At 74.5% G+C, this 115,343-nt stretch carries 90 protein-coding genes and 1 tRNA gene (1 of these 91 running past the window's edge); 39 read left to right on the forward strand and 52 right to left on the reverse strand.

Annotation, left to right across the window (positions count from 1 at the left end):
- A partial coding sequence (locus ABD284_RS06210) for a transposase (RefSeq protein ID WP_344141507.1) occupies positions 1 to 206 on the forward strand: 206 nt, incomplete at its 5' end.
- A gap of 19 nt (positions 207 to 225) precedes the next feature.
- Here the strand turns inward: ABD284_RS06210 and ABD284_RS06215 are convergent.
- From ABD284_RS06215 to ABD284_RS06270, 12 genes are all read right to left on the reverse strand, one after another.
- A complete protein-coding gene (locus ABD284_RS06215) occupies positions 226 to 1,140 on the reverse strand; it encodes an L-threonylcarbamoyladenylate synthase (RefSeq protein WP_344141509.1) in 915 nt (304 codons plus the stop codon).
- 97 nt (positions 1,141 to 1,237) lie between these two features.
- Entirely contained in the window at positions 1,238 to 2,095 is an 858-nt protein-coding gene (prmC, locus tag ABD284_RS06220; protein ID WP_344141510.1) for a peptide chain release factor N(5)-glutamine methyltransferase, read from the reverse strand.
- Positions 2,092 to 3,159, reverse strand: a complete 1,068-nt coding sequence (gene prfA / locus ABD284_RS06225) for a peptide chain release factor 1 (RefSeq protein WP_344141512.1) — start codon at positions 3,157 to 3,159, stop codon at positions 2,092 to 2,094. The genes prmC and prfA overlap by 4 nt, the downstream gene beginning before the upstream one ends.
- 167 nt (positions 3,160 to 3,326) lie before the next feature.
- Complete coding sequence (gene rpmE, locus ABD284_RS06230) at positions 3,327 to 3,542, reverse strand: 50S ribosomal protein L31 (RefSeq protein ID WP_344141513.1); 216 nt, start codon at positions 3,540 to 3,542, stop codon at positions 3,327 to 3,329.
- 317 nt (positions 3,543 to 3,859) lie between these two features.
- Positions 3,860 to 5,686: an L-lactate permease gene (locus ABD284_RS06235; RefSeq protein WP_344141514.1), complete on the reverse strand. Its 1,827-nt coding sequence runs from the start codon at positions 5,684 to 5,686 to the stop codon at positions 3,860 to 3,862.
- A 348-nt stretch (positions 5,687 to 6,034) separates the two neighbouring features.
- Positions 6,035 to 8,074 carry a transcription termination factor Rho gene (rho, locus tag ABD284_RS06240; protein WP_344141515.1) on the reverse strand — a complete coding sequence of 680 codons (2,040 nt, stop codon included), beginning with the start codon at positions 8,072 to 8,074 and terminating at the stop codon, positions 6,035 to 6,037.
- Between the two features lie 431 nt (positions 8,075 to 8,505).
- Complete coding sequence (thrB, locus tag ABD284_RS06245) at positions 8,506 to 9,492, reverse strand: homoserine kinase (protein ID WP_344141517.1); 987 nt, start codon at positions 9,490 to 9,492, stop codon at positions 8,506 to 8,508.
- Between the two features lie 88 nt (positions 9,493 to 9,580).
- Complete coding sequence (thrC, locus tag ABD284_RS06250) at positions 9,581 to 10,639, reverse strand: threonine synthase (protein ID WP_344142003.1); 1,059 nt, start codon at positions 10,637 to 10,639, stop codon at positions 9,581 to 9,583.
- A 280-nt stretch (positions 10,640 to 10,919) separates the two neighbouring features.
- Entirely contained in the window at positions 10,920 to 12,218 is a 1,299-nt protein-coding gene (locus ABD284_RS06255) for a homoserine dehydrogenase (protein ID WP_344141518.1), read from the reverse strand.
- Positions 12,219 to 12,285: 67 nt separating this feature from the next.
- Entirely contained in the window at positions 12,286 to 13,683 is a 1,398-nt protein-coding gene (lysA, locus tag ABD284_RS06260) for a diaminopimelate decarboxylase (protein ID WP_344141519.1), read from the reverse strand.
- Positions 13,684 to 13,982: 299 nt separating this feature from the next.
- Positions 13,983 to 15,215: a DALR anticodon-binding domain-containing protein gene (locus ABD284_RS06265; RefSeq protein WP_344141520.1), complete on the reverse strand. Its 1,233-nt coding sequence runs from the start codon at positions 15,213 to 15,215 to the stop codon at positions 13,983 to 13,985.
- A 69-nt stretch (positions 15,216 to 15,284) separates the two neighbouring features.
- Entirely contained in the window at positions 15,285 to 15,683 is a 399-nt protein-coding gene (locus ABD284_RS06270; RefSeq protein ID WP_344141521.1) for a response regulator transcription factor, read from the reverse strand.
- Positions 15,684 to 15,790: 107 nt separating this feature from the next.
- On the opposite strand from ABD284_RS06270, the gene ABD284_RS06275 reads away from it, so the two are divergent.
- Positions 15,791 to 15,862: transfer RNA gene (locus tag ABD284_RS06275), tRNA-Arg, on the forward strand.
- A 405-nt stretch (positions 15,863 to 16,267) separates the two neighbouring features.
- Positions 16,268 to 17,653, forward strand: a complete 1,386-nt coding sequence (locus tag ABD284_RS06280; RefSeq protein WP_344141522.1) for a TrkH family potassium uptake protein — start codon at positions 16,268 to 16,270, stop codon at positions 17,651 to 17,653.
- A gap of 103 nt (positions 17,654 to 17,756) precedes the next feature.
- Here the strand turns inward: ABD284_RS06280 and ABD284_RS06285 are convergent, their stop codons facing one another.
- The 7 genes from ABD284_RS06285 to ABD284_RS06315 form a co-directional block, all read right to left on the reverse strand.
- Positions 17,757 to 18,365 carry a GTP-binding protein gene (locus ABD284_RS06285; RefSeq protein WP_344141523.1) on the reverse strand — a complete coding sequence of 203 codons (609 nt, stop codon included), beginning with the start codon at positions 18,363 to 18,365 and terminating at the stop codon, positions 17,757 to 17,759.
- Complete coding sequence (locus ABD284_RS06290) at positions 18,340 to 18,699, reverse strand: DUF742 domain-containing protein (protein WP_311544153.1); 360 nt, start codon at positions 18,697 to 18,699, stop codon at positions 18,340 to 18,342. Before ABD284_RS06290 ends, ABD284_RS06285 begins: the two co-directional genes overlap by 26 nt.
- 64 nt (positions 18,700 to 18,763) lie before the next feature.
- Complete coding sequence (locus ABD284_RS06295; protein ID WP_344141524.1) at positions 18,764 to 19,195, reverse strand: roadblock/LC7 domain-containing protein; 432 nt, start codon at positions 19,193 to 19,195, stop codon at positions 18,764 to 18,766.
- Between the two features lie 54 nt (positions 19,196 to 19,249).
- On the reverse strand, positions 19,250 to 20,674 hold the full coding sequence (locus ABD284_RS06300; RefSeq protein WP_344141525.1) for a sensor histidine kinase: 1,425 nt from the start codon (positions 20,672 to 20,674) through the stop codon (positions 19,250 to 19,252).
- A 941-nt stretch (positions 20,675 to 21,615) separates the two neighbouring features.
- A complete protein-coding gene (locus ABD284_RS06305) occupies positions 21,616 to 23,127 on the reverse strand; it encodes an acyl-CoA synthetase (RefSeq protein ID WP_344141526.1) in 1,512 nt (503 codons plus the stop codon).
- 83 nt (positions 23,128 to 23,210) lie between these two features.
- Entirely contained in the window at positions 23,211 to 24,536 is a 1,326-nt protein-coding gene (locus ABD284_RS06310; protein WP_344141527.1) for an MFS transporter, read from the reverse strand.
- 98 nt (positions 24,537 to 24,634) lie between these two features.
- A complete protein-coding gene (locus ABD284_RS06315; protein WP_344141528.1) occupies positions 24,635 to 25,498 on the reverse strand; it encodes a p-hydroxycinnamoyl CoA hydratase/lyase in 864 nt (287 codons plus the stop codon).
- 67 nt (positions 25,499 to 25,565) lie between these two features.
- Here ABD284_RS06315 and ABD284_RS06320 point away from each other — a divergent pair, with 67 nt between their 5' ends.
- From ABD284_RS06320 to ABD284_RS06335, 4 genes are all read left to right on the forward strand, one after another.
- Positions 25,566 to 26,048 carry a MarR family winged helix-turn-helix transcriptional regulator gene (locus ABD284_RS06320; protein WP_344141529.1) on the forward strand — a complete coding sequence of 161 codons (483 nt, stop codon included), beginning with the start codon at positions 25,566 to 25,568 and terminating at the stop codon, positions 26,046 to 26,048.
- 220 nt (positions 26,049 to 26,268) lie between these two features.
- A complete protein-coding gene (locus ABD284_RS06325; RefSeq protein WP_344141531.1) occupies positions 26,269 to 27,840 on the forward strand; it encodes a long-chain-fatty-acid--CoA ligase in 1,572 nt (523 codons plus the stop codon).
- A 150-nt stretch (positions 27,841 to 27,990) separates the two neighbouring features.
- Positions 27,991 to 28,389, forward strand: a complete 399-nt coding sequence (locus ABD284_RS06330; protein WP_344141532.1) for a YciI family protein — start codon at positions 27,991 to 27,993, stop codon at positions 28,387 to 28,389.
- A gap of 66 nt (positions 28,390 to 28,455) precedes the next feature.
- A complete protein-coding gene (locus ABD284_RS06335) occupies positions 28,456 to 29,685 on the forward strand; it encodes an RNA polymerase sigma factor (RefSeq protein WP_344141533.1) in 1,230 nt (409 codons plus the stop codon).
- Positions 29,686 to 29,837: 152 nt separating this feature from the next.
- On the opposite strand, the gene ABD284_RS06340 is transcribed toward ABD284_RS06335, so the two are convergent.
- Positions 29,838 to 30,794 (reverse strand): NADP-dependent oxidoreductase, encoded by a 957-nt coding sequence (locus tag ABD284_RS06340; protein ID WP_344141535.1) that lies wholly within the window; start codon positions 30,792 to 30,794, stop codon positions 29,838 to 29,840.
- Positions 30,795 to 31,054: 260 nt separating this feature from the next.
- Positions 31,055 to 31,456, reverse strand: a complete 402-nt coding sequence (locus tag ABD284_RS06345; protein WP_344141536.1) for a DUF2267 domain-containing protein — start codon at positions 31,454 to 31,456, stop codon at positions 31,055 to 31,057.
- 294 nt (positions 31,457 to 31,750) lie between these two features.
- Here ABD284_RS06345 and ABD284_RS06350 point away from each other — a divergent pair, with 294 nt between their 5' ends.
- A complete protein-coding gene (locus tag ABD284_RS06350; protein WP_344141537.1) occupies positions 31,751 to 32,479 on the forward strand; it encodes a DUF2267 domain-containing protein in 729 nt (242 codons plus the stop codon).
- A gap of 494 nt (positions 32,480 to 32,973) precedes the next feature.
- Positions 32,974 to 34,065: a hypothetical protein gene (locus tag ABD284_RS06355; RefSeq protein ID WP_344141539.1), complete on the forward strand. Its 1,092-nt coding sequence runs from the start codon at positions 32,974 to 32,976 to the stop codon at positions 34,063 to 34,065.
- Between the two features lie 71 nt (positions 34,066 to 34,136).
- Here ABD284_RS06355 and ABD284_RS06360 read toward each other — a convergent pair whose 3' ends face one another.
- The 3 genes from ABD284_RS06360 to ABD284_RS06370 form a co-directional block, all read right to left on the reverse strand.
- A complete protein-coding gene (locus ABD284_RS06360) occupies positions 34,137 to 34,577 on the reverse strand; it encodes a DUF4234 domain-containing protein (RefSeq protein ID WP_344141540.1) in 441 nt (146 codons plus the stop codon).
- 508 nt (positions 34,578 to 35,085) lie between these two features.
- Complete coding sequence (locus tag ABD284_RS06365) at positions 35,086 to 37,326, reverse strand: alpha-galactosidase (protein ID WP_344141541.1); 2,241 nt, start codon at positions 37,324 to 37,326, stop codon at positions 35,086 to 35,088.
- A gap of 152 nt (positions 37,327 to 37,478) precedes the next feature.
- On the reverse strand, positions 37,479 to 38,513 hold the full coding sequence (locus ABD284_RS06370; protein WP_344141542.1) for a LacI family DNA-binding transcriptional regulator: 1,035 nt from the start codon (positions 38,511 to 38,513) through the stop codon (positions 37,479 to 37,481).
- A gap of 292 nt (positions 38,514 to 38,805) precedes the next feature.
- Here ABD284_RS06370 and ABD284_RS06375 point away from each other — a divergent pair, with 292 nt between their 5' ends.
- Both ABD284_RS06375 and ABD284_RS06380 read left to right on the forward strand, forming a co-directional pair.
- Positions 38,806 to 40,137, forward strand: coding sequence for an MFS transporter (locus ABD284_RS06375; RefSeq protein WP_344141544.1), 1,332 nt, complete (start codon positions 38,806 to 38,808; stop codon positions 40,135 to 40,137).
- A 117-nt stretch (positions 40,138 to 40,254) separates the two neighbouring features.
- Entirely contained in the window at positions 40,255 to 41,589 is a 1,335-nt protein-coding gene (locus ABD284_RS06380) for a sulfatase family protein (protein WP_344141546.1), read from the forward strand.
- Positions 41,590 to 41,631: 42 nt separating this feature from the next.
- On the opposite strand, the gene ABD284_RS06385 is transcribed toward ABD284_RS06380, so the two are convergent.
- A complete protein-coding gene (locus ABD284_RS06385; RefSeq protein WP_344141547.1) occupies positions 41,632 to 42,669 on the reverse strand; it encodes a YbgA family protein in 1,038 nt (345 codons plus the stop codon).
- 85 nt (positions 42,670 to 42,754) lie between these two features.
- Between ABD284_RS06385 and ABD284_RS06390 the strand changes: the two genes are divergently transcribed.
- Entirely contained in the window at positions 42,755 to 44,074 is a 1,320-nt protein-coding gene (locus ABD284_RS06390; protein WP_344141548.1) for a cryptochrome/photolyase family protein, read from the forward strand.
- 32 nt (positions 44,075 to 44,106) lie between these two features.
- Here the strand turns inward: ABD284_RS06390 and ABD284_RS06395 are convergent, their stop codons facing one another.
- A complete protein-coding gene (locus tag ABD284_RS06395) occupies positions 44,107 to 45,585 on the reverse strand; it encodes an SDR family oxidoreductase (RefSeq protein ID WP_344141549.1) in 1,479 nt (492 codons plus the stop codon).
- A gap of 455 nt (positions 45,586 to 46,040) precedes the next feature.
- Between ABD284_RS06395 and ABD284_RS06400 the strand changes: the two genes are divergently transcribed.
- Positions 46,041 to 46,565: an inorganic diphosphatase gene (locus tag ABD284_RS06400; protein WP_344141550.1), complete on the forward strand. Its 525-nt coding sequence runs from the start codon at positions 46,041 to 46,043 to the stop codon at positions 46,563 to 46,565.
- Positions 46,566 to 46,844: 279 nt separating this feature from the next.
- Here the strand turns inward: ABD284_RS06400 and ABD284_RS06405 are convergent, their stop codons facing one another.
- On the reverse strand, positions 46,845 to 48,317 hold the full coding sequence (locus tag ABD284_RS06405) for a carboxylesterase/lipase family protein (protein WP_344141551.1): 1,473 nt from the start codon (positions 48,315 to 48,317) through the stop codon (positions 46,845 to 46,847).
- A gap of 218 nt (positions 48,318 to 48,535) precedes the next feature.
- Between ABD284_RS06405 and ABD284_RS06410 the strand changes: the two genes are divergently transcribed.
- Together ABD284_RS06410 and ABD284_RS06415 are read left to right on the forward strand one after the other, a co-directional pair.
- Entirely contained in the window at positions 48,536 to 49,420 is an 885-nt protein-coding gene (locus tag ABD284_RS06410) for an SCO6745 family protein (RefSeq protein ID WP_344141553.1), read from the forward strand.
- Between the two features lie 177 nt (positions 49,421 to 49,597).
- Positions 49,598 to 50,395 (forward strand): protein phosphatase 2C domain-containing protein, encoded by a 798-nt coding sequence (locus ABD284_RS06415; RefSeq protein ID WP_344141555.1) that lies wholly within the window; start codon positions 49,598 to 49,600, stop codon positions 50,393 to 50,395.
- 35 nt (positions 50,396 to 50,430) lie between these two features.
- Here the strand turns inward: ABD284_RS06415 and ABD284_RS06420 are convergent, their stop codons facing one another.
- The gene (locus tag ABD284_RS06420) at positions 50,431 to 51,015 is read right to left on the reverse strand and encodes a hypothetical protein (RefSeq protein WP_344141556.1); all 585 of its coding nucleotides are present in this window, start codon (positions 51,013 to 51,015) and stop codon (positions 50,431 to 50,433) included.
- 201 nt (positions 51,016 to 51,216) lie between these two features.
- Here ABD284_RS06420 and ABD284_RS06425 point away from each other — a divergent pair, with 201 nt between their 5' ends.
- Both ABD284_RS06425 and ABD284_RS06430 read left to right on the forward strand, forming a co-directional pair.
- On the forward strand, positions 51,217 to 52,041 hold the full coding sequence (locus ABD284_RS06425) for an enoyl-CoA hydratase-related protein (protein ID WP_344141557.1): 825 nt from the start codon (positions 51,217 to 51,219) through the stop codon (positions 52,039 to 52,041).
- A 126-nt stretch (positions 52,042 to 52,167) separates the two neighbouring features.
- Positions 52,168 to 53,124: a quinone oxidoreductase family protein gene (locus ABD284_RS06430; protein ID WP_344141558.1), complete on the forward strand. Its 957-nt coding sequence runs from the start codon at positions 52,168 to 52,170 to the stop codon at positions 53,122 to 53,124.
- 384 nt (positions 53,125 to 53,508) lie between these two features.
- Here ABD284_RS06430 and ABD284_RS06435 read toward each other — a convergent pair whose 3' ends face one another.
- The gene (locus tag ABD284_RS06435) at positions 53,509 to 54,435 is read right to left on the reverse strand and encodes a hypothetical protein (RefSeq protein ID WP_344141559.1); all 927 of its coding nucleotides are present in this window, start codon (positions 54,433 to 54,435) and stop codon (positions 53,509 to 53,511) included.
- Between the two features lie 139 nt (positions 54,436 to 54,574).
- On the opposite strand from ABD284_RS06435, the gene ABD284_RS06440 reads away from it, so the two are divergent.
- Both ABD284_RS06440 and ABD284_RS06445 read left to right on the forward strand, forming a co-directional pair.
- Positions 54,575 to 57,190, forward strand: coding sequence for an ATP-binding protein (locus ABD284_RS06440; protein WP_344141561.1), 2,616 nt, complete (start codon positions 54,575 to 54,577; stop codon positions 57,188 to 57,190).
- 10 nt (positions 57,191 to 57,200) lie between these two features.
- Positions 57,201 to 57,875, forward strand: a complete 675-nt coding sequence (locus tag ABD284_RS06445) for a response regulator (RefSeq protein WP_344141563.1) — start codon at positions 57,201 to 57,203, stop codon at positions 57,873 to 57,875.
- 232 nt (positions 57,876 to 58,107) lie between these two features.
- Here ABD284_RS06445 and ABD284_RS06450 read toward each other — a convergent pair whose 3' ends face one another.
- Together ABD284_RS06450 and ABD284_RS06455 are read right to left on the reverse strand one after the other, a co-directional pair.
- On the reverse strand, positions 58,108 to 59,040 hold the full coding sequence (locus tag ABD284_RS06450) for an aminoglycoside phosphotransferase family protein (protein WP_344141564.1): 933 nt from the start codon (positions 59,038 to 59,040) through the stop codon (positions 58,108 to 58,110).
- A 507-nt stretch (positions 59,041 to 59,547) separates the two neighbouring features.
- On the reverse strand, positions 59,548 to 60,228 hold the full coding sequence (locus tag ABD284_RS06455; protein ID WP_344141566.1) for a sirohydrochlorin chelatase: 681 nt from the start codon (positions 60,226 to 60,228) through the stop codon (positions 59,548 to 59,550).
- Between the two features lie 962 nt (positions 60,229 to 61,190).
- On the opposite strand from ABD284_RS06455, the gene ABD284_RS06460 reads away from it, so the two are divergent.
- The 3 genes from ABD284_RS06460 (at position 61,191) to ABD284_RS06470 (ending at position 63,851) form a co-directional block, all read left to right on the forward strand.
- Complete coding sequence (locus ABD284_RS06460) at positions 61,191 to 62,000, forward strand: nucleotidyltransferase domain-containing protein (RefSeq protein ID WP_344141567.1); 810 nt, start codon at positions 61,191 to 61,193, stop codon at positions 61,998 to 62,000.
- A gap of 90 nt (positions 62,001 to 62,090) precedes the next feature.
- Entirely contained in the window at positions 62,091 to 62,648 is a 558-nt protein-coding gene (gene def / locus ABD284_RS06465) for a peptide deformylase (protein WP_344141568.1), read from the forward strand.
- A 204-nt stretch (positions 62,649 to 62,852) separates the two neighbouring features.
- The gene (locus ABD284_RS06470) at positions 62,853 to 63,851 is read left to right on the forward strand and encodes a coiled-coil domain-containing protein (RefSeq protein ID WP_344141569.1); all 999 of its coding nucleotides are present in this window, start codon (positions 62,853 to 62,855) and stop codon (positions 63,849 to 63,851) included.
- 133 nt (positions 63,852 to 63,984) lie between these two features.
- Here the strand turns inward: ABD284_RS06470 and ABD284_RS06475 are convergent, their stop codons facing one another.
- The 3 genes from ABD284_RS06475 to ABD284_RS06485 all read right to left on the reverse strand — a co-directional run bounded on the left by ABD284_RS06475 (position 63,985) and on the right by ABD284_RS06485 (position 67,184).
- On the reverse strand, positions 63,985 to 65,247 hold the full coding sequence (locus ABD284_RS06475) for an MFS transporter (RefSeq protein WP_344141570.1): 1,263 nt from the start codon (positions 65,245 to 65,247) through the stop codon (positions 63,985 to 63,987).
- Between the two features lie 57 nt (positions 65,248 to 65,304).
- A complete protein-coding gene (locus ABD284_RS06480) occupies positions 65,305 to 66,117 on the reverse strand; it encodes an alpha/beta hydrolase (protein WP_344141572.1) in 813 nt (270 codons plus the stop codon).
- 302 nt (positions 66,118 to 66,419) lie between these two features.
- Positions 66,420 to 67,184: a CPBP family intramembrane glutamic endopeptidase gene (locus ABD284_RS06485; protein ID WP_344141573.1), complete on the reverse strand. Its 765-nt coding sequence runs from the start codon at positions 67,182 to 67,184 to the stop codon at positions 66,420 to 66,422.
- Between the two features lie 342 nt (positions 67,185 to 67,526).
- On the opposite strand from ABD284_RS06485, the gene ABD284_RS06490 reads away from it, so the two are divergent.
- Positions 67,527 to 69,686, forward strand: coding sequence for an elongation factor G-like protein EF-G2 (locus tag ABD284_RS06490; protein ID WP_344141574.1), 2,160 nt, complete (start codon positions 67,527 to 67,529; stop codon positions 69,684 to 69,686).
- 108 nt (positions 69,687 to 69,794) lie between these two features.
- On the opposite strand, the gene ABD284_RS06495 is transcribed toward ABD284_RS06490, so the two are convergent.
- Together ABD284_RS06495 and ABD284_RS06500 are read right to left on the reverse strand one after the other, a co-directional pair.
- Positions 69,795 to 70,520 (reverse strand): M48 family metallopeptidase, encoded by a 726-nt coding sequence (locus tag ABD284_RS06495; protein WP_344142005.1) that lies wholly within the window; start codon positions 70,518 to 70,520, stop codon positions 69,795 to 69,797.
- A 180-nt stretch (positions 70,521 to 70,700) separates the two neighbouring features.
- Positions 70,701 to 72,830, reverse strand: a complete 2,130-nt coding sequence (locus tag ABD284_RS06500) for an amidohydrolase (protein ID WP_417788576.1) — start codon at positions 72,828 to 72,830, stop codon at positions 70,701 to 70,703.
- 595 nt (positions 72,831 to 73,425) lie between these two features.
- Here ABD284_RS06500 and ABD284_RS06505 point away from each other — a divergent pair.
- Positions 73,426 to 74,544: an acyltransferase family protein gene (locus ABD284_RS06505; RefSeq protein WP_344141578.1), complete on the forward strand. Its 1,119-nt coding sequence runs from the start codon at positions 73,426 to 73,428 to the stop codon at positions 74,542 to 74,544.
- A gap of 117 nt (positions 74,545 to 74,661) precedes the next feature.
- On the opposite strand, the gene ABD284_RS06510 is transcribed toward ABD284_RS06505, so the two are convergent.
- On the reverse strand, positions 74,662 to 75,681 hold the full coding sequence (locus ABD284_RS06510) for a CDP-alcohol phosphatidyltransferase family protein (protein WP_344141580.1): 1,020 nt from the start codon (positions 75,679 to 75,681) through the stop codon (positions 74,662 to 74,664).
- A gap of 258 nt (positions 75,682 to 75,939) precedes the next feature.
- On the opposite strand from ABD284_RS06510, the gene ABD284_RS06515 reads away from it, so the two are divergent.
- Together ABD284_RS06515 and ABD284_RS06520 are read left to right on the forward strand one after the other, a co-directional pair.
- Positions 75,940 to 77,379, forward strand: coding sequence for a GuaB1 family IMP dehydrogenase-related protein (locus tag ABD284_RS06515; protein ID WP_344141582.1), 1,440 nt, complete (start codon positions 75,940 to 75,942; stop codon positions 77,377 to 77,379).
- 393 nt (positions 77,380 to 77,772) lie between these two features.
- Positions 77,773 to 78,186, forward strand: coding sequence for a DUF3592 domain-containing protein (locus tag ABD284_RS06520; RefSeq protein ID WP_344141583.1), 414 nt, complete (start codon positions 77,773 to 77,775; stop codon positions 78,184 to 78,186).
- A gap of 11 nt (positions 78,187 to 78,197) precedes the next feature.
- Here the strand turns inward: ABD284_RS06520 and ABD284_RS06525 are convergent, their stop codons facing one another.
- Positions 78,198 to 79,328 (reverse strand): VanZ family protein, encoded by a 1,131-nt coding sequence (locus ABD284_RS06525; protein ID WP_344141584.1) that lies wholly within the window; start codon positions 79,326 to 79,328, stop codon positions 78,198 to 78,200.
- A gap of 507 nt (positions 79,329 to 79,835) precedes the next feature.
- Here ABD284_RS06525 and ABD284_RS06530 point away from each other — a divergent pair.
- From ABD284_RS06530 to ABD284_RS06545, 4 genes are read left to right on the forward strand one after another with little or no spacing between them, the layout of a single operon-like run.
- Positions 79,836 to 82,487, forward strand: coding sequence for a sensor histidine kinase (locus tag ABD284_RS06530; RefSeq protein WP_344141586.1), 2,652 nt, complete (start codon positions 79,836 to 79,838; stop codon positions 82,485 to 82,487).
- Entirely contained in the window at positions 82,484 to 82,927 is a 444-nt protein-coding gene (locus tag ABD284_RS06535; RefSeq protein WP_344141588.1) for a roadblock/LC7 domain-containing protein, read from the forward strand. The genes ABD284_RS06530 and ABD284_RS06535 overlap by 4 nt, the downstream gene beginning before the upstream one ends.
- 11 nt (positions 82,928 to 82,938) lie before the next feature.
- On the forward strand, positions 82,939 to 83,313 hold the full coding sequence (locus tag ABD284_RS06540) for a DUF742 domain-containing protein (RefSeq protein WP_344141590.1): 375 nt from the start codon (positions 82,939 to 82,941) through the stop codon (positions 83,311 to 83,313).
- A complete protein-coding gene (locus ABD284_RS06545) occupies positions 83,294 to 83,881 on the forward strand; it encodes a GTP-binding protein (RefSeq protein ID WP_344141591.1) in 588 nt (195 codons plus the stop codon). Before ABD284_RS06540 ends, ABD284_RS06545 begins: the two co-directional genes overlap by 20 nt.
- Before the next feature lie 22 nt (positions 83,882 to 83,903).
- Here the strand turns inward: ABD284_RS06545 and dprE2 are convergent, their stop codons facing one another.
- The 5 genes from dprE2 to pgfA (ABD284_RS06570) form a co-directional block, all read right to left on the reverse strand.
- Positions 83,904 to 84,665 (reverse strand): decaprenylphospho-beta-D-erythro-pentofuranosid-2-ulose 2-reductase, encoded by a 762-nt coding sequence (dprE2, locus tag ABD284_RS06550; protein ID WP_344141592.1) that lies wholly within the window; start codon positions 84,663 to 84,665, stop codon positions 83,904 to 83,906.
- A gap of 84 nt (positions 84,666 to 84,749) precedes the next feature.
- Positions 84,750 to 85,343, reverse strand: a complete 594-nt coding sequence (locus ABD284_RS06555) for a DUF1707 SHOCT-like domain-containing protein (protein ID WP_344141593.1) — start codon at positions 85,341 to 85,343, stop codon at positions 84,750 to 84,752.
- Between the two features lie 42 nt (positions 85,344 to 85,385).
- Positions 85,386 to 86,774 (reverse strand): FAD-binding protein, encoded by a 1,389-nt coding sequence (dprE1, locus tag ABD284_RS06560; RefSeq protein WP_344141594.1) that lies wholly within the window; start codon positions 86,772 to 86,774, stop codon positions 85,386 to 85,388.
- A gap of 65 nt (positions 86,775 to 86,839) precedes the next feature.
- Positions 86,840 to 87,817, reverse strand: coding sequence for a decaprenyl-phosphate phosphoribosyltransferase (locus ABD284_RS06565; protein ID WP_344141595.1), 978 nt, complete (start codon positions 87,815 to 87,817; stop codon positions 86,840 to 86,842).
- Between the two features lie 12 nt (positions 87,818 to 87,829).
- A complete protein-coding gene (pgfA, locus tag ABD284_RS06570; RefSeq protein WP_344141596.1) occupies positions 87,830 to 88,753 on the reverse strand; it encodes a cell envelope lipid trafficking protein PgfA in 924 nt (307 codons plus the stop codon).
- Positions 88,754 to 89,024: 271 nt separating this feature from the next.
- Here pgfA (ABD284_RS06570) and ABD284_RS06575 point away from each other — a divergent pair, with 271 nt between their 5' ends.
- Complete coding sequence (locus ABD284_RS06575) at positions 89,025 to 90,377, forward strand: acyltransferase family protein (protein WP_344141598.1); 1,353 nt, start codon at positions 89,025 to 89,027, stop codon at positions 90,375 to 90,377.
- 379 nt (positions 90,378 to 90,756) lie between these two features.
- Complete coding sequence (locus ABD284_RS06580) at positions 90,757 to 91,065, forward strand: SMI1/KNR4 family protein (RefSeq protein ID WP_344141600.1); 309 nt, start codon at positions 90,757 to 90,759, stop codon at positions 91,063 to 91,065.
- Between the two features lie 29 nt (positions 91,066 to 91,094).
- On the opposite strand, the gene ABD284_RS06585 is transcribed toward ABD284_RS06580, so the two are convergent.
- Positions 91,095 to 93,170, reverse strand: coding sequence for a glycosyltransferase family protein (locus tag ABD284_RS06585; RefSeq protein ID WP_344141602.1), 2,076 nt, complete (start codon positions 93,168 to 93,170; stop codon positions 91,095 to 91,097).
- A 175-nt stretch (positions 93,171 to 93,345) separates the two neighbouring features.
- Here ABD284_RS06585 and ABD284_RS06590 point away from each other — a divergent pair, with 175 nt between their 5' ends.
- Positions 93,346 to 94,092: a class I SAM-dependent methyltransferase gene (locus ABD284_RS06590; protein WP_344141603.1), complete on the forward strand. Its 747-nt coding sequence runs from the start codon at positions 93,346 to 93,348 to the stop codon at positions 94,090 to 94,092.
- 77 nt (positions 94,093 to 94,169) lie between these two features.
- Positions 94,170 to 94,883, forward strand: coding sequence for a class I SAM-dependent methyltransferase (locus ABD284_RS06595; RefSeq protein ID WP_344142006.1), 714 nt, complete (start codon positions 94,170 to 94,172; stop codon positions 94,881 to 94,883).
- A 288-nt stretch (positions 94,884 to 95,171) separates the two neighbouring features.
- Here ABD284_RS06595 and ABD284_RS06600 read toward each other — a convergent pair whose 3' ends face one another.
- The 7 genes from ABD284_RS06600 to ABD284_RS06630 form a co-directional block, all read right to left on the reverse strand.
- Positions 95,172 to 95,591, reverse strand: a complete 420-nt coding sequence (locus ABD284_RS06600) for a PPOX class F420-dependent oxidoreductase (protein WP_344141604.1) — start codon at positions 95,589 to 95,591, stop codon at positions 95,172 to 95,174.
- A 77-nt stretch (positions 95,592 to 95,668) separates the two neighbouring features.
- Positions 95,669 to 96,739: a cell envelope lipid trafficking protein PgfA gene (gene pgfA / locus ABD284_RS06605; RefSeq protein ID WP_344141605.1), complete on the reverse strand. Its 1,071-nt coding sequence runs from the start codon at positions 96,737 to 96,739 to the stop codon at positions 95,669 to 95,671.
- Entirely contained in the window at positions 96,736 to 101,256 is a 4,521-nt protein-coding gene (locus ABD284_RS06610; RefSeq protein WP_344142007.1) for an alpha-(1->3)-arabinofuranosyltransferase, read from the reverse strand. Before ABD284_RS06610 ends, pgfA (ABD284_RS06605) begins: the two co-directional genes overlap by 4 nt.
- Positions 101,257 to 101,468: 212 nt before the next feature.
- Complete coding sequence (locus ABD284_RS06615; RefSeq protein ID WP_344141606.1) at positions 101,469 to 102,929, reverse strand: glycosyltransferase family 4 protein; 1,461 nt, start codon at positions 102,927 to 102,929, stop codon at positions 101,469 to 101,471.
- Positions 102,930 to 103,177: 248 nt separating this feature from the next.
- The gene (locus tag ABD284_RS06620) at positions 103,178 to 103,318 is read right to left on the reverse strand and encodes a hypothetical protein (RefSeq protein WP_311544088.1); all 141 of its coding nucleotides are present in this window, start codon (positions 103,316 to 103,318) and stop codon (positions 103,178 to 103,180) included.
- Entirely contained in the window at positions 103,315 to 105,690 is a 2,376-nt protein-coding gene (locus ABD284_RS06625; protein ID WP_344141607.1) for a hypothetical protein, read from the reverse strand. Before ABD284_RS06625 ends, ABD284_RS06620 begins: the two co-directional genes overlap by 4 nt.
- A 58-nt stretch (positions 105,691 to 105,748) precedes the next feature.
- A complete protein-coding gene (locus ABD284_RS06630) occupies positions 105,749 to 107,623 on the reverse strand; it encodes a GDSL-type esterase/lipase family protein (protein WP_344141609.1) in 1,875 nt (624 codons plus the stop codon).
- 712 nt (positions 107,624 to 108,335) lie between these two features.
- Here ABD284_RS06630 and ABD284_RS06635 point away from each other — a divergent pair.
- Positions 108,336 to 109,268: a hypothetical protein gene (locus ABD284_RS06635; RefSeq protein WP_344141610.1), complete on the forward strand. Its 933-nt coding sequence runs from the start codon at positions 108,336 to 108,338 to the stop codon at positions 109,266 to 109,268.
- A 25-nt stretch (positions 109,269 to 109,293) separates the two neighbouring features.
- On the opposite strand, the gene ABD284_RS06640 is transcribed toward ABD284_RS06635, so the two are convergent.
- Positions 109,294 to 109,827, reverse strand: a complete 534-nt coding sequence (locus tag ABD284_RS06640) for an NADPH-dependent FMN reductase (protein WP_344141611.1) — start codon at positions 109,825 to 109,827, stop codon at positions 109,294 to 109,296.
- A gap of 536 nt (positions 109,828 to 110,363) precedes the next feature.
- Here ABD284_RS06640 and nagA point away from each other — a divergent pair.
- The 4 genes from nagA to ABD284_RS06660 all read left to right on the forward strand — a co-directional run.
- Positions 110,364 to 111,518 carry an N-acetylglucosamine-6-phosphate deacetylase gene (nagA, locus tag ABD284_RS06645; protein ID WP_344141612.1) on the forward strand — a complete coding sequence of 385 codons (1,155 nt, stop codon included), beginning with the start codon at positions 110,364 to 110,366 and terminating at the stop codon, positions 111,516 to 111,518.
- Between the two features lie 185 nt (positions 111,519 to 111,703).
- Positions 111,704 to 113,851: a glycosyltransferase family 2 protein gene (locus tag ABD284_RS06650; protein WP_344141613.1), complete on the forward strand. Its 2,148-nt coding sequence runs from the start codon at positions 111,704 to 111,706 to the stop codon at positions 113,849 to 113,851.
- A 171-nt stretch (positions 113,852 to 114,022) separates the two neighbouring features.
- Positions 114,023 to 114,340, forward strand: a complete 318-nt coding sequence (locus ABD284_RS06655) for a hypothetical protein (RefSeq protein ID WP_344141614.1) — start codon at positions 114,023 to 114,025, stop codon at positions 114,338 to 114,340.
- A gap of 590 nt (positions 114,341 to 114,930) precedes the next feature.
- Positions 114,931 to 115,343 carry the 5' portion of a DUF4352 domain-containing protein gene (locus ABD284_RS06660; RefSeq protein WP_344141616.1) on the forward strand. Its footprint extends 172 nt past the window's final position, so only the first 413 of its 585 coding nucleotides appear in the window; its start codon is at positions 114,931 to 114,933; its stop codon lies beyond the right edge, outside the window.

Below are 115,343 nucleotides of genomic sequence, written 5' to 3' on the forward strand. Positions count from 1 at the left end.
AGGGCTTCCAGGTGCTGCCGCGCAGGTGGGTGGTCGAGCGGACTTTCGGCTGGCTGGTGCGCAACCGGCGTTTGGCCCGTGATTACGAGCGTCTGACCGGCAACTCCGAGACCATGGTCAAGATCGCAATGATCCGCCTGATGGCGACACGGCTGGCTGGTCAGAGCGCACGCTGGAGCAATCGCCCTGCCACCCGATCCGCGTAATCACCCGCATACCCAACAGTCACTCAGGCGACTCCCCCGCCGCGGCCGAACCGGAGTCCGGCGCCGCGGTCGCGGTCTTGTCGGGCGGCGCGTCGGGCGCCTCCCCGGGAGCGGCCTGCGCCGCTTCGCCCTTCACGGCCGGCTCTGCGCCCTCAGCGGCCTCTCCCGCCGGGTCTGCGCCGGCCTCGGGGCTCCCGGCGCTCTCCCCCGGCTCGGCGCCCGAGGACTCCTCAGCGCCGTCCTGGGCGGCCTCGTCGCCCGTCTCACCACTGGCCGTGGAGCGCCGCTTGGGTACGCCGATCACGGTGCCGCAGACCGCGCGCAGTCGCTGCACGGAGATCGCGCCGTCGCGCAGTACGCGCGGAACGGCGTAGGTCAGGTCGACGATCGTCGAGGGGACGTCGTCCTCGCACGCACCGCCGTCGAGGTAGGCCGCGGCGGCGTCGCCGAGCTGCTTCTCGGCCTCCTGCGCCGTCGTGGCGGCCGGGTGCCCCGACAGGTTGGCGCTGCTCACCGCCATGGGGCCGACCTCCTTCAGCAGTTCGAGGGCGACCGGGTGCATCGGCATGCGCACGGCCACGGTCCCCTTGGTGTCGCCGAGGTCCCACGAGAGGCTCGGGGCGGCGGCGCAGACGATGGTCAGCGGCCCGGGCCAGAACTCCTCGATGAGGTCCTGGCCGTAGTTGCCCAGGTCCTCGATGAGCGCCTGGGCGGCGCGCACGGAGCCCACGAGCACGGGCGGCGGCATGTCGCGGCCGCGGCCCTTGGCGTCCAGCAGCGCCGATACGGCCGCCGGACTGAACGCGTCGGCGCCGATGCCGTACACCGTGTCGGTGGGCAGCACCACCAGCTCGCCCCGGCGGACGCTCGACGCCGCGTCGGCGATGCCGTCCTTGCGCCCCTGCGCGTCGGCGCAGTCGTAACTGCGGCTCACCTGAGGTCACCTCTTCTCTCGTCGGCGCCCGGACGGGCGCGCTGACCGCCTGCCTGTCACGTCGTGAGAACCGCGGAGCGCGCCGCCGGCACCGCCGTCAGTCCTCGGCCCTGCGCATGACCACGAACCGGTCCCGGTGGGCCAGGTCCTTGCGGTTGCGCACGTCGCGCCATCCCCGCTCCTCGGGGAAGAGCCGCGGGATGTCGATGCCCTGGCCGTCGCCGTGCTCCAGGGCCATGGCCCCGCCCGGCCGCAGCAGCCGGCGCCCCACCGCCTCCAGGTCGCGGATGGCGTCCAGGCCGTCGTCGCCGGCCCACAGCGCGGGGCCGGGGTCGTGGTTGGCGACCTCCGGCGGTATCAGCGCCGCCTCGGCGGTGGGCACGTAGGGCGGGTTGGAGATCACCAGGTCCAGCCGCCCGTCGAGGTCGGCCGGCGCCGAGCGCATGTCGGCCTGGTGGGCGGTGATGCGGTCGGCGTGGCCGCTGGCGTCGATGTTGCGCTTGGCCCAGCCCAGCGCGTCGGGGTCGAACTCGACCGCGTGCACGCGCGAGCGCGGGACCTCCTGGGCGATGGAGATGGCGATGGCGCCCGAACCGGTGCCCAGGTCGGCGACCAGCGGGTCGGCCACGTCCATGGCGCGCAGGGTGTCGATCGCCCAACCGACCATGATCTCGGTTTCGGGCCTGGGCACGAACACTCCGGGCCCCACCTGGAGTTCCAGGTAGCGGAAGTAGGCGCGCCCGGTGATGTGTTGGAGCGGCTCCCGCGCGGCGCGGCGGGCGACGCACTCCCAGTAGAGCGCGTCGAAGTCGGAGTCGGCGACTTCGTGCAGCCGTCCTCGACGAACGCCGTGCACGAACGCCGCGAGCTCCTCGGCGTCGGTGCGGGGCGAGGGGACGCCCGCTTCGGCCAGCCGCAGCGTGGCCCGGGCGACCTCGTCGAGCAGGAAGTTCATGACTCGGCCTGCTCCAGCCTTTCCTTGGTGTCGGCGTCGATGAGCGCCTGCAGGACACCGCCCAGGTCGCCGTCGAGGACCTGGTCGAGGTTGTAGGCCTTGTAGCCGACACGGTGATCGGAGATGCGGTTCTCCGGGAAATTGTAGGTCCGCACGCGCTCGGAGCGGTCGACCGTGCGCACCTGGCTCCGGCGTTCGGCGGCGGCCTCGGCGTCGGCGCTGGCCTGGGCCTCGGCCAGGAGCCGGGAGCGCAGGATGCGCATGGCCTGCTCCTTGTTCTGCAGCTGGCTCTTCTCGTTCTGGCAGGACACCACTATCCCGGTGGGCGCGTGGGTGATGCGCACCGCGGAGTCGGTGGTGTTGACGCTCTGGCCGCCGGGGCCCGAGGAGCGGAAGACGTCCACGCGCAGGTCGTTGTCGTTGATCTCGACCTCGACCTCCTCCGCCTCGGGCACCACGAGGACGCCGGCGGCCGAGGTGTGGATGCGCCCCTGGGACTCGGTGACCGGTACCCGCTGCACGCGGTGCACGCCGCCCTCGAACTTCAGCTGGGGCCACACGCCCTGGCCGGGCTGGGGCGCGCCCTTGTTCTTGAAGGCGATGGTGATGTCCTTGTAGCCGCCGAGCTCGGAGGGCGTGGAGTCGATGACCTCGGTCTTCCAGCCGTGCCGCTCGGCGTAGCGCAGGTACATGCGCACGAGGTCGCCCGCGAAGAGCGCGGACTCCTCGCCGCCCTCGCCGGCCTTGACCTCCATGATGAGGTTCTTCTCGTCGGCGGGGTCGCGCGGGATGAGCAGGTGGTGCAGGCGGTCGACGAGCTCCTCGCGGCTCTTCTCCAGCTGCCGGGCCTCGTCGGCGAAGGCCGGGTCCTCGGCCGAGAGCTCCTTGGCGGTTTCGAGGTCGGACTCGACCCGGGTCAGCTCGCGGTAGGCGGAGATGATCGGCGTGAGCTGGGAGTAGCGCTTACTCAGAGCGCGCGCCTGCGACTGGTCGGCGTGCACGGCCGGGTCGGCGAGCTGCTGCTCCAGCTCGTAGTACTCGCCCAGGAGGTCGTCCAGCTTCACGTTTGGTATCCAGCTTCCGTGGGTGGCGTGGTGGTCGGGCGCGCGGGGCCGGCGAACGCCGCCGGCCGCGGGTGTGCCCGCGCGGCCCGCGAGGGCCTGCCTACGAACAGCGGCGCCGGCCGCGCGGCCCGGAATCGGGACCGCGCGCTCCGGCGCCGCCTGCGGAGCTACTTGTTGGAGCGCTTGCCGAAGCGCTTCTCGAAGCGGGCGACCCGGCCGCCGGTGTCCATGATCTTCTGCTTGCCGGTGTAGAACGGGTGGCAGGCGGAGCAGATGTCGGCCCGGATCTCACCCGTCGATGCGGTGCTGCGGGTGGTGAAGGTGTTCCCGCAGGTGCAGGTGACCTGGGTTACGACGTACTCGGGGTGGATGTCGGCTTTCACGTGGATCTCCTCGCTAGTGGCGGTCGCCGGGCGCACTGGGCAGGGCGCGCACTGCTGCGCGCCGCATCGCTGCCTACGACGGCGTGAACCGGTACCGCGGCGGTCGATATACCAGTTTGCCAGACCTTCGAACAAGAACCGACCAGCGGCTATTCCCCACGGCGCGGACACCGGGGCGCACGCTCGCGGCCCGCGCCTGCGCGCCCTCTCCGGTGCCCGCGCGGCCGCCGCTGCCGGGGCCGCGTCCGACCGCCGCGAAAGCGGGCGGACGCCCCGCCCCTCCCATGCACGGGGGCGTCCGCCCGGCTCGTCCGGCGTCAGCGGACGTCGGTGCCGGTGGGCGTGCGCCCCCGCCCCGGGGCGCCGCCGCGCGGCGTGCGCCGGATCAGCACCACCAGGGCCGCCAGAGCGCCCAGGATCAGCGCGAGCATCAGCAGCCCCGCGTTGAGGCTCAGGCCGTAGGCCATCAGGTAGGTCAGCGCGCCTGCCGTCAGCAGGTAGTAGGTCATCGGGATGAAGGTCTGGCGGATCAGGTCCCCTTCGCGCCCGACCAGGCCGACGACCGCCGACGCCGCGACGACGTTGTGCACGGTGATCATGTTCCCGGCGGCGCCGCCGACCGCCTGCCCGGCCACCACGGTCTCGGGCGCCACACCGATGTGCTCGCCGGTGGAGAACTGGAACAGCGAGAACATCAGGTTGGAGACGGTGTTGCTACCGGCGACGAACGCGCCGAGCGCGCCGATCCACGGGGCGAGGATCGGCCAGGAGCCGCCCGCGGCGGCCGCCGCGCCCTGCGCCAGGGTGAGCGGCATGCTGTCCAGTCCACCGGCGCTGAACTCCGACCCGGAGTTGATGAAGACCCGCACCAGCGGGACCGCGAACAGCAGGGCCACCGCGGCGCCGGCGAGCTGGCCCCCGGCCATGCGCCAGGACGCGGCGATCTGGGTGCCGCTCATCCGGTGCAGCGCGTAGGTGACCAGGCACGCCAGGATGAAGACCGCACCGGGCGAGTACAGCGGCTGCACGGCGTCGCCGATCGACGTGCCGAACAGCTCGCTCGCGCCCAGCTCGAACGACTGCAGCCACTCCGGCACACCGGGCAGCACCCGGGTGGCCACCAGGACCCCCGCGACCAGCAGGTAGGGCGACCACGCGCGCAGCAGCCCGATGGACGGCGCGCCTCCGCCGGAGGTTTCGGGACCGTCGCCGTCGCCGGGGCTGAGCCGGCCGGTCCAGCGGGCCGGCCAGCTCTCGCGCGGCCCGAAGTCCCAGGTGGTCTTGGGCAGCAGGAAGCCGCGGCGGGCGGCGGCGACCACGATCAGCAGCCCGGTGAGGCCGCCCAGCAGCGACGTGAACTCCACACCGAGGAAGGCGTTGTAGAGCACGGAGGGGATGGTCATGGAGAAGGCGGCGAACAGGGCGAAGGGCCAGACCTGCAGGCCGTCGGCGAAGCGGCGGCGCTCGCCGTAGAAGCCGCAGAGCAGGCAGCACAGGAAGAGCGGGATGAGCGTGCCGGTGATGCCGTGCACGATCGCGGTCTGCAGCCCGATGCGCTCGACGAGCTCGGGCACGGCCAGCCCCAGCTCCTGCGCCCGCTGCTGCACCGCCTCCGAGCCGGCGAGCCCGCCGTCGACGCCGACCAGGATGGGAGTTCCCACGGCGCCGAAGCTGACCGGTGTGCTCTGGATGACCAGGCCGACCATGACGGCCGCCATCGCGGGAAAGCCCAGCGCCAGCAGCAGCGGGGCGACGATGGCGGCGGGGGTGCCGAATCCCGAGGCGCCCTCGATGAAGCTGCCGAAGAGCCAGCCGATGATGATCGCCTGGACGCGGCGGTCGGCGCTGATGCCGGTGAAGGTGGCGCGGATCGTGTGGATGGCCCCGCTCTTGGTGAGCGTGGCCAGCAGCAGGAGGGCGCCGAAGATGATGTAGAGGAGTCCGACGGCGAGGATGAGGCCCTGCACCGTGGAGGCGGCCACCGCGGTCCACTCGATCTGCCACACGGTCAGGGCGACGAGCACGACCACGGCGTAGCCGGCGGGCATCGCGTACTTGGCGGGTAGGCGGAATCCGACGAGCAGGACGCCGACCACCAGGATCGGCGCGATGGCGAACAGGCTGAGGACGGGGAGGCTGTCCATCCGCTTCACTCCCGGGGGTGGAGTAGTACACGGTATGCAGTACGCGCCGTACGCCGTGAACCTTAGATCACATGATCCCATCGGGTAAAGGCCGAAAGTCCGCGGAATCCGCACATCCACAGGTCATCCGGATCACACGGATTCACAGCGGATACACGCCCGCACCGGGCGGGCTCCGCGCGCCTGCGGCGGACGCTCGGGCGGGGAGGAGTACGCAGGAGCGTCCGACGTCCGCGGCGGCCCCGAGCGGGCGCGAAAAAGCGCGGCGCCGCGTCCCGGCCCGGGACGCGGCGCCGCGCTCACACGTGCGACGGTGCGCGGCGGCCGGTTGCGGGCCGCCGCGCACCGTCAGTGCTCGTTGGGTCCGCCCACCGTGGTCTTCTGCACCTGCAGGAGGAACTCGGTGTTGCTCTTGGTTTCCTTCATCCGCTCCAGCAGCAGCTCCAGCGCCTGCTGGATGTCGAGGGCGTGCAGCACGCGGCGGAGCTTCCAGATGATGTTGAGCTCCTCGCCCGACATCAGGATCTCCTCCTTGCGGGTGCTGGAGGAGACGACGTCGACCGCGGGGAAGATCCGCTTGTCCGACAGGGACCGGTTGAGCTTGAGCTCCATGTTGCCGGTGCCCTTGAACTCCTCGAAGATGACCTCGTCCATCCGCGAGCCGGTGTCGACCAGCGCGGTGGCCAGGATCGTCAGCGAGCCGCCGTTCTCGATGTTGCGGGCGGCGCCGAAGAACCGCTTGGGCGGGTACAGCGCCGTGGAGTCGACACCGCCGGAGAGGATGCGCCCGCTCGCCGGCGCGGCGAGGTTGTAGGCGCGGCCGAGCCGGGTGATGGAGTCGAGCAGCACCACCACGTCCAGGCCCATCTCGACCAGGCGCTTGGCGCGGTCGATGGCGAGCTCGGCGACGGTGGTGTGGTCCTCGGCCGGGCGGTCGAAGGTCGAGTGGATGACCTCGCCCTTAACCGTGCGCTGCATGTCGGTGACCTCTTCCGGCCGCTCGTCGACGAGTACGACCATCAGATGGGTCTCCGGGTTGTTCTCGGTGATCGCGTTGGCGATCGACTGCAGCACCATGGTCTTGCCGGCCTTGGGCGGCGAGACGATGAGGCCGCGCTGGCCCTTGCCGATGGGCGCCACGAGGTCGATGATCCGCGTGGTCAGGATGCCGGGCTCGGTTTCGAGCCGCAGGCGGTCCTGCGGGTACAGCGGCACCAGTTTGGAGAACTCCGGGCGGTTGCGCGCCTGCTCCGGGGTCATCCCGTTGATGGTGTCCAGGCGCACCAGCGCGTTGAACTTCTCGCGGCGCTCGCCCTCGCGCGGCTGGCGCACCGCGCCGGTGATGGCGTCGCCCTTGCGCAGACCGTTCTTGCGCACCTGGGCCAGGGAGACGTAGACGTCGTTGGCGCCGGGCAGGTAGCCGGTGGTGCGGACGAACGCGTAGTTGTCCAGGATGTCCAGTATTCCGGCGACCGGAAGCAGCACGTCGTCGTCGCTGATCACGGGCTCGGGGTCCTGGCGGTCGCGGCGCCGGTCGCGGCGGTCCCGGCGGCGCCCGCGCCGGCGCCCGCCGGCGAAGTCGTCGTCGCCTCCGCCTCCGCCGCCGCCGCGGTTGTTACCGCCCTGCTGCTGGCCGCCGTCCTGGCTCTGCTGCTGGCCGTCGCCGCCGGAGTCGTCGCGGTTGCCGCGGTTGCGCCGGTTGCGCTGGCGCTCGCGACCGCCGCCCTGCTGGCCGCCTTGGCCGCCGCCCTGCCCGGACTGGCCGCCCTGGGAGTCGGTCTTCTGGGAATTGGATGTCTTCGTCACGCTGCTCGCGGGGGTAGAGGGATCGGTACCGTCCGAGTGCCGGTTCTGGTCTGCGGAGTCCTCACCGCGCTTGCGCGGGGACCGGCGGCTGCGGGCCGTCTTCTCGGAGCGGTCGGCCTGCGCGGACTCGGAGCCGCGCCCGCCCGATTCGGCCTTGGCCGCGGGGGCGCTCTGCCCTGCGTCCTGCCTGTTGTCCTGCTGCTCGGGGGCGGGCTGCGCGGCAGCCTGCTGCCCGGTGGTGGCGCCGCCCTGCTGCCCGGCGCTCTGGTCAGGACGGTCCGCGGCCGGCTTGGCCGAGCCGTCGGCCTGCGGCGCCGAGACCGGGCCGCCCTGCTTCGCCTCGATGGCGGCGATGATGTCGTTCTTGCGCATCCGCCCCGTGCCCGTGATACCGAGACTCGACGCCAGGCGCTGGAGTTCGGTCAGCTTCAGCGCCGACAGCCCGGTTCCGCCGGACCGCGACCGGGACGACGTGCTCTTTCTGGACGAGGTCGCGGCGTCGCCGGCGTCCGCAGCGGACGCGGTCGTCTCTTGCTGCTTGCTGACCGCCGCGTCCGTGTGGAGTTCGGTGGTGTCGCTCACTAAGGGTCCTTCCCAAGGAGCGGGCTCAGGCCGTCATCGTGTCGCTAACGGCCGGCCCGGTGGTGCGAACCGGCGGGGGCCGGGTCGGGCATGCCCCACGCGGATGTGTCGGGAACCGTCGATCCCCTACCCGATCGCGGCGGGCTCTGGGTACAGCCAGGCGTGAGGGCGATGAGTCCGGTAGTGCCGCCCGTGACCCGTTCTGCCGCCCTCGTCGGGCGAGCCGGCGACACAGTCAGGGTGGACGGATTCACGGGTGCGCCGCGAACTCAACACAGTGGTAACCGTGCGCAGTGATCGCATGGCCAAGACCACGTACACCTTGGACGCGGAAAACACTGTGGCGGATGAGCACACGCCCCGCATCGGGGCATCTGGTGCTTCACCCAGCCTAACATCACCGGAGCCCACAGCTATTCCTTGACACAGGTCTATGAACGGGGAGTTTCGATCCACGCTCCTGCCGGATCGATGGCTAAGGGGCGTATGTGCCAATGCTTACCCGTCCGGTGCCGAATCGAATCAACCAGGTCGTCACTGATTTGCGGGACATCCGCCGCTTCCGGCGATGCGGGGCCGTGTGCGTCGGGCCCCCCGTCGACCAGCACGAGGACGGTGGGCCCGGCCCCGGAGACCACCGCCGCGAGCCCGTCGAGTTCACGCAGCTCACGGGCGATGCGCAGAGTCTCGGGCATCGCCGGGCGCCGGTACTGCTCGTGCAGCCGGTCCTCGGTGGCGTCCAGCAGCAACTCGGGGTGGCCGGAAACGGCCGCCACCAGCAGCGCGGCGCGCCCCGCCGTGAACGCCGCGTCGGCGTGGGGCACCGTGTCGGGCAGCAGACCGCGCGCCTCCTCGGTGGAGAGCCGGTCCTCGGGCACGCACACCACGGGCCGCAGGCGCGCCGACGGCGCCACCCCCGTCGCGCGCCACTCCCCGGCGCCGCGCCAGGCGACGGTGAACCCGCCGTAGACGCACGGCGCCACGTTGTCGGGGTGTCCCTCGATTTCGGCGGCCAGCCGGAACACGCGGTCGCGGTCCAGGCGCCCCAGCGCCGGGTCCGCGCCGCTGAGCAGCGCGGTCGCCGCGCACACGCCCGTGACGATGGCCGCGGCCGACGAGCCCAGTCCGCGCCCGTGCGGAATGCGGTTGGTGCAGCGCAGGTGAAGTCCGGGCAGCGGCTCCCCCGCCTCATCGAAGACCGCCCGCATCGCCCGCACCACGAGGTGGGTGCCGTCGCGCGGCACGTCGGCCGCGCCCTCGCCCTCGACGTCGACCACCAGCCGGCCGTCATCGGTCAGGCGGACGTCGGCCTCGTCGTAGAGGCGCAGGGCGAGCCCGAGCGCGTCGAATCCGGGACCGAGGTTCGCGCAGGTGGCGGGGGTGCGGACGTGCACCCCGGTGGGGCGCGTCTGGAGCATGCGTACGCTCTTCCGTGGGTCGGGGGTCTCGTGGGGGCGCGTCGCGGCCGTTGCGGCCGCGGTCCGCGGCGGGCGGAGCCGCGCCGGCTCAGGCCAGGCCGAGGGCCGAGGCCGCCGCGTGCGCGTCGACGGGCACCGTCGTGGCGGTGGAGGCACCGGCCAGCGCCCAGTCGGGGTCCTTGAGGCCGTTGCCGGTCACCGTGCACACCACGCGGGTGCCGCGCGCGATGTGGCCCGCCTCGACCGACTGGATGAGCCCCGCGACGCTCGCGGCCGAGGCCAGCTCGACGAACACGCCCTCCTCGGCGGCCAGCATCCGGTAGGCGGCCAGGATCTTGCGGTCGGTGACCGAGTCGATGCGCCCGCCGGACTCGTCGCGCGCCCGCTCGGCGTAGAGCCAGGAGGCCGGGTTGCCGATGCGGATGGCGGTGGCGATGGTGCGCGGCTGCTCGACGGGAGCGCCCGAGACGATCGGGGCCGACCCGCTGGCCTGGAAGCCGAACATGCGCGGGGCGGAGGTGGCTGCCCCGGAGTCGGCGTACTCGCTGTAGCCCATCCAGTAGGCGCTGATGTTGCCGGCGTTGCCCACCGGCAGGCAGTGCACCGCGGGCGCGTCGCCCAGCGCGTCGACGATCTCGAAGGCCGCGGTCTTCTGGCCCTGCAGCCGGTAGGGGTTCACCGAGTTCACCAGCGCGACCGGGTAGTCCACCGACAGTTTGCGGGCGAGCTCCAGGCAGTCGTCGAAGTTGCCGTCGACCTGCAGCAGCTTGGCGCCGTGCACCAGCGCCTGGGCGAGCTTGCCCATGGCGATCTTGCCCTGGGGCACCAGCACCGCGCACGTCATCCCGGCGCGCACGGCATAGGCGGCGGCACTGGCGCTGGTGTTGCCGGTCGACGCGCAGATGACGGCCTTGGCGCCCTCCTCGGCGGCCTTGGTGATCGCCATCGTCATGCCGCGGTCCTTGAAGGACCCGGTGGGATTGAGGCCCTCGACCTTGAGGAACACCTCGCACCCCGTCAGCTCGGAGACGCGTGCGGCGGGAACCAGGGGGGTTCCGCCCTCCAGCAGGGTGACGACCGAGGTGTTCGCAGTGACCGGGAGATGGTCGCGGTACTCCTCGACGACCCCCCGCCATGCCCGTGCCATGCTCACGACAGGGCCCTTTCGAAAAGGAACGGATGGAAAAGCGTATTCGCAAAGCGGCCGTGCCGCGGATGGGAGCACGCCCGCTCGCGCGGCGTGCCCCGGCGGATGTGCGCGGCAGTTGCGGCGGACGCCGACGGGCGCCCCCGCGCGGCCGTGTATCCGCCTCCGAGTCTAGAGCCCGAAAGGCGTGGCGCGTGCATCCCGCGTCCCTCGTCTCAGCAGTTGGGACGGTGTTTTCGCGCGGTGCGCGCCCGTCCGGGCGCCGCCGCGCCCGCGGGCGTCACGCGTCCTCGGAGAACGCTTCGACGCGCATCACGCTGGCCACCGACCGCACCATGTCCAGCCCGCGCAGCCGCTCGACGGTCTCGGCCAAGGCGGAGTCGGGCGCGATGTGGCTGACCAGCACCAACTGCGCGTCCTCGCCGGAGCCCTCCTGGCGCACGTTCTTGATGGACACGCCCATCTCGGAGAAGACCTCGGCGACGCGGGCGAGCACGCCGGGGCGGTCGGCGACGTCCAGCGAGATGTGGTACCGCGTGACCGTCTCGCCCATGGGGTGCACCGGCAGCCCGGTGTCGTGGCCGCCCTCACCCGCGGAGGTCCCGGCGAGCCGGTTGCGCGCCACCGCGACCAGGTCGCCCAGCACGGCGCCGGCGGTGGGCACCCCCCCGGCGCCGGGGCCGTAGAACATCAGCCGGCCGGCCGACTCCGCCTCGACGAACACGGCGTTGTAGGCCTCGGTGACCGCGGCGAGCGGGTGCTCGCGCGGCAGCATCACGGGGTGGACGCGCACACCCACCGAGTCGCCGTCGGGGGTGCGCTGGCAGATCGCCAGCAGCTTGACCACGCAGCCCATCTCCCTGGCGCTGGCGATGTCGCCGGCCGAGACCTCGGTGATGCCCTCGCGGTGCACGTCGGCCGCTGTGACGTGCTGGGTGTGGAACGCGAGCCGGGCCAGGATCGCCGCCTTGGCGGCCGCGTCGAACCCCTCGACGTCGGCGGTGGGGTCGGCCTCGGCGTAACCGAGCGTCTGCGCCTCTTCCAGCGACTCGGCGAACCCGGCCCCCTGGCTGTCCATCCGGTCCAGGATGAAGTTGGTGGTGCCGTTGACGATGCCCAGCACCCGGTTGACCCGGTCGCCGGCCAGCGAGTCGCGCAGCGGGCGCAGCAGCGGTATGGCCCCGGCGACCGCGGCCTCGTAGTAGATGTCGACGCCGGCCTCGCGCGCGGCGCTCAGCAGCGTCGCACCGTCCTCGGCCAGCAGCGCCTTGTTGGCGGTGACCACGGACTTGCCGGCCTTGACCGCCTCCAGGATCAGCGAGCGGGCGGGCTCGATTCCGCCGATGACCTCGATTACGAGGTCGATGTCGGGCCGTGTCACCAGCTCCGTGGCGTCGGTGGTGAACAGCTGGGGGTCGACTCCGGTGCCGCGGTCGCGCCCCAGGCGCCGCACGGCGATCCCGCCGATCTCCAGGGGTGTTCCCACCCGTGCGGCGAGTTCGGACGCCTGCTGGTCGACCAGCCGCACCACTTCCGCACCCACAACGCCGCATCCCAGCAGCGCCACCTTCATCGCCATAAGAGGAGTGACTCCCACTTCTGTCACGTCGTGCCGTCCACTTCGTCCGCCGCCGGAGGCGCGCAAGTCAGCCTACGTCCAAGCGGAGGAGGTCCTCCTCGGTCTCCCGGCGAACCAGCGTGCGCGGGACGCCCTCGCGCACCGCGACCAGGGCGGGGCGGGGAAGGTGGTTGTAGTTGCTGGCCATCGAGAAGCAGTAGGCGCCGGTCGCGGCGACGGCGACGAGGTCGCCGGGGCGCACGTCGGAGGGCAGGTAGAGGTCGTGCACGATGATGTCGCCGCTCTCGCAGTGCTTGCCGACCAGGCGGGAGAGCACCGGCTCGGCGCCGCCGGCGCGCGAGACGAGCGCGCAGGTGTACTCGGCGCCGTAGAGCGCGGTGCGGATGTTGTCGCTCATGCCGCCGTCGACGCTGACGTAGGTGCGGATGCCCTCGACGTCCTTGACCGTGCCGACCTCGTAGACCGTGATCCCGGCCGGCCCCGAGAGGGCGCGGCCCGGCTCGACCGCGATGCGCGGCATCGGCAGGCCGTGGGAGTCGCACTCGCGCTGCACGATGCTCAGCAGGCTCTTGGCGATCGCCTCGGGCTCCAGCGGGGTGTCGTCGGAGACGTAGGCGATGCCCAGGCCGCCGCCCAGGTCCAGCTCGGCCAGCTCGGCGCCGGTCTCGCGGTGGACGCGGGTGAGGAACTCGGTGACGCGGCGCGCGGCCACCTCGAACCCGGCCGTGTCGAAGATCTGCGATCCGATGTGCGAGTGCAGGCCGACCAGCTCGACGTGCTCGCAGGCCAGGACCCGCCGGACCGCCTCGGCCGCGGCGCCGGTGCTCAGCGCGAGGCCGAACTTCTGGTCGTCGTGGGCGGTGGCGACGAACTCGTGCGTGTGGGCCTCGACGCCGGTGGTCACGCGCACCAGTACCTTGGGGACGCGGCCGCGCTCGGCGGAGATGCGCTCCAGGCGCTCGATCTCCTCGAAGGAGTCGACGATGATGCGCCCGACCCCGGCCTCGACGGCGCGGGCCAGCTCGGCCTCGGACTTGTTGTTGCCGTGCATGCCGATGCGCTCGGGCGGCATGCCCCCGGCAAGGGCGACGGTCAGCTCGCCGCCGCTGCACACGTCGAGCTTGAGCCCTTCCTCGTGCACCCAGCGGACGAGGGCCTTGGTGAGCAGCGCCTTGCCCGCGTAGTAGACGTCGGCCTCGGCGTCGCTGAAGGCCTCGCGGTAGGCGCGGGCGCGGCGGCGGAAGTCCTCCTCGTCGAGCACGAACAGCGGCGTGCCGTACTCGGCGGCCAGCCGGCGCACGCCCACGCCCCCGACGGCCAGCTCGCCGTCGGCGCCGCCGCGCCCGGCGGTGGCGGGCCACACGCGCGGGTCCAGGCGCGCCAGGTCGCGCGGCGGGCTCGGGGGGTTCTCCTCGGGCAGCACCTCCGCGTGGCGCGGACCCGCGGGGTGGGCGTAACGGCTCATCAGTGTGCACTCTCGACGTGTGGGCGGGTGTTCGTGCCGGCCGGTCCGGGGCGGTCCGGCGTGGTCGGGACCGGCCGAACCGGGTGTGGTGCGGGGCGCGGGGACCGGCGTGCGAGCGGCAGGCGTGCCCCCGGCGTCGGCGTCGGGTGCCGATCCTCGGGCCGGCCCGCGGCGCTGCGGGCACGGTCGGCGGGCGTCCCGGTCGGGCCGAAGCGCCCGCACCGCCCCCGCTGCCGTGGCGTTGAAGGGGCGTCCCCGGGGACCGGAGCGGGTGCGGGCGGTTCTCGCCTTCGGAGTGCTCACAGCCTTGTGGGCGCGGACACGCCGAGCAGGGACAGGCCCGCGCTCAGGACCTCGGCCGCCGCGGCGCACAGCCGCAGCCGACCGAACGCGGACACGGGTTCCCCATCCGCGGGGCCGCCGGCGGCCTCGACGATCAGTCCGCCGCAGGAACCCCGCCAATCATGGTAGGCAGCCGCGAGACCTTCGAGGTATCTGACCAGCATATGGGGTTCGCTACGTCTCCGCGCCGCGTGGAGCACCAGGGGTCCGTCGTACAGCGCCCCGGCGAGCTCGGCGGCGGCGGGCGCCTGCAGAGCGGCGGCGAGGGCGGCGCCGGCGCGTTCCCCGGCCGGATCGGAGGATCCGCGGGCCTCGGGCGCCCGCGCCGCGCGGGCCTCGTGCGCCTCCCGCGCCCAGCGCAGGGTCGAGGCGGCGTGGGCGTGGGCGTAGCGGACGGCGAAGGCGGGGTTGGCCGCGGTGCCGAGCGCCCAGGCTCCGGGATGCTCGGCGGTCGGCACCGCGGGCAGGCCCGGCCCGGTCTCCTCGCCCGGTCGCGGCCGGTCGGCGGCCGAGCGGCAGAAGGCGACGCGCGCGCTCGCCTCGCCGACGGCAGCGAGCAGCCGTGCAGCGGGGGTCGCCGCGCCTCCCCCGCCGTCGATCCGGGGGTCGCGCCAGGAGACGTCGCGGGCGGGCGCGGTCCCGCCGCCGCCTCCCGGACCGGTCCGGGAGGCGGCGCGCATCCGCCGGAGGGCGTCGCCGCGCGCCAGGCGGCGGAGGTCCTCGACGCCGGCGGCCTCGTCGAGCGGTTCGACGGAGTGCCGCTCGCCCGCTGCCGCGGCGACGGTGGGCGAAGGGGCGGAGGGCGCGGCACCTGCGCGGTCCGGGCCGGGGGGGTCGCCGAGGTGGCCGATGCCCTCCAGGTAGTGCAGGTAGCCGCGCAGGAACCGGTCGCCGTCGGCGGCCGCGGCGCGCACCATCGCGGCGCGCGCCTCGGGGGTCGCGTCGAGGGCGACGAACCCGCCCCGCTCGACCCCGGCGTCGGCGACCCCGGGGCAGTCGAGCAGCGACGCGACCGCGCGCTCGGCCAGCCGGGACACGTTCAGCCCGAGCGGGCGGGCGGTCCGCAGCGGCAGCGCGGTCGAGCAGCGAAAGGACCCCGGCGGTGCGCCGCGCCGCGGCTCGGCCGGGGGGACGTCCTCCGGCGGGCATGCCGCCGCCCGGGCCACGGCGCCGCGCAGCAAGGCGTCCACACGCCACGGGGCGGCGCCGTCCGGTCGCCACCACAGGCCCGGTCCCTCGGGACGGTCGGCGGCCACGGATCAGCCGGCCCGCTCGGCCCGGTTGCCCGCCGCGAGCTCGCGGACCAGGCGGATGAGCTCCGTGGGGTCGAAGGGCTTGGTCAGGTAGGCGTCGACGCCGATCTCCTTCCCGCGGCGCACGTCGTCCTCCTGCGCGCGGGCGGTGATCAGCAGGACGCGCATGCCGCGCGTGGCCGCGTCCTCGCGCAGGCGCGAGGCCGTCACCCATCCGTCGAGCCTGGGCATCATGATGTCCAGGGTGATCACGTCGGGCTGGACCTCGCCCACACGGGCGAGGCAGTCCTCGCCGTCAACAGCGGTGTGCACCTCGAAGCCTTCGAGCTGCAGGTTGACGGCGATCAGCTGCCTGATCACCTCGTTGTCGTCGACCACCAGTACCCGTGCCAGAGCATCACCCACGGGCGCGAGAATAACGCTCCGCCCCCCGCCTCCGCTGGCGATCCGCCAAGCCCGCGGACATTGCGCGATCCACCCCTCGGCGCCTGCTATTCTTGATCTCGCAAAGCGCCCCCTTAGCTCAGGGGATAGAGCAACGGCCTCCGGAGCCGTGTGCGGAGGTTCGAATCCTCCAGGGGGCACCGCACCGAGAGCACCGGCTCTCACCGATGACCAGCGGAGACGCACCTGCGCCCGCTGGTTTTCCTTTTCCCCGGCTACCCGGTACCGGCCCCGCCCGCAACCGCGCGAGCGCGCGGCCGGGCCGCTTCGAGCCGAGGACGAGCTGAGTTTCCAGGCCGCCCGGCCGCCCACCCGTCTCCGCACGCCGCATATGTGATCTACGTCACACAACCCCCAAACCCGGCTCCCCGCCTCGCGGCGCGCCCCGCGGGCGGGCGTGGGGTCGATGGGGCGGGGGGCGCCGAGCCGCAGGGGTGGGCGAGGGGGCGCGGGATAGACTGCGGAACTCGTGACCAACGGATGCCTTCGACTCGGGACGGCGTAGGGCTGTGCGGCAGAACCTCGGCAGCATCGCCCGGCGCAAAATGGCTTTCGCCCGGAGCCGGTTCGACGGATGGCGCCCGCTTCGCGGACTGCTGGTGCGCCTCCAACACCCGTCGGTGATCGTGGTGGGCAGCTTCGCCGCCGTGGTCCTCGCGGGCACGGCGGTGCTGATGACACCGTGGGCCTCCCGCGAGGGCACCGCCACCGGGTTCGAGAACGCGCTGTTCACCGCCACCTCCGCGGTGTGCGTGACCGGGCTGATCGTCCTCGACACCGCCTCCTACTGGTCGGGCCTGGGCATCGTGGTCATCGGCGCACTGATCCAGATCGGCGGCTTCGGCATCATGGCCCTGGTCTCGGTCGTGGTCCTGCTCCTGGCCCACCGCTTCGGACTGCGCATGCAGCTCAGCGCCCAGATGGAGACCAAGTCGCTGTCGATCGGCGAGGTGCGCCGCGTCGTGCAGGGTGTCTTTCTGGTCAGTGTCAGCGTCGAGGCGGTCCTCGCGCTCGTCCTGGTGCTGCGCCTGGCCCTGCACCACGGCTACTCCTGGCCGCGGGCGCTGGAGTACGGCGTGTTCCACGCGGTCTCGGCGTTCAACAACGCCGGCTTCGCGCTCTACACCGACAGCCTAGTCCGCTTCGAGTCCGACCCGTGGATCCTGGTGCCCGTCGCCCTCGCGGTCATCGCCGGCGGACTCGGGTTCCCCGTGTGGTTCGAGCTGTGGCGGCACGCGCGGCACAGCGGCCGGCGCCAGTGGTCGCTGCACTTCAAGATCACCGCCGGGACGACCGTCCTGCTGCTCGCGGCGGGAACGGCGCTGATCACTCTGCTGGAGTGGCGCAACCCCGCGACGCTGGGCACCTACACCACCGCCGGAAAGCTGCTCAACGGCTTCTTCCACGGCGTCATGCCGCGCACCGCCGGGTTCAACAGCCTGGACGTCGGCGAGATGCGGCCCTCCACCCTGCTGGTGACCGATGTGCTGATGTTCATCGGGGGCGGCAGCGCCGGCACCGCCGGCGGCATCAAGGTGACCACCTTCGCCCTGGTGGGCTTCGTGCTCTGGGCGATCGTGCGCGGCGAGCCCAGCGTGCACGTGATGGGGCGCCGCCTGGATACCGGCGCGCAGCAGCAGGCGCTTGCCGTCGCGCTGCTGAGCATCGGCGGCGTCATGGTCTGCACGCTCATCCTGCTGTCCACGACCCGGTTCAGTCTGGACCAGGTCCTGTTCGAGACGGTGTCGGCGTTCGGCACGGTGGGTCTGTCCACCGGCATCACGGCCGAACTCCCCACGCTGGGCCACCTGCTGATCACGCTGCTGATGTTCGTGGGCCGGCTCGGACCGATCACGCTGGCCACCGCGCTGGCGCTGCGCACCACGGGCCGCCGATACGAACTGCCCGAGGAGCGCCCGATCGTCGGCTGAGCCGCGGGGCGGCCGGAGCGGCGCCGGACCGCGACGGCCGGGACGCCGCGTCCCGCTCAGCGGGGGTGCGGCGGCCCGGCCGTTCGCATCGGGTTTCCGCGGACTAGGCCGCGGCGTCGGGTTGGCCCGGACGCTCGAGCGCGTACCGGAGGAGGATCTTCAAAACGTTGCCCGCCGAGTTGCGGTCGCGGGCGTCGAAGTCGACGATCGGCACGTGCGGGGCGATCTCCAGCGCCTCGCGGATCTGGTCGACGGTGTAGGGCAGGTCGTCGTCGAACCGGTTGACGGCGACGATGTAGGGCACGCCCTGCGTCGTCTCGAAGTAGTCGATCGCGTCGAAGCAGTCCGCCAGCCGGCGGGAGTCGACGACGATGACCGCACCGATGGCGCCGCGGACGATGTCGTTCCACATGAACCAGAACCGCGCCTGACCCGGCGTGCCGAACATGTACATGATCAGCTCTTGTTCGAGGGTCAGTCGGCCGAAGTCCATGGCCACTGTGGTGGTGACCTTCTCCGGAGTGGAGGAGAGGTCGTCGTGCTTCTCGCTTGCTTCGGTCATGACGGCCTCGGTCGAGACCGGGGGGATCTCCGATACCGAGCCGACCAGCGTGGTCTTTCCCGCACCGAATCCGCCGGCGACGACCACCTTGGCGGAGACGAGCGACCGACCCGTTGCGCTGGAGCTACTGGAAGAGACGTTCGAGTCCACGAAGCGCCCTTTCAAGAACTTGGTTTTCCGACGGGCTGTGGCCGGTGATTGTTGGGTGGATGTAGACGAGCTCCTGGTCGGCGAGATCGCTGAGCAGGACCTGCGTTACACCCAACGGAATCTTCAGCGCCGCGGAGAGCTCGGCGACCGAGCGCGTCTCGCGGCACATCTCGTAGATGCGCTGTGCCTCGGGAGGCAGGTTGGACGGGGTCTCGGTGCCCGCGTCGGCAGCGGAGACGAGTGTCTGCACCAGCAGCGGGTGGCGGGAGCGCGTGCGACCGCCGGTGAAGGTGTAGGGGCGGATGCGCCCGCGCCTGCTCCTGCGGTTCCTCATTCGGCTGCCACCCTCTTCGTCCCCGCCGTTGCGCACGGGCGTTCGTTGACTGGCAATGGTTCCCTCACGGTGACACGACCCCGCGCAGCTGTGAGCGGAGCTGCGGGGTGAGCGCGTGCCCGGCGCTCTCCACCAGCTTGGTCATCTGGTAGGCGACGACCTTCATGTCGGCGTTGGGTGCGCTGAGCACCGCAAGGCACGAACCGTCGCTGATCGACATCACGAACAGGTGACCGCGCTGCATGCGCACGATCAGCTGCTCGCACTCGCCCTTGCCGAACATCTTCGCCCCGCCCAGCGCCAGGCTGTGCATGCCGCTGGCGATGGCGGCCAACTGCTCGGCGTACTGCTCGGGGAAGTCGCGAGACGCGGTCAGCAGCAGGCCGTCGGAAGAGACCACGATGGCGTGCTCGACGCCGGGGACGTCGTCGACGAAGTTGGAGATCAGCCAGGTGAAATTCTCCGCGTCGGCACTCTCACTCAAGCGGTTGTCCATTTCGGTCCAGCTTCTTCAGTGGTTCGGGTGGTGGTCCTGAGCCGATCACGGCGGTCAGACATCCTCGTCGCCCCGCGCGGCCTGCTCGCCCTCGACGAATCCGGCGAGGTCGTCGCGGATGCGCTCGGCTCTGTTGTCGGACTCCGCCTCGTCGGACTCCTCGGCCTGCGCCTCGGACTCCCACGTCTCTGCGGTCGGCAACGGCGACGTGGTGCGGTGTGCGCTGCGGCGCGGCAGGCCGGCGGGGGTGACCGACGAGGAGGAATCCATGGCGCTGCGCTCCTCTTGCGCATTCTGGACAGGAGCCGCTGCCCTCGGGGACTCGGGGGCCGGACGGCGCGGGGCCGGGGGAGCCGCCGGGAGCGGGGGTGCCGGGGCGGGAGCGGGAGGCTGGGGACCCGTCTTGCTGACCAGGTCGGAACCGACCATCACGTGTGCGCTGATCCCGCGGAAGGCGCGCGCCTCCAGCTGCACCTCCATGCCGTGGCGGTGGGCGATGTTGCTGACCACGTACAGGCCCATGTGCCGCATGACCTGCTCGTCGAGCACGGGTTCGCCGCGCAGGCGCTCGTTCAGGTCGGCGATCTGGTCGTCCGGGATGCCGATGCCCTCGTCCTGAACGGTGATCAGCAGGCGCTCGCCGTCGACCATGTACTGGCCGCTGACGACCACCTGGGCGTGCTCGGGCGACTTGCCCGTCGCGTTGTCCATCAGCTCGGCGAGGAGGTGGCTGAGGTCGTCGGCGGCGGTGCCCGCGACGAAGATCTGCGGCAGCCGCCCCACCTGGACGCGCTGGTAGTCCTTGATCTCCGAGATCGCGGCGCGCGCCACGTCGAGCATCGGCACGGGCTCGGCCGAGGGGTCGCCGGTGTCCTGGTCGGCGAGCACCAGCAGGTTCTCGCTGTTGCGTCGCATCCGCGTGGCGAGGTTGTCGATCTTGAACAGGCTGTCCAGCAGCTCGGGATCCTCGCTGCTGTCCTCCAGTTCCTCGACCACCTCGATCAGCGAGTCGACCAGGGCCAGGTCGCGCATCGCCAGTCCGGCCAGGGTGCTGGTCACCAGCTTCACCGACGCCTGCTCGCCGGCGGCGGCCGCCTTCGCGGAGGCGCCGGCCGATGCGGCCGAGTCGCCCTGGCCGACCGGCTCCGCGGGCGCGGCGGGTTCCACCGGCTGCGGTGGTGCGGCCTGCGGGAGCGGCTCGCCCGGGGTGGGGTGCCACTGGTAGCCGCCCTGCGGCGGCGCCTGGCCGGGCTGCTGGTAGGCCTCAGGCTGGGGAGGGCTCCCCGGAGCCGGGGGCGGCGGGTACTGCGGCCAGGCCGCCTGGGGCTGCCCGGGGTACTGGGCATGGCCCGCGCCGTTGGGCACCGGCCGCCCGTTGAACTGCTGGTTCAGCGCCTGCTGCTGGGCGGCGAACAGGTCGTTGGCGGTCATCCCCTGCTGCGCCGACCCGCGTCTGCCGATGCCGAGCCGTCTCAGCATCCGCTTCCAGCGGCCTTCGGGCTGGGGCGCCGGCCACATGGGCGGCGGGGGGTTCTGATGTGTGACCGGCGGCTGCGCCGGGGGCGGATTCCCCTGGCCGGCCGATGACGACGCCTGCGCCACGGCACACCTCCTCTTATGCGGGAACGGGTGAGCGGCGGCCGGTTCGCCGAGTCCCGCGAGCCGGAGCAGCGTGGGGCGCAGCTCCGAGCGGTCACCCGGGTCCGCGCCGCGGGCAGAGCCAGGCGCACTCCGCGAAAGATCGCTCCCGAATTCCTGCACCGGGCGCGATCCCATTGCAGCAAGCGCCTGGAATCCGACGAATCGGCGGTTACGCTAGCACAGGAAAGCTGTTCCGTAGAGATATCACCCGACAGCGCACACCCCAGAAAAACGCCACACGAGGCCTGCGGCTCACCCAGCCGCCACAGATACCCGCGAATCAGACATTTAGTGCGGCAGAATTCCGGGGCGGCCGACCGATCTCAAACCTACCGCCACGGCGGCGCTCCGGACTCCCGGCCCTCGATGCGCAATACGCATGACGGCCGGGCACACCTTTGCCGACCGCGCCGAATATGGCACTGACCTGGAACGGGCTTCCGCAGAGGCGAGAATCCGCATACCGGCTCGCGCACCCGGACAGAAAACGCAACCGTGAGCAAGATCACGTTCGCCGCCGATGCATGCGCCGAGCCTGATTCCGGGTGAATCGGACACTACCGCCCCGGAGACCGTGAACGGGACGGCGGCGCTGCCCGCTGCCCGCTGCCCGCTGCCCGCTGCCCGCTGCCCGCTGCCCGCTGCCCGCTGCCCGCTGCCCGCTGCCCCGGCGATTCTGCCACCCTCCTTCCCCCGGAGTCCCCCGAGCACCGGCCCGCCGCGCCGGCGGGCGCGCCGCGGGCCGCCGCAGCGCTCCCCGTCCGTCGCCGCGCCCGCCCTTACGCGCCCGCCAACCGGGAGCGCAGCGCCCTCTTGTCGATCTTGCCGACGGCACTGCGCGGCAGCTCGCCGCCGTAGGAGAAGGCGGCCGGAATCTTGTAGCGCGCCAGGCGCTCGGCGAGGAAGCCGCGCAGCTCCTCGGCCTCGGGCCGGCGGCCCGGCACGGGCACGACCAGCGCGGCGCCGGACTCGCCCCACGTGTCGTCGGGCACACCGACGACCGCGCATTCCAGCACGTCGGGGTGGGCCGCCAGGGCCGCCTCGACCTCCGCCGGGTAGACGTTCTCCCCGCCGGAGACGTACATGTCCTTCACCCGGTCCACGATGCGGAAGTAGCCGTCGGCGTCGACCTCGGCGGCGTCGCCGGTGTGCAGCCACCCGTCACGCAGCGCCGCCGCGGTCTCGTCGGGGCGGTTCCAGTAGCCCGGGGTGACGTTGGGCCCCTCCACCAGCACCTCCGAGGGCCCCGGTCCGGGCTCGGCGGTGCGCACGTCGGTGAAGAACGCGGGTACGCCGGCGCTGCCGGCCTTGCCGGCGCAGTCGGCCACCGGCAGCAGCAGCGCGCCCGGAGCCGCCTCGGTCAACCCGTAGCCCTGGACGAACGCCAGGCCGCGCCGCATGTAGCTCTCGATGAGGGGCGGCGGCACCGGCGCGCCCCCGCACAGCAGGAGGCGCAGCCCGGACAGGTCGGCGCCGGGCCACCGGGGCGAGCGGGCGATGCGCTCGTACATGGTGGGCACGCCGAAGGTCACGGTCACGCCCTCGCGCTCGATGAGGTCGACGGTGCGCTCGGGGTCGAACCGCTCCTCCAGCAGCAGGCGGCCGCCCTTGAGCAGGACCGGCAGGCACAGCATGTTCAGCGCCGCCGTATGGAACATCGGTGCGCTGACGAGGGCGGTGTCGGTGCCGGCCAGGTCGGTGTCGACGATGGAGTTGAGGCAGTTCCAGGTGACGTTGCCGTGGGTCAGCACCACTCCCTTGGGCCGGCCGGTCGATCCGGAGGTGTAGAGCAGCAGGAACGGGTCGTCGTGCTCGACGGGCCGGTCGAGTGCCCCGCTCGGCGCGGCCGCGACCGCGGGCTCCAGGGCCCGGGGCCCGTGCTCTCCGCCCGCCGCTGTGCCGACGGTGAGATAGCCGCCCACCAGGCCGGCGCGGTGGAGCGCCTCGGCGTCGGCGCCGCGGTCGGCGTCGGCCAGGAGGAGGGCGGGCGCGCTGTCGGCCGCGAGGACCTCCAGTTCGGCGCGCGCCAGGCGGGTGTTGAAGGGGGTGAACACCGCGCCCAGCAGCGCGGCGCCGAACATCGCCTCCAGGAACTCGGGCCGGTTGGCGCCGAGGTAGGCGACGCGGTCGCCGCGCCGCACCCCGTGCTCCTCCAGGACGCGGGCCACCCGGGTGGCGCGCTCGTCGAGCTCGCGGTAGGTGGCCGAGCGCCCCTCGTGCACGACGGCGGCGCGCGCACCGGCCGCGCGGCTTCTCCGGGCGGGCCAGGATCCGATGCCGTGGTTGAGCATTGCGGTCTCCGTGCGAATCGCGGATGGGCACAGTCGGTGGGCGGATGCGCGGGGCGCGGCCTTCGGGGATCGCAGCGGGCGGGTCAGATCCGCCGCAGGTCGCGTGCGGAGGTCTCGGGAGTCAGCAGCACGGCCAGGGTCGCCAGCAGCGCCATCCCGGCGAGGTAGAGGCCCACGGCGGCGGATCCGCCCTGGGCGGCGAACAGAGCCGTGGCGGCGATGGGCGCCAGGCCGCCGCCGACCACGTTGCCCAGCTGGTACCCCGCGGAGATGCCGCTGTAGCGCACCCGGGTGGGGAACAGCTCGGCGAGCAGCGCGGGCAACGGGCCGTACTGGGCGGACACCACGATGACGGCGAGGGTGCAGGCCAGCAGCGCCCAGGCCAGGCTCTCCCGGTCGAACATCGGGAAGAAGAGCAGGGCCAGCGCGATCTGGGCGAGGCCGCCGCCGATGAAGACGCTGCGCCGACCCACCCGGTCGCTCAGCGCCGACCAGCCCACGATGGCGGCCAGCTGCACGCCGCTGGCGATGGTGACCACGGCCAGCAGCGCGTCGCGCGAGTAGGACAGCTCGGTGGTGCCGTAGGAGAGCGTGTAGACCAGGACGATGTAGCCCAGGCCGGTGGAGGCCGCCGTCGCGAACACGGCGCGCAGGACGCCCAGCGGGTAGCGGCGCACGACCTCGGCCAGCGGCGGAGAGCTCGGGGCTTCCGCGGCCCCCTCCGCGCGCTTGCGCCGCTCCTCCTCGAACAGCGGGCTCTCGCTGATGCGCCGGCGGATCACGTAGCCGACCGCGATGAGCACGACGCTGGCCAGGAAGCCGATCCGCCATCCCCATTCGGCGAAGGCCTCGGCGGTCATGGTCGAGGCGCCGAGCATGACGAGGTTCGCGGTGATCGCACCGGCGGGCACGCCGAGCTGCGGTGCGGCGCCGTAGAGCCCGCGGCGGCCGGCGGGCGCGTGCTCGACGGCCATGAGGGCGGCCCCGCCCCATTCGGCGCCCACGCCGAGCCCTTGGGCGAGCCGCAGGACCACCAGCAGGATCGGCGCGGCCACACCGATCTGGGCGTAGTTGGGCAGCAGGCCGACCAGGACCGTCGCGCATCCCATGACCAGCAGCGACACGACGAGCATCCGCTTGCGGCCGATGACGCGGTCGCCCAGGTGGCCCGCGATGATCCCGCCGAGCGGGCGTGCGACGAACCCGACGGCGAACGTGGACAGCGCGGCGAGCTGGCTGGCGAGCGGGTTGTCGGAGGGGAAGAACTGGGGGCCGAAGACGAGAGCGGCGGCGGCTCCGTACAGGAAGAAGTCGTACCACTCGATACTGGTTCCGACGAAGCTGGCCAGCGCGATCTTGCGGGCTTCGCGCTGCTGGGACGCTGCGGTGGGGGGCACAGAGCTGGTCACGTCGGTCTCCGTTGCAGAGGGGGGATCGCCCCGGTTCCTGGCCGTGGCGGGGGGCGGAGCCGGGGCCCGCTGCGCCCCCCGGGCCTGTCGGCGGGGGGTCAGCCGCGCGCGTAGCGGCCGAGGCCGGGCCGGTAGCTCTTGGAGTCGAGGAACTGCTCCAAGCCCTGGCTTCGCCCCTGCTCGGGGTCGAGGAACTGCGACTGCTCCAGCTTGGCGTAGAGGTAGTCCTCGGCCTGGTCCCAGGACATCTCGGCGGCGAGCTTGTAGCCGGTTTTCGCGGCCCGCAGCACCGCCGGGTTCATGGCGGCCAGCCGCTGGGCGAGCTCGCGGGTGCGGGCCCGCAGGTTCGCGGCCGGGACCGCCTCGTTGACGAGGCGCATGCGCTCGGCCTCGCGGCCGTCGAAGGCCTCGCCGGTCATGATGTGGTACAGCGCGTCGCGCCGGGGAACGGCGGCAGCCAGCGCCCGGCTGACCACCCCGCCGGGCGGGATTCCCCAGTTGATCTCGGAGAGGCCGAAGCGGGCGTCCTCGTCGGCCACCGCCAGGTCGCAGGCGACCAGCGGAGTGAACGCGCCGCCGAAGCACCAGCCGTTGACCATGGCCACGGTGGGCTTGGCGTAGGTCGACAGCCGCCGCCACTGCCACTCGGCCGCGGTGCGGCGCACCCGGTTCTGCAGTGCGGGATCGCCGGAGGCGTCGACGTCGCGGAAGTACTCCTTGAGGTCCATGCCGGCGCTCCAGGACTCCCCCGCGCCGGTGAGCACCAGGACGCGGCAGCGCTCGTCGCCCTCCAGCGCGTCGAGGGCGGCGACCATCTCCTCGTTGAGCGAGGGGTTCATGGCGTTGCGCTTCTCGGGCCGGTTGAGCGTCACCCAGGCGACGCCCTCGTCGAAGTCGACGAGGACCGACTCCCCCCAGGGCTCGGCCGGGGCGCTCGTCGCCGCTCCACCCTCTGACTCCATGTCAAACTCCTTGATATCAGGAACCTTGATGAAGGTGTTTAACAAGAACCTTGATAATGTGTCAATCATGATCACTCCAGCCGGTGCCGACGACACCGCCGAGTCCCCTGAGCCGCGCATCATCTACCTGGTCAAACGCGTGGAGCTCATCGCCCGCGCGCAGCTGGACGCAATCACCCGCGAGTACGGGCTGACCACGCTGCAGTACACGGCCTTGAGCGTGCTGCGCGCCCAGCCCGGGCTGTCGGCCGCCCAGCTGGCCCGGCGGTCCTTCGTCAGTCCGCAGGCGACGACCGAGATGGTCGGCACGCTGGAGGCCAAGGGGATGATCCGCCGCGAGCCCGACCCCGGGAACCGCCGCGTGCTGCGCACGCACCTGACCGATGCGGGCCGCGCGGCGCTGGAGGCCTGCGACCGCGCGGCCGACCTGCTGGAGGAGCGCATGCTGCGCGACGTCGCGCCGCACGACGCGGCCGCCCTGCGGCGCGCCCTCACCGCCTGCGCCTCGGGGCTGGGCGCGTTCACCGGAGCCGGGGCGGCCCGCGCCTGAGCCCTTCGGCGGCGCCCGCCGCGCCCGGGATGGAGCGCCCCGCGCGCCGCTCGCCTTCGGGGCACCGGCCCGACGGGGGCCGCGCGCCGCGTCCTCGCTGACAGCGGCGCCGTCCGCCGAGCGTGTGGCGGTCTTGTCCCGGACCGCGGGCGCACCGTATTTTCGTTGCACCCAGGTACCGGGGACGATCCGCTCGCCGCCGTCACGGAGAGAAGGCGCCATGGAAACCGCCCTTAGCCCACTGGAGTTCGCCCGGCGCACGCGCAGGCTGCACCCGCGGCGCGAGGCGGTCGTCGACCAGGACCTGCGGCTGACCTACGAGGAGTTCTTCGACCGCTGCGACCGCTGGTCGGCCGCCCTGCAGCGGATGGGCGTGGCCAAGGGCGACCGCGTCGCCTACATCGCGCCCAACACCCACGCGCAGTTGGAGTCCTTCTACGCCGTGCCGCAGTTGGGCGCGGTCCTGGTGCCGATCAACTACCGGCTGTCCCCCGAGGACTTCGTCTACATCGCCAACCACTCCGGCGCCACGGTGCTGTGCGCGCACGCCGACCAGCTCGCGGCCGTCGACGGGGTGCGCGACCGGATGCCCGGCGTGGAGCGCTTCGTCGCGCTGGAGGGCTCCGCCGAGGGGTGGGAGGACTACGAGTCCCTGGTCGCGGGAGCCGACCCGGACTTCACCCGGCCCGAGATCGCCGAGACGGACCTGCTGACGATCAACTACACCAGCGGCACCACCGCCCGGCCCAAGGGTGTGATGATCACCCACCGCAACGCCTACATGAACGTGGTGGGCACGCTCCTGCACCTGCGCGTCGGGGTCGGCGAGCGCTATCTGTGGACGCTGCCGATGTTCCACGCCAACGGCTGGACCTACACCTGGACCGTCACCGCGGCGGCCGCCGCCCACGTGTGCCTGCGCGCCGTCGACCCTGCGCGCGTGTTCGACCTGATCCGCGACGAGAAGGTCTCCTGGCTGTGCGCGGCGCCGACGGTGCTGATCACCCTGGCCAACACGCCCGAGGACGTCCGCGGCCAGGTGCCGCCCGGCGTGCACGTCGTCACCGCGGGGGCCTCGCCCGCCGCCGACACCATCGAGCGGCTGGAGGGCACCTTCGGCTGGTCGGTCACCCACGTCTACGGGCTCACCGAGACCACGCCCTTCATCACCGTGTGCGAGCCCTGGCCCGAGCACGCCGGCCTCGTGGGCGCCGAGCGCGCCGCGGTCAAGGCGCGCCAGGGCGTCGAGCTGATCACCTCCGGCGAGCTGAAGGTCCTCGGCCCGGGCGGCGACGAGGTCCCCTGGGACGGTGAGACGGTCGGCGAGATCGCGGTGCGCGGCAACGTGGTGATGGCCGGCTACTACAACGACCCCGAGGCCACCGAGAAGGTCATGGGCGACGGCTGGTTCCGCACCGGCGACGCGGCGGTCACCCACCCCGACGGGTTCGTCGAGATCCAGGACCGCATCAAGGACGTGATCATCTCCGGCGGCGAGAACATCTCCTCGATCGAGGTCGAGGGGGTGCTGCTGCGCCACTCGTCGGTCCAGGAGGTCGCGATCGTCGGCGTTCCGCACGAGCGCTGGGGCGAGACCCCCAAGGCATCGGTGGTGCTGCGCGAAGGGGCCTCGGCCACCGAGGACGAGCTGATCGCCTTCGCGCGGGACAACCTCGCGCACTTCAAGGCGCCCACACGGGTGGAGTTCGTGGACCAGCTGCCCAAGACCGCCACCGGCAAGATCCAGAAGTACGTGCTGCGCGACGGCGCCTCCGCGGTCTCGCGCCAGTAGCGTGCCGCCGAGGGCGCGGGGCGGCGGAGGACCTTCTGTGGAAATTCTCGCCGGGACGTGTCGAGAACGCCGCACCGGCGTCGACCTACCCGTGACAGCGCCGCGGGACCGCCGCGGCGATCGCCGGTAGGCACGCGAGAGGACACGGCCATGAAGTACATGCTGCTGATGCAGTTCGGCGCCCAGAGCGACCTGGCGCCCATGCACACCTGGGCTCCCGAGGAGGTCACCGCGCATCTCGACTTCATGAAGGAGTTCCACGCCGAGCTCACCGAGGAGGGCGAGCTGGTGGGCGGCGAAGGGCTGGCCGACCCGGGGCAAGCCAGGACGGTGCGGGCCGGGAGCGACGGCGCGCCCGTGGTCACCGACGGCCCCTACCCGGAGACCAAGGAGTTCCTCATGGGCTACTGGATCGTCGACTGCGAGACCGAGCAGCGCGCACACGAGCTGGCGGCCCGCGCGTCGGCGGCCCCCGGCCCCGGCGGCAGGCCCGCCAACATGCCCATCGAGGTGCGCCAGGTGATGTCGGCGCCGCCCGCCGACCTGTAGGCACCGGGAGAGGCCCTGGACGGCAAGCAGAGCGCCCCCGGCGTCGACGACCTGCTGCGCCCGCTGGTGCCGCAGGTCGTCGGCGTGCTCACGCGGCGCTTCGGCGACTTCGACGCCGCCGAGGACGCGGTCCAGGCCGCACTGGCGGACAGCGCGGAGCAGTGGCCCCGGCAGGGCGTGCCGGACAACCCGCGGGGGTGGCTGGTCCACGTCGCGTCCCGCCGGATGGCCGAGCAGGTCCGCAGCGAGCAGGCGCGGCGCCGGCGCGAGGAGGCCGCGGCCGCGCGCGAGCCCGCCGACCGCCACCTCGCGCCGCCCGCCGACGAGGGCATCGGCGGCGAAGGGCCGAGCGGCCGCGACGACACCCTGGCGATGCTGTTCATGTGCTGCCACCCGGCGCTGACCCGGCCCTCGGCGATCGCGCTGACGCTGCGCTCGGTCGGCGGGCTCACCACTGCCGAGATCGCGAGCGCGTTCATGGTGCCCGAGCCCACGATGGCCCAGCGCATCAGCCGCGCCAAGCAGCGCATCTCCGCTTCGCAGACCGGTTTGGCCCTACCCGGGCCGGCGGAGCGAAACCGCAGGCTCGCCTCCGTGCTGCACGTCATCTATCTGGTCTTCAACGAGGGCTACACCGTCAGCGCCGGGCCGCGGCTGCAGCGCGTGGAGCTGTCCCGCGAGGCGATCCGGCTCGGCCGGTTGCTGCACGGACTGCTGCCCGAGGAGTGCGAGACCGCCGGGCTGCTCGCCCTCATGCTGCTCACCGACGCCCGCCGCAGCGCCCGCACGGGCCCGGGGGGCATCCCGGTCCCGCTCGCCGAGCAGGACCGGTCGCTGTGGGACGCGGAGGCGATCCGCGAGGGCGTCGACCTGGTCACGGCCGCGCTGGCCAAGGGTTCGGTCGGCCCCTACCAGCTCCAGGCGGCCGTGGCGGCGCTGCACGACGAGGCCGCCACGGCAGAGGAGACGGACTGGCCCCAGATCCTCGCGCTGTACGGGCTGCTGGAGCGGATGACGGACAACCCGGTGGTCTCGCTGAACCGGGCGGTGGCGGCGGCGATGGCGCAGGGCCCCGAGGCGGGCCTGGCCATGCTGTCCGATCTGGCCGGCGACGAGCGGGTCTCCGACCACCACCGCTTCTTCGCCGCCCGCGCCCATCTGCGGGAGATGGCGGGCGAGCTCGGCGCCGCTCGGGCCGACTACCGGGCCGCGGCCGCGCGCACCGCCAACGGCCCCGAACGCGACCACCTCATCACCCGCGCCGCCCGCATCGCCTCGGCCGACCTCCCGGAGTAACGTGCGCGCGGCGGCGCCCCGACTCCTACGCACCCGGCACCCGGCACCCGGCACCCGGCACCCGGCACCCGGCACCCGGCACCCGGCACCGAGGAGCTTCCCCCGGAGCCGCCGCAGGCCGAGCGGCGGGCGGGCCGCGTCCATCGCCGTGCTCAGGCCTCCCCCGCCACGTCGACGACGAGCTTGCCGGTGGTGCGGCCGGTCTCGCCGACGCGGTGGGCGTCGGCGATGCGCTCCAGCGGGAAGACCTCACTGACGTGCGGGCGCAGCCGGCCCGACTCCACGAGATCGGCGATCGCCGCCATCCCCGCCTGGTCGGCCTCCACCAGCATGGGCGCGGCCCGCACGCCGCGCTGCTCGGCCTCGTCGAGCAGGCCCTCGGGCGGCACCGGCAGGATCGTGACGAGCGTTCCGCCGGCACGCAGCACGCCCAGCGAACGGAAGGCGTTGTCGCCGCCGATGGTGTCGAGGACCACGTCGGCGTCGGCGACCGCATCGGCGAAGTCGGTCTCGCGGTAGTCGATCGGCTCGTCGACCCCGATCCCGCGCAGGAAGTCGTGCTTGCCCGCACTGGCGGTGCCGAACACGTAGGCGCCGCGGGACTTGGCCACCTGCACCGCGAGGTGGCCCACTCCGCCCGCCGCGGCGTGCACGAGCACCCGCTGGCCCGCTTCCAGTCCGGCCGTGTCCACCAGCGCCTGCCAGGCGGTCAGCGCGGCGAGCGGCAGGGCGCCGGCCTCGACGTGGGTGGTCCCCCGCGGCTTGCGGGTGAGGGAGCGCGCGGGCGCGGTGACGTACTCGGCGAAGGAACCCGCCCCGTCGGGGTAGGGCAGCATGCCGAAGACCTCGTCGCCGGGCCGGTGGACGGTCACCCCGATCCCCACCTCCTCGACGACGCCGGAGACGTCCCACCCCAGCACGTAGGGCGGGTCGCCGAGGAAGAGGCGGGCGGCCCGGTGCTTCCAGTCGGTGGGGTTGACCCCGGCCGCGTGCACCCGCACCAGTACCCGGGAGGGCCCGGGCCGGGGCACGTCGAGCTCCACCTCGCGGAGGACCTCGGGGCCGCCGTGGACGTCCTGGGATACGGCCCGCATCGCCGTCGCCGCCATTTCCTCACCTCTCGTGTGCAGGCTCGGCGGGCGGTCGGCGGGCGGAGCCCGCCGCTGCGACCGCCGCGCCGGCTGCGCTCCTGCGGGGCGGTCGCCCCCCACGCGCCCCCGGAGCACGGTGCGGACGACGGTCCCCGGCGCTGTCGGTCTCGGTACACCCGGGGGTATCGGCGCCCCAGCCTACAGTCGGCCGGGGCGGCGGCCGGTGCGCCTCGTCCCCGCCTGCGCCCGGCGTCGGCCGGGCCCGGCGGGGACGGCCGTCACGCCTCGCCGCTGCTGCCCGCGAGCGAGAACTCGCGCAGGTCCTCGGGCATGCCTTCGCGGACCTTGCCCATCACGTCGCCGGTGGTCGCCTCGTCCAGCATCTCGAAGACCACCCGGGCGGCGTAGGCGGCCTGCGCCCCGTCGGCGTGGGCGCGCTCGGCCACGCGGCGGACGAACTCGTCCTGGCCGAACCGCTGGGTGGGGACCCACTGGTCGGTGACCCGCCGGACGTTCTCCCCGATCTCCTGCGGGAGCTGGGCGGCGAGGTCGTCGGCGAGGTCCGGGTTGATCCGCTCCGCGACGGTCTCCAGGGTCGCCCGGGTGAAGGCCTCGGCGGCGCCGCGGCTGTCGAGGCGGGCGCGGTCCTGCACCTGACCGATGAACGCGTCGTGCTGCATGTCCCCTCCTATGGGTCGTGGCAGCGGGACCGAGCGGTCCGGCGCTGCCCGCCGGACGGTCGTGCACAGGTCCGCTACCACCGGGGACGGCCCCTATGCACGACGCCGGGCGGAGCACGGCACCGCGGCTGCGCATCGGCCCCACACGCCGCCTCCGTGCCCCCCACCTGCGCTTTCACGCCGCCGCGGCCCGGTTTCACCGGCCACGCACAGGTTAGTCGGCCCAACCAGCCGGAGTCCGGCGCCGATCGGGCGCCGGCTCCGGCCACCTGCAGCCGAATCGGGAGGTGTGCCATGGTCGCGCATCAGCAGCTCGTGGAACGGGTGGCAGCGCACGGCGAGGTGGGCGACACCGACCGGGCGGGACGCGCCATCCGCGCGGTCGTCCCCTCGATCGCGCGGCGTCTGGACGAGGACACCCGGCGCGAGCTCCACGACAGCCTGCCCGACTCCCTGTGGGTCGAGCCGCCGCACGCGCAGGACCCCGAGATCGAGCGCGTCGAGCGCGCGAGCGGGACGAGCGGGATCGCCCAGCAGGTCGCGGGCGAGCTCGGCTGCGTGCCGGAGGAGGGGCTGCACCTCGCGCGGGTCGTCCTCGCGGAGATCGCGCGTTCGGAGCCGAGCGTCTCCGCCGGCCTCGCCGCGGCGCTGCCCGAGGACCTGGCGGTGTGGGCCGCCGACCCCGCCGGCGCCCAGGGGAGCGCCGACACCGGGATCACCGGCGGGCCGAGCAGGCTGGACAAGGAGACGCTCGACGCCGCTCTGGGGCGCCTGCCCGAATGGGAGGGCGGCACCGAGGGGCTGTCGCGGACCGTGCGGATCCCCGCCGACAGGCTCCCGCCTCTGCTCTCCCGGATCGACCGGATCAGCGGCCAGGCCGGGCACCGGGCCCACCACACGCGCACCGCCGACGGCATCCGGTTCACCGTGCGCACGGCGTCGGTGGACGCGGTGACCACGGCCGACATCGACCTGGCCGAGCGCATCGACCAGGCGGTGGCGGAGGTGGGGTCCGGCGGCTGAGGCGGCCGCGCGCCGGCGCCGCCGGGACGACGGTGCCCTTCCGGCGCCCGTTCGGCCGCCGGAAGGGCCCGGCGAGTGGAGACCGGCCCGGTTCCCGGCCGGACCGGCCCCCGTGTCTGGCGTCCGCTCGCCTCACCCCCGCGTTGCGGGGGCGGTAGCCAACGTAGGGGCGGGCGGGGACATTTCCGCTCCGGTGGCCGCTGCCGCTACGGTCTGGTCTCCCCCGCTGCGCGGGCGACGGCGCCGTCCTCCGCCGCCCGCTCTTCCACGGCCGGTTTCCGGGGGCGGAACCGGCGCACTCGGGTACAGCACCGGGTTTTGGCGGTACCGTGCCTTCAACCGGGCAGGACCCGGCGCGCCGTACCGGCCGGCCCGGGGCACGGCGAGGTCGCGGCGGCGCGCTCGATCGAATCCCGCTGTTCGCTCAGGGTTCGCCTGCCGCTCGCCCCTCGCCGGTAGCTTCTGCGCGCAGTACCTAGGGAGTGGAGTATTCGGTGGCAGAGCGGCTTGTCTTGCACATCGGGGTGCAGAAATCCGGAACGACCTATCTGCAGCAGATGATGCAGGACCGCACCAGGGAGCTCGCCGCGATCGGTGCGCTCTATCCGGTTCCCCCGCGGCGGCGCCCAGGCGCGACCCGGGTCAACTACCACGAGACCGCCAGCTATGCACTGCTGCGCGGCGAGTACGCGTGGGTGACCGAGGCGCGCGCCGCCAAGGAGCAGGCCTGGTGGGAGAACCTGCAGAAGCAGATCCGGTCGTGGGAGGGCACGGCGGTCGTCTCGGCCGAGGCGCTGTCGGTCGTGCGCTCCGACGCGGCCCGCAAGACGATCGAGGCCCTGGGCTCCCCCGACACGCGCGTGTTCATCACCGCGCGCGGGCTGGGCAAGCTGCTGCCGTCGGTGTGGCAGCAGCACATCCGCAACGGCAAGTCCTCCAGCTTCCACTCCTACCTGCGCCAGCTGCAGCGCCAGCGCGAGGCCGGCTGGGAGGCGGTGGAGAGTGACGAGAAGGCGCACCTGTGGCGCGCGTTCGCGCTGGGCAGGCTCGCGCGCCGGTGGGCCTCGATCGTGGGCACCGGGAAGGTGACGCTCATCACCAACCCCGGCTCGCCCGCCGATCGGCTGTGGCACCGGTTCCTGGAGGCGGTGGAGCTCGGCGACACGTCGGGCGTCTCGGCGCCGGACGGCTCCACCACCGTGCACAGCGGGGTCACGGCGCCTGAGGCCGAGGTGCTGCGGACGCTCAACTCGAACCTGGTCGCGGCCGAGTGGCCCGCGGACGACGCCCGGCGGCTGCGGGCGCGGATCATAGAGGGGTTCGCCAAGCGCTCGTCGCGCGGGCCGCGGCTGGGCATCCCGGCGGCGTACCGCGAGACCGTGGACGCCTGGAGCCGGGACGACGTCGACGACCTGCGGGACTCGGGCGTGCGCATCGTCGGCGACGCCGACGAGCTGCGCTACTCTTCGGACGCCGAGCCGCCGGAGCACACGGTGTCGGACGTCGCCGAGGCCGCCGGAAGCGCCGCGGCCACCGCAGCCGCCTGGTCCCCGGGGCTGAAGAACCCGCTCGCCAAGGGCGACTGAGGCGGCCGAGACTGAGCCGCGGGGCCCGCCGCGCTCGTGCGCACTGCGGACCCCGCGGCGAAGCGGAGGACTCAGGCGCGCAGCTGCAGCGGCTCGCCCGCGGGCACCTGCTGGTAGGCGTCGGTGATCTTGTTGATGTTGCTCTGGAAGTAGATCACGTGGGTGCCGAGCAGGAAGCACAGCAGGATGGCGACCCCGCCGCCGCACGAGGGGGTCAGTCCGGCGGCGCGCTGGGCGTTGGCGATCCGGCCGGCGGTGCCGGCGATGTTGATCAGCGTCCAGATCCCCAGTGTCAAGCCGCCGAAGAGCTGCGAGCACACCGCGCCGGCCGGGGAGCTGCCCGCGTAGCGGGGGTCGAACTCGCCGAGCTCGCGGTGGATCTTGGCGTACCAGACGAAGTAGTAGATCCCGAGGGTGATCAGCGGCAGGCCGATCCAGGACGCGGCGGGGCTGCGCCGCTTCATCTGGTGGCCGGTGGCGGCCCGGGACGGGGCCTGGGGGTCGACGGTCATGGCATCTTCCTGGTTCTTCGGGGGGACAGGGGACAGCTTCTTCAGGAGACGGACCGATAGAGCGGGGGTACGGCTGCGCGTCGGCAGGGCCGCGGCGGCGACGCCGCCGCTTCGGCCACTGGAGACGACCGGTCGGCGCGGTTTTCGCGCAGAATCGCCACCCGCGGGGCGCATGCCGAGGTCGGGTCGTGGACCCTGGAACCGGGCGCGGCACGCGGCCGCCGCAAAGGTGGACCGATGGTAACAGGGTGAGGGCACCCAACTTTCGCGCGCGAAGTCGCGATCCCGTCGCGGTTCGGTCTCCGCCGGGCCCCGCGCGCCGCCCGCCGCCGGTCGGGAGCACCCCGGCGACCTCGTCCGACGCCCTGCCGGAGGTCGGCGGGGACCTCGAAGGCAGGCGCCGCGGCAGGGGCGGGGCCGCAAGCGGACAGGGCGCATGCCCCGCGCTCTCCCCGCGCAGCTCCCCGCGGACTCCCGGCAGTCGGGCGCGGCCGCCGGACCCGCGCCCCTACTCCGCGGCGACGGCCTCGACCAGGACGGCCTGGGCCGGGAAGAGCCGCGGCATCGGCACGCCCAGGCGCGCCAGGGCCGCACCGGTCAGCACCGGCGCGGCGGCGTCGGCGCGCATCCACGCGGGCGCCCCGGCGGCTCCCCGGGTAGGGTCGCCCAACTCGGTCCGGTAGCGCAGGGTGTAGCGCCGCTCGGGATCGAGCCCGGGCAGCGGCGTGCGCCCGGGCTGCTCGGCCGGCGCGGTCTCCAGTTGGGCGAAGCAGTAGAGCGCGCGCTCGCCCGACGGCGAGACGATACCGTGCAGCACCGCGTCGGGGCCGGTGTCGTCGCTGCGCACGGTGCGGCCGGTGTGCAGCAGCGGCCGGAACTCGCGCACCAGCGCCGTCCAGGCGGTCAGCGCCGCGAGGTCGCGCTCCGAGCAGGCGGTGAGGTCCCATTCGATGCCGGCATGGCCGAACAGCGAGGTGGCCAGCCGAAACGCGGTCTCGGTGCGGCGGTGCGTGGTGTGGGCGACCGGGGGCCCCACGTGCGAACCGACGAGTTCGGGCGGCAGCAGCAGGCCGGTCCAGCGCTGGATCCCCTGGCGCTCCACCGGGTCGTTGCAGTCGGAGGCCCAGACCCGCTCGGTGCGCTCCAGGATGCCCAGGTCCACGCGCGCGCCGCCGCTGGAGCAGGACTCGAACTCCACGTGGGGGTGGCGTTCGCGCAGCGAGTCGAGCAGGGCGTAGAGGGCGCGGGTCTGGCGGTGGACTCCGGGCACGCGGTCGGCGCCCGCCGCGGCGGAGCCGCCGGGGGCGTGCACCGCCTCGTACAGGTCGCGGTTGTGGTCCCATTTCACGTACCGGACGGGGTAGCGCCGCAGGAGGGCGTCGAGCCGGTCGTGTATGTGGCGCCAGGTGTCGGGCCGCGCGATGTCCAGCACGTACTGGTGGCGCCAGGAGCGGCCGGGCTCACCCTCGGGGTGCAGCAGGCGGCCGGGGTCGGTGCGGGCGAGATCGGAGTCGAGGTTGACCATCTCCGGCTCCACCCACAGGCCGAAGTCCATGCCCAGCGCCTGCACGTGCTCGATGATCGGGTCGAGGCCGCGCGGCCAGGTGTCGGGATCGACGGTCCAGTCGCCCAGGCCGGCCCGGGCGTTGCGCCGGCCCTGGAACCAGCCGTCGTCGAGGACGAAGCGCTCGACCCCCACGGCCGCCGCCCGGTCCGCCAGCGCGCGCAGCCGGTCGAGGTCGTGGTCGAAGTACACGGCCTCCCAGGTGTTGAGGACGATCGGGCGCGGCTCGGCCGGATGCTCGGGGCGGGCGCGCAGGGCGGCGTGCAGGCGCTCCGAGACGCCGTCGAGGCCGCCGGTGGAGTGGGCGAAGACGATCTCGGGGCCCTCGTAGGCGTCGCCGGGCCCCAGGCGGATCTCGCCCGGGCGCAGCGCCTCGGCGCCGCCGAGCACGGCCGCGTGCGCGCCCGCGCCCTCGGGCAGCCGCTCGACGAGGTACTCCTGGTCGCCGCTCCAGGCCACATGGGCGGCCCAGACCTCGCCCGAGCGGAACCCGAACCCGCGGGTGCCCGCGGCCGCCAGCAGCGGGCTGTCGTGGCCGGGGCGGCCGCGCAGGGCGCGCCGCAGTACGGTGCCGTCGGCCATGTCGCGGCGCTGGGGACTGCGCTCGCGGACCCACCGCCCGGTCAGGTCGACGACCTCGGCGGCGCGTGCGGGCAGCGGGAGGAGCACGCGCAGCGCGGCGAGGTCGTAGGCCGTGTCGGAGCCGGGGGGCGCGGCGGGGTCCGCCGCGGCGCTCGCCGCCACGCGCAGCACTCCCCAGGCGTCGAGCCGGTAGCGCAGGCGCACGGCGAGGCCGAGGCCGGGGTCGTGCAGGTCCAGGAGCAGGGTGTCGGCCGCGTCGTCGGAGGAGGCGCGGTGGTCGCGCAGCTTGAGGCGCGGCGCGGTGGCCGTTCCCGCGCGGTGGCCGCTGAGCGCGGGCGTACCGGCCCACGCGTCGGCCTCGGTGGCCAGCACCGTGAACCCGCGGGGCGCATCGGGCGCGCTGTGGGGCACCGCGGGCACCGAGGTGGTGCGCAGGTGCTCGGCGAGCTCCGGCGTGAGCGCACCGGTGTCGGCGCCCCAGTGCAGCACCTCGGGAAGCCCGCCCCCCGCTCGGGGAGCGAGGTCGACGACCAGAGCCGTGCCGGCCCTGCGCAGCGCGACGACGGGCTCGTGCGGTCCCGCCGCATCGTTCGGTGCGTTCACTGGGCGCCTCCAGGGGTTTCAGGTCGGTGCCGACCGGACGCCCCAAGGCTAGAAGAGCCGGTGGGGGACGTGCGGCAGGCGTCCACAGGCCGGAGCGGCGCCCGTGCGAGCAGGCCGAGCAGGCGGCTCCGGCGGCGGTTCCCGCGAGCCTTTCAGGCGGACTCGCGGACGATCAGCTCCCAGCGCGCCGCCATCACCTCGCCCGGCAGCGGGGCGGCGGCGTCGAGGCGCTCGAAGAGGCGGGCGACCTGGGCGGAGAAGTCGAACTCGCGCGCGCCCACGGTGGTCAGGGAGGGCTTGATCACCAGGCCCTCGGGGATGTTGCCGATGCCGGTGACGGCCAGCCCCCCGGGCACCGCCGTGCCGTGGTCCCGCGCCGCCCACACGGCGTCGATGGCGGCGCGGTCGGTGGCCGAGACGACCGCGGTGGGCGGCTCGGCGCGGCGCAGCAGTTCGCGCACGGCGGCGTAGGCGTCGGGGCGGGAGTCGGCGACCGGCAGCACGAGGTCGGGCGCGGCGCCGATGCCGTGCTGCTGCAGCACCTGCCGGTAGCTGCGCAGCTTGACCGACCGGGCGCTGCGCCAGCGGTCCTCTCCGGGGTGGCCCAGATAGGCGATCCTGCGGTGGCCCGCGGCCACCAGGTGTTCGACCGCCTCCCGGCAGGCGCGGCCGCGGTCCTGGCGCACCACGTCGAAGCCGTCGGGATCGAGGTCGTCGTCGAAGACCACCAGCGACAGGCCCTGGCGGGCGAGCACGGCGATCTCGTCCGGGTCGACCGGGCAGTCGGGCAGCAGGACCGCGCCGTCGACGTAGCGCTCCCGCAGCACGCGCAGCAGCGCCTCGCCCGCGGCGGAGTCGCTCATCGGCAGGGCCACCACGCCCAGGCCGCGCTCGGCGGCCGCCTCCTGCATCTGCTCGGCGAGCCGGTCCGACCACGGGCTGGAGGGAGCCGGGTACATCAGGGCGACGAGGTCGCTGCGGCGGCGGCGCAGGCTGCGCCCGGCGTGGTCCACCTGGTAGCCGACCTCGGCGACGGCGCGCATCACCCGCTGTCGGGTCTCCTCGGGCGGCGGCTTCGCGCCGCCGCGGCGCCCGCTGAGGACGTAGGAGACCGTGGCGGTGGAGACCCCTGCTCGGCGCGCGATGTCGCGCTGGGTCGGTCGTTCGGGAGGCTCTGTCACTGCCACAACCCGCAGACTAGTCGGCCGCCCGGGGGTCCCGGCGGGCCGTGCGGGCGGCGCGCGGCGCGACGCTGGACGACGCGGGCGGGAGCGATGTAACGTGCGTCATGTTAATCGAATAACACGACCGCTGCAGCACACTCCGCAACATCGGCGCGGCGGGCGGCCGCCCGCGGTCGCACCCGCCGGCGCCCCGTCCGGACCGCCGCGCTTCGGTCCGCCCTCGGACGCGCGCCGGGGCACCCGCCCGGTCCCGACCGCGATCCGAACGCGCCATCCGCCAACGAAGAAGGCTGTCATGACAAGCCCGAGCGAAACCCCACGCCAACCCATGTCCAAGGTCATCGCGGCCAGCCTCTCCGGCGCCCTGCTGGAGTGGTACGACTTCAACCTCTACGGGCTCTCGGCCGCGCTGGTCTTCAACGAGCTGTTCTTCCCCGACGCCGATCCGCTGATCGGCACGCTCGCCTCGCTGGCGACCTTCGGCGTCGGCTTCGTCTCCCGGCCCATCGGCGCGCTGCTGTTCGGCCACCTCGGCGACCGGGTCGGGCGCAAGCAGGTCCTGGTGGCGACCATGCTGATCATCGGCGGCGCGACCTTCCTCATCGGGCTGCTGCCCGACTTCGCCACCATCGGCGTATGGGCGCCGATCCTGCTGGTCACCCTGCGCCTGGTGCAGGGTCTGGGGCTGGGCGGCGAGTTCGGCGGGGCGTCGCTGCTCACGGTGGAGCACGCGCCGCGCGCCCGCCGGGGCTTCTGGGGAAGTCTGCCGCAGACCGGCGGCCCGATCGGCTACCTCATCGCCGTGTCGGTGGTCAGCCTCTTCGCCATGATGCCCGACGACGCCTTCCTGACCTGGGGCTGGCGCATTCCCTTCCTGCTCAGTGCGGTGCTGCTGGCGGTCGGGCTGATCGTCCGGCTCAAGATCGAGGAGACCCCGGCCTTCGACCGCGTCAAGAAGGCCGAGGCCCAGGAGACCATCCCGCTGTGGACGGCGCTGAAGCGCCACCCGCGCAGCATCGTCGTCGGGTTCGGCGCCCGCCTCGGCGAGGCCGGGACCTCCCAGATCTACCAGCCCTTCGCCATCAGCTACCTGACCACCTCGCTCGGGTTCGCCCAGGGCGTGGCGCTGACCGGGATCGTGGTCTACAACGTGATCGGCCTGGCGCTGATGCCGGTGGCCGGTGCGATCTCCGACCGGATCGGGCGGCGCCCGCTCTACCTGGCCGGCGGTGTGCTGGTGGCGCTGACCGCCTTCCCCTACTTCTGGCTGCTGGAGCAGGGCAGCACGTGGTGGGCCTGGACCGCGATGGGGCTGGCCGCCATCGGCGGCGCGGTGTGCATGTCCAGCCTGCAGGCCACCCTGTTCACCGAGATGTTCAGCGTGAAGGTCCGCTACTCCGGCATGTCGTTCGCCTACCAGTCCTCGGCGATGGTCGCGGGCTTCGTGCCCGCCATCGCCACCTCGCTGCTGATCGCCGGGGGCGAGGCGAGCTGGCCGGTGGCGCTGCTCGTCGTCGGCCTGGGCGCGGTATCGGTGGTGTCGACTCTGTTCATGCGCGAGACACGGCACGTGGACACGGCCGAGCGCGAACAGGAGGCCGCCCTCTCCAGCCCGGCGCAGAACTGACGGCGAGGGCGGGACACCGGCCCGGCCCCGCTGCGGCGGGGCCGGGCACACGACGCAAAGGCAGGCGCGGCGGCCCGGGGCTCGCCGCGCCACGGTGCGAAGACGAGGAATCCGACAGTGAGCAGCACGCCCGGAGGCGGCCGCGACCGCAAGAACGTCATCGTGTTCTTCACCGACCAGCAGCGGTGGGACACGGCGGGGGCGCACGGCAACCCCCTCGACCTGACCCCGAACTTCGACCGGATGGCCGCGGAGGGGGTGCTCGTGCGCAACTCCTTCACCTGCCAGCCGGTGTGCGCGCCCTCCCGGGCCTCGCTGCAGACGGGGCGCTACCCCGCCCAGCTGGGCTGCTTCCGCAACAACATCCCGCTGCCCGAGGACGCGCCCACCGTCGCCGACCGCTTCGCCGCCGCCGGATACGACACCGGCTACATCGGCAAGTGGCACCTCGGCGACACCGGTACCGCCGGCCCGGTGCGGCCCGAGCAGCGCGGCGGCTACCGCGACTGGCTCGCCGCCAACCTGCTGGAGTTCACCTCCGACGCCTACGAGACCACCCTCTACGACGGCGAGGGCCGGGCGCACGAGCTGCCCGGCTACCGCGCCGACGCGCTCACCGACGCCGCCGTCGACTACATCGCCCGCGAGCGCGAGGCGCCGTTCTTCCTGTTCCTGTCGTTCCTGGAGCCCCATCACCAGAACGAGCGGGACGACTACCCGGCCCCCGAGGGCTACGGCGAGCGCTATGCCGGCGCCTGGGCGCCCGGGGACCTGGCGGCCCTGGGCGGCAGCTCCGCCGAGCACCTCGGCGGCTACCTCGGGATGGTCAAGCGGCTGGACGAGTGCCTGGGCCGGGTGCTGGCGGCGGTGCGGGAGCACGGGCTCGCCGACGACACGGTCGTGCTGTTCACCTCCGACCACGGGTGCCATTTCAAGACCCGCAACGCCGAGTACAAGCGCAGCTGCCACGACGCCTCCATCCGGGTGCCGACCGCGCTGCTCGGTCCGGGCCTGGACACCGGCAGCCCTCTGGAGCGGCTGGTCAGCCACATCGACCTGCCGCCGACCCTGCTGGACGCGGCCGGCCTCGGCGCCCCCGAGGACATGGACGGGCGCTCGCTGCTGCCGCTGGTGCGCGGCGCCGCCGACGACCGGCCCGACGACGTGCTGGTGCAGATCAGCGAGGCGGAGCTGGGCCGGGCGCTGCGGACGCCGCGCTGGAAGTACGGGGTGGTGGCCCCCGGCGCCGACGCCTGGAACACCCCGGCGGCGGACCGCTACGTCGACGCCTACCTCTACGACCTGGAGGACGACCCGCACGAGCTGCACAACCTCATAGCGGACCCGTCCGCAGCCGAGTCGGCGGAGGAGGCGGTGGGTCCGCTGCGCAAGCGCCTGCTCCAGCGCCTGGCGGAGACGGGTGAGCACCCGGTGATCGATCCGGCGCGCTGAGAGGCGCGGTCGGCCCGCCGGCACCGGCGGGCCGCCCCGGCGCTACGGCGCCGCCGCGGAGCCGCGGAGCCGCAGGGCCTTCGGGAAGGGCGCCAGATAGGTCTGCTCCCCGACCCAGACGGCCCCCGCGGCGTCGGCGTGGTGGCGGATCAGGGCGATCGGCGCGCAGAGGGGGACGAGGCCTCGGCGGTAGCGCTCGACGCAGTCGAGCAGGTCGCGCCGGCGCTCGCGGTCGAGCAGGTCGCCGATCATGCCGAACGCGTGCTGAAGCGCGTCGACGTTGCGGCCCGGGCTCGCCCGCACGGCCAGCCCCCGCGTGAAGGCCGCGGTGTAGTCGCGCCGCACCTCCTGCGGCGGCCGCGTCCCGGCCTCGGCGACGATGCGGCCGATCGCGCGGTAGTCCTCGGGCGAATGCGCCATCAGCTGCAGCTTGTGCCGGGTGTGGAAGGCGACGAGGTCGCGCGGGCGCCAGCGGACCTCCGCCGCGGCCGCGCCGCCGGCCCCGCTCCCCGGCTCGCCGGTGTCGGCGGCGGGGCCGTCGAACAGCGTCCGCAGCCGGGCGTGGGCGAACACGCGCTCGAAAAACCGCTCGCGGAGAACGGGGTCGCCGAGTCGGCCCTGCTCCTCGACGGGCAGATCGGGGCGGATCTCGGTCAGCCGGGCCGCGAACGCGCCCCGCCCCTCGGCGCCGACCCGGTGCCCGTCCTCGACGACCGGCAGGCCGAACAGCCCGCAGCTGGGCGACGCGTCCTTCAGCACGTAGCCGTCCAGCCGGTCCAGCCCCGCGGAGCGGCGGTCGGCCACCGCGCGCAACTCGTCGGTGCGGTCGGCGCGACTGCGGCCCGCCACGGCCCGGTCGCCGCCCTCTCCCCGCTCCAGCCGCAGCGGCTCGCGCGGGACGCCCAGTCCGATCTCGACCTCGGGGCAGACCGGAACCCAGTCGACGTACCGGTCGAGCACGTCGGCGAGGAACGGACTGCGGCAGTGGCCGCCGTCGTATCGCACCGCCGCCCCGAGCAGGCAGCTCGACGCGCCCACCCGGGGACGTGCGCCGGCCTGCGGATCAGCGTCCGTCGCCATGCTCTCGCGCTACCCGGGGCGGACGCTCGCGAACCGGCAGCCACCGTGCGTAGTATGCCCAGCACATTCCGAGGGAAGGACACCGGTGCCGGACCGGCCCACCATCGTGCTGTTCACCCGCGACCTGCGCGTGAGCGATCACCCCGCACTGGCGGCGGCGGCGCGCTCCGGGCGCCCCGTCGTGTGCCTGTTCGTCCTCGACCGCGCGATCCGGGACGGCGCGGCGCGCAACCGCCTTTCGTATCTGGGCGATGCGCTTCGGGACCTGCGCGGCGGACTCCGGCGCCTGGGCGGGGACCTGGTGGTGCGCTCCGGCGACACGGTGACCGAGACGCTCAGGCTCGCCGCGGCGACCGGAGCCGACCGGGTGAACCTGAGCGCCGACGTAAGCGCCTTCGCCGCCCGCCGAGCCGCCCGCCTGCGCGAGGCCGGCGAAGAACAGCGGATCGGCGTATGCACGTACCCCGGCGTGACGGTCGTGCCGCCGGGCGCAGTCGCTCCCGCCGACGGCGACCACTACAGGGTGTTCACCCCCTACTGGCGGGCCTGGGAGTCCGTTCCCTGGCGCGTCCCCGTGCCGGCGCCGGCACGGCTCGACCCGCTGCCGGGGGTCGAGCCCGGTGCGGTCCCCCGGCGGCTCGCCGACTCGGGCGCCGGCCCGCTCTCACCGCGCCGCCAGCGGGGCGGCGAGGCCCGCGCGCGCCGGCGGATGGACGCCTGGCTCGCCGCCGCCTGCGCCGACTACGAGCGCGTCCACGACGAACTCGCGGCCGACGCCACCTCCCGCCTCAGCGCCGACCTGCGCTTCGGCTGCGTGTCGCCGCTGGAGCTGGCGGCCGCCGCCCGCGGACACCCCGCGTGCGCCTCGTTCGTCCGCCAACTCGCCTGGCGCGACTTCCACCACCAGGTCTGCGCCGCGTTCCCGGACCTCCCGAGGCGCGACTACCGGCGGCGCGACGCCGCCTGGCGCAGCGACGAGTCCGGATTCGCGGCCTGGCGCGAAGGGCGCACGGGCCTCCCGGTCGTGGACGCGGGCATGCGCCAGCTGCTGGACGAGGGCTTCATGCACAACCGCGCGCGGCTGCTCACCGCCGCGTTCCTGACCAGGCGGCTGCGCGTGCACTGGAAGCGCGGCGGCGACCACTTCCACGCGGCGCTGACCGACGGCGACATCGCCGACAACTACGGCAACTGGCAATGGGTGGGCGGCACCGGCAACGATACGCGCCCCAACCGCTCGTTCAACCTGCTGCGCCAGAGCCGGAGGTTCGACCCCGACGGCGCCTACATCCGGCGTTTCGTACCCGAGCTCGCCGATCAGGCCGCGCCCGTCGTGCACGCCCCGTGGCAGGCGGAGCGGCCGGTTCCGGGCTATCCGGCCCCGCTGCTCGACGAGGGGGGCTGACCCCGCGGAGCGCCGGCGCGGCGCGCACCGGCTCACGCCGGGGCCGCATCCGCTCCCGGCGCGGCCTCCCGCTCCCCCTGCGCCGCGATGCCGGCCGCCATCTGCCGGAACACGAGCCTGTGCACGGGCAGCAGCCCCCACCAGTAGAGGTGCCCGGCCAGGCCGCGGGGATGGAACAGCGCCCGCTGGTACAGGACGGCGGCCCCGCCCTCGTCCTCCACGCGCAGCTCCAGCCAGGCCAGGCCGGGCAGCCGCATCTCGGCCCGCAGCCGCAGCAGAGCGCCCCGCTCGATCTCCTCGACCCGCCAGAAGTCCAGGGAGTCGCCCACCCGCAGGCGCCCGGGGTCGCGGCGGCCGCGGCGCAGCCCCACCCCGCCGGCGGCGCGGTCGATCAGTCCCCGGACGGCCCAGGCGGGCGGCCAGGAGTACCAGCCGCGGTCGCCGCCGATGCCCTCGACGACCGGCCACAGCGCGGAGGCGCGGGCATGCGCCCGGACGCTGCGTTCGTCGGAGTAGAGGGAGCCGCCGGCCCATCGGGGGTCGGTGGGCATCGGGTCGCTGGGCGCGCTGGGCCATGCGGCGGAGGACCAGCGCGTGGCCACCGCGGCCTCGCGGATGCGGCGCAGCGCGAGGCGGACGGCGTCGTCGAAGCCGAGGCGCTCGTGGTCGCCGAGCATGTCGGCCAGGTCGTCGTCGAGGCAGACGGCCTCGCTGCGCAGGGACTCCACCAGCGGCCGGGCGATCGCGCCGGGGACCGGGGTGACCAGGCCGACCCACAGGCTCGACAGGCCCGGGGTGAGGACCGGGACGGGGAGGATGAGGCGCCGCCCCACACCCGCGATCCGGGCGAAGCGGCGGATCATCTGCGCGTAGGTGAGGACCTCGGGTCCGCCGACGTCGAACCCGCGGTCGACCTCGCGCGGCAGCTCGGCCGCCCCGACCAGGAGGCGCAGGACGTCGCGCACGGCGATGGGCTGGACGCGGGTGCGCACCCAGCGCGGCGTGGTCATCACGGGCAGCCGCTCGGTGAGGTAGCGCAGCATCTCGAAGGAGGCGGAGCCGGAGCCGATGATCACGGCGGCGCGCAGCACGGCCGTTGGGACCGCCGAGTCGAGGAGGATGCCGGCGACCTCCTCGCGGGACGCCAGGTGCGAGGAGGAGCGGCCGCGGTCGGGCGCGTGTCCGCCGAGGTAGACGATCCGGGACAGGCCCGCCCGCTCGGCCGCGGCCGCGAAGTTGCGCGCGCCGCGGGCGTCGCGCTCGGCGAACGCGGCGCCGCCGCCCATGGAGTGGACCAGGTAGTAGGCGGCGTCGACGCCCTCCAGCGCCTCGTCCAGGCCGGCCGGGTCCAGCACGTCGCCGCCCACGGCCTCGACCTCGCCGCGCCAGGGGTGGTCGCGCAGCTTCTCCACCGACCGGGCCATGCACCGGACGGTGTGGCCCGCTTCGAGCAGCTCGGGCACCAGCCGGCCGCCGATGTAGCCGGTGGCTCCTGTCACCAGTACGCGCATGGCCGGCCCCCCGTCGCCGTATCGCGGTGACCTGCGGCCCCGCGGTAGCCTGCTGTCCCCCTGCCCGGTACCCGGGGCCGCGAACACGGCGGGCGGGGACGCCTCTGCGGCCCACTCGGGGCGCGGCACGGAACCGGCCGCCCTCGCCGGTGTCGCGTGTGTCACCCGCACCGCGGCGGTCCGGCGCGCACGCGCCCGGTGATCGCGGGTAGGGGACCGCAGCGGCCGGTGCCGGGCGCCGCCGGCCCGCTTCGGGTCCCGCCCGCGGGGAGGGCGGCCCGCGCTCCCCCGCCGACCGGGGGTAGCGTTCGGCGTGGCGACCGGCGCGGCGGGTGCGCTCGGGCGCGTGGGCGCCCCGGCACGAGCCGCGCCGGCGCGCCGGGAGAGGAGGGGCGGTGACCGCCGTGTCAGCCGCTCCGGCGCCACTACCGGAACACCGCGAGGAGGGGGTTCGGATGGAACTCGACATGATCGTCGAGATCCCGCAGGGGTCGCAGAACAAGTACGAGATGGACCACAAGGCGGGCCGCATCCGGCTCGACCGGACGCTGTTCACCTCGACGCAGTACCCCGCGGACTACGGCTACATCCCGGGCACCCTCGCCGAGGACGGCGAGCCGCTGGACGCCATGGTCCCGCTGGAGAAGCGCTCCTTCCCGGGATGCGTCGTGCGGGTGCGGCCGGTCGCGGTGTTCTGGATGCAGGACGAGCGGGGACCCGACGCCAAGATCCTGTGCATGCCCGTAGGGGACCCGCGCCTGGACCACATCCGCGACCTGCGCAACATGCCGGAGTTCCAGCTCCAGGAGATCACGCACTTCTTCGACATCTACAAGCGGCTGGAGCCGGGCAAGAGCTCGGAGGTCCGCGGATGGCAGGACCGCGCCTCCGCAGAGGAGACCGTGGAGGCGGCCCAGCAGCGGGCGCGCGAGTCCGCCGGCGACGCCGAGTCCGCCCCGACCGAGACGCCCTCGCTCTAGGAGGGCGTGTCCGAGGGGTCGCCGTCCTCTCGCGCGGCGCACCGGCACCGCTCCGCTGCGTCCTCGCCGGTCGCCCAGGGGACCCGCCCCGTATCCCTCCCCGGGACTCGCGGGAGCGGCGCCGGTGACTGCCGCAGCGCCCCGCGCCCGACGAACGGCGCTTCGCGCCTCCGCCGCCGGTGGCGGGCGGCGCACCCGGGTGCGCCGCCCGCCACGGACCCGTCGAACACGCCCGAGCGGCCCGGCCGGACTCCGCCCACCGCTCCGCCGCTCCGCCGGCTAGTCGCGCAGCCCCTCCCACAGGCGGCGCGTCTCGGCGCCCGGGTCGTGGACCACCGCCGGCTCCGGGGCGTCGAAGCGCATGAACGGGCGCCGCTGCGCGTCCCACCGCGGCCAGTCGGCGTCGCCGGTGGAGGCGAAGCGGACCCAGGCCGCGTGCATGTCGGCGGCGAGCTGCCGGGGCTCGTCCGGTCCGGGGAGGTTGTCGAAGACGAACGGGACCTCCAGGCCGTGGCAGGCGCCCAGCCGTCCGCCGAAGCGGGGAGAGCGCCAGGCGAACTCGTAGCCGTAGGTGCGCCCGCCCCCGCCCGCCGCCGCGCGCGCCTCCAGGGCGCGGTAGGCGGGGATGCGGAAGACGGCGTCGGTACCGAGCTCCGCGTAGGCGTCACCCGGCGAGGGGGCGCGGCGCAGGTACTCCTCGGCCGCCCCCGGGGCCAGCCCGAGCCGGTCGGCCTGCGCGGTGACGTGCCTCTCGCGGAGGTGGTCGATCAGGCCGGGCGCGACGAGGAAGAGCCGGTACTCCTCGGTGGTCGTGCCGATCAGCAGGTCCTTGTCGCCGCCCGCGCCCGCGCGCAGCGCGTCGACGGGCCGCTCGGCGAGCACCTCGCCGTCGACGGCGGGTGAGAACGGCAGTGTGCCCAGGACCGGCAGCCGGCCGCCCCACACGCGGGTGTCGACGTCGCCCCGCAGGTCGGCGGCGATGCGCGACTGCTCCTCGTGCAGGCGCTTCTGCGGCACGCCGACCAGGTCGGCGGCGGTCGGCCGCACGCCCAGGCGCTCGGCGAGCACCCGTGCCACGGTGGCGGCGTCCTCGGCGGAGACCGTGTTGTGGCCCGCGCCCGACTGGGCGACGGCGCGGCGGAACAGTGCGCGTGCGCGCGGGATCGCCATGAGGGTGACCACGCTCATGGCGCCGGCGGACTCACCGAAGACGGTGACGCGGTCGGGATCGCCGCCGAAGGCGGCGATGTTGTCGCGGACCCACTCCAGCGCCGCGATCTGGTCGAGCAGCCCGCGGTTGGCGGGTGCGCCCTCGACCAGGGCGAAGCCCTGGGCCCCCAGCCGGTAGTTCAGGGTGACCGCGACGACGCCGCTGCTGGCGAAGGCCCGCGCCTCGTAGGCGGGTTCGGCGCCGGACCCGTTGGTGAACGCGCCGCCGTGGACCCACACCATGACCGGCAGGCCGCGCTCCCCGGTGCCGGGGGTCCACACGTTGAGGTTGAGGCACTCGGGTCCGGGGATGTCGCGCTCGGGCAGCTCGTCGGCCATGCCGGCCTCGTAGGGCGGGTGGGGCGCGGTCGGCCCGTACTCGACCGCCTCGCGCACGCCCGCCCACGGCTCCGGCGGGCGCGGTGCCGCGAAGCGCGCCTCCCCCACCGGGGGCGCCGCGTAGGGGATGCCGCGGAACACGCTCACACCGCTCTCGACGGCGCCGCTGACGCGCCCGGACGTGGTCGTGGCCGAAGCCTCCATGAGCGCTCCCGTTCGCGGTCGCCGGGCGGGCCGCCGACCGGCGCGCCGCCGTTGTCGTTCCTACGCAAACCGACCGGTCGGTGTCAACCCGTGGGGCGGTCTCGGCCCGCCGGGCGGCCCTGTCTAGCCTTGCGGGGCGGGCGCGGGTCCCGCGGCGTCCCCGCCCCGCCGGCGGCACCCGCACGGCCCGCCCGCCCCGACGAGATCAGGAGAGCGCCATGCCCGACGACGCACCGTCCCCCGAGCTCGCCCGTACCGCCTGGTCGGCCCTGGAGCCGATCCACATCCCCGTCTACTTCGCACCGGAGGCCCGGGAGCGCTATGCCGCGATCGGGCTGGACGACCGCGCCCTGGCCTACTTCGCCTCCCGGTCGGCGGCCATGGGCGCCGTGGACCCGGGCACGGTGACGGCGGCGTTCTACAGCTTCAGCCCCGCTCTCGTGGGCTCCGCCATCCCGAGGGCGTGGTCGCTGGCCGCGCCCGAGACCGTGCTGCGGACCCGACTCGACGTCGCCGACCAGGTCCTGCGCCGCGTCCTCGGCGAGGACGCCGTGGGCTCGGAGCGGATGAAGGAGGCCGCCGGGCTGGCCCGTACGGCCGCGGAGGCCGCAGCCGGCCTGACGCCCGGGCGCCCGCTCTTCGCCGGCCACGCCGGACTGGAGTGGCCCGGCGAGCCGCACACGGTGCTCTGGCACGCCGCCACCCTGCTGCGCGAGTTCCGCGGCGACGGCCACATCGCGACCCTCGTCGACGCGCGACTCGCACCGCTGGAGGCGCTGGCAACACACGCCGCCACGGGCGCGATGAAGACGTCGTTCCTGCGCAGGAGCCGCGGCTGGAGCGAGGAGGAGTGGGCCGAGGGCATCCGCGGCGCGGTCGGGCGCGGGCTGGTCACCGCCGACCCGGAGGGCGCGCTCGCGCTGACCGAGGCCGGGCGCACCCTGCGCGCGGATCTGGAGACGCGCACCGACGTCCTCTCCGCCGGGCCCTACGCGGCGATCGGGGCCCGGGGGTGCGAGCGCCTCGCGGAGCTCACCGCCCCCTTCGCCGAGGCTTTCCGGGCAGAGGGCCTCGTCCCGGGCTCCCGGAGCCGCCGCGCCTAGAAGGCCGCTGGAAAGGCGCACCCCCTCCCGCGCGCCACCCCCGGCGCCACCCCCGGCGGGGCTCGCGGGCGGGTTCGGCGCGCGGCGCCGCGCGGTCGCGTCGCAGGCGTGGGGCGCGGCCCGCCGGAGTCTGTCCGGGAGCGGCCTCCGGGCGTCTCCTAGGCTGTTGAGGTGCGCATGAGCTTCGCGAGCGAGCAGGGGCAGGGCCCGGCCAACGAGGACCGGGTGTGCGCCGGCTCCGACTGGGCGCTGGTGATCGACGGCGCGACGGCACCGCCCGCCGTGGACTCCGGCTGCCGGCACGGCGTCTCCTGGCTGGTGGACCGGCTGTGCGGCGGGCTCGTCGCCGAGCTGTCCGCCGAGCGCCCCGCGCCGCTGGCCGACTGCCTGGCCGCCGCCATCGAGTCCGCGCGCCGCGCCCACGGCGGCACCTGCGACCTGGACAACCCCGACAGCCCGTCGGCCACCGTCGCCGTCGCGCGGCCCGAGCCCGGCGGCCCGGCCTCCGGTGCGCCGACCGGGGAGCGCCGGGTCGAGTACCTGGTGCTCGCCGACTGCACGGTGCTGCTGGCCGAGCGCAGCGGAGAGGTCGCCGCGGCCACCGACGACCGCGTGGAGCACCTTCCCGGCGGCCGCCCCTACAGCGCCGGCCTGGTCCGCGCGCACCGCAACACCGAGGGCGGGTTCTGGGTGGCGGGCGCGGTACCCGAGGCGGCCTACCGCGCAGTCACCGGGGTGTCGCGTACCGCCGGTGCCGGGTTCGCGCTGATGACCGACGGCTGCGCCCGGCTGGCCGACCACTACGGGCACCCGTGGCGGCGGATCTGGCGCTTCCTGGAGGCGGAAGGCCCCGACTCCCTGGTCGCCTGGGTGCGCGCCGAGGAGGAGCGCCGCGGCGTCGCCCACGGCAAGCGCCACGACGACGCGACGGTGGTCGCCGGCGCGTTCGGCGCGCCCGCCGCGGAGCCGGTGTGAGGTCGCGGCGCGGCACCCGGCCCGCGGCGGAAAGCTCAGGACACCGTTCGCGGGCACGCCGGGTTGTCCCAGCGGTCGATCACCGCGTCGGTGCCGTTCGTGCCCGGACTGCGCTTCTCCATGCCGCCGCTGTCGCACACGTGGGTGACGAAACTGCGGAACTCCTCGCACCCTTCGAGGTCGAGCGCGAGCACCCGGTAGCGGTCGGCCTGCCCGTCCAGCGTCTCGATCCGCAGCTCGGGCAGCCCGTGGCTGTTGAACCCGAACTCCAGCGACTGCGCGCTGCCGACGTGCATCCGCAGCTGGACGCTGGCGATCTCGTCCAGGTCGTAGCGGCGGCTCTCCGAGCGGTCCCCGCGCGCCCCGCGGCGGTAGTGCAGAGTGGTGCCGTCCAGGACGAAGCGCACGCGGCCGTAGGCGACACGGGTGCGCCAGGCCAGCAGGATCATCGCCGCCAGGCTCGCGACCGAGATCCCCGCACTGGACCACAGCACCGCGTCGTGGACGCCGAACACCCAGAAGCCGGTGAACAGCGCGGCACCCCCGAGCGCCACCTTGCCCAGCTGCAACCAGAACAGGCGCGTGTCGTCGGTGTAGATCCGTGTGCGCGCGAGTGCCACGGGACGGCTCCCTCACCGTGTGCTTCGACCCCGGGGCCGGTAGTGCCAATGGGAATGTACCTGATTTGTCCGTGTTGCGGGAGTAACGAACCTCCGGTGCCCTGCCCGTAGGATCTGGCCGACCGGCGGTCCGGAGCCGGCCGCACCCCGACCGGTCGCGCCCCCGGCACGGCGACCGCAGCGACGAACGGGAGGACCGCGATGGCCCGCACCACCGACCAACCCCCGCCCGAGGAGGCCGGCGCCCACCCCGCGCCCGTGCTGAGCGAACGCGACGGCGGCGTGCTGCTGCTGACCCTGAACCGTCCGGACCGGCTCAACGCCTGGACCCCCGGGATGGCCGACCGGCTCTTCGCGCTGCTGCGCGAGGCCGACGACGACCCCGCGGTGCGGGCGATCGTCATCACCGGCGCCGGGCGGGCGTTCTGCGCCGGAGCCGACATGGACACGCTCAGCGGTATCAGCGGCGCCCGGATCGAGGTCGACGGGCGGTCGATGGCCGCGCCGGCGAGACTGCGCAAACCGGTCGTCGCCGCCGTCAACGGCTCGGCCGCCGGGGTCGGGCTGGTGCTCGCGCTCTTCTGCGACGTCCGCTTCGCCGCAGACGACGCCAAGCTCACCACCTCCTTCAGCCGGCGCGGCCTGGTGGCCGAGTACGCGGCCGCCTGGCAGCTGCCGCGGCTGGTAGGCCAGGGCCGGGCGATGGACCTGCTGCTGTCCTCCCGCGTGGTGCTGGGCGCAGAGGCCCGCGACATGGGGCTGGTGGACTTCTCCCCGCCGCGCGAGGACGTCCTCGCCGAGGCGCTGTCCTACGCCGGCGTGCTGGCGTCCGAGTGCTCGCCGCGCTCGATGGCCGCGGTCAAGGGCCAGGTCCTGCGCGCCCAGGAGGCCGGTTTCGACGACGCCGCCGACGAGTCCGCCGGGTTGATGGCCGACGCCTTCGCCGCCGAGGACTTCGCCGAGGGCATCGGCAGCTACCTGGAGAAGCGGCCGCCGAGGTTCCCCGGCCTCGGCGCGCGGGAGTGAGTCCCGACACGCCGCTGCCCCCTTGGACCGAGCGGGCGAGGCGCACGACTAGGCTCGGGCACATACCATCCGGTCGGTCTGTGGCGTGGCCGGCCCGTCGACACCACGTTGGGAGACAGCACCGCTATGCGAGCGATCCAGATCACCGAGTTCGGCGGCCCCGAGGTCCTGCGCCCCGCCGACCTCCCCGACCCGGTACCCGGCCCCGGCGACCTCCTCGTCGAGGTCGAGCGCTCCGGTGTCAACTACGCCGACACCCACCGCGTCGAGGACACCTACCTCTCCAGCAGCGCCCTGCCGCTGGTGCCCGGCAGCGAGGTCGTCGGGCGCACGCCCGACGGGCGCCGGGTGGTGGCCATGGTCGAGAGCGGGGGCTACGCGGAGCGGGCGGTGGCGCCCGCCGGCATGGCCGTCGACATCCCCGACGGGGTCGACGCGGGCACCGCGCTCGCGCTGCTCGTCCAGGGCTCCACCGCCTGGGTGCTGCTGCGGCACAACGTGCACCTGGCCGAGGGCGAGTCCGTCGTCGTGCACGCCGGCGCGGGCGGCGTGGGCTCGATCGCGGTCCAGTTGGCCAGGACCTTCGGCGCCGGCCGGGTGATCGCCACCGCCGGCAGCGCCGACAAGCGCGAGCTGGCCCTGGAGCTGGGGGCCGACGCGGCGGTGGACTCCCGCGCCGAGGACATGACCACCGCCCTGGTCGAGGCCAACGAGGGCCGCCGCGTGGACGCGGTGCTGGACATGACCGGCGGCCGCGTCACCGACGAGAGCCTGCGCGCGCTGGCGCCGTTCGGCCGGCTCGCCTTCTACGGCATGGCCTCGCGCGAGGCGCCCAAACCGGTGCAGCTGCCCAACCTGATGCGCCACTCCGCGACGGTCAGCGGCATGTGGCTGCCGCACGCCTTCCAGCTGCCCGGCGACGTGGTCGGGCGCGCGATGGCCGAGATGTTCGACCTGGTGCGCGCGGGCCGCCTGCGCGCCGTGCTCGGCGGCGAGTACCCGCTCGGCGAGGCCCGCCGCGCGCACGAGGACCTGCGCTCGCGCGCCACCCGGGGCAAGCTGGTCCTGGACCCTACCCGCTAGCCGTACTGACCATCGAGGTCGTGAACGGCGCCCCCGGCACCGGCATGAGAGAGGGCCTCCGGTATCGGTGTGGAGGTCGCGCGTCCCAGCGGCCGGAATGCCCTCGACGCCCTGCGCTGTCCACTCCGACACCGCGCTGACACCCGCCGGGCGGCCGCGGCGATGGCGTCGGGACCGCTGCGTGGGTGCGGCGGTGGTCCAGCACGGTCGGGCTGTGCCTTCGGCGTCGTAGCGGCGGAAAGGCGGTCAGGCGTGCGCCGGCGTGGGCCGGCGTGGGCCGCGACGGCCTCCAGTGGTGTGCAGACGGCTGCTCCACTGCACTGGAGGCCGTCGTTATGGACCGACGGCCGGCGCCGGTGTCACCGACCCGAGGGCGGAGTACAGCTAGACGGTGCGCCCGGTGGCTGCGGCGCGGCCTTCGACCAGGCGGGCCATCCCGGTGACCGCCTCCACCTTCTCGCCGAGGCTCATCGCCGCCGTGCCGTGGAAGACGACCTGCACCATGAGGTTGCGGTCCCGGAACTGGGCGACGGCCCAGGTGTCGCCGCCGCCGGCGGCCTCCAGCATCGGCGCGTCCTCGGCGTCGGAGTAGGCGATCGAGAACCCCTCGTCGCCCGCGTCCAGCCGACGGACCTCGACGTCGGCGGCGCCCGCGAAGAAGTAGGTGTCGGCGGCGCGCCCGGTGGAGCCGACCTCGACGCCGCCGGCCAGCTCGACCCGCTCGCGGTCGAGCACGCGCCGCAGGACCGCGTAGTCGGCTTCCCGGGTCGCAGGGCGGAAGCGGCGCACGCCGACCCACATCGGGAAGCGGGCGGCCGGTTCGTCGGACTCCGAGCACCGCGCCTCCTGCACGACGTGCGGGTCGGAGTCCTCGATGCGCGCGCCGGTCACGACGACGCCGTTGAATGCGGCGCCGGTGATCCCGGGCACGTGGTCGGCGGCCCCGGCGGGAAGCAGGTCCTCGCACGCGGCGATGTCGGCGTAGGGCGGGTCGCCGCGCAGGGCGAACCACGCGGATCCGGCGACGACGGCGACCGAGACCGCGGCGTCGAACCCGGCGGCGCGCCGCGGCGCAGCCCGGCCAGGGCCGGCCGGCGCGGCGCCGTCCTGCTGCGGGCCCGGCGGACTCCCCGCCCCTGCGCCGCCCGGATCACCCGCCGGGCGCGCCGGCGGGCCCGGCCTCGGTCCGCCCGGGACGCGCGGCGGCAGCGGCCCGCCCGGCGGACCGGGGAAGGGAGAGTCCGCGCCGCCCGGCGGCGGCCCGTACCGCCCGCCCGGGTAGGAGGGCGGGAAGGGCGGCTCTGCGGCCATTGCGGCACCTCCGGGCCGAGGGATGGGCGCGTCCATTCTCCCGCCCCGCCGCCCGCGCCGGAATCGCCGCCCGCGACCGCCGTCCACAGGTTCCGGGAGGCGCTTCGCCCACCCGGCGGATTCGCCGCACAATGGAGTTGTGGCACGTGGCAAGCTCCGCATCTATCTGGGCGCCGCTCCCGGCGTCGGCAAGTCCTTCGCCGCGCTGGGCGAGGCGCACCGGCGCCGCGAGCGCGGCACCGACGTCGTGATCGGCCTGGTCGAGACCCGCGACCGCCCCCGAACGGCCGAGCTGCTCGACGGCCTGGAACAGCTGCCGCGCGCGGCGCAGCCCGGCGGCGGCCCCGGCGAGCTCGACCTCGACGCGCTGCTGCGGCGCGCGCCGCGGGTGGCGGTCGTCGACGACTTCGCCCACACCAACACCCCCGGCACCCGCAACGCCAAGCGGTGGCAGGACGTCGACGAGCTGCTCAACGCCGGCATCGACGTGATCACCACGCTGAACATCCAGCACGTCGAGTCCCTGAACGACGTCGTACGCCAGATCACCGGGGTGCGCCAGCACGAGACCATCCCCGACGAGATCGTCCGGCGCGCCGACCAGATCGAGCTGTGCGACATGTCCCCGCACGCGCTGCGCCGGCGGATGTCCCACGGCAACATCTATCCCGCCGAGAAGATCGACGCCGCCCTCTCCAGCTACTTCCGCGAGGGCAACCTGACCGCCCTGCGCGAGCTGGCGCTGCTGTGGGTCGCCGACCGCGTCGACGAGGGCCTGGCGCTCTACCGTGGCGAGCACAAGATCCGCCAGACCTGGGAGGCCCGCGAGCGGGTGGTGGTGGCGCTGACCGGCGGACCCGAGGGCGAGACCCTGATCCGCCGCGCCGCCCGCGTGGCCGCCCGCTCCCGCGGCGGACGGCCCCAGCCCAGCCACCTGATGGCCGTGCACGTGGTCGCCAGCGACGGCCTCGCCCATCCGCTGCCCGACGTCATCACCGGGCAGCGCAAGCTGCTCGCCGAGCTGGGCGGCACCTACCACCAGGTCATCGGCGACGACATCCCCACCGCGCTGCTGGAGTTCGCCCGCGGCGTCAACGCCACCCAGATCGTGCTGGGCTCCTCGCGCCGGCGCGCCTGGCAGTACATCTTCGGTCCCGGCGTGGGCGCCACGGTGGCCCGCGAGTCCGGCGACATCGACGTGCACATCGTCACCCACGAGGAGGTGGGGCGCGGGCGCAACCTGCTGCCGCCCCGCCCGGGCTCCCTGAGCCGCGCCCGGCAGGTCTGGGGCTGGATCATCGGCGTGCTCGGCCCGGTGCTCCTGGCCGCCGCCCTGCAGCTGCCGATGACCGCGGGGGCCGGGCTGACCACCCACGTCCTGCTGTTCCTGGTCTCCACCATCGCCGCGGCCATGACCGGAGGGCTGTGGCCGGCGCTGATGTGCGCGGTGTGGAGCACACTGCTGCTGGACCTCCTGTTCACACCCCCGCTGTACGGGCTGGCCATCGACCGCCCCGGCAACGGGATCGCGCTGGCCGTGTTCATCCTGGTCGGCGTGCTCGTCGCGTTCGTGGTCGACCTGGCCAAACGCCGCGCCATGCAGGCCAGCCGGTCCAAGGCCGAGGCGAGCACGCTCAGCCTGCTGGCCGGCAGCGTCATCGACGGCCAGGAACCGCTGCCGGCGCTGCTGCGCCGCATCCGCGAGACCTTCGGCCAGCGCTCGGTCACGCTCCTGCGCCAGGAGGACAGCGGCGGGTGGACCAACGTGGAGTCCGTGGGCGGGGCCCCGTGCGAGTCCCCCGACCAGGCCGACGCGCTGGTCTCGGTCAGCGACTCCCTCGCACTGGCCCTGCACGGGCACGTGCTTCCGGCCTCCGACCGGCGCATCCTCAGCGCCTTCGCCACCCACATCGGCATGGCGCTGGAGCGCCAGCGCCTGGCGCGCGACGCCGCCGAGGCCAAGCGCCAGGCCGCCCGCAACAAGATCCGCACCGCACTGCTCGCGGCCGTCTCCCACGACCTGCGCACTCCGCTCACCTCGATCAAGGCGAGCGTCTCCAGCCTGCGCTCGGTCGACATCGAGCTGGACGAGGACGACCGCGGCGAGCTGCTGGAGAACATCGAGGAGTCCACCGACCGGCTGAACAGCCTGGTCGACAACCTGCTGGACATGAGTCGGCTGCAGACCGACACCGTCCAGCCCAAGATCCGCGCGGTGGGCCTGGAGGAGGTCGTCCCGGCCACGCTGATCGGGATACCGCCGCACACCGTGCACGTCGACGTGCCCGACAGCCTGCCCCGGGTGCGCGCCGACGCCGGGCTGCTGGAGCGCGCGGTGGCCAACGTGGTGCAGAACGCCGCGCGCCACAACCCGCCCGGCCGGCCGGCCATCCGCCTGTCGGCCAGCGCCCTGGGCGACACCGTCGAACTGCGGGTCGCCGACCACGGGACCGGGGTTCCCGACGAGCACAAGGACCGCATCTTCGAGGCCTTCCAGCGCCTCGGCGACGCTCCCCGGGGCACCGGGATCGGGCTGGGTCTGGCGGTCGCGCGCGGATTCACCGAGGCCATGGACGGGACGCTCACCGCCGAGGACACCCCGGGCGGCGGCCTGACCATGGTCTTCACGCTGCACAGCACCACGGCCGACCCCGCGCGCGGCGGCGCGCCGGTACCGCCCGCGGCGGCGGCCGCCGACCAGGGGCCCTCCGGCGCCTCCCCCACCGCGCCCGACGGCGCCTCCTCCGAAACGTAGGGTGTGACGAATGCGGATCCTGGTCGTCGACGACGACGCGCAGATCATCCGGGCCATGCGGATCAACATGCGGGCGCGCGGCTACGACGTCGACACCGCCTTCGACGGCGCCTCCGCGCTGCAGGCCGCGGCCAAGCACCCGCCCGACGTCGTACTGCTGGACCTGGGCCTGCCCGACATGGAGGGCGGCGAGGTCATCGAGGGTCTGCGCGCCTGGACCTCGGTGCCCATCATCGTGCTCTCGGCCCGCCACTCCTCCAGCGAGAAGGTGCGCTCCCTGGACGCCGGCGCCGACGACTACGTCACCAAACCGTTCGGCATGGACGAGCTCATGGCCCGCATCCGCGCGGCCCAGCGCCGCTCCATGCACGTCGAGGAGGCGCCGGTGGTGACCACCGCCGCGTTCACCGTGGACCTCGGCGCCAAGCGCGTCACCCGCGGCGACGAGGAGGTGCGGCTGACCCCCACGGAGTGGCACATCCTGGAGGTGCTGGCACGCAACGCCGGGCGGCTGATCAGCCAGCGCCAGCTGCTGCACGAGGTGTGGGGGCCCAACTACCAGAGCGAGACCAACTACCTGCGGGTCTACATGGCCCAGCTGCGCCGCAAGCTCGAACCCGACCCGGCGCACCCGCTGTACCTCATCACCGAGGCGGGCATGGGCTACCGGTTCGAGAAGGGGTAGGGCGTGTCTGCCGGGTCGCTGTGCTCCTGCGCGCGGCGCCCCGGCACCACTCCCGCTGCGTTCTCGCCGGTCGACAGGGGACCCGCCCCGACACTCCTTCCTCAGCCGTGCGGGAGCGGCACCGGTCCCCAACGCTGAGCCCCGCGCGGAAGAGCGGCGCTGCGCGCCCCGGGCGCGGGGCACCCGAGTGCGCCACGGGCCGCAGGCACGCGGCGGTCGGCGGCCGCGGCCTTCAGCCCGCGGCCAGCCGCATCAGCATCGCGAAGTGGGGCGTGTCGGCGCGCCCCCGGTTGGCGGCGGCCACGGCGAACAGCGGGGCGCAGGCGCGGCACCAGGCCATCAGCCGCTCGCCGCGCACGCCGATGCCCGCGGCCAGCACGGCCACCCGGCGGTCGACCTCCTCCAGGTCCTGGGCCTGCCACACCGCCCAGTCGACCGCGTCGGCGGCGCCGTCGCCGATGCAGGCGCGGGGGTCGACCGCGACGAAGCCGCGCTCGGGCCCGCCGTAGAGCACGTTGCCGGGGTGCAGGTCGCCGTGCAGCGGTACGGCGCCGCCGTCGTCCTCGTCCTCGGCGTGGGAGAGGTCGCGGGCGCGGGCGTGGCCGCGGTGCATGGCCGACGGCGGGACGATCTCGGCGGCGCGCCCGTTCTGGCGCTCGCGCTCCCACATGTCGAAGATGAAGTTCATCCGGCTGTTCAGCGGATGCAGCTGGCCGAGGTCGTTGCAGGGCACGTTCACCGAGTGCAGGTCCGAGATCAGCGCGGCGATCTCGGCCATGTCCGGGACCTCACCCACCAGCGCGACCGTGCGCCCCTTGCCTACGGCCTCCAGCAGTACGGCGCTGCGCTCGGGATCGACCTCCCAGACGGCCGGCACCCGGCCGGTGCCCTGCCACAGCCGCAGCACGCGGGCCTCGGAGGTGCCCAGTGCGGGGTCGGGCGAGACCTTGAGGATCGCGGGGGTGCCGTCGGCGCGGCGGCAGAACAGCACCACCGAGGTGCGCCCGTGCGGTGCGGGCCCTTGGACGGTGAGGTCCCACTGCGCGGCCAGTTCGTCGACCAGGGCGGGCAGGTCGGCCAGCCAGGCGATGGCGCCGGTCCCGAACCTGCGGACCAGCCGCTGCTTCTGCTGCTCGTCGACAAGCTGCTGTGTGATGTCGTTCATCTGCCCACCTTGTGCATCGGCCTGCCCCTGGGCGTGGCTGCGCTACCGGACTGCGACCACCCCGAGTCGTCGGTGCGCGGCTAAAGGCGCGGGACGCACCCGCGGACCTACCCACTCGCGGGCCTCTCCTCCCTTTCCCTGGTCGGAGGAGGAACGGCGGCCCGATCGGCGATCGCGAGGCGGCACGTGGCGCCCGGACGGCGGGGCAGCGGGGGCGGGCCGGGCCGCCGGGCCGCCTGCGGGAAGCCCGGAGGAGCACGACGCCGCGCATCCGGCTGGTCACCTCCTGCGGCGGCTCCGGGGATCGAGCGTCGGCTTGGCGCCGAACCCGGCGGGGTTACGGCCGGCAGCGGAACGATCACGCTACCGCATCACCGCGCGGCGTCGGCTCCCGAGCCGGTCGGCCCGCGACAGGCCTGCGGGCGGGAGCGGATCCCGGTCGGCGCTGCCCGGAACCCGCTCCCGCCCGCACCTCCCGTGCCCGCGGCCCGCCGAGTCGAAGGCGTCTCAGGCCGCCAGGCGCGCCTTGGCCGCACGGTGCTGGGCCAGCAGACTGTCGACGACGATCTCGGAGGGCCACAGCGGGGCGGTGACCGAGGTCGCGCCCATCTCGTGCAGCCGCTCGTAGTCGCGCCCCTCGACCAGGCGCCAGGCCGCGACGGCGACCCGGTCGCGCCCGTTGCGCCGCAACCGCTCGACCGCGTCGCCGACCGAAGGCGCCCAGGAGTTCAGATAGCCCACCTGGACCGGCGAGCCGAGCCGGCGGCTGAGCATGCGGGCGACGTCGGTGACGCTCTGGCGCTCCTCCTGACCGGTGCTTCCGTCGGCTGCGAGCACGACCCCGTCGCCGGAGGACCATCCGGACTCGACGAGCCGCCCCGCCAGATCCGCCACGATCGAGGGCACCGCACCGAGCGGCGCGGTCGGGCAGGCGTCGAAGCGGCCTTCGAGGTCGAGATCGGAGAACACCAGGGAACTGGCGAAGTCGCCGCCCGCAACAAAGGCCGGCACGACCACCATCGGCCCCTCGACGGAGTCGACGGCCCGGCGCACATCGCCGCCGGAGCCGAACGCCGGAACAACCGGGGCCTCGCCCCGTTGCGCGACGGCGTCAGCCAGGCCCTGCAGGGCCTCCTTGCGGTCGGTGTCCTGAGAATCGTCCGCGACGAGCACCATGGTGGGCACCATATCCATCTCCTTGAAATCGCCGGGAACGCCGATCCTGGTGCGACAGCCTAGGACGCGGCCGTTTCGCCCGAATGACCTCGTGTTACGCATGCGAAAAATGATCACTGGCAGGTGAAGGACAACGGGATAGGGGGTCGAGTTCGAGAGCGGGACCGCTTGGAACGAAGTTTCACCGCAGTCGGGCTCGTCGAAACCACCCTGTTGTACGCCCGTACAACACGAGATGTTAACGGTTCGAGATCGGCATTTCCATAGCCGCCGGAGTCGCGCTCGTCACTTTCCCGATACGAGGCCCTGCAGCCGGATCGAGTCCCCCGATCAGTCGGAACAGGGCGTTTGCCCCGAAACCTCTCTGCAGATGCGGGGCGCCGGAGGAATGGAATCCCCCGGTGCACCTCGCACTTGATGCCGCACCGCATGTGCATTGACTCCGGGATTACTTTCCGCGCCCTTGCAAATGCAGGTGCAAACAATCGGCCACGTTCCCGGGACCGAGACGGGTTCCGGTACGGGCCGCGGCCGATGACGGGCCGCCCGGCGCGCAACCGCGCAGGAGTCAGGAGGCGACTGCGGGGCGCGCACCCGATGGCCCCTGAGATAGCCGGGATAACCGGGGGCCTCGCGCGGGCGCGAAAAAAGGTGGGCGGCCTATACCACTTCTCCCCGATTACGGACAAGGGAGTTGGCACCACTTCATCCTCTACCCTTGGCACCACCGGCGTGCGGGGGACTGGATGCGGATCCGGCGCCATCACTTGCCATGAGTCCGGTGCGCCTCTCAGACTGTGAAAACAAGGACACGACCTGGCCCTATGCTGCGCTGAGCACGAACGGAACGCCTCAGAGCCCGCGCCGCGGCGGCCGGATCCGGTCACCGTCCACCGGCTTCGCACCAGGGCGGGGCCCGGACCGCCCGCGGCCGGCCGACGCCCCGACCGAGCACGACCACGACTGGAGACCACATGGCGACCCACCCCCGAGTGCAGAGCCTTGCCCAGGCCTTCCTTCGCAACGTGGACGACGAGGCGCCGGGACTGGTCCAGGGTCTGTACCTGGCGGGTTCGGTGGCCCTGGGCGACTTCCGGCCGCACGCCAGCGACGTCGACTTCGTGGTGGTCACCTCGCGCCGCGCCACCGGCGACGACAACGAGGCGCTGCGCCGGGCCCACGCGCGCACCCGCGCCGAAATCCCCCGCCCCCAGTTCAACGGCATCCACGTCACCTGGGACGACCTCGCCGACGACCCCGCCGACTGCGGCCCCGTCGCCTCGGTGCTGGGCGGCCGGTTCAAGACCCGCGCCAGCGCCGACGTCAACCCCGTGACCTGGCTCGTCCTCGCCGAGCGCGGCGTGACCGTCCGCGGCCCGCTGCCGGTGGAGCTGGACGTGTGGGACAACCCGGCCAGCCTGCGCGCCTGGTCGCTGGGCAACCTCGACGAGCAGTGGCGCCGCTGGCGCGCCAAGGCCGGGCGCATGGTCAGCCCGCGCGGCCTTGCGGCGCTGGGCTCGCTCGCGCCGTCCTGGAGCGTGCTGAGCGTCAGCCGGCTGCACTTCACCCTGCGGACCGGCGAGATCACCTCCAAGTCCGCGGCGGGCATGTACGCCCTCCACGCGTTCCCGGAGTGCTGGCAGCGCATCCTCAACGAGTGCCTGCGGGTCCGCCGCGACAGCCGCCTGCCCTCGCTGTACCAGAGCGCGCTGGGCCGCCGGCGGGCCGCGTTGGACTACATCGAGATGGTCCTGGACGACGCCCTGCGGCGGCAGCCGGCCTGAGCGCGCCCGCACGGCGCCGACGCGGCCCCCGCACCTTCGTACTGCCACGCGCGCGCCGTCCCGCACCCGCGCCCGGCTAACCTGGAGTTCATGAGCAAGCGCCCCATCGTCCTGTTCGGCGATCCCGTTCTCGTGACCCCCACCTCCCCTGTCACCTCGTTCGGCCGGCACACCGAGACGCTGGTCCGCGACCTGCTCGACACCGTCGACGAGCCCGGCCACGCCGGCGTCGCGGCGACGCAGATCGGGTCGGGACTGCGGGTGTTCAGCTACAACGTCGACGGGCGGATCGGCTACGTGATCAACCCCGAGATCGCCGAGCTGTCCGAGGAGGTCCAGGACGGCGAGGAAGGCTGCCTGTCGCTGCCGGAGCTGGCGTTTCCGACCCGGCGGGCCGAGCGCGCCGTCGTCACCGGTGTGGACCTGCGCAACGAGCCGGTCACCGTCGAAGGCGAAGGCCTGATGGCGCGCTGCCTGCAGCATGAGACCGATCACCTCGACGGCCGGCTCTACATCGACCGCCTCGACCGCGACACCCGCCGCGAGGCGATGCGCGCGGTGCGGCGCTCCGCCTGGTTCCTGGGCGCCGATCCGGCGCCGCAGCCGAGTGCGCAGACGCTCCCCAGCGGCCTGGGCGGACCGGCCTGAGGGCGGCCGCGGCTGCCGGCGGGACGCCGTCGCACCGACCGCGCGCGCCAGGGTAGTGTCGAGCGACCGCTAGCCAGGTAACGTCACGGTCTCGTATCGTCTGCTTGAGCATCGCGCGGCCCCCCGCCCTCATTGTTCCCGCGCGCACCATTCGCCCCCGTGTGCCCCTTCCGGCCGGTCCGCGACCGACATCAGGTGACATCCATGCACAGACCGAACCCACCCCTCCCCCGGCGCCGACGCGCTCTCCTGCTGCCCGGCCTCGCCGCCGCGGCCGCCCTGCTACTCCCCGCCACCTCGTCCTATGCCGACCCCGAGGACGACGAGAAGCCGAGCCTGGAGGAGCTCAACGAGCGCGCCGACTCCCTTGAGGAGGAGTACGACACCGAGCTGGTGCAGTACGAGGACGCCAAGGACGACGCCGAGAAGGCCCAGAAGCGGCTGGAAAAGGTCGACGAGGAGCTCGGCAGGTACCGCGAGGACGTCGCCGGCCTGGCGGCCGCCCAGTACATGAGCAGCGGGCTCGACCCCACCGTCGAGGTGGTGATGAGCAGCGAACCGCAGAACATGCTCGACAACGCCGCCATGGCGAGCCAGGTCTCGGCCAACCACAGCGAGCGGGTCGCCGACCTCGTGGACCTGCGCGAGGAGCGCGCTGACGCCGTCGAGAAGGCCGACGGCAAGCTCAAAGACGCCGAAGAGCTGGTCGAGGACCTGGAGTCCCAGCGCGACGAGGTCCTGGCCAAGATCGAGAAGTACGAGGAGGAGCAGGTCCCCGACCCCGCCGGCGGGTCGTCGGGAGGCTCGGGAACGGGCAGCATCCCGGCGGGCGCGCAGGGCTGGGGCTGGGACGGCGCCACGCCGCGCATGGCCGCGATCCGCGACGAGATCGTCCGCGAGTTCGGCGCGCCCTACCCCGTCGGCTGCCTGCGCCCCGGCGACTCCGGCGACCACGGCTCCGGTCGCGCCTGCGACTTCATGATGAGCTCGGGCGGAGCGACCCCTTCGGCGGCCAACCAGCAGCTCGGCCAGCAGATCGCCGACTACGCCCAGGCCAACGCCGACCGGCTGGGTGTGATGTACATCATCTGGGAGCAGCGCATCTGGCACTCCGCCAACCCCGGTGCCGGCTGGGAGATGATGAACGACCGCGGCAGCATCACCGCCAACCACTACGACCACGTGCACATCTCCTCGTACTGACGCCGGCGGCGGTCACGGGAGGCGCACGCGGCGCTCCGGCCGGCATCGCGGGGTCGGCCGGTGGTGGCCGTGGGCCCGGACGGATGCCCGAGGGCCCGCCGCGGAGGCGGGCCCTCGGCCCCGGAACCCGGCGTCAGTCGAGCCGCCGCGCCAGGGCGAAGGCGGCGGGCAGGCAGGCGGCCAGCACCGCTCCCATGGCGGCGAACGCGGGGCCGTAGCCGGCGGCCTGGATCGCCACGCCCAGGGCGAAGGAGCCCAGGCCCGTCCCGGCGTCGTAGCCGATGTTCCACACCGCGCTGGCCGTGCCGTAGGCGCGGGCCCCGGCGCGGCGGAACATGATGACGATCGTGTCGTTCTGCACGGCGCCGAACCCCGCGCCGAACAGCCCGGCGCCCGCGACGGCGGCGGCCGCTCCCCAGGCGCCCGGTCCCGACCAGCCGTCCCCGGCCCCCCACAGGGCCGCCGCCGAGAAGGCCATGCCGGCGACCGCGGCGACGCTGCCGTAGGCGAGCAGGACGGGACGCCGGTGCCGGTCGCTGAGCGTGCCCGCCGCCCACCGGCCGCACACCGACAGCACGCCGAAGGCCAGCAGGGCGGCGAAGACCACGGTGGAGGCCTCGGACAGCGGGATGGACAGGAACGTCACGATCGCGCTGGAGGCGATCGCCGGCATCAGCATCGCCAGCAGCGGCACGCCGAGCCGCCGATAGAGCCGCGGGCCGCCGGGCGCCTCCCCCGTCTCCGCTGCGGCGTCCTGCCCACTCGCGGCGCCGCGGCGGCCCGCGCCGTCGCCGGCGAGGAGCCAGATGCCGGCCGCGGCGGCCGCTCCCGCCAGCGGACCGAGGGCGGCGGCCCAGAACACGGTTGCGAATCCGAGGTTGAGCGCCGCCCACACCCCGGTCGACAGGAAGAACACGTTGGGCAGGCCCACCGCGAGGCCGTAGTAGCCGGCGGCCCGGCCGAGCTGCTCGGACGGCACCAGGCGGGCCGCCAGCGCGGAGCCGGATACCGTCGCCATGCCGAACCCGACGCCCCGAACGGCCGAGACCGCCAGGAGCGGCGCCAGGTCGGCGGTCGCCAGCAGCAGCGGCGCCGGCACGCCCATCAGCAGCGCACCCACCGGGAAGGTCCACCGATAGCCGCCGCGGTCCAGCAGCCAGGGCATGGCGAGCTGGGTGAGGACCGTGGTGAGCATGAAGACCGACGTGGCGGCCCCTGCGCCCAGCTCGCCCGCGCCGCCGCGGGTGGCCCACAGCGGGACGACGGGCAGCAGCAGCACGAAGCCGGCGAACGTCAGCGCGGTCGCCAGGACCAGCAGCCGGAACGCCCAGCCGTGCAGCCCGAGATGCGACGGCCTTGCGGGCGGATTCATCCGGACATCGGAGGAGTTCACCATGACTCTCTTTGTACCTCAGCGGTATCCGGGTGCCGCCCGCCTGGCCGCGGCCCCGCCTCAGGTCCCGCGCTCCCCGTCCTCCCCTCCGCTCCGCCCGCCCATGCGGCGGGCCAGCCACAGCGCCATGCGCTCGGCCCGCTCGGGCGTCATCGCGCGCTCGGCGTGGCCCATACCCGGCTCGATCCACAGGTCCTTGGGCTCGGGTGCGGCGGCGTACAGCCGCTCCGCGTGCTCGATCGGGAAGTAGCTGTCGGCGTCGCCGTGCACGACGAGCAGCGGCGCGGCGAGGTCGGGGGCCGCCTGGGTCGGGTCGGGCGGCACCGGGTCCCACCCGGTGTCGATGACGCGCACGCGGCGGGCCACGCGCAGGAACCAGCGGCCGAACGCCTGCTCGACGCCGAAGTGCAGCAGCCGCATCCGCCGTGAGCCGCGGTAGTACCACATGCTCGGCCCGCTGACGGCGACCACGGCGCCGACGCCGCCGAACATCGCGGCGTGGCGCACGGCCACGGCCGCTCCCATGGAGAACCCCACCGAGGCGACGGAGGTGTAGCCCAGCCCGCGCAGGTGCGCGCAGACGGCCTCCAGGTCGTGCACCTCCAGGTTGCCGACGGTGCACAGCCCGCCGGAGTCGCGGTGGCCGCGGAAGTCGAAGGTCATCACGTCGCCGATCGGCAGCAGGCGCTCGGCGATCGAGCGCGTGCCGGGGCTGCGCCAGGTGCCGGTGAAGCCGTTCGCCAGCACGACGGCGGTGGTTCGGTCGGTGCCGCCGCGCAACAGCGCGGTGTCGAGGTCGATCCCGTCGGAAGTGGTGAGCCGCCGCCGCTCGGGGGCGGACAGCGGAGCGGAGCGGTACAGCGCATCAGTCACCGAACCATCGTGCCCGATCGCCTCGCGCCACAGCAGGACGGCTGGCGCGAACACGCAGGGGGTGCTGGCACCACCCCGCGCGGGTCGGCCTCACTCCGGGCCCGGGCGGCGATGGCGGTCCCGGCGACGCGTGCAGGTCGCCGGGCGCGGCGCCGCCGCACGCCTGTTGCGGCATCCCCTGGATCACGGCGGGACAGCAGGCGGCCGGAGCCAGCCGGCTCACCGGGCAGGTTCTCGACGCCACCGGCGGCTCGCACCCGTGACCCGGTCGTGAGCAGGCCGCCGCCGGCTCGCCGGTGCGCCTAGAGCGCGCGGGCGCGGTGGCGGCGGCCGCTGCCCGACAGCAGCAGGGAGCGCATCTCCAGCGCGATGTGCACGGCGACGGGGATCAGCAGGCTGCCGGTACCCAGATAGACCACCATGAACAGAGCGCCCAGGAGCCCCGGGCCCACCAGCCCCCACCAGCCCTGGTAGAGGTGGGCCAGCGCGAACAGCACACAGGCCGCGATCGCGGCCAGCCACACCGGCGCGCCCAGCGCCGTGCCGAAGGCCACCAGCAGGCCCCGGTAGAGCAGCTCCTCGCCGACCCCGGCCGTCACCGCGACCGCGGCGGCCGTCCGCCGCTCCCGCGACCCGCGCGGCGCCAGCACGCCGAGCGCCTGGCCGGGGTCGGGAAGCGGAGGCAGCGGGGGGCTCCCGGTCTCCGGCGCGGACCGGCCCCGGTCGCGGGTGATCAGCCAGATGATGAGCAGGGCCGCGCCGAACCCGAACACGGCCGCCAGCAGCGGAAGCCATGCCTGGGGAGCGCGCAGACCCAGGTGGGCGGCGTCGACGCCGGGGGCGAGCAGCACGATGAGGGCGATGGCCACCGTCCAGGCGAGGTGCACGCCCATCGCCAGGCGGTAGAACCGGACCAGGGCGCGGGGGTCGCTCCCGCGTGTGCGCTGCAGCCTCGTGAAGGCGCGCCGGCCCAGCAGCGGCTCGCCCACGGCGGCGTAGACGACCAGCAGCGACGCCAAGGCACCGGCGACGACGCCGAACTGGGGAACGCTCTCGGTCCAAGGCACGGCCACACACTAAGAGATCCGCACGGCCGAATCCGCCTATTGAGGGTGACCTCTCCACGCTCCGCAGGTCGGCGCCGGGCGCGCGCCCGGCGCACACCGCGGGCTTTCCCGCACACCCCGGCCCCCCGGAACCCCGCGAACCCGCCCCCGGGGTTCAGCGAAAACGCCCCTTGTGATATCGACCGCAACGGGTGACGGTAGAGAGTGTCCCGCGTCACATCCGGCGCGGACTCGGCGTCCACCCGCGCGGCCGCCCCGACGGGGCGCCGGCATCCGCCGGCGGGCCGCGCGGCCCGGGCCGACGGGAACCGCGGCCCGGTCGACGAAGGAAGGTGGCAGAGCATGGCGGACAAATCCGGTCCAGCGACCACCGGCAGGGCTCCCAGGGCCGACCACCCGGCGCAGATTCGCAACGTCGTGCTGGTCGGCCCGTCCGGAGCCGGAAAGACCACACTGATCGAGGCCCTGCTGCACGAGTCCGGTGCCACGTCCCGGCTGGGCCGCGTCGAGGACGGCACCACGGTCAGCGACTACGACGAGGTCGAGGCGCGCCAGAAGCGCTCGGTCAACCTCACCGTGGCCCCGGTGGTCTCAGCGGGCATCAAGGTGAACCTGCTGGACACCCCGGGCTACGCCGACTTCGTCGGCGACCTGCGCGCCGGGCTGCGCGCCGCAGACGCCGCGCTGTTCGTCGTCTCGGCGGTCGACGGCATCGACGGGCGCACCCGGCTGCTGTGGGAGGAGTGCGCGGCCATCGGCATCCCGCGCGCCGTGGCGGTCACCAAGATCGACCACCACCGCGCCGATGTCGACGCCGTCGTCGAGCAGTGCCGCGAGGCCTTCGGCGAGAACGTGCTGCCCGCCTACGTGCCCGAGTACTCCGGCGAGGGCGACTCCCGCACGGTGCGCGGCCTGATGGGCCTCATCTCCGGCCGCTACCACGACTACTCCACCGGCACCCGCACCGAGGCCGAGCCGCCCGAGGGCCTGGCCGAACGGGCCGCGCCGATGCGCGACGCGCTGATCGAGGGGGTGATCCAGGAGAGTGAGGACGAGACCCTCATGGACCGCTACATGGAGGGCGAGGATCTCGACCCCTCCATGCTGATCGCCGACCTGGAGGCGGCGGTCGCGCGGGCGGGCTTCTACCCGGTGCTGGCGGTCTCCGCGCTGCGCGGCGCGGGCGTGCCCGAACTGCTGGAGGAGCTGCCCCGGGCCACCCCGGCGCCGACCGAGCGCCCGCTGCCCGACGTCGCCACCGCCTCCGGCGGTCCGGTCGACGGGCTCGCCAGCGATCCCGGCGGGCCGCTGCTGGCCGAGGTCGTCAAGACCATCAGCGACCCCTACGTGGGCCGGGTCAGCCTCGTCCGGGTCTTCAGCGGCACCCTGCTCCCCGACACCGTGGTGCACGTGTGCGGGCAGGGCCTCGCCGACCGCGGCCACGAGGACCACGACGTCGACGAGCGCATCGGCGCGCTGCTGGCCCCCGTGGGCAAGCACAGCGAGCCGGTGGGCGAGGCGGTGGCCGGCGACGTGTGCGCCGTCGCCAAGCTGACCCGCGCCGAGACCGGCGACACGCTCTCGGCCAAGGAGCGCCCGCTGCGGATGCCGCCGTGGACGTTCCCCGACCCGCTGCTGCCGGTGGCGCTGCGCGCGTCGTCCAAGTCCGACGAGGACAAGCTCGCCCAGGCGCTCAACCGGCTGGCCTCCGAGGACGTCACGCTGCGCGTGGAGGTCAACCCCGAGACGCACCAGCTGGTGCTGTGGTGCATGGGCGAGGCGCATCTGGACGTCGCGCTGGACCGGCTCTCCTCGCGCCACGGGGTCGCCGTCGAGACCGACGAGCTGCGCGTGCCGCTGCGCGAGACCTTCGCCGAGCCGGCCGAGGGCATGGGCCGCAACGTCAAGCAGAGCGGCGGCCACGGCGAGTACGGCATCTGCCGGATCCAGGTGGAGCCGCTGCCGTCGGGGTCGGGGCTGGAGTTCGTCGACCGGATCGTGGGCGGCGTCGTGCCGCGCCAGTTCATCCCGTCGGTGGAGAAGGGCATCCGCTCGCAGATGGAGAGCGGCGTGCAGTCGGGCTATCCGATGGTGGACATCCGCGTCACCCTCTACGACGGCAAGGCCCACTCGGTGGACTCCTCCGACATGGCCTTCCAGAAGGCGGGGCGACTGGCGCTGAAGGACGCCGCGGAGAAGTGCCGGCTGTCGATGCTGGAGCCCTTCGACGAGCTGGCGGTGCTGGTCGCCGACGAGTACATGGGCGCGGTGATGAGCGACCTGTCGGCGCGCCGGGGGCGGGTGATCGGCACCGAGCCGATGGCCAACGGGCGCACGCTGATCCGGGCCGAGGTGCCGCAGCTGGAGATCGTCCGCTACGCGGTCGACCTGCGCTCGCTGTCGCACGGCACCGGCACGTTCACGCGGTCCTACCTGCGCCACGAGCCGCTGCCGTCCCAGCTCGTCGACAAGTACGCACGGGAGCTGGCCGGCTCGGCCTGACGGGCGGGCGGCCGCGGGTGCGGAGCGGTCTGGACCGGCCGGGGAGGGGCCGGACCGGACCGCCTCCGGCGCCGGGGCCGGGGCCGGGGCCGGAAGCGGTCGCAGCGGTCACAGCAGGCGGCCGGGCCGCGAGCGGTCGGTGAGCGCCTGGAACCGCCAGGTGTTCACGGGATGGCTCGACAGCAGGTTCACCAGCATCACGAACAGGCCCTGGTCGGTGTGGGCGCGCGCCGCGATGTCGGCGAAGTCGACTTCGCGGTAGAGGTACTTGCCGGCGGCGAGCACCCGCAGGCCCTCCTTGCCCTCCGGGCAGAACTCGTGCGCGTGGTTGTCGGCGGTGTACTCCTGGGCGCGGCTCAGCGTGGCGCCGATCCCGGGGATGATGTCGGCCACCGAGACGCCGAACTGGCGCCAGTAGGAGACGTGGCCGGCGGCGATGTGGCCGACCTCGTGGCCGATGATGAAGCGCAGCGCCTCGGGGTCGGCCAGGCGCCCGCCGATCTCGAACAGGTCGCTGTGCAGCGCGATGAACCGGCGCGCGCCGTGGCCGGAGGCGAAGGCGTTGATGTGGCCGTTGCCCAGCACCACGTAGGCGTCGGGTACCTGCGGCAGGTCGAAGGCCCGCGCGGCCTCGACCACCATCCGGTGCGCCTCGGGGAACTGGGTTTCGGAGATGCGCACCCCGTTGACGCGCTGGCGCGCGTACAGCTGCCCGCGCACGAAGAACACCAGAGCGGGGATGGCGAGCACCACCAGCGGCTGTCCGGACTCGCCGTCCAGGGCGCGGTTGAGGGCGCCGACGACCGCGAGCGCGGTGACCACCAGGCAGACCAGAAGCGCGGTGTTCTCCCGCGGGTGGCGCAGCGCGCGGGCGCGCCGGGGGTCGCCCCAGCGTCCCAGCAGCGTGCCGCGGCGCGGCGGCCGAAGCGCCCGCTTCTGCGGTGACAGACGCGTCGACCGATCCATACGCCACGCACCGCCCAGCCGCCGACGCCCGCTGTGTCCAGCTTTACGTTACAGGCGGTAAGTGGGGCCCTGCGGCGGTTCCTGGCCGTTGTCGCCGGATCGGTCGTGGTCGTCCTGCTGCTCGGGTCCGCCGTACTGCACCGGCTGCTGCGCGTCGGGCTGCTCCGGTCCGGGATACCGGGGATCGGGAAGCGGCCGGCCGTAGGGATCGGCCGGGTAGCCGCCCGAGGGGTGGCCGCCGGGGTAGGCGCCCGGAGGCTGCCCGTCCCCGGGGTAGGCGACCGGAGGCGGTCCCTCGGCGGGGTGGCCGCCGACCGGATGGCCCCCCTGCGGATGGTCCTCCGCCGGGTAGCCGCCCGGAGGACGGCCCTCCGCCGGATACCCGCCCGACGGATAGCCGTTCGCGGGGTAGCCGCCGGAGGGCGCGTTGCCGACCGGGTGGCCGCCCGGCTCGGGTGCCCCCTCGGTCGAGTACGGCACCGCTCCCGGGGGCGGCGGCGGGGCCGCGACGGGCGGGCCCTGCGGCGGGGGCGCCGCGATGGGCGGGCCCTGCGGCGGCGGCGCCATCGGGGCCCCCGACGGCGGCGGCCCGTAGTCCGGCGCCGCGTTCTCGTCGTCGTCCAGGTAGGGGTCCATGTCGGTGTAGGCCGTGGGCTCGCCCTGCTCCTCCTCGCCTTCGGCCGCGGCCGGGGCGGGCTCACCGGGGTAGACCGCGGTCGGCGGCACCGGCGGCGGGTAGTCGGGGGCCGGGGCCGCGGCGTCGCCCTCGGGCGCGACCGCACCGGGGAACCCGCTCTCGGCGGGACCCGCGACCGCGGGCACCGGTGCCGGCTCGTCCGGGCGCACGGGCCCGGCGGCCTCGCCGGGGCCCGGGCCGGCGCTCATGGAGGCCTGCCCGCCGGTGGCCGCACCCGCGGGCGCCCCCGGGGTGCCCAGGTAGGTGAGGGCGCCCAGCGACATCGCCGCCAGGCCGGCCCGCAGGGTGGACTCGCGGTCGGGCGCGAAGAAGGGCGAGTGCGTCGCCGGCACGCCCATCAGCTTCTCGTAGGGGGTCTCGCCGGGCGCCGCCTCCCACACGTCGTGCGGGGTGGAGCCCAGGAACCAGTAGACGTAGGGCACCGGCGCGGGGTCGCCCGGCAGCCCGAAGGCGGAGAAGTCCTCGCTGCCGGTGGTCGGCTCGGGCAGCTCCACCACGCGGTCGTCGCCGAAGTAGGCGCGGTGGGCCGCGACGACCTCGGCGGTGGCCTCGGGCTCGTTGGCGGTCACCCCGGTCTCGCGCGCCACCGAGATCTCCGGGTCGCGCTGGGCGCCGGAGGCGGCGGCCTCGGCGCGGACGATGCGGTCGATGGCGCTGTGCAGGCGATCGGCCACGGCCGGGTTCAGAGCGCGGGTGTCGATCTCCAGGTACGCCTCTTCGGGGATCACGTTGGCCTTGGTGCCGGCGCGCAGCACGCCCACGGTGACCACCGCCATCTCGCTCGGGCTGATCTCGCGGGCCACGATGGTCTGCAGCCGGTTGACGATGTTGGCGGCGATCAGCACCGGGTCGACGGTGTTCTCCGGGCGCGCGGCGTGTCCGCCGGAGCCGAACACCCGCACCCGCAGGTTGGTCGTGGCGGCCATGATGGTGCCGGCGCGGTGGGCCACCATGCCCGCGGGCTGGGGCCCCAGATGCTGGGCGAGGACGACGTCGGGCCGGCCGAAGCGGGTGTAGAGGCCGTCGCGCAGCATGGCCGTGGCCCCGTCGAGGGTCTCCTCACCTGGCTGGGCGACGACCATGAGGGTGCCGTGCCACTCGTCGCGGGCCTCGGCGAGCAGGTCGGCGGTACCGACCAGGCACGCCGTGTGCGCGTCGTGGCCGCAGGCGTGCATGATCGGCACGTCCTGGCCGTCGTCGTCGCGACCGCGGGCGGTGCTGGCGTAGGGCAGTCCGGTGCGCTCCTGGACCGGCAGCGCGTCCATGTCGCCGCGCAGCAGCACTGTGGGGCCCTCGCCGTTGCGCAGCACGCCCACCACGCCCGTGCCCCCGACACCGGTCTCGACGTCGAAGCCCGCGCGGGTCAGCCATTCGGCCACGGCGCCCGCGGTGCGGTGCTCCTGGTTCGAGAGTTCGGGATTCTTGTGCAGGTCGACGTAGAACCCCTCGACCAGCGGGAAGATCTCGTCGACGAGCCGCATCACCGCACCTCCGTGCTCAGCGACACGCTGGGGATCGACCGCGTGCGGCACCGCTTCCACCGCCTTCGTCTGAGATGGACTGGGAGCGACCTCCCAGTCGGCCATTCGCCACCGGCGTGCGACCGCAGCGCCGATTGTCCCGCTCGCCCCTGCGAATCTCAAACGTCGCCCGGACGGCGAGCGCCCCGCTTACGAGCCTATCCCCGCCGCTGAGGAGGGGATGTCCCAGCCCCGGCGAACAGCGCGCCCCGGTCCCCGGCCGCCGACCGCCGTGCCCCGGCGCCCTGCCCGCGGCGTGCGGAGCGGCGTGTGCCCGCCGCCGCAGGAGCGTGCCGCCCCAGGATTCTCAGCTTATTCACAGTTTACGCGGGCGGCATGTTACCTTTTCGAGATCGTGGAACCCCTCCGGTTCCTGGGATTGTCACACAGGACCACCGGGCGCCCACTCTGTGGCGCCGACGTGGCGGCACCCGAGCGGCACCGGCTCACAGCATTCACAGCCGATTCCCAGGATCGGACCCGCGCGCGCCGTCCCACCGTCCCCCAGCGGCGGTCGGCCGTACCCGCTGCCCGCGAACGGTTACTCGGAGACCCATTGGCCACGACCATCGATCGTCCGCACGACGTCCGCGCCGACCGCGCACCCGGCCCGCAGCGCGACGCCCTGCTCGACAACGCCAAGTTCCTGCTGATCGTGCTCGTGGTCGTCGGCCACGCCATCGAGCCGATGACCGACGACACCCGCCTGGCCGACGCCCTGTACTACTGGGTCTACCTGTTCCACATGCCGGCGTTCGTGCTGATCAGCGGCTACCTCTCGAAGTCCTTCGACGCCTCGGGGCGGCGCATCGACAAGCTGCTCACCACCGTCGCGGCGCCCTACCTGCTCTTCTGGGGCCTCTACGCGCTCGTGTCGCTGTCCACGGGGCGCGACCTGCCCGACAGCCCGCTGGAGCCGCTGTGGCTGACCTGGTTCCTGGCGGCGCTGTTCGTATGGCGGATGACCGTCCCGCTGTGGAACCGCATCCGCCGGCCGTTCGCGGTCTCGGTGGCGGTCTCCCTGCTCGGCGGCGCGGTCACCACCGGCGACGTCCTGGACGTCTCGCGCATCGTCAGCCTGCTGCCGTTCTTCGTGGCCGGGCTGGTGCTGCAGCCCCACCACCTTGACCTGCTCAAGCAGACCTGGGTGCGGGTGTGGAGCGCCGGCGTCGTCACCGTCACCGCGGCGATGTGCTGGATCCACTTGGAGACCCTCAGCCGCGAGTGGGTCTACTGGCGCCAGAGCATCGTCGACCGCGACATGGAGTTCCTGCCGGTGGGCCTTCCGGGCCGGCTGATGTTCATGGTGCTGGCCTTCGCGCTGACCGCGGCCGTGCTCTCGCTCACGCCGCGCCGCACCACGCACTTCACCCGCCTGGGCGCGCTGACGATGTACGTCTTCCTGCTGCACGGCCTGCTGGTGCGCGGCGCCGACGCGCTCGGCTGGTACGACTTCGCCGGGCCCGCGCTGGGCGACTACGCCGCCCTGGGCATCACCGCCCTACTGGCCGTGGCGGCGTCCTATCTGCTGTGCACGCCGTGGGTCCGCCGCGCCACCGCCTGGGCCGTGGAGCCCCGCGTGCGCTGGGCGCTGCGCGACCGCGGCGCCGCCTCCGCGCCCGCCGCGGCCACCGCCGCCCCCGCGGAAGCGGGACCGGTGCCCGCCGGGCGGTAGCCGGCGGGCGGCCGTCCTCCCGGCCGGGGCCGGGGGACGAGGCCGCTCACGGCGGAGGCCGCGAGGGCGACCCCCGCGGCCTCCGCCGTCGTCCGTCCTCCGGTAGCGCCGGCGGACTCAGTCCTCGCCGCGCAGCCGGGCCATCTCGACGCCGAAGTCGCGGGTGGCCAGCCACAGCTTGTAGACGATGAGGGCCTCGAAGGCGGCCAGGGCGACGCAGGAGAACACGACCACGGGCACCAGCAGGGTCGCGCCCGGCACCACCGCCGAGGCCAGCGCTGTCAGGGGCGCCACGACGCACACGAACATCTCGAACTCGATGCCGCTGAAGAGGTGCGGCCGCACGCGCCCGCGCAGCAGCGCCGAACGCAGCCGCCCGTACCAGCCGAACTTGCGGGTGAACCCCTGGTGCACGTCGATGACCCGGGTGCCGGCCTCGGCGGAGCGCTCACGCGCCTGCTCGTGGTCCAGCTCGGGGTTCTCGCGCAGCACCTCCTCGACGAAGACGACCTCGGCGCCGGCCCCCGCCTCGTCGGCGTCCGCGCCGCCGTCCCGGTCGGCCTCGGGTCCACCGTCGGGCTCGGTGTTCTCCGGGTCGTCTTCGGCGGGGGCCCGGGTGTCGCCCTCGGCGGCGGCGCGCAGCTGGGCGCGCATGCTCTGGCGCGTCTTGCCGACCTGGGAGCCGTTGAGATAGCGCACCAGGTCCAGGAAGGTCACCACCGGCGCCAGCAGCAGGAACAGCACTTCGCCGGTGAGCGCCCACTGGCCGATCAGCAGAGCCAGCATGCAGCCGAAGAAGCGGATGCGGTCGAAGATGAAGTCGACCCACGCGCCGAAGACCGACCCGTTGCCCTTCAGCCGGGCGATCTTGCCGTCCATGCAGTCGAGCACGAAGCTGAGGTGGAACAGCAGCGCGCCGGCGACGAGCCAGGGCCACGTGCCCAGCGCGAAGCACACCGCCGAGCCCGCGCCCAGCACCCCCGCCCCGAAGGTGATCTGGTTGGGCGTGATGGAGGTGCGGTTCGCCACCCACACGACCAGCCGCGCCGCCAGCGGGTCGACGAGGAAGACCGTCCACCAGGCGTCGCGGCGTTTGTAGGTGCGCTCGCGGACGTCCGCGAGGGTGAAGCTCGTCATCTCATCTCCTGCAGGGCTTCCCCCGGCGCCGAACGGCCGCGCCCGGCGTCGCGGGCGCCGCGCTGTCGGTGGTCATCGCGCGGCCGGGCGGGAAGGGAGGGTGGGTCGGCCGCAGAATAATGGCAGACCGCGCCTCGCCCGGGCCAATCGGCACGGTGCCGGCGGTGATAATTGTCGAGTAAGGGGGCTGCGGCCGGCCCGGTCGCCGGCGGCCGAGGCCGCGCGCCGCCCCGCAACGGCTCCGACCGAGGTAGAGGCGTGCGTTTTCTCAACGACCAGGTTCCCGGCCACGACCTGACCTACAGCGACGTGTTCATGGTGCCGCGGCACTCGGCCGTGGGATCACGGCTGGACGTCGATCTGCGGACCCACGACGGCACCGGGACGACGATGCCCATCGTAGTCGCGAACATGACCGCCGTCGCCGGGCGGCGGATGGCCGAGACCATCGCCCGGCGCGGCGGCATCGCGGTGCTGCCCCAGGACATCCCCCTCGACGTCGTCGCAGAGGTGGTCTCGTGGGTCAAGCGCCGCGACCTGCTCTACGACACCGCCATCACGCTGACTCCCGAGAGCACGGTCGGCGAAGCGCTGAACCTGCTGCCCAAGCGGGCGCACGACGCAGTGATCGTCGTGGACGGCGGGCGGCGCCCCGTCGGCGTGGTCACCGACGCCGACTGCGCCGGGGTGGACCGCTTCACCCAGGTCCACGAGGTGATGTCGCGCGACCTGCTGACCATTCCCGCGGGCACCGACCCCAAGGAGGCGTTCGGGTCGCTGCACGACTTCCGGCACCGCCTGGCGCCGGTCGTCGACGCCGACGGCGCCCTGGTGGGGGTGCTCACCCGCACCGGCGCACTGCGGGCCACGCTCTACGAGCCGGCGACCGACGCCCGGGGCCGACTGCGGATCGGCGCGGCGGTGGGCGTCAACGGCGACGTGGCCGCCAGGGCCGCCGAGCTGATCGCGGCGGGCGTGGACGTGCTCGTCATCGACACCGCCCACGGGCACCAGGAGAAGATGCTCGCCGCCCTGCGCAAGGTGCGCGCGCTGGATCCGGCGGTCCCGCTGGTGGCGGGCAACGTCGTCTCGTCCGAGGGCACCCGCGACCTGATCGAGGCCGGCGCCGACATCGTCAAGGTCGGCGTGGGGCCGGGCGCCATGTGCACCACCCGGATGATGACCGCGGTGGGCCGCCCGCAGTTCTCCGCCGTGCTGGAGTGCGCGGCCACCGCGCGCGAACTCGGGGCGTCGGTGTGGGCCGACGGGGGTGTGCGCCACCCCCGCGACGTCGCGCTGGCGCTGGCCGCGGGCGCCTCCAACGTGATGATCGGCTCCTGGTTCGCCGGCACCTACGAGTCGCCGGGTGACGTGGTGCGCGACGCGCAGGGGCGGATGTACAAGGAGAGCTTCGGCATGGCCTCGGCGCGTGCGGTGCGGCTGCGCACCTCCGACGACTCCCCGTTCGAGCGGGCGCGCAAGGCGCTGTTCGAGGAGGGGATCTCCACCGCTCGGATGTATCTGGACGAGGAGCGCCCGGGCGTGGAGGACCTCGTCGACGAGATCGTGGCCGGCGTGCGCAGCTCCATGACCTACGCGGGGGCGGCCACGCTGGAGGAGTTCCACGAGCGGGCCACGGTGGGAGTGCAGAGCAGCGCCGGCTACAACGAGGGCCGGCCGGTACCCACAAGCTGGTAGCGGTGCGCCGCCGAGGCGGAAGGCGGGGGGCTGGAGCGCGCCCAGCCCAGCCCCCCGATCCCACTGTCCGCCCGGAGCCGCATCCCGTACCTCGTGCCGCTCCGACCGTGCACTGCGAGAGTAGGTGTGGCGGGGGCGGCGGGGCATCGCCCAGGCGAGGTATTCGCCGCTCCCCCGGAAGGCGGTGGCGGGGTCCTCCTCCGGTCGTAGCCGCCTGCGCCCCCGGACGCAGGCGGGCACGCCGACCTGCGCCGCGCGCCCGGCGCGCACAGCCGGGCGGGTCGGATACGGTATCGCCATCGCCGCCGGGAGCGGTCCGCGGCACCCGGCACCGGGCGCGCGCGGTGCCCGGGCGGCGCTCGCCCGTTGTGCACACAGGGAGTCGAACCGACCGTGGCATACGTCTATCCCCTGCTGCCGATCGGCGCCGGAGTGGTGATGCTCTGGTTCCTCCTCCGCCACCTGCGCTTCTCGGCGTTCTTGGCCCTTTACGGCGTGCGGGCCGAGGGCGAGGTCGTGGGCTACCGCGAGACCGCCACCTCGGCGTCGATGGTCGTGCGCTTCAGCACGCCCGACGGCCGCGAGGTGCACGCGGCGCACGAGAACACCGGGTGGACCGCCTCGCGCAGCGGCGACATCGTCACGGTCTCCTACGACCCCGGCGACCCCGAGCGCGCCCGCATCGTCGCCGCGCCCTGGCTGAGCAACTGGGTGCTGATCATGATGGGCGTGCTCGGGTTCCTGCTGGTCGTCATCGGACTCGTGCTGGGCTGGCTGGCCTGGTCCGACCCGCTCCTGGACGGTTGAGGGCCGGGCGCTCAGCGCTGGGCGGGGACGGCCCCCGCCGGCGCCGGCGGGGGTGCCTCGCCGGGCGGCGAGAAGCGCATCAAATCGTCGGGCATCCCGCCGGCGACCCAGGTGCGGGTGGTCGTGCGGGTGCGGGCGATCAGGTCGAACAGCCCGGCCCGGTCGCGGCGCACCAGCGCGGTGGAGGCGTGCAGGGCCGGCACGAGCAGCGCCCACCAGCCCAGGCCGGTCGCCAGCAGCGCGGTCACCGGGACGAACAGCAGCGCGCTGCGCACCAGCGCGCGCCCACGCGGCGCCGGGCGCGGCGGTCCGGCTGCCGCGAGCGCGAGGTAGGAGGCGGCCTGGCCCGGAGTGGCCCGGTCGCGCCGGAGCACCGGTACCACCGCGCCGAACACCGCCGCGAACGCCACCAGGGCGGCGGCGCACACCCCCTCCTCGGAGACCGCGATACCGGCGGCCCGCGCGGCCGGCGGCGCCGCGGCGGCGGCCGCGCAAGCGCCGAACCAGCACACGGCGAGGTCGAGCAGGCGGGCGAGCACGCGGCGCAGCGCACTCGGCGGCAGCAGGTCGCCCGCGGCCCCCGGCCAGGCGCGGGGGAGCATCCGCTTGGCCGCGGCGCCCAGCGACCAGCCGGCCAGGCCGCCGCAGGCGCCCAGCAGCACGTCGTCGACCGCGGCCACCCGGTAGGGGCAGGGGTAGGCGCCCAGCAGGCCTGTGTACTGGAGCGCCTCGACGCCCCCCGCGATCAGCGCGGAGGCCGCGACGGCCGCCACCGCACCGCGGCGGTGGCGGTAGGCCAGCAGCAGTCCCGCAGGCAGCAGGGCGCCCGCGGTCCAGGCCGCGTGCACCGCGGCGGCGGGGCGGTCGAGGGCGCCGAGGAGCATGAGCGGCTCCGGCGCGGGCGCTGCTCCGCCGCCCGCGCAGATGTCCGCGGCGGGCGCCGGAAGCGGATACACGGCGAAGGCCGCGAGGGCGGTCCCGGCGGCGAGCACCGCCACCGTGACCCGCCCCGGCCAGCCGGCGAGGCGGCCGAAGCGCCGGTGCTGGCGGCGCAGGAATCCCATGGCGCCGATCGACACGGCCAGCGCCACGCCGTAGGCCGCTCCGTGCGCTGCGGCGTCGGCCGCGAATAGCCCTCCCATAGCTCCGCAAGGCTAGCGGCCGGCCGCCGCGCGCCGCAGGAGAACGCCGGATCCGCCCCGGACGGGACGGGCGGGGCGGGTGGGATCCGCCTCCGGGATACCGGGGCAGGTCGTCCGCCGTACCTCGACGAAATCCGGACACGGAACCACAAAACCTGCAAATCACCGTTGCTGGACGATGTTGTCGCAGAGAAACAGCCCGAGGCGGATCGCCGAGCAAAGGGCCGACACGCTATCGTGTTCGGGCAATTGACGCTTAGCGCTTGCCTGTGTGCAAAGCAGTACCGTGATCGCAATCTGCGTCTCGACGGGGAATGTGCCCGTGACCCTTCACTGAGCATGCGAAGACCCCGGTGAACCGCCTTCCGTGCTCGGGACTCGTGGATCCCTCCAGGACGCGGACCGGCGACGGGCTGCGGACACCGCGCAGCCGCCGCCTCCCGGCGAACCGCCGGCCGCGCGGCCCGCGCCGCAGCCCCGCCCCCCTGATTCGCCACTAGGAGTACCGTGCAGTCAGCGAAGAGTAAGCGGACGCCCACCATCCGGCGGCGTCTGCGCAGGGCGGTGCTGCTGCCGAGCGCCGCCTTCATCGCGCTGTGGCTCGCCATCAGCGGATACCTCGGCTGGGAGGCGGTCGAGACCGCGGCGTCGGCCCAGGCGACCAGCGAGCTGTCCACGCCCGCCGCCGTCTCGCTGACGGCCGTGATGGACGAGCGGTCCCAGACCGTGGCCTACCTGGAACGGCCCGAGGAGACCCGCGACGAGCTGGTCGAGGCGCGGCAGGCCTCCGACAAGCACACCCGCAAGGTGTTCGACCGCTTCGAGACCTACCGCGACTACGCCCCCGACGCCATCCGGGAGCGCATGGCCGAGTTCGAGAAGCAGTACCGCACCATCGACGACATCCGCGAGGAGGTCGACGAGGGCACCGCCTCGCGGGAGAAGGTCCTCGACGACTACAACCGGGTGATGACCGCCGCCGCCGACCTCTTCGACGAGCAGTCCCGCGGCAGCCCGCAGAACGCCGCGATCGGCTCCGGCATGAGCGCGACCGACACCTTCCGCGTCGTCGACCTGCTGGCACTGAGCGACGCCCGGCTGACCCGCAGCTTCACCAACGGCAAGCTCACCCACGACGACCAGCAGGAGTTCACCAGGCTGACCAGCTCCTACCACAGCACGCTGGAGCACGTGCGCGGCTTCCTCAGCCCCGAGCAGGGCCGCAAGCTCGAACGGCTGATGAACAGCGACGAGTACAAGCGCCTGGTCGACATGGAGAGCCGCATCGTCGACCACGACCCGCACATCCTCATGGACCCGGTGACCGGCGAGCACAGCCGCGACACCACGGTCCCGATGGAGGAGCAGGAGTGGAGGTCGGCGTACACGCCGGTCAAGGAGACGCTGACCGAGATCGGCGCGGCCGAGGCCCGCCACGCCGCGGGGATCCAGGCCGACGCCGCGGCCCGGGCGACGCTGATCGCCGGAGCGGGCTCGGTCGGCGTCGCGCTGGTGGGCTTCTTGGCGATCAGCTCGGGCGTGCGCACGACCCACCGGGTCGTGGGGCGCCTGGGCCAGCTGCGCGACGAGACCGACCGGCGCGCCAACGACCTGCTGCCCGACCTCGTCGGCCGCCTGCGCAACAACGAGCCGATCGACTCGGCTTCGGCGATCCCGCAGCTGACCACCGGCGACGACGAGATCGGCAAGGTCGCCTCCTCCTTCCAGAAGGCCCAGCACTTCGCCGTCGACGCCGCCGTCCGCCAGTCGGAGCTGGCCCACGGCATCAACCGGGTGTTCCTCAACATCGCGCACCGCAGCCAGACCCTCATCCACCGGCAGCTGCGGCTGCTGGACCGTATGGAGCGCGAGCAGGAGGACCCCGACCAGCTCACCGACCTGTTCAAGCTCGACCACCTGGCCACCCGCTCGCGCCGCAACGCCGAGAACCTGCTGATCCTCGGCGGCGAGAACCCCGGCCGCACGTTCCACAAGCCGATGCCGCTGGTGGACGTACTGCGCGGCGCGATCTCGGAGTCCGGCGACTACACCCGCGTCGACCGCCGGCGCGTCGCGCGGGTGGCGCTGAAGGGCCCGGCGGTGGCCGACGTCATCCACCTGGTCGCCGAGCTGGTCGACAACGCCACGACGTTCTCGCCGCCGCAGACCAAGGTCCGGCTCAGCAGCGAGCAGGTGCCCAACGGCGTCGTCGTCGAGATCGAGGACCGCGGCCTGGGCATGCAGGACGACGAGCTGGCCGCGGCCAACGAGATCCTGGCCAACCCGCCCGAGTTCGACGTGATGCGGCTCAACGACAAGATGCGCCTGGGCCTGTTCGTCGTCTCGCGGCTGGCCCAGCGACACGAGATCGGCGTGCGGCTGCGCACCTCGCCCTACGGCGGCGTGGAAGCGATCGTGCTGCTGCCCTCGGTGCTGATCGCCGACGCGGAGCTGCCCGACTCCGCCTTCGACACGACCGGCGAGCGGTCGCGGGCGATACTGCCGAAGCGGCCCAGCGAATCCGGGGCCGGTTCCGCCTCCGACGGCGCGGACGGCAACGGGCAGGAGGCCCCGGCCGAGGACGCCGGCGCCGCACCGGCCGGCGACGGCGACGTGCTCGCGGCCGGGACCGCCGCCCCGGCGCAGCAGGACGGCGACGCCGACCCCGGCGCGGAGCAGGACCGCACCGCGTCGGGCCTACCCCGCCGCAGCCGGCCCGGCGCGCCGGGCGCCGACGGCACAGCCCGCGGCGGCGACGGCGCGTCGGCGCCCGCCGCCTCCACCGCCCCGGCCGGGCAGAGCGGCAACGGCGGCGCCCCGGCGAACGGGGCCGCCGGAACCGGCGACGCACCGACCGCGCCGCCCCCGCCACCCGGCGGCGGCGCAGACCCCGAGGCACCGGACCCGGCGGGCGCCCCGCGGGCCGACGCCGACGGGCGCCCTCCGCTGCCCAAGCGCCGGCCCCAGGAGAATCTGGCGCCCCAGCTCCACGAGAACCCCTCGGCCTCGGCCTTCGGCTCCTCGCAACCCGCGGAGGAGGGCGAGGACCGCTCGGCCCGGCTGCGCCGCAACATGTCGGCGTTCCAGCAGGGCACCCGTCGCGGACGCGACGAGGCCGGCAGCGCCGGAACGACACGTGAGAAGGATTCCCGATCGTGACGAACAACGCCGCCAAGGACCTGAACTGGCTGCTCGACGAGCTCGTGGAACGGGCCGTCGGCGCCAGATACGCCATCGTCCTCTCCGCCGACGGCCTGCTCATGGGCCGCTCCGAGGCGCTGGGCACCGACGACGCCGAGCACCTCTCCGCGGTGGCCTCCGCGTTCCAGAGCCTGGCACGCGGCACCGGCCGCCAGTTCGACGGCGGCACGGTGCTGCAGACGGTCGTGGAGATGGAGCACGCCTACCTCTTCGTCACCGGCTCCGGCAGCGGCGCCTGCCTCGCGGTGATCGCCGACGAGGGCTCCGACGTCGGCCTCATCGCCTACGAGATGAACGTGCTCGTGGAGCAGGTCGGCCGGTTCCTCGACGCGTCGCCGCGCCACGTGGGAACGGCCGCGGCGCCCGGCGACGCAACCCCCGGCGATTCAGCCGGATAGGAGCGACGGCCATGGCAGAGCACCAGGAACCGGGCTACGACGCGGAAGGGACGGACCCCCTCGTCCGGCCCTACGTCATCACGCAGGGGCGGCAGCACTCCGACGCCGTCCAGCTGGACATGATCAGCGTGGTCATCGCGGCGCGGGCCGAGGTGGACGAGGCGGCGCTGGAACCCGAGCAGCTGCGCATCCTCGAACTGTGCCGGCGCCCCCAGTCGGTGGCGGAGGTGTCGGCCCACCTCGACATGCCCGTCGCCGTGGTCAAGGTCCTGCTCGGCGACCTCATCGGCCGGGGCTACGTCCTGGCCCGCGCCCCCTACACCCAGCAGAGCCCGGTGCACCGGGACATACTCCAGGCGGTACTTGATGGCATCCAACGACTCTGAGCATCCCGGCGACGTCATCCCCTCGGGGATCAAGATTTTGGTCGCGGGCGGGTTCGGCGCCGGAAAGACGACACTGGTCGCCTCCGTGAGCGAGATCGAACCGCTGAGCACCGAGGAGGTGATGACCGAGGCCAGCGTGGGAGTGGACGACCTCCAGGGGGTCGAGCAGAAGGTGAGCACGACCGTCGCGCTGGACTTCGGGCGCATCACGATCAGCGACGAGCTGGTGCTCTACCTGTTCGGCACCCCCGGCCAGCAGCGCTTCTGGTTCATGTGGGAGGAGCTGGCCCACGGCGCGCTGGGCGCGGTGGTGCTGGCCGACACCCGGCGGCTGGACACCTCCTTCCCCGCGGTGGACTTCTTCGAGCGCCGCAGCGTCCCGTTCGTGGTGGCGGTGAACTGCTTCGACGACGCCCACCGCTACAGCGAGCGGGAGGTCACCGAGGCCCTCACACTCGACGAGCGGGTGCCGGTGCTGCTGTGCGACGCGCGCAGCCGCGAGTCGGCCAAAACGGTGCTGGAGACCCTCGTCAGGCACGTCGCCGCAACGGCCGCCGCGCCCGCCTAGAACGCCTGCCGACCGGCCGGCGTCAGCGCGGCAGGCGGCGCCAGAGGGGGCGCGGCAGCGCCCGCATCCCCGCGAAGAGCAGGCGCAGGCGGCGCGGGACCCACACGGTCTCGGCGCCGGTGCGCAGGCCCTCGGCCACCGCTTCGGCCACCTGCTCGGCCGTGGCGGGAAACGGTGCGGGCGGCACGTGGGCGGACATCCGCGTGGACACGTAGCCGGGCCGCACGAGCAGCACGCGGGCTCCACTGCCGTGCAGCGCGTCGCCGAGGCCCTGGGCGAACCCGTCCAGGCCCGCCTTGGCCGAGCCGTAGACGAAGTTGGCGCGGCGCACCCGGATGCCGGCGACCGAGGAGAGCACCACGAGCGTGCCGTGGCCCTGCTCGCGCAGCCGCCGGGCCACCGCGAGCCCGGCCGAGACGTGCCCGGTGTAGTTCGCGGCGGCGGCCTCGGCGGCCGCCGCCGGGTCGTCCTCGAACGCCGCCTGGTCTCCGAGCGCCCCGAACGCGTCGACGACCGCGTCGAGGTCGCCGACCAGATCCACGGCCCTGTCGACGACGGCGGCGTGCGTGTCGGGTCGGGCGGCGTCGAACCGCAGCGAATGCACCTCGCCGGCGCCCGCGGCGCGCAGCCGCCGGGCGACCCCGTCGGTGCCGGCGTCGCCGCGCGCGGCCAGCACCACGCGGCGGGCGCCGCCGCGCACCAGCCGCTCGACCACCGCGGCGCCGATCTCGCTGCGTCCGCCGAGCAGCAGCACCGAACCCACGGCGCCTACAGCGTCGCGCATGGCTCCTCCCCTCTCGTAGGTGCCGGGCGCCGCGCGCGCCGGCGGTCGGGCGGTCCCGCCGGGGCGGGTGCGGCCTGCCCGGCGCTACCGGCGCCGGTGGCCGCGCGCATAGCGGATCCGCAGCGCACCGGTGTAGGTCTCGCCGGAGAGCACGAAGTGCGGCGCCTGCGGCGTGCGCACGGCCGGGACGCGGGAGCGGTGCGAGGCGTGCCCGGTGTGCAGCCTGTCCAGGTCGGCGGTCGCGCCGTCGGGCAGCACGAGGACGGTGGAACCGCTGAGGACGGACAGCTCGATGTCCACCACGGGATGCGGGATGCGGGCCCGGGACATGTCCAGCCGCACCGAGCCGGCCAGCGAGCGGATGCGCAGCACGCGCGGCACCGTCCACTCGCCGCGGCGCCGGAGGGTGCCGCTTTCGCTGGTCAGCTCGACGGCCTCCGCCGCCTGCGCCGGCTGCGGCGCGGGCACCGCCACGGTCTCTCCCGGCGCGGGGAGGTCGGCGACCAGGGCGAGCAGCTCGTCGTCGAAGACGGCGCCGTAGGCGGCCGAGCTGCGCCGGTCGAACTCCTCCAGGCCGAGCCGGCCCTCCGCGTAGGCGTCGCCCAGGCGGGCGGAGATCTGTTCGCGCTCGGCGTCGGAAACCCGTTTGCGCGGAGCGGGGGGCGGTGTCGGCTCCATGGGCGCTGATCCTATCCCGCGCCGGTCCGGCCCCCGGAGCGCTCACAGCTCAAGGCGGCGCGCCAGATCGGAGGTGAGGACGCCGTCGGGATCGGCGCGGGCGCGCACCGCGCGCCACTCCTCCAGCCGCGGGTACATCGCCTGCATTGTGTCGGGCCGGGCCCGGCTGTCCTTGGCGAGGTAGAGGCGCCCGCCCGCCGCGAGCACCCGCTCGTCCAGCCGCAGCAGCAGGGGGGCGAGACCCGGCAGGTCGCCCGGGAGGTCCAGCGCCAGGGTCCATCCCGGCAGGGGGAACGACAGGGGCGCGGGGGTGCCGTTGCCCAGTCGCTTGAGGACGGCGAGGAAGGACGGCGCCCTGGCCGCCGCGAGGTCGGCGACGATGCGGCGCAGCTCCTCCTCGGCGCCCAGGGGGACCGCGAACTGGTACTGCACCAGCCCGTGCGGACCGTAAAGGCGGTTCCAGTCGCGCACGGCGTCCAGGGGGTGGAAGAACGACGCCAGCGGCCGCACGGCGCCCCTGCCCCTACGGGGCGCCCGGGCGTAGTAGGCGGCGTTGAACGCGCGCACGCTGGAGGAGTTGAGCAGCCGGGGCGGCACGAGCGGCGGTGCGGCCGCCGCGGGGCGCGGGGCGTAGGCCAGCGGGTTGCGGCGGCGTGCGGGTGCCAGCTCGCCGACGCGGGCGTGGCGGGCGCGGGTGACCACGCCGCGGCCGAGCGCGGCGCCGCGGGCGAGCAGGTCGATCCAGCAGGCCGCATACGGGTGGGGGTGCTCGCCGTCCCCGGCGTCCATCAGCGCCATGGCGGCGTCGAGGTCGGGCACGCGGTCGGTGTCCACCCGCATCGCGGAGGTCTCGACCGCGTCGACGGCGAACGTGGCCTCGGTGACAATCCCCGTCAGCCCCATGCCCCCCACCGTCGCCCAGAACAGGTCGGGGTCGGAGCCGGGCGAGAGCGCGCGGTGCTCGCCGTCGGGGGTGAGCAGGCGCAGCGCGCGCACGTGGGCGCCGAAGGAGGAGGCGGCGCGGTGGTTCTTGCCGTGGATGTCGGCGCCGATCGCGCCGCCGACGGTGACGTGCCGGGTGCCGGGAACGACCGGCGGGAAGCGGCCGTGCGGCAGCAGGCGGCCGATGAGCTCGGCCAGGCCGGTGCCCGCCGAGGCGGTGACCTCCGCGCGGCCGGGGGCGAGCCGGAAGCCGGGGGCCAGGTCGGCGCAGTCGATCACGGTGCCGCCCGCGCACTGGGCGGCGTCGCCGTAGGAGCGGCCGAGCCCGCGGGCGATCGCGCCGCGCCGCCGGGTGGGCGGCTGCTCCGCGGCCGCGCGCAGCAGCTCGGCGGCCTCCTCGGGGGTGCGCGGGCGCCGCACGGTGGCCGCTGTGGGCGCGGTACGCCCCCAGCCGGTCAGCAGCGCCGCGCGTGCGGCCGTGTCCGCCATCGCGGTGTCCTCCCCTTCCGCCCCGTCCTTGCCCACCTGTTGTCCCGGCGTGCCCGCGGGCGCGGCTAGGCCAGGTAGACCCCGAAGCCCACCAGCGCCAGCAGCGCGGCGCCGCACAGCTGCAGCGGGCGGTCGCGCAGTGCGATCTCCTCGGGCTCCTCGCCCACGCCCCGGTCGACCAGCAGGTGGTAGCGCAGCACGACGAGGATGAACGGCACGATGCTGGCGCCGTGGACCACCGACGCGGGCGTGGTCGCAGGGTCCTCCAGCGCCCACAGGCAGTAGGTCACGATCATCGCCGCCGACGCCATGGTGCGCACCTGCGTGAGGTAGCTCAGACTGTAGCGGCCCAGCGCGTCGCGGGTGCGGGCGGCGCCGGGGGTGCGCAGCTCGGCCTCGCGCTTGCCGGTGACCACCAGCAGTGCGCCCAGGCAGACGACGATCAGGAACCAGCGCGTCAGCGGGACGCCGATGGCGGCGCCGCCGGCGACGGCGCGCAGCACGTGGCAGCCGGCCACCGCGACCAGGTCCAGGACCGCGGCGTTCTTCAGCACGAGCGTGTAGGCGGTGGTCAGCACCAGGTAGCCGGCGAGGACGGCCAGCAGCGGCCAGTTGCCGGTCGGCACGGCGGCCGCCGGGGCGGCAAGCAGCAGTACGGCTCCCGTGCCCGCCGCGACCGAGGGGGAAAGCTCGCCGGCCGCCACGGGGCGGGTGCGCTTGCGCTCGTGCAGCCGGTCGCGGGGGGCGTCGCGGACGTCGTTGAGCAGGTAGGTGCCGCTGGAGGCGGCGCAGAACAGCACGAAGGCGGCGGCACTCCACGCGAGGACGACGGGGTCGCCGAGCAGGCCGGCGGTCCCGGGCGCGGCGAAGACCAGCAGGTTCTTCAGCCACTGCTTGGGGCGCACCGCGCGCAGCAGCGCCCCGGCCGCGATACGGCCGCCGCGCGCCCGCGGCGGCGCGCCCGCAGGGCCGGGCCCGGTCGGCGCGCCGTCCGGGGAGGCGGCCGCATCGCCGCGCGGTGCGGCCGAGCTCGCGTCGCTCATCCGGCGGTGAGGTCAGTGCCCGTTGCCGCGGATTCCGGTGCCGATCAGCAGCACGCCGCCGACGGCGACGAACACCACGCCCGCGACCAGGCAGATGATCGGGATGACCGTGCGCACGAGCGGGAGCACGAGCATGCCCTGCTCCGCGCTCTCGATCTGGCCGTCGATGGTCTCGTCGTCCCAGACCATGGTGCCGTCGAAGAGCACCAGACGCTCCTCGCCGTCGACGGAGACACCCCGGTGCTGCTCCTCGCTGAGGCCGATGGGCACGCCGGTGGTCGGCTCGATCCAGTAGGTGCGGGTGATGCTGTACATCTCGTCGCCGGTGACGTCACCCTCGTCGTCCATGCCCAGCAGGCTCGCGGGCAGGGTGCGCTCGCCGATCTTCACCGAGTCGATGACCTGCTCGTACCGGTAGACGTCGACACCGTGGTACTCCTCCTCTCCCTCGAAGGTGATGGGGCGCGTGGTCCTGCTGGTCGTGTCGAAGAAGGTGTAGTCGCGCTTCTCGGTGAGGAACGGGAACTTGAAGATCTGGCCGTTCTGCTCGACCTCCTCGTCGTTGACCGAGGCGTCGCAGCAGTCCACACCCCGCCCGGTGAAGCGGTCGTGGCCGGCGCGGCGGTAGGTCGAGGAGATCGCGAAGTCGCGCTCGACGTCCTTGACCCAGGTGAACTGGTCCCAGACCGCGGTCTGCTCGTCGCTCGCGGCGACGTCGCCGCGCACGGTGGTGTAGGCCTCCACCGTCGCGCCTTCGATCAGCTCCATCTCCTCGGCGCTGAAGTAGGTGACGTCCTCACCGCGGTTGGTGGCCTTGTTGTAGTAGTCCAGGGGGGCCTTCATCAAGCTGTCGGCCGTCCAGAACCGCAGCATGGGGGCCAGAGCCAGCAGGCAGACTCCCAACGCGATGCAGACGACCGCGACAGTACGACGCATTAGCCCTCCTGGGCGAAACGGGGCGGGGCGGATACCGGGGGCGGGGAAGGCAAAGCTGGAACTCGCTTCATTTTCGGGTAGAGTACTGCTCCACAGCGGACAACGTCACCACGGCGTGGCTGAATATTTATAACCGGTTCTAGTGTGGTGGCAAGGGGATGAGGCGCCCGGCTGCATCCCGTTCTCCCGGGGCGCGCGGCGGCGCGCCCCGCCCCTCCGGCGGCCCCGCCCACCGCCTACCGCGACGCACACGACACGGGAGGGTCGGCCTGTGAGCGGTCCCAGCGAGGACCCGTCGGCGCCGGCCGCGGCCGCGGACTCCCCTCCGCCCGCAGGCCGCGCGCGCACGCCGCACGCCCCCTCGGCGGGGCTGCCCCAGGTGCGCGGGCACAACGAGGCGCTCGACGGCGTGCGCGCGATCGCCGCGCTGATGGTGCTCGTCTTCCACGTGGGCGTCGAGAGCGGCGCCGCGCTGGCGCCCGGCGTCGCCGGGGCGCTGCTGGCGACCGGCGAGATGGGCGTCCCGCTCTTCTTCGCGCTTTCGGGACTGCTGCTGTACCGCCCCTGGGTGCGCGCCGCGCTCGACCAGGCGGCCGTCCCCCCGGTCGGCCCGTACCTGTGGCGGCGGGCGCTGCGAATCATGCCCCCCTACTGGATCGTGGCCTTGGCCGCGCTCCTGCTGTGGTCGCGCGAGCACCTCGACTCCGTATGGGCGTGGGTCGGGGTGATGACGCTGACCTTCGTGTTCGACACCGACCCCTGGTGGCTGGGCACCGGCCCCTACGGCCTCGGGCAGATGTGGAGCCTGTCGGTCGAGGTGTGCTTCTACGCGCTGCTACCGGTGATCGGGCTGCTGGCCGCCCGCGCCGCCGGCCGTGCCGGGACCGACCCCGGCGCCCGCGCGCGGCGGCTGCTGGTGTGCCTGTCCGGGATGACCGCGGTGGCGGTGCTGGCGCTGGTGGCGCAGTACTATCCCGAACCCCGGCCCTACATGTACTCCTGGCTGCCCCGCTGTCTGGGCATGTTCGCGGTGGGTATGGCGCTCGCCGTGCTCGGCGAGTGGGCCTGGCGCGAAAGCGGCCCCGACGGACCGGTGCGGCGGCTGTGCCGGACGCTGCCGCGCAACGCGACGCTGTGCTGGGCGCTCGCCGGGATCTGCTACCTGATCGCCGCCACTCCGGCGGCCGGCCCCCGGTTCGTCGGCTCCACCGGGTTCTGGATCTCGCTGGTGAGCATGGCCGTGGCGATGGCTTTCGCGTTCTTCGCCGTCGCGCCGGTGGCCCTGCGCGCCGAACGCCCCGGCGGTCCGCCCCCGTTCCGCGCCGGGGGCGGCGCCTGGCTTGATGCGTTCCTCGCCCACCGCGTGATGCGCTACCTGGGCCGCATCTCCTACGGGATCTTCCTGTGGCAGTTCGTCGTGCTCTACCTGTGGCGCGAGTTCACCGGCGAGGACATCTTCACCGGGTCGTTCTGGATGGACCTCGTCCCGGTGGCCGCGGGCACGGTGCTGATGGCCGACCTCACCCACCGCTTCGTCGAGCGGCCCGTGCGCCGCTGGTACGGCTCCGCCGGCGCCTGGCGCCGGGCGCGCCCGGAGGCACGCCGGCGCACCCCGGTCAACTAGCGGGCGCCCGGCGCCGGCGCCCCGCCGGTCGCCGCTCGGACCGCCGCAGGATGTCGGCGCCGCCTGCCACGCTGCGGAGCATGGAATCATCAGTGGACCACGCGCGACCGGTCGGGGAGTCCTGGGACCGCATCGAGACCTGGCCGGCCGCGCACGCGCCGGTCACGTTCGCCGCGCTGGCGCCTCCGGCGGAGCGGGCCGGCATCGCCGCGGCGGAGGAGGCGGTCGGCTCGGCCTTCCCGGAGCCGCTGCGCGAGTCGCTGCTGCGGCACGACGGCACGGGAGGCCGCGTCCTGCCGCCGCCGTTCTGGGAACTGCTCGGCGCGGCGGACATAGCGAAGGCCTGGCGGTTGCGGACCAGCATCGAGGAGCGGTCGCCGTGGTCCACAGACGGCGCCGAGGCCGACGCGGACGCCGACGCCGGGCCGTGGTGGTGCACCGGCTGTGGATCCCCGTCGCCGCCGACGGCAGCGGCGACTACCTGGTGGTCGACCAGCGCCCGTCCGCCCTGCGCGGCCGGCTCGGCGTCGCCGACCACGAGGAGGGCTGCCGCTTCTCCCAGCACCCTGCGTGGGCGTCGGTGCCTGCGCTGCTCAGCATGACAAGCACGGCCCTGGAGACCGGCGGGGAGTTGGACGGCTGCGCGCCCTTCGTCGACTCCGGCGAACTGGACTGGGACATCCGCTAGCTCCGCCGCGCGCGATGACCCGGCCGCGGTCAGTCGCCGCGCTGCCCGCCGCCGGAGCCGTCCTCGGCCTCTCCACCGTCGTCACCGTCCTCGGCCTTGCCGCCGTCGGTGTCCTCCTCCTGCTTCCCCCCGCCGTCCTCCGACCAGGGATCGCCGTCGGTGACGGGCTCCAGCTCGCCGAAGGTCACCCACTCCATGCACAGCTCGTCGGTGTTGGTGTGCAGGGTCAGCTCGGTGCCGGCGCCGTCCACCGGGAGGTACCAGACACCGCCCTTCGGCGCAGCGGGCAGCCGGGTCGTCACCCAGGCGTCGCCCAGCACCGCGCCCAGCTCGGTCGGCTTCTCGGCGGTGTAGGCGAGGGACAGCACCAGCCGGGGCCCGCCCAGCGACTCCACCGGCCAGCGCACCTGGCCGCCGAACGTGGCCACGCACTCCTCGTCCTCCGGCGGCCCGAAGAACGCGCTGCCCTCGGCCGGCTCGGCCGGGACCAGGAAGCCGGCGTCGTTGAACACCAGCGCGGAGTTGGCCGGCTCGGGCTCGCGGATGCGCTCGGCCACCCCCGGCTCGGCCAGCGGGCTGAGCACGTGCGAGGTCAGCCGCCGGGGGCCGTTCCACGGCAGCACGATGTCCTCGGGCACCGGCCGCGGGTAGATCCCGGCTTCGGCGGGCACCTCGCGCACCGACTGCCGCACCGTGTCGAGGTACCACCGCACCCGCTCGCCGCTGAGGGTGTCGGTGAAGGCGTAGGTGGAGTAGGCCCCGGCGGCGGTCATCACGGCGGTGGCCGCGGCCGCCGCCGACCGCGCCGCCCGCCGCGGAGGGCGCAGCCGCCCGGTCCGCAGCGCATCCTGCTCGTTGCGGACCGGCAGGTAGGCCAGTGCCAGGCAGAGGGCGAACACCAGCGCGGCGTCGGCCACGTAGCGGGGATCGTAGCCCACCATGGACTCGTAGCGCCCGCGGGCGATGACGGTCGGCACGGCGTCGACGACGACCAGGTAGCCGGCCAGCAGCGCCCACGCGCGCCAGGCCCGGCGGCGCACCAGCAGGCTCCCCAGAACGACCAGCGCCAGTCCCGCCCACGCCGCGGCGACCGCCGCCGTCGAGGGCTCCAGCAGCCCGCCGCTGGGGGTGACCGGCCCCCATTCGCCGGGACCGCCCATCGCGCCGACCGGGAACGTCTCGCCCAGCATGCGCCGCACCATGGCCCCGGCGACGCCGGGGTCGGGAATCCCGGCACCCTCGCCCTCGGCCGTGTCCTGCCGGGACAGGTACAGCAGGCCGTAGGCCGCCGACATCAGCGCCGTGCCCGCCCAGAACGGCAGGTCGCGGTCCGCCGTGCGCCAGAGCACCCGCGGCAGGGGGCCGGGGACCAGGAACAGCGCCGCCACGGCGAACAGCAGCACGGGCAGGAACACCGCCTTGACGGAGAAGGCCATGCCCAGCAGCACCGCGCCCGCAGTCAGCCACCCGTAGCGGCCCTCGCCGGTGCGCAGGTAGCGCACCGCCCACAGCAGGGACAGGGCCGTCGCCAGCTGAAAGGGCACCGCGTTGAGGGCGGCCGACCACCAGGCCAGCACCGGGACCGTCAGCGGGGCGGCGAGGTAGAGGGCCAGTGGCGCGATGACGGCCCACCGCCGCCCGAAGACCTCCCACAGCAGGGCGAACACCGCGACGCACGCCGCCGCCTGGGTCGCCAGCATGGCGCCCGCGGCCGCCGCCCAGCTGTAGGGCGCGGTGCCCGCCTGGATGTAGGCCAGCAGCAGGGCGCCCGGCATCATGTGGCCCTTGTGCAGGTCGGTCAGGTAGTCGAGAGTGAGGTCGGTGGCGGCGGCGTCGCCGATGAACAGGAAGTCGTCCTCGACGAAGTACGCCGCCTGGAGCACGTGGATCTTGAGCGCGAGCGAGGCGATGATCAGCGCCGCGCCGGCCAGCACGATCGGGTCGCGCAGCGCCCGGTTCGCCAGCGCGGCGGCGCGGGCGCCGGGGCGCGCGGCCGACGCGGCGCGTTCGGGGGCACCGCTGTCCGCGGGCTCCGGCTCCTGGGGCGTGTGCCCGCTCTCGGCGGTCGCCCCGGACGCGGGTGCGGGGGCATCGGCGTCGTTCATGCCGCTCCAAAACTCCAGACGTGTCCGGTCCGGTTGACGCCCCCCGCTGCGGGGGTGCCAGAATACAACACGTTCCAGCTTGATCGGCGATCGTCGCCCGATGTCCGTTAGAGCAGCGATAACGAAACGAGAACCTGGTTCACTCCGGTTCTCCGGCAGCGCCGAGGAGTGGCCCGTGGGACTCGACGAGGTACGCGCGGACTGGACCCGCCTGGGTGCGGTCGAGCCGCTGTGGGCGGTGTGCGTCGACCCGGCCAAGCGCGGCGGCGGGTGGGACGACGACGAGTTCCTCGCCTCGGGGAGCGCGGAGATCGACGCGGCGCTGCGCCACCTGGACGAGCTGGGGCTGCGGCCCGGCCGCGAGCGCGCGCTGGACTTCGGGTGCGGCGCCGGCCGGCTCTCCAACGCGCTGGCCGCCTGCTTCGAGCGGGTCGTGGGCGTGGACATCGCCGAGCCGATGCTGGCCGAGGCGCGCCGCCTCGACCGCAGCGGCGGGCGCATCGACTTCCGGCTGAACGACCGGCCGGACCTGGCCGCGTTCGGCGACGACTCCTTCGACCTGGTCTACACCGACCTGGTCCTGCAGCACCTGCCGCCGGAACTGGCCGAAGGCTACCTGCGCGAGTTCGCGCGGGTGCTGCGGCCCGGCGGGGCGATGGTGGTCGGGGTGCCCGACCGGGAGCGGCCCACGTTCAAGGGGCTGGCCTTCCGGTTCGCGCCGTGGCCGCTGATCCGGGTCGCCCAGCGGCGCCTGCTGGGCTACCCCGCGCCGATGCGCATGCACCCGCTCCCGCGCGCCCGGCTCGCGGCGGTGCTGGCAAAGAGCGGCGCGCGCGTGGCCGACTCGGTGGAGTACTGGGGCGGCGACCACTGGCTCCACCTGCGCCACTACGTGCGGATGCCCAGCGCGGAGGACGCGTGAACGGCGAGCACGGCCGCGAGGCGGGGGCCGACGCGGGCGCGGGCCGAGGCGCCGCCGGCGAGCCGTTCCGGGCGACGCTGGCGCGGTCCGCGGCGCTATTCGCGGCCTTCCGCCAGGAGCAGGCCGATCCCGACCGCTTCTACGGCACCCTGGCGCGCGACACGGTCGCCCAGCTTCGGTCCTACACCCGTCTGGAGGGCGCGGTGGTGGTCGACGTCGGCGGCGGGCCGGGCTACTTCGCCGACGAACTGCGCGCGGCCGGGGCCCGCAGCGTATGCGTGGATCCCGACCCCGCCGAACTGCGGCTGCGCGACGGCCGGCTGCCCCAGTCCGCCGTCATGGGCAGCGCGCTGCGGCTGCCGGTGCGCACCGGGGCAGCCGACGTGTGCTTCTCCTCCAACGTGCTGGAGCACGTGCCCGACCCGCCCGGCATGGCCGCCGAGATGGTGCGCGCCACCCGCCCGGGCGGCCTGGTCTACCTCTCCTACACCCTGTGGCTGTCACCGTGGGGCGGCCACGAGACCTCACCCTGGCACTACTTGGGCGGCCGCTACGCCGCGGAGCGGTTCGCGCGGCGCGCCGGCCGCCGCCCCAAGAACGACTTCGGCCGCACCATGTTCGCGGTCTCGGCGGCGGAGATGATCCGCTGGGTGCGGGCCCGACCCGACGCCGAGGTCGTCGACATGCTGCCGCGCTACCTCCCCCGCTGGGCCAAGCCCGTGGTGCGCGTTCCGCTAGTGCGCGAGGTGGTCACCTGGAACCTTCTGCTGGTGCTGCGGAAGCGCTCGTAGGGCGCGTTCGACGGGTCCGTCCCCAGCGCGCTTCGCACCCGGGTCCGCCCCCGCCCCAGGCGCGAAGCGCCGTCCCTCCGGCACGGAGCACCGCGACAGGCAACGGCGCCGCTCCCCCACGGCCGGGGAAGAAGCCGGGGCGGGTCTGTGCGACCGACGAGAAACGCGGCGGGAGCGGCGCGGGGGCGCCGCGCAGGGCACGGAGCGACCCACCGCACACACCCCGGCCCGCAGAACCGGCCGCCTCGGCCAGCGCGGAAAGACCGGCAACACGCGGCGCGAACGCCCTCACGCGGCGCGCCCGTGCAGGTCGGGAGCGTCGGGGTTCAGGTGCCAGCTGATGATGCGGCGCGGGTGGACGCGGATCACCTCGCGGCTGAACGCACCGGGGGCGATGGGCGGGTCGGTGTCGGTGAGCAGCTCGGCACCGCCGCGGATCTCCACTCCCCTGCCCCATCCGGGCGCGATGGCGCCGGGCTCCTCGGGCTCGAGGTCGTCGACGAGGAAGGAGACCTCACTGCCGGGCCGCTCCTCGATGTTGCGGTACTTGCGGGTGGTCGACAGCGCGATCCCGCCGATGTCGACCGTGCCGTCGTCGTTGAGCACGAACCCCACGGGCCGGGTGTGCGGACCGCGGGGGCCGGCGGTCGACAGCCGCCCGATGTGCTGGGAGTCCAGGTAGGCGCGCTCGTGTTCGGTGAATGGCATGGCGCCGCGTCTCCTTGCGTATCGCGGGGCGTCCCGGCGCTGCGGGACCGGTCTACCGCGAACCTAGACTCTCAACCTTACTTGAGGTCAACGCCGCCGCCGTCCTCCGCCGCCGGCGCGGTGCGGCGGGCGCGCAGCTCGCGGACGGCGGCCGCCAGGAACAGCAGTCCGCACGCCGTGCCCAGTCCGACCGGAAGCCAGGTGCGCACCGCCCACAGCAGGGTGCGCAGCTCCTCGGCCTCGCGGACCCGGGCCTCCACCAGCTCCTCGGCCATCCGCAGGTCGGCGTCGAGCAGCACCCTGCTCCCGCCGCCGTTCTCCGGCCGCAGCGTCTCGCGGCGCACCTCGCGGGCGTCGACCACGCGGCCGGTCACCGGCTCGACCCAGTAGGTCCGCTCCAGCTCCAGCCAGCGGTTGGCCTGGACGGTGCCCGGCTCCTCCAGGCCCAGGGCCCGCGCGGGCACGGGGCGGGAGGAGTCGGGAAGCTGCGTGGCGTCGAAGCGCTGCACGTAGCGGCGCACGGCCAGCCCGCCGACCCGGTCGCGCCCGTCGAGGACCATGGGAGGCGCCGCCCGGATGTCGGCGTCGTAGAAGGGGTACTCATTCCAGCCGCCGCCCGCCGGCCACAGCAGCACCAGCCCGGCCTGGCGGACGGCCCGGTCGCCGTCGACGTGCTCGCCGCAGCAGTTGACCGCCGTGCCCGTGTCGCGGTCCACGATGACGCGGCGGTCGCCGTGGGACAGCGTCGTCCCGCGGGCGGCCGTCGACGTCGACATGCTCCAGGTGGTCCAGTCGGGGTTGCCGGGCGCGAAGCCGCCCTCCACCCGGGTCGTGCGCTCCACCTCGGCGCCGCGCACCGTCTCCCAGGTGCCGGTGTCGAGATAGGCGGCGGAGTCGTCGGCCAGCCGCATGGTCAGATCGATCCGGGCGGGGATGCGCTCCAGCTCCCCGGCGACGTAGAAGCGCAGCATCAGCGCGGCGGTGAGCAGGAACGCCGCCGCTGCCACGGCGACCGGCCGCGCGTTGCGCGCGAGCACCGCCGAGACGCGGCGGCCCCTGCCGCGCGCACCCGGGCCGCGCCCGGGCGCGGCCTCTGCGGGCTGTGGACCGGTGGACTCGGCCACGGCGCCGCCGGCGGGCCCGCTCACGTGCGCACCTCCTCGGCGGCGCCCTCCCACTCGCCGGCCGGCTCCGGAGCACCGCGGTAGGCGCCGCCGCCGGTCGCGCCCGCATCGTCGGAGCCGTCCGCGCCGGTCGCGGCGCCCGCGTGCGGCGCTTCCCGCGCGGTCTCGCGGGCCGGGCCGAGCAGGTCGCCCAGCGCGATCACCAGCCGCGCGAGCGCGGGCAGGCACAGCGCCTGGGGCGCCCATTCGCGCAGCGGTTCGCTCAGCAGGTCGCTGAGGTCGTGGAAGGGCATCTGGTGCGCCAGGTAGGTGCCCGCGCCCAGGCACACGCCGGCGCCGGCCATGCACACCACCACGGTCCAAGGGCCCGCCAGGACCTGCAGCAGCCGTCCGCCCAGCGCCGGGCGCTCGGGCTTGGCGTGGCGCAGGGACCGCGACGGGGTCCGGCCCAGCCACCACACCAGCAGGAGCGCGCCGCCCACGGCGCAGGCACCGGCGGCGCCGCCCACCCACAGCCCGTAGACCACGCCGAGAGGCACGAGTGCGGGGCGCGGCAGACGACCGGCAACCGCCGCCGGCAGCGCGGCCGCGCGGCCCGGGGCCGGCCCGCCTTCGGGCGCGGGCTCGGCGCCGGCGGCGCGGCGCGCGCGAAGCCGGGCGCGGGCCGCGCTCCGTTCGCCGACGGGGCGCCGAAGCGCGAGCACCGCCACCGCCAGGGCGAACACGGCGCCGAGCGCCAGCGCCGCATGGTAGAGGCCGTCGGGGGTGTAGCTCAGGGTCACCTGGCCGGAGGTTCCCGCGGGCAGCCGCCAGGCCTGCTTCCAGCCGTCCAGGCGCACCGGCTCCAGCGGCGCCGCGCGCCCTTCGAGGGTCGCCCGCCAGCCCTCGTTGAAGTTCTCGTTGACGACGAGAAAGCTGTCCTCGCCCACGTCGACGGTGACGCGGCGCTCGCTGTTGCCCCAACCCGACACCGACGCGACGTCGGCCGTCTCGACTTCGCCGGAGCCGCCCTCACCCGATCCGCCGTCGCCGTCACCGGAGTCCTGCCGGTGCGCGGCGGGCAGAGCGGGGTCCGTCCCGCTCAGCACCGCCGAGCGCACCCGGTACTGGTCGCCGGGTTCGACCACGAGGCGGTTTCCGCCCTCGCGCACCGGCACGTCCGAGCAGCTCTCGTAGCGCAGCGGCCGTCCTGCGGCCCGGTCCTCCAGCGTGCCCGACACGATTCGGGTCTCCACCCGCTCCTCGTTGACCCGCAGCACGGGGCCCAGCCCGCAGGGAGTGGCGGCGTCGCCCCCCTCGACGGGCGGCAGGGCCTCCACGTCGGGCAGCGCGACGCGGCCCACCTCCAGCGGCTGCCCCTCGGGCGGGTCGAAGGAGATGCGCAGCCGGTCGGCGGTGACGGGCTCGAAGCCCAGCGACCCGCTGCCGTCCAGCCATCCGCTGCGGACGGTGCCTCCGGCCTCGACGGTGACCTCGACCGGCGCGGCGGCGCCGCCCGGGAAGTCCACCCGCAGCCCGCCGATCTCGGTGCGCTCCTTCAACTCCACGTCGAGCCAGGGCTCGTCCTCGTCGGGGTCGGGATACCACACGGTGGCGGCGTCGTCGTCGAAGGCGTTGCGGCCCATCGCGGCGGGGTGGTCCACGGAGGTGGAGGACGAGGTCACCTTGGGGTAGCCGCCGGCGCGGTTGGCGGCGTTCTCCACGTCGTGGGGGTCGGTGGCCACGGCCCGCCCGGTGACGGTGTGCTCGCCGTCCGCAGCCGGGCCGGTCATCGTGAAGCTCCGGTCGAAGGTGTAGGCGCCCTCGCCCTGGACCGCCAGTTCGGGGTTGCACACCCACACCCGCGAGCCCTCCATGCAGCCGGGCACGGTGCCGGTGGAGCCGGTGAACAGGAACGTGTCGGCGCCATCGACACCGGGCACGCTCAACGTGCGCTCGGCCTCCAGGCCGGGCATCGTCACGCTGGTGATGCCGACCCGGGTGCCGAACCGGTACTCCGGCTCCCAGGCGAGCTCGTCGACGCGGATGCGCAGCGTGGAGGTCTCGCCGGCGGGTGCGGTGAACTCCTGCGGGTCCTCGGTGGGTGCGACGGGGGCGCTGGTGCGGTCGTCGTCGGTGATCAGGCTGATGCGGGCCGGAGGCGGCTCGCCGGACAGCCGCTCGAAGGCGATGGACAGCTCGCCGACCTCGCGCGGCTCCTCGAACTCGATCTCCAGCCACTGGCCCACCGCTCCGGCGAACGCGCTGGAGCGCCACGAGGTGTCCAGGGCGTCGTCCAGCGCGGCGAAGGGCATCCGGCCGGGGTCGCGGGCGGAGGGCAGGGCGCCGGAGCCGGCCTCGGAGGAGGAGGCGGAGACGTCGGCGACGCCCTCGTAGCGCGCGGCCGTGGTGTAGCCGTTCCAGGCGGGGTCGGCGATGTCGGGCGCCGGGGCCTCGCGCCGGTCCTGCTCGGCGGTCAGGGTGTTGCCGACGTTGCGTCGCACGTCGGAGTAGACGACCTCCCGGCGGCGGGCGGTGTCGGTGACCACCGTGTCCTCGGGTGCGATGTCCTCGGCCCCGGGGTCGTCGCCGACGATCACCGGGCGGTCGCCGGGGAGCATGCCCTGCTCGGCGAGATCGAGCAGCGCCTCGGGGCCGCCGGCCACCCGCACCGCCTCGTCGGCGGGGACCGTCCCCACGCGGGGTGCGGCGCCGTCGACAGTGTAGACGTCCAGGGCCCGGTAGGGCTGGTCGTACCACCGCGAGGCCTGCCCGCTGTCGGCGGAGCCGACCTCGGGGCCGAACGAGACCGCGCGCGTGATGCCCGGCGAGTCGGCCAGGGCCTGGTGCACGCGTGCGGGCCAGCCTCCGTTGAGGCTCTCGCGCTCCAGGTCGTTGCGCACCAGCAGGTGGGTGACGCCCATGCGGGCCAGGGTGGCGGTGAGCCCGGCCGAACCGCGGCCGGAGGAGATGCGCTGGTCGATCTCCTGGTTGAGCCGGGAGACGCCGGCCGACCCCCACGGGATGATCTGGTGGTTGGCCCAGGCCGTCTCCATCAGGGGCTGCATCGGCTCGTCCATCGGTCGGCCCCACACGTACTCGCCGCGGGCGGAGCCGGGGACCGCCATGGTCGTGCCGGAGCGGTTGTGGGAGTCCAGCCAGCGCGCGGCCTCGTACCAGTAACCGGGGATGCGCTCGAACCCGCCGGGGGTGGCGACGCCGACCGTGGCCACGGGGGTCAGCGTCGCGGCCAGCGCCAGCGCGCACACGGCGGCCGAGGCGCGGTACACGGTGCCGGGCGGGGGCCCGGGAGCGGTGCCCGCGCCGTTCACGTCGCCGCGGGCTCCGGCCAGGAGGCGCGCCGCGAGGCCCGTGCGCGCCGGGGCGGACTCGGCGGAGGAGCGCCGCGCCCGGCGGTCGGCTGTGTCGCGGGCGAGCACGAGGGGCAGATGGGCCAGGCCGAGCACGACGGGCAGCCGGATGAGCGCGTCGAACTTGTGGATGTTGCGGAACGGGCTGAGCGGGCCGTTGAGCAGGTCGCGCATCGTCTCGGCGAAGGGGCCTGTCAGTGCGCCGGTGTAGCCCGCCACGACGATCGCGGTACCGGTGAGCAGCGAGGTGATCAGGAAGAGCCGCTCGGGCGTGCCCCGGTTGACCAGCCCGGCCAGGCCGAGGCCGGCGACCAGGGCGGTGGCCGCGACCATCCAGGGGTCGGTGGACAGCTCGGCGCCGGCCGGCAGCGCGGGCTGACCGGGCACGGGCACGTAGCCCATCCAGTTGTCGGCGCCGCGCAGGGCATTGGTCAGCGTGGTGACGCCGGTGGTGGTGGCCGCGTCCTCGGTGTAGGGCATGAACGAGAACACGTAGCGGCCCATGAGCAGCAGCGGGACCATCCACCAGAACGACGCCAGAAACAGCGCCGTCAGCCACCAGGCCAGCAGCCGCCGCTTGCGCGGCCCGCGGGCGCGGGTGAGCAGGTAGACCAAGGGCACCACGAGCACGGCCAGCTCGGATGCGGCGTTGGTGCCGCCGCAGAACAGGAAGGCCAGGGCCGACAGCATCGCCATGCGCATCGGCGGTCGGCCGTGGCGGGTGCCGTACACCAGCGGCAGCACGATCCACGGCAGCAGCATCATCGGCTGCAGCTCGGCGGAGTTGTAGGACAGCAGGGTCAGCACACGCGGGGCCAGGGCGTAGGCGGCGCCCGCCAGGATGCGGGTGTGCAGGGAGCCGATGCCCAGGGCTTCGGCGAGCTTGACTACGCCCAGGAACGCCGCGCACAGCAGCACCGACATCCACACGCGCTGGACCAGCCATTCGGGCATGTCCAGGGCGATGAGCAGCGCGTGGAAGGGGCCGTTGGGGAAGAAATAGCCGTAGGCCTGGTTCTGCAGCTGGCCGAAGTAGGAGGGGTCCCACAGATGGAGGGCGCGCTGCAGGAAGCCGAAGGGGTTGATCGTCAGGTCGATCTTGGTGTCGCCGACGATCTTCGCTGGGTCGAGGCTCAGCGCGATCCCGCACAGCAGCAGGCTCGCACCCAGCAGCTTGAGGCGGCGCAGCAGCGCGGTGTCGTCGGCGGTGGACCCGGCGGGCGTCTCGGGCTCGGCGCGGACGGCGCCGGGTGCGCGGGGGCGGGCGCCGGCGGGGTCGCCGTCGGGTGCGGGCTCGGCGCGGACGTCGGTGGAGGGGCTCGCGGCTCCGTCCGCCCCGGCGCGGTCTGGCGCCTGTTCCGCGTCAGGCTCGTCGTCGCGCCGCGCCCCGGGTCGGGCGTCGGTCACCGGGCGGCCTTCGCGGGGCGGGTCGCGGGGCCGGTGCCGGGGCGGGCGGCCGCGGTGTCCGCGCCCACCCGGTCGCGGCGGACACGGGCGGCGGCCGCAGGGGCGGGCGGCCGGGGGCCGTCCTGCCCCGCGGCGCGGGTGTCGGCGGGCTCGCCGGTGACGAGCCGGGCCATGGCCGCGCCACTGCCCTCCCAGGTGAAGCGGGCGGCCCACTCGCGGCAGGCGCGGCGGATCCGGGCGGCGCGCACGGGGTCGCTCAGCTCCCGCAGCGCCGCGGCGACGACGTCACTCAGTTCCTCCCCCTCACGTACCAGCCAGCCGGTCTCGCCATGGCGCACCGAATCGCGGAGGCCGTCGACATCGTAGGCGACCGTGGGAACGCCCAGTCCGGCCGCCTCGATCACGGTCAGACCCCAGCCCTCGAACTCCGAGGCCGTGACGTGCAGCAGCGACCCCGCCAGGACGGCGTTCTTCTGCTCTTCGGGCAGGTAGCCGTGCAGCCGGACGTGGTCGTGCAGCCCGTCGTGCTCGACCTGCTCGGCCAGCGTCGCGCTCTCGGGGCCGCGGCCGACGACGTGCACGCGCAGCTGCGGGTAGGAGCCGCGCAGGTCGCGCGCGATGTCCACGATGCGCGAGACGCGCTTCTGCACCACGAGCCGGCCCAGGCTGACGATGGCGGGCGAACCGGTCTCGGCCTCACTGAGGAAGCGGTCGGGGGCCACCGGCTGGCGCGGCGGGCTCCCGTTGTGCACGACCGTGATGGGGGCGCGCCAGCGCAGCTTCTCGCGCATCGCGCGGCGGGAGGACTCCGAGACCGTCACGGTGGGGCAGTTGCGGTAGACCCGGCTGGCGACGGCGCTCTCGACGAATCTGCCGAACCAGGCCAGCGGGCGGCTGAAGTAGGCGTCGAACTGGAGGTCGTGGACGTGGTGCACGACGCTGATCACCCGGGTGCGGCGCGGCAGGACCAGGCGGGAGAAGAAGGGGATGCCGTTCATGCAGTCGAGGGCGGCGTGGAACTCGCGGCGCCACAGCAGCAGCCAGAGCATCACCAGCGGGTAGACGGTGAACTTGCCGCCCATGCGGCGGATGACGATGCCCTCGCGGGTCTCGACGCGGGCCTGTCCGGGCTCGCGGCTGGTGAGGAAGGCGACCACGGCGCCGCGGGCGGCGAGGTGGCGGCTGATCCGCCAGGCGTACTCCTCGGCGCCGCCGGCGGCCGCCTGCCAGGGGTCGCGCCAGTTGATCATGACGGCGCGCACGCCGTCCAGCCGCGGGCCTGCCGCCTCCTGCGCGGATCCGGCCGAAGACGCGGCCGGTCCGGCGTCCCGGGCCGGTGCGGGGACGTCCGCGTCCTCGGCGGAGCCCGTCTCGGTCGCGGCGAGCGGAGCCGCCCGCAGGTGCCCTGGGCCGACCTCGGGGTACTCCGGGAAGAGGGGGATCTGCTGGAACGCCACATGCTCTCCTGTTCCGCCCGTTGCACCCGGTCATCCGGCGGGCGGGCGGCCGCCGGATGCGGCGCCCGGACGACGGGGCGGAAGGCGGCGCACGGCCGGGGCGGGGTCGGTGTGGACCGCGCAGGGGGATGCGGGCGACTTTCGGCGCGGCGGACGCGCCCGCCGCCCTGGGGCCGGGGCCGCCAGGGGCGGGCGGTCCGGTCGATCGGCCCGGGCGGGGGCTCGGCCGGGGGTGGAGGCGCGCCGGGTCAGCGGTCGCCGTAGTTGTACAGCGACTGGTTCACCGGCTCCGCCGACGACGAGGTCTCGGTGGCGACTGTGGTGCCGATGAAGGCCAGTCCACCGGCCAGGGCCGCTCCGATGACACAGGCGGCGACGATTTTGATCACGTGGGGTTCTCCTTCCGCGATACCGCGCCTTTGAGCGGTCCGGTACGCCTGGAAACGAGACTAGAACCTGATACACCTAACGACCAGATAAGTGCCCCAACTGTAACGAACCATGTCGAGGCTTCCAAGCCCGTTAGCGCGTCGTCTGCCGGATCCACATGCTTATCCGGCACTTCGAGCAGCAGCAGGCCGTCGCCGCTGTGCACGGCGACCGGACCGCCCGAGCCAGGCGAGAACCTGTTATCGACCGCGAGGGGGCCGAGGGCGGCGGCCGCGCCGGCGCCGTCAAGCCGCCGCGCAGCGGGGAGCTCGACGAGGACGTACCGGATGCCGAGATCGCCGAGGGACGCGGTGTAGGCGCGGACTCCCGGGCGGGCGTCGTGCAGCCGGCCGACCCGGCGGGCGAGCGGGTCCTCGCCCTCGGCGAGGCGGACTCCGCCGGCGCCGCCGACCCGCAGGTCGTCGTTCCAGACGGTGCGGCGCTCGAACAGCTTGGTGGCGGGGTCGAGTACGACGACCCTACGTCCGTCGCCGCGCCAGTCAAGACCGCGGTAGGCGCTCCAGGGCAGCACCAGCACCCGGCCGGGGCGCGGGTCGCCGTCGACCAGGCGCTGCACGCGGTGCCATTCGGCCGGGTAGTCGACCGGTTCGAGCCGGCCGGCCGCGCCCCACAGCAGGCCGGGCAGCAGCGCCACGGGGGCCAGTGCCAGCACGGCGCCCACGGCCGCACCGGCGCGCTCGCCCGCCCGCGCGCCGCCGGCCGAGCGCGCCGGGCGCGCGCTCGCGGCGCCGCGCCCGGGCGCGGCGGGCTGCGCGGCGGCCCGGCGCAACCGGCCCGGCGCCGTCCACAGGCGGCGCAATCGCGATGGCGCGGCACCCGTGCGATCGGCTTGACTTGAATCAGGGGGTCCCCCGGGAGCCCCGGCACTGTCATGCCCTCCCGCGCTGCCGCCCGGGCCCGCGGCCCCCGCACCCACGGCCCCCGCTCCGCTGCCGTCCCTCCGCGCCTCCGCGCGGCCGGGCGGGCCGGCCGCCGCGCGGCAGGCCCACAGCACCGCGCCGCCGATACCCGCGGCCTGGAGCAGCGCGAGCGGCGCCACGTACAACTGGCCGTCGCGCAGCGGCCCGAATCCCGCCCACAGTCCGATCAGCCAGGCGAGGGCGTCCCGTCCGGGTGCGGTCGTGCCCGCCAGCGCGAGCGCCAGCCCGGCCGCGGCCGCCGCCGACAGACCGGCCCCGAAGCCCGGCGCACCGCCGCGGCGGAGCAGCCACACCCAGCCCGCGACGGCGGCGAGCGAGAGCGTCAGCCGGCACGCGGCCTGCCCCGGCGCACCGAACCACTCCGGCACCGCGTGGGCGTTCCAGACCCCGCCGAGCGACAGCAGCGAGCCCGCGGCGCCGAACGGGGTGTCGGCGCGTGCGGCGAACAATCCGACCGCGCCGGGGTCGGTCCGCGCGCCGCTGCCCAGCGCCGGCACCAGCCACGGCAGCGACAGCAGCACGATGGCCGCGGCAACCGCGCCGCCCGCCCGCAGCGCGCGCACGGCGCCGTCACCGCCGTGCCCCTCCGCGGCGGACGGCGCGCTCGCGGACCCCGCGCCGTGGATGCGCCCGGCGCCGTGCCGGGCCGGTGCGGGAGGGTCCGCGGTCGGCGCTCCCGGGCGAGCGGCCCGGGCGCCGCTCCCGGCGACGGCGCCGAGCGCGGCGCGCAAGCGGTGCCGGGCCCCGCGCCGCGGGCCGGCGCTCCGCCTCCGGCCCGCGCCCATGCCGCCGAGCACCGCCGCGGGCAGTCCGACCAGCGCGGAAAGCACCATGGCGGAGAACCCGCCGACCGCCGCCGGCAGCAGTGCCGGCAGCAGGCGCGCGACGTCGCCCGGCCCCGGCGGGCGCGCCGCACCGGCCAGGCGCCCCGCCGCGGCCGCCACCCACGGCAGGCCCGCGTATCCGAGCAGCATGGCCCACTGCCCCAGGAGCAGGCGCTCGGCCACGAACGGGTTCCACGCGTAGAACACCGCCGCCGCGACGCGCGCTGCGGCCTCGCCCCGAGGCCCCGCCCGCCCGGCGGGGACGAGCCGTCCCGCGCCGGCGCCGGCGACCGTGAACACGGCCATCAGCAGCAGCGCCTGGACGGCGTCGCCCGGAAGCAGCAGCCCCAGCGCCCCGAACACGGCGTCGCTGGGCACCGCGCGCGGGAACCCGCCACCGCCGCCCAGGGTCACCGCCGACAGGGGCGGGTCGGGCACGGCCACCATGTCGTAGCTCAGCACGAAGCCGGGCCCCAGCGCGGGGCCCAGCGCCAGCACGCCCGCGCCCGCGCCCGCCGCCCAGGGCAGCAGGCGGCCGAGCCGGACCGCGCTCAGCCGCGCGGCCACGGTGCCCGTCGTCGCGCCCGCGCGCGCAGCGGCCGGCGGGAGCGGGTGTGCGGCCCGCTCACCCCGAACCTCCGCTCACGGTCCCGGAGTAGCCGCCGCGCACGAAGTCGCGGTGCGCGCGCACGGCGAACTCCCATCCGGCGGCTCCGCCGTCGATCTGCCACCGGGTCCCGTCGTCGACCACCGCCGCGCTCGCCCATCCCTCGCCGTTCTTCGGCCCTTCGCCGTCGCGCGGTTCGCACGCGGGGGAGTCGTCTCCGCTGGTGGCGCCTGCGCCGCCGGGCTCCTGCGCCGTGGCGGACGGCGAGGGGGTGTTCTCCGGGGAGCCCGCGGGGGGCGAGGCCGAGGGCGGCTCGGGCAGCGTGCACCGCAGCGGTCGCCGCCAGACCTCGTAGTGGGTCGCCGAGGGGACGCCGTCCCAGGTGAGCCTGCTGCCGTCGGACCGGACGCGGACCCGGTCGGGCGCCGGCGGCGGATCGTCGGCGTGCCGGACCCGCACCGGGTCGGAGCGGGCACCGCCGTCGTCGCCCTTGAACGGCCGGACGACGAACTCGTAGGTGGCTCCGGCCAGCAGCCGGTCGACCGCGACCGACGGCCGCCCCTCCCCCGACGCCGACACCTCGACGGGCAGCGCCACCTGTTCGTCGCGTTCGGGCCGCAGGCGCTGCTGCAGGACCTGGTAGCGGGTGGCCCCGGGGACCGGGTCCCAGGCGAGCCGCACGCTGTCGTCGGTGTCCTCGGCCTCGACCTCGGGTGCCCGGCGCGGCCCGGTCCGCACGTCGGGCAGGGGGCGCGGGTAGGGCCGGCCCAGACCGAGATGGTCGGCGAGGGCGTCGGCGAACGCCGCCGCGATCTTCAGCTCGCCGCGCGCGTCGGGGTGGGTGCCGTCCCAGGTGTCCTGTGCGGGCGCGAAGTCCGCCGCGGTCCGGGCGACGACCACCGGCGAGCGGTCGCCGCTGATGTCGCGGGCGAGGCCGGGCAGCGCCGCGTTGAACTCGGCGATCCGGTTGTTCATCGACTCGTCGGAGCCGCTGCCCCACACCGGGGTGACCTCGCCCAGCACCACCCGGACGCCGCCCTTGGCGACCCGGGCGGCGGTGACGGCGTCGCGCACGGCCGACAGCGCGTCCTGGGCCGAGCCGCCGTGCACGAAGTCGTTGACGCCGGCCATGAACAGCAGGTAGTGGGGGTCGTGCTCGGCGACCTGCTCGCCGACGTCGCGGGCGAGCCCGGCCGCTGTGGCGCCCCACCGGCCGGCGTGGTCGGTGTCGAACCCGGGCTCGGCGTAGCTGCTCGCGCCCTGACGGCCTGTGGCGAGGTCGAGCAGGGAGGTGTGGGGGCCGACGAAGTCGACGTCGAGGCCCGACCGGTGGCTGAGGTGCCGCCAGAGGCGGTACCGCCAGGTGTGGTCGCCGCTGCTGCCCTGGACGATCGAGTCGCCGACGATGAGGATGCGGGCGGTGCCGGAGGGAGGCGGCGCGGCGGTCGCCGGGGCGCCGCCGGACCCGTCGGCACCGTCGGCGTCGCCGGTGCGGAAGTCGCCCATGACGCTCTGGATCAGCAGCAGGGTGACGAACATGGCGGCGACGGTGACGCCGAACAGCCCCAGCGGCGTCGGGCGCAGGCGCGGGCGCGGGTCCTCGGAGCCCCTGCGCAGCACCCGCACCAGGCGCCGGCCCCCGCCGGCGCGAACCTCGGCGGCGCCGTCCGATCGGGCGCCGCCGCCCTCCCCTTCGCCGGGGCCGTCGCCGGGGACATGGCGGGAGGCGCCGTCGCCGTGCTCGCCGCCCTGGCCGACGGCGTCGCCGGCCGCGCGGCGACGCAGCCGGTCCCGCAGAGGGCGCGGCGCCGCGCGGGCGAGGAGGCGCATGAGGCGCATGAGGCGGTCGACCGCCGTGCGGACGCGGCCGGGGGGATCGTGCTCGCTGGCCACGCTGGAATCACCTCCGCGCGTCGCGTGTCGGGGGTGTCGCCCGTACCGGCCCGTTCGGGCGCTCGGTCGCGGTCGGGGGTGGCACTTGCGCGGTCCTCCGTGGCTGTTCGGCGGCGGTTCTCGGGCGACGGCGCCGCGGCCGGACGCCGCCGGCTGCGGCCGGGCCGCACAGTGCGGCCGCACCCACGATTGAACTCCACCGAGCGCCCGGTCCGCACCCCGGAGTGCGGCCCTGTGGACAGCCGCCGGCGCGCCGGACCCCGGCAACGGGCACGCAAGCGCCCGTCCCAGTAGAACACGTATCAGCCGCAAAAGGGCGGACGCGGCCGCTCGCCTCCGACCCCGGCCCCGGCTCGGCCTTCCCGCCCGCCCGCAGCAATCGCCTCGGAGAACGCGCGACCGCGAGACCGGCCCGCCGGCCGGGAGGCGTCCGCCCGGCCGTCCGCCGCCGCACCACAGCCCCCGCTGTGACAGAACTTGTTATATTTCCGCGGTCGACTAGGATCGGGCGGCACATCCGACCGGCCGAACAACCCGGCCGCCCGAATCCGCGCGGCCCGTTCCGGCCGGACCCGCCCGCGCCGGAGTGGACATCCGGTACCTTCGCCCGAGCCCGACCGCGTTCCCTCGCCCCGTCAGCTCCAGCCTCGCGCCGCGCACGCCCCCGGCCCGCCCCGGGCAGGGCGCGGCCACCGTCCGAAAGGCGGCGCCCGTGACAGGTCTGATCGCCGCGCTGGTCTCCGCCGCGGTCTACTCCCTGGGCCTGACGGTCGAGCAGCGGGCCCTGCACCGCTCCCCCGGGATCAGCGTGCACCGGCCGCTGCACCTCGCGCGCGTCCTGCTCGGCAACCCCCGCTGGGTGGCCGGCTGCGCGCTGGCGGCCGCGGGCAGCGTCGGCCTGATCGTCTCGCTCGGCCTGGCGCCGGTCTCGGTGGTGCAGCCCGCCTTCGCCGGCGGGATCTCCACCATGCTGCTGATCATGGCGCTCGTCCTGGGCGAGCCGATCACCCGAGGCGAGCGGCTGGCCCTGGCGCTGATGCCGGTCGCCCTGCTGCTGCTCAGCCTCTCCCTGGCGTCGGGCGGGCGAACCGGCACGGTGCCGCACCTGCCGCTGCTCCTCGGCGTCAGCGCGGCGACGGTCCTTGGATGCGTCCTGGCGATGGCCGCGGCCGGGCGCGCCGGGCGCTACGTCTCGGCGGCGGCGATGGGGGCGGCCGCCGGACTGGCGCAGGGCGCCGCCGGACTGCAGGGCAAGGCGGTCGGCGGCCTGCTCGCCGACAACGGCCTGGCGGCGGCGGTGCCGGCCGTCCTCGCCTCCCCCTACCCCTACCTCTACGGCGTGGGGTGGGCCGTGGGCATCGTGCTGTTCCAGACCTCGATGCAGCGCTCCCGCGCAGCTGTCACCGCGCCGGTGGCCAACGTGACCGGAAACGTGTTCATGGTGGTCGCGGGCACCGCGGTCTTCGCCGAGGAACTGCCCGACGACCCGCTGCAGCTCGCGCTGCGCGTCGCGGGCTTCGCGCTGACCCTGGTCGTGGTGGTGCTGATCCGCGGCAACGTCGCCCGCGCCGAGGCCGACACCGCCCGCGTGCGCGCCGCGCGCGAAGGCGCCCCCCAGTCCGGGCAGCCCTCCCCCGGCCGCTGACCCGCCGGCGGCGCCGGCGGACGGCTCAGGCCCGCACCGACAGCGCGTCGGCGAGCGCCGGAGCCGCGACCTCGGCCCACGCCCCCGCGACGCCCTGCGGCTCGGCGAGCTCGCGCCGGCTCAGCAGCAGGCCCGGTTCGACCACCCAGGCACCCAGGTCGGCCAGCAGCACCCGCAGGTCGTCCTCGATGGTGCGCCCGTTGCGCAGGTCCTCGACGACCGCCATCGGCGCGGCCACACCGTGGCCCAGGCCCAGTTCCGGCAGGCGGTCCAGGAACACCTTGAGCAGACCGGTGTAGCTGCCGTGCGCCTGCGGTGAGGCGACCAGCAGCACGTCGCTGCGGCGTACGGTCTCGGCGGCCTCGACGATGTCGCGGCCGGGCCGGGCCGCCAGCAGAGCGGGGCCGAGTTCGGCCAGGTCGACGACGTCGGTGCGGTCTTCGCCGCCCGGTGCGAGCGGTCCGACGGCGTCGGCCAGCGCGTGGGCGGCGTGCGATGCGGCCGCCCGGATGGCCGAGCGCGGCTCGGGGTCGGCGACGAGAACGGTGAATCGCGTCATGTTCGTAGCTCCTGGTGAGTGCGGCTGGTCCGGCCGTTCACCGGCGGGCGGGCCGCGCCGAGGTGCGGCGGAGCCGGTGCTCTAGTGGGGCCGCGGCCGGAGCGCGCCGAGGGGGCGGGGCCGCGGGGACGGGTGCTACGGGGCGGGGTACCGGGCGGTCAGAGCCGTGACCTCGACGTCCGCGGTCCGAGCGCGCCCGGGCGGAGGTGCGGGCGGGCCCGCCCCCGGGTGCCGGGTCGGGCGGGAAGGTGTCGCTCCCCGGTGGCGCTATCTGCGACAGAGGGCGCTGGCCTGCTGGCGCAGGTCGACGTGCAAGCGCTGGACGAGCAGCTCACCGGCGGACATGTTCCCCATAATGATCGGGGTCCCGGCTATCGTCAATGCGTGGGCGGATGCGACCGCCCGCCCTTCGCCGCGCCGGAATCGGCACGGCGCACGCCCGCGCGCCCGTCTTCGGGGGTGGCCGGGGCGCGCGCCGTACCCGCCGGTCGGCGCAGGGCGATCGATGTGTTATCGGGCACAGGAGGTTGCGCGACATGGGCCGAGGGCCGACCGGGACGACGCTGACGAACGCACGGCTGCTCACCCCGCACGGGGTCCGAGCGGGCTGGCTGCGCTCGGAGGACCGGCGCATCACGGCTCTGGGCACGGGCGAGGCGCCGGAAGGCGGTACCGAGACCGTCGACGCGGGCGGGCGGTGGGTGCTGCCCGGCGCCGTGGACATCCACATCCACGGCGGAGCGGGCGCCGCCTTCACCGACGCCGACCCCGAGGGGGCGATGCGCGTGGTGGAGTTCAACCGCTCCCGGGGCGTCACGACGCTCGTCGGCGGCCTGGTGACCGCCGCCCCGACCGACACCCTGGACCAGATCGCGGCGCTGGCCGAGGTCGCTGACGGCGGCGGCCTCGCCGGCGTCTACCTGGAGGGCCCCTACATCGCGGCGAGCAAGTGCGGCGCACACGACCCCGCCCTGCTGCGCGAGCCCGACCTCGCCGAGTTCGCCGCGATGCTGAAGGCCGGGCGCGGGCATGTGCGGATGATCACCGTGGCCCCCGAGCTTCCGGGCGCGCTGGAGCTGATCCGCGCGGCCGTCTCCGAGGGCGTCGTCGCCGCGGTGGGCCACACCGAGGCCACCTACGACCAGGCGCGCGCCGCGTTCGACGCGGGCGCGACCGTGGCCACGCACATCTACAACCAGATGCGCCCGCTGCACCACCGCGAACCCGGCCCGATCGCCGCGGCGCTGAACGACGAGCGCGTCACCGTCGAGCTGATCAACGACGGCGTGCACGTGCACCCCGGCGCGGCGCGGCTGGTCTTCGGCAGCGCCGGCAGCGACCGGGTGGCGCTGATCACCGACGCGATGTCGGCGACAGGGCTGGGCGACGGCGAGTACACCCTCGGCAAGCTGCGGGTGCGTGTCGAGGACGGCCGGGCCCGCATCGCCGAGACCGGCCAGATCGCCAGCAGCACGATCGTGCTGCCCGACGCCGTCCGGCGCGCCGTGCACACCATGGGCGTGCCGCTGGAGGCGGCCGCGCACGCGGCCTCGGCGGTTCCGGCGCGGGCGCTGAACCTGTCCGGCGTCGGGTCGCTGGCGGCGGGCGGCACGGCCGACCTGCTGCTCCTGGACGACGACCTGTCCGTGGCCGGGGTCATGCACCACGGCTCCTGGGTCCGCCGCCCCTGAGGCGGGCGCCCCTTCCCCTCTCCCCTCGGGCCCTCTCCCGGCCCGCCGGCGAACCCGGCCACCAGGTCGCGGCCGATTCGGAGTGTCTGCCTGCGGGAGCAGACCGGCGGCGATACGCATGTGGCGCGCGGCCAGCAGCCGGGTAGCCGGTGGACCGAGGCCGCAACTCGCCCGGGGGGAGAACGATGGACATCGCCGTATCGGTGGTCGTACCGACGCACAACGGCGCGCAGGGGCTGATGCGCGGGCTGGAGTCGCTGCGCAGGCAGTCCCTGCACCGCGACCGCTTCGAGGTGCTCTACGTCGACGACGGCTCGACCGACGGCACGGCTGAGCTGCTGGACGCCGAGACCGCCGACGACTCCCACGTCAAGGTGGTGCGCATCGACAACTCCGGCTGGCCGGGACGCCCGCGCAACATCGGCGTCCGCGAAGCCCGGGGCCGCTACGTGCTGTTCATGGACGACGACGACCGGCTCGGCCCCGAGGCGCTCGAACGCCTGTACCGCAGAGCCGAGCGGGACCGCGCCGACATCGTCGTCGGCCGCATGGCGGGCGTGGGCCGCACCGCGCCGCGGGAGATCTTCCAGCGGCCCATGTCGGGCGGCTCGCTGCGCACCCGGGCGCAGCTCCTGAGCACCCTGACCGTGCACAAGCTGTTCCGGCGCGAGTTCCTCCTCGACAACGGGCTCGCCTTCCCCGAAGGTAGGGTGCGCCTGGAGGACCACATGTTCATGCTGCGCGCCTACCTGGCCACCGAGCGGGTATCGGTCCTGCACGACCACACCTGCTACTTCTGGGTCCGCGACGGCAAGTCCAACAACATCTCCTACTCCCGCAAGGACCCCGGGGAGTTCCTGGGCAGCATCGAGCGGATCTTCGACATCATCGACGAGCAGGTCGAACCCGGCCCGTTCCGCGACCGCCTCATCGCGCACTGGCTGCGCTCCAAGCTGCTGGGCCTGTTCCAGGGCCGCTCCTTCCTGCGCCAGGACGAGGACCGCACCGCCCTGATGCACCGGCTCGCGGGCGACCTCGTCCGGCGGCGCGTGAACGCGTCGGCGGAGGCCCGGTTGAACGAGTTCGCCCGACTGCGCCTGGCCGCGCTGACCGCCGGCGGCCCCGAGGAGCTGCGCCGGGTCGCCGAGTTCGAGGAGGACGTGGCGCACCGCACCCGCATCACCGGCTTCCGCTGGCACGGCTCCGAACTCGCCGTGGACGTCGAGACGGGTCTGGAGCGGGTGTCGACGGGCGCTCCGCTGGAGTTCGTGCGCGATGGCGGCTCGGTCTACTGGGACCTGCCCGCCGAGCTCGCGGCGATCCCCGAGATCAAGCGGGCGGCCGAGATCGGCGAGGGGCCGCCCGCCGCGGCCTGGCGCGCCTACGCCTCACGGCCCGAGGACCCGGCCGTAATCCGGCTGCCGCTGGACTACGAGGTGCGCGAGGAACCCGCCGAGGCCCCCGGCCGCTTCCGGCTGCGGCTGTCCGGCTCGATGCGCGTCGACGCCGAGACCGCCGACCACGGACGCCCCTTGGCCGGTACCTGGAGGTTCGACACCCGCGTGGTCCTCGGCGGCGTCGGCAGCGGCTACGCGCTCGGCCCGGACCGCGCGCCCGGAGCCGAGCGCACCCGCACGCCCGCGTTCGTCGGCCCCCGGGACCGCGCGCGCTTCGCCAACCCCTACTGGAACGCCCACGGACTGCTCACCCTGTCCACGACGGGCACCCGTCGCCCGCTGCGGCGCGCTCTGCGCACGGGCCGGCCGGCGCGCGTCGCCCGCACCGCGGCGGGGCTGCGCCTGGACGTCCCGCTGGCGGTGCAGGCCGCGGTGCCCGGGGAGCTCACACTCACCCTCGCCCGCGAGGGCCGGGAGCCCATCAGCGCACCGGCGCGGGTCACGGCGCAGCCGCTGCCGGCCGGGCACGGCTCGCTGCCGACAGCGGTCCTCAGCGCCACGCTGCCGGTGCCCTCCGGGCGGGGCGCGCTGCGCATCGGCGTCGGCGAGGGCGACGAGTACACGGAGCTGGGGATCGACCTGTACTGGACACCGGCGGGATGGCGGATCGGCCGTCCTGCGGGCGGGCTGGCCCGGCGGTGCGCCCGTGCGGGCACCCGGCGAGCGCGGCACCTCGCCGGCAGGCTCTCCGAGTCCCTGCGCCGCGCCGCGGCGCGCACCGGGAAGGAGCCGCATCCGCCGCGGCGCGAACAGGAGCGGGTCGGCGGCGAGACCCCCGTCCCGCTGAGCAGCGGCAAGATCGCGCCCCAGGCCCTTCCCCGCCGGGCCGACGCCTCGCCCGCGGAGGTCCCGGCCGGGCACGGTGCCGAGCGGTGACGGCCGAGGCGCCGGCGGCGGCCGGGCGTTCGGTCCGCGCCGGGGCACGGCGGGCCGCCGGAGCGGCGAACACGGCGTGTCGTCGGCCCGCTACACAGTATCCTCTGTTCACAGGACCACAATGGCGGTGATAGCGCGCCCCGCGCGAGCTCACGAGCCAAGGAGGCCGCCGTGGTCGATCAGCCTTCCAGCAGCAACTCCCGGCCCGCTCCCGCACCGCCGCGGAACTCGGCGGGTCGAGCGGAGCTCTCCCGGCTGGCCACGGCCGTGACGCGCTACGGCGTGTGGGCGCGGGTCATCGACGACGGGTCGCCCTATCTCCGGGTGAGCAACCCCGAGTCCGAGGCCGCCGTCGAGGACGTCTTCTGCGAGGCGCGCGCCCACGACCACGCCTTCATCGCGTCGTTCGGGGTCTACCTCGGCAACAGCGACAGCATCGACCTGACCGCCGGGAAGGTGGCCTGGCTCGTCGGCGCCACGCCCGAGTGAGCGAGAGGCGGGGCGCCGACGCCGCGGCCCGCGTCGCCGAGGACGTCCTCGACGCCCGGCGCCCGCCCGCCGTTCGCGCAGCCGCCGCTGGAACGCGAGCGAGCCGACGTCTGGCCCGCCGTACACGGGCAGCCGCCCGGTGAGCGCGTCGGAGTGGCCCGCCTCGAACCCGGTGGCGAAGACGATGCGGTCCATCTCGTACTGCGGTCCACCTCATACCGCCGACCGCCGCCGGCCACGACAGCGTTCCCGGTGACCCGCTCGACTCCGCCGTGGTCGGCCGTGTCGACGTGACGTCGGGCCGGTGGAACGCCGGGGGGTACTCGCCGTTGAAGGCCGGGCGCTTGCAGCCGTAGCGCTACCACGGCATGAGCGGCTCGGCCCTCGCCGGATCGTCGACGGCCCCGTCGACGCGGCCGCACAGCGCGTTCGGGACCGCGTGCGATCCGCCACGGCGGGGCAGGCACGCCGCCGGGAGCCCCGCCGGGGACCGGGCCCCCGGCCGTGCTCTACGCCGGCGCGGACCCGGGTAGGGACCGGGTGCGAACCGTTTGACCTGCACACGGGTTCACTCGGAAGAGAGCGGAAAAATGTATGGGAAACTACTGGCTCCTCCGGCGGCCGCCGCCACCTGTGCGGGGCTGATCGCCTGCGTCCCGGTCGTGGTGGACGCGCCCGCGTCCCCGTCGCCGCATCCGTCGCCGGAGCCTGAGAACACGCAGCAGACCGGCGAGCCGGAGAGCCCGCCCGCCGAGGCGCCCGACCTCGCCGAGTTCCAGGGGATGTCCGGCAGCGACGGGTCCTTCGACATGCACATCAACGAGGCCTACGTGGACGACGACGACGTGGTCACCGACGGCATGGGGACGTCGTCCCGCGCGCCGAGCGGCAGCAAGTACGTCGTCTTCAACGTCCAGATCACCAACACCACGTCCACCCCGACGTACTTCGACTGGGGCGGCTCACACGCCTACGACGTCGAGGGCAACCAGTACGTGGACGA

Origin of the sequence: Streptomonospora arabica, assembly GCF_039531585.1 — a bacterium.
GTDB lineage: Bacteria > Actinomycetota > Actinomycetes > Streptosporangiales > Streptosporangiaceae > Streptomonospora > Streptomonospora halophila.

Excerpts from the sequence above, each read along its gene's own strand:
- ABD284_RS06500 (WP_417788576.1), bottom strand. The coding sequence starts at position 72,830 with ATGCGGCTCGTCGACGAGATCTTCCCGCTGGTCGAGGGGTTCTACGTC.
- ABD284_RS06650 (WP_344141613.1), top strand. The coding sequence starts at position 111,704 with ATGGACATCGCCGTATCGGTGGTCGTACCGACGCACAACGGCGCGCAG.
- ABD284_RS06540 (WP_344141590.1), top strand. The coding sequence starts at position 82,939 with ATGGCAGAGCACCAGGAACCGGGCTACGACGCGGAAGGGACGGACCCC.
- ABD284_RS06290 (WP_311544153.1), bottom strand. The coding sequence starts at position 18,699 with ATGAGGAACCGCAGGAGCAGGCGCGGGCGCATCCGCCCCTACACCTTC.
- ABD284_RS06525 (WP_344141584.1), bottom strand. The coding sequence starts at position 79,328 with ATGGGAGGGCTATTCGCGGCCGACGCCGCAGCGCACGGAGCGGCCTAC.
- nagA (WP_344141612.1), top strand. The coding sequence starts at position 110,364 with ATGGGCCGAGGGCCGACCGGGACGACGCTGACGAACGCACGGCTGCTC.
- ABD284_RS06415 (WP_344141555.1), top strand. The coding sequence starts at position 49,598 with ATGAGCTTCGCGAGCGAGCAGGGGCAGGGCCCGGCCAACGAGGACCGG.
- dprE2 (WP_344141592.1), bottom strand. The coding sequence starts at position 84,665 with ATGCGCGACGCTGTAGGCGCCGTGGGTTCGGTGCTGCTGCTCGGCGGA.
- ABD284_RS06555 (WP_344141593.1), bottom strand. The coding sequence starts at position 85,343 with ATGGAGCCGACACCGCCCCCCGCTCCGCGCAAACGGGTTTCCGACGCC.
- ABD284_RS06330 (WP_344141532.1), top strand. The coding sequence starts at position 27,991 with ATGAAGTACATGCTGCTGATGCAGTTCGGCGCCCAGAGCGACCTGGCG.
- ABD284_RS06475 (WP_344141570.1), bottom strand. The coding sequence starts at position 65,247 with ATGGTGAACTCCTCCGATGTCCGGATGAATCCGCCCGCAAGGCCGTCG.
- ABD284_RS06545 (WP_344141591.1), top strand. The coding sequence starts at position 83,294 with ATGGCATCCAACGACTCTGAGCATCCCGGCGACGTCATCCCCTCGGGG.
- thrC (WP_344142003.1), bottom strand. The coding sequence starts at position 10,639 with ATGGCACGGGCATGGCGGGGGGTCGTCGAGGAGTACCGCGACCATCTC.
- ABD284_RS06295 (WP_344141524.1), bottom strand. The coding sequence starts at position 19,195 with ATGGACAACCGCTTGAGTGAGAGTGCCGACGCGGAGAATTTCACCTGG.
- dprE1 (WP_344141594.1), bottom strand. The coding sequence starts at position 86,774 with ATGGCGGACACGGCCGCACGCGCGGCGCTGCTGACCGGCTGGGGGCGT.
- ABD284_RS06510 (WP_344141580.1), bottom strand. The coding sequence starts at position 75,681 with ATGACGAGCTTCACCCTCGCGGACGTCCGCGAGCGCACCTACAAACGC.
- ABD284_RS06585 (WP_344141602.1), bottom strand. The coding sequence starts at position 93,170 with ATGAACGACGCCGATGCCCCCGCACCCGCGTCCGGGGCGACCGCCGAG.
- ABD284_RS06470 (WP_344141569.1), top strand. The coding sequence starts at position 62,853 with ATGCACAGACCGAACCCACCCCTCCCCCGGCGCCGACGCGCTCTCCTG.
- ABD284_RS06375 (WP_344141544.1), top strand. The coding sequence starts at position 38,806 with ATGACAAGCCCGAGCGAAACCCCACGCCAACCCATGTCCAAGGTCATC.
- ABD284_RS06280 (WP_344141522.1), top strand. The coding sequence starts at position 16,268 with ATGGCTTTCGCCCGGAGCCGGTTCGACGGATGGCGCCCGCTTCGCGGA.
- ABD284_RS06305 (WP_344141526.1), bottom strand. The coding sequence starts at position 23,127 with ATGCTCAACCACGGCATCGGATCCTGGCCCGCCCGGAGAAGCCGCGCG.
- ABD284_RS06340 (WP_344141535.1), bottom strand. The coding sequence starts at position 30,794 with ATGGCGGCGACGGCGATGCGGGCCGTATCCCAGGACGTCCACGGCGGC.
- lysA (WP_344141519.1), bottom strand. The coding sequence starts at position 13,683 with ATGAGCCGTTACGCCCACCCCGCGGGTCCGCGCCACGCGGAGGTGCTG.
- ABD284_RS06300 (WP_344141525.1), bottom strand. The coding sequence starts at position 20,674 with ATGCTGAGACGGCTCGGCATCGGCAGACGCGGGTCGGCGCAGCAGGGG.
- ABD284_RS06435 (WP_344141559.1), bottom strand. The coding sequence starts at position 54,435 with ATGGCCGCAGAGCCGCCCTTCCCGCCCTCCTACCCGGGCGGGCGGTAC.
- ABD284_RS06400 (WP_344141550.1), top strand. The coding sequence starts at position 46,041 with ATGGAACTCGACATGATCGTCGAGATCCCGCAGGGGTCGCAGAACAAG.
- ABD284_RS06490 (WP_344141574.1), top strand. The coding sequence starts at position 67,527 with ATGGCGGACAAATCCGGTCCAGCGACCACCGGCAGGGCTCCCAGGGCC.
- ABD284_RS06455 (WP_344141566.1), bottom strand. The coding sequence starts at position 60,228 with ATGGTGCCCACCATGGTGCTCGTCGCGGACGATTCTCAGGACACCGAC.
- ABD284_RS06425 (WP_344141557.1), top strand. The coding sequence starts at position 51,217 with ATGGCCCGCACCACCGACCAACCCCCGCCCGAGGAGGCCGGCGCCCAC.
- ABD284_RS06445 (WP_344141563.1), top strand. The coding sequence starts at position 57,201 with ATGCGGATCCTGGTCGTCGACGACGACGCGCAGATCATCCGGGCCATG.
- ABD284_RS06640 (WP_344141611.1), bottom strand. The coding sequence starts at position 109,827 with ATGACGCGATTCACCGTTCTCGTCGCCGACCCCGAGCCGCGCTCGGCC.
- ABD284_RS06255 (WP_344141518.1), bottom strand. The coding sequence starts at position 12,218 with ATGGCGATGAAGGTGGCGCTGCTGGGATGCGGCGTTGTGGGTGCGGAA.
- pgfA (WP_344141596.1), bottom strand. The coding sequence starts at position 88,753 with ATGCGTCGTACTGTCGCGGTCGTCTGCATCGCGTTGGGAGTCTGCCTG.
- ABD284_RS06320 (WP_344141529.1), top strand. The coding sequence starts at position 25,566 with ATGATCACTCCAGCCGGTGCCGACGACACCGCCGAGTCCCCTGAGCCG.
- ABD284_RS06235 (WP_344141514.1), bottom strand. The coding sequence starts at position 5,686 with ATGGACAGCCTCCCCGTCCTCAGCCTGTTCGCCATCGCGCCGATCCTG.
- ABD284_RS06395 (WP_344141549.1), bottom strand. The coding sequence starts at position 45,585 with ATGCGCGTACTGGTGACAGGAGCCACCGGCTACATCGGCGGCCGGCTG.
- ABD284_RS06360 (WP_344141540.1), bottom strand. The coding sequence starts at position 34,577 with ATGACCGTCGACCCCCAGGCCCCGTCCCGGGCCGCCACCGGCCACCAG.
- ABD284_RS06385 (WP_344141547.1), bottom strand. The coding sequence starts at position 42,669 with ATGGCGACGGACGCTGATCCGCAGGCCGGCGCACGTCCCCGGGTGGGC.
- def (WP_344141568.1), top strand. The coding sequence starts at position 62,091 with ATGAGCAAGCGCCCCATCGTCCTGTTCGGCGATCCCGTTCTCGTGACC.
- thrB (WP_344141517.1), bottom strand. The coding sequence starts at position 9,492 with ATGCTCCAGACGCGCCCCACCGGGGTGCACGTCCGCACCCCCGCCACC.
- ABD284_RS06460 (WP_344141567.1), top strand. The coding sequence starts at position 61,191 with ATGGCGACCCACCCCCGAGTGCAGAGCCTTGCCCAGGCCTTCCTTCGC.
- ABD284_RS06450 (WP_344141564.1), bottom strand. The coding sequence starts at position 59,040 with ATGAACGACATCACACAGCAGCTTGTCGACGAGCAGCAGAAGCAGCGG.
- ABD284_RS06350 (WP_344141537.1), top strand. The coding sequence starts at position 31,751 with ATGGTCGCGCATCAGCAGCTCGTGGAACGGGTGGCAGCGCACGGCGAG.
- ABD284_RS06600 (WP_344141604.1), bottom strand. The coding sequence starts at position 95,591 with ATGCCATTCACCGAACACGAGCGCGCCTACCTGGACTCCCAGCACATC.
- ABD284_RS06410 (WP_344141553.1), top strand. The coding sequence starts at position 48,536 with ATGCCCGACGACGCACCGTCCCCCGAGCTCGCCCGTACCGCCTGGTCG.
- ABD284_RS06565 (WP_344141595.1), bottom strand. The coding sequence starts at position 87,817 with ATGAGCGACGCGAGCTCGGCCGCACCGCGCGGCGATGCGGCCGCCTCC.
- ABD284_RS06345 (WP_344141536.1), bottom strand. The coding sequence starts at position 31,456 with ATGCAGCACGACGCGTTCATCGGTCAGGTGCAGGACCGCGCCCGCCTC.
- ABD284_RS06405 (WP_344141551.1), bottom strand. The coding sequence starts at position 48,317 with ATGGAGGCTTCGGCCACGACCACGTCCGGGCGCGTCAGCGGCGCCGTC.
- prmC (WP_344141510.1), bottom strand. The coding sequence starts at position 2,095 with ATGAACTTCCTGCTCGACGAGGTCGCCCGGGCCACGCTGCGGCTGGCC.
- ABD284_RS06325 (WP_344141531.1), top strand. The coding sequence starts at position 26,269 with ATGGAAACCGCCCTTAGCCCACTGGAGTTCGCCCGGCGCACGCGCAGG.
- ABD284_RS06430 (WP_344141558.1), top strand. The coding sequence starts at position 52,168 with ATGCGAGCGATCCAGATCACCGAGTTCGGCGGCCCCGAGGTCCTGCGC.
- ABD284_RS06315 (WP_344141528.1), bottom strand. The coding sequence starts at position 25,498 with ATGGAGTCAGAGGGTGGAGCGGCGACGAGCGCCCCGGCCGAGCCCTGG.